Below are 113941 nucleotides of genomic sequence, written 5' to 3' on the forward strand. Positions count from 1 at the left end.
CTCGCGCCCAGGCCCGGCAGGAGGCGGAGGCCCGCCGCGCCGAGGCCGAGAAGGCGGCCGCCCGCAGCCGCGAGCTTTCCTCCCGGCTCGATGCCCGGTTCGACGAGATTGCGCAGATGAGCCGCCTGCTGCGCGCCCGCGAGGCGGAGGCGGAGGCCGGGCGCGCGCGGGCCGAGCAGGCGGCCGCCCAGGCGGCGGTGGAGCTTGGCCGCGCCGTCACCGCGCTGATGGAGGACCGGCGCCACCCCCTTTTCTGGGCGCAGGCGCGCCTGCGCCGCGCCATCGCCATCGTCCGCCGCTCGGGCCTCTTCGATGCCGAGTGGTACCGCAGCCACTACCCGGACGTGGCGCAATCGGATGTCGAGCCCATCAAGCACTATGTGCTCTTCGGCGCGCGGGAGGGCCGCCGCCCCAACGGCCGCCTCAAGGGTTGATCTTCCCGCTCAATCGTTCTAGCTAGATCATTGCACGGCCAGATTGTATCAAGAAAAAATTTCAAGCGAGGGCAAGGTGGGTGGATTGTCGAAGGAAGAGCTGGAGGCCATTCGCAACTCCGGCCTGTTCGATGCCGAATGGTATCTGAAAACCTATCCGGATGTGAAGGCGCTGGGCATGGACCCGCTGGAGCATTTCCTGTGGCTCGGGCACAAGCTCAGGCGCAGGCCCTCTCCGAAGTTCGACACGCGGAGCTATCTGGAGCAGAACCCGGACGTTGCGGCTGCGGGTGTGAACGCACTGGTGCACTATCTCGGCAACGGCGCGCATCGCCCGGCAGATGGAAATAAAAGTGGTCTCAAACAAGTTTCCGGCAAAAAGCGCACTCAGCCTAAATTAGTGTCGGGTGCAGAGAAGTCGCTTGTCGATTCAATTTTAGAGTCGAAGCTATTCGATGCCTCATATTATAAAGCCACCTATGGGGTCGTTGCTCACGACGTAAGGGATCTTGTTCATGATTTTCTATCAAGCTTCCCGAGTGAATTGCGCGATCTGGGGCCTCTTTTTTGCTCGCGGAACTATTTAGAGCTAAATCCCGATGTATCTTCATCTGGGATGAATCCCCTTCTTCATTACATTCTTTATGGTAAAAAAGAGAATAGATCCGCTTTTTCACTGGAGAAAGTAAAATATTTTCTATCTAAATTTGAAATGAAATCATTTTCAAGCCTAGATGAAATTTTAAAAAGGATTAATGTCAACATATATTACGCTGAAAACGGAAATTTTTTCTTTAAAGACATATCATACTATTTGAGGGATTTCCTTCTAAGAGAGGGTTATAATGTATGTTTGCTCCCTGAAGAAGAAGGAAATCAATTCTCCGAAAGTGCTATCGATATTGTTGTTGCGCCCCATGAGTTTTTTGTCATTGGGGCGGGGCGTGCTTGGTCTGACAAAAGAATTTCAAGAGCCGTTTGCTTGAACACGGAGCAGTGGCAGACGCCGTGGTTCGCGCGATGTTTCTCCTACATATCGAAAAGTGAGCTTGGAGTTCTCGATATCAATCCGAATTCCGCTTCTGGCTTGCAGGCTTTGGGTCTGAAGGCGTCTTTCGTGCCTTTGCTGCCCTTGGAAGGGACGGCTTTTGCTCAGGACAGGAGAGCGATCTCGGATACCTTAAGGAAGCATAAGCTCATAAAGAATTTAAATTACCCATCCGACATCAATCAAAGACCGTACGATGTACTATATGTAGCCGCCCACAATTCAAGGCGAGAAAAAGTATTGTCGCTATTATCCGAAACCTTAAGTGAGTACGAATGTTTCATTCATTCACCTCGATTCTCGGGTCCAATAATTGAGGGTGATCTCGACATGCTTTCCGGGAGTGATTTTACGCAGATCGCTCTTAACGCAAAGGTCTTATTAAATATACATCGTGATGACGTTGGTTATTTTGAATGGCACAGGATATTCCTATATGGCATTATGAATGGCAGTGTTGTGATAACCGAACCCTGCCTTCGTAATCCGTATTTACGACCAGGGGAGAATTACATCGAATCATCGGTTACTGAGATCCCGGAGCTTTTGCATGGGCTTTTTAGAACTGATGAGGGGAGGAAACGACTATCAATGATATCCAGAAACAATATGCTTCTCAGGTCAAAAATTTCCTCCAACTGGAGGAGGATTTTTGAATCATGATAGTTCAGGAAACGGAGATATTGTTTGAGTCTAGAAGAAACGCGGCCTTATGGCCGGATGTGACTGTAGTTATACCTTTGTACAACTACCAAGGATTTATTACTGAGACTCTTAATTCGGTGCGCGAGCAATCTCTTAATTCAATTGGTTTGGTTGTAGTTGATGATTGCAGTACTGATGCATCAGCATCAGTGGTTTCTGAATGGCTGAAGAGGAATAATGATCGTTTTGAACGTTCCCTACTTGCCAAGAACGTGAGGAATGCCGGATTATCTGTCACCCGTAACACTGGTACGAGTTTAACAAATTCACCTTTTTTATTCTTTCTTGATGCAGACAATATTATCTTTAGAAGATGCCTTGATCGTCTCATGGAGGCATTGAAGGAGAGCTCTGCTGTTTTCGCATATTCGATACTGGACGTGTTTGGCGCGCGTCGCGGTCTTATGGGGACGGAGGTTTTCAATCGTGAACGCTTTAAGCGCGGAAATTATATTGATGCGATGGCGCTGATACGGCGGGAAGCCCTTATCCAGCTTGGTGGCTATCATGATCTAAAATTTGGATGGGAAGACTTTGACTTGTGGCTGCGTATTTGTGAAAATGGCGACTATGGAATCCAAATCCCTGAGATTTTGGGACGCTATCGTGTTCATGCGAACTCAATGCTTAGGACTGTGACTTCAGAGAGTCGCAACCAGGAGCGCTTGAAGAAAATGATGCTCCAGCGTCACTCGTGGTTGGAGCTTTGACATTTTAGATATATTTTGAAGATATAAGTATTGGAAGACATCGGGCGCAGCTTATAGTGGAAGCGTATGAATGATATTTATCTCCATATCGGTTTTGACAAAACGGGATCTACTTCGATCCAGAAATCTCTTTGGAGGAATCGTTCACGATTGCGTCAAAGTGGAATTTTATATCCAGAAAGCGGTATAGAATCTTCCCATCATGTTCAGCTGGCTCGAGCAGTTGGATTGTCTTGGGAAAGTGGAGGTGACAAGAGTGTATTTGGTCTTTTAAAGCGAGAAATTGGTGATTGGCAGGGGGACATTATAATAAGCAGTGAACATTTTACGCACCGAGTGAAAAGTGACTCTGTATGTAGGTTATTGGATAATTTTTCCGGCTATAAAATTAATATAATAGTATATTTAAGGAATCAATTTGATTGGCTTATTTCCTTATATAAAGAGTCCATTAAATGGGGAAATGAAAAAACTCTTAGTGATTGGGTGGTTGGGAGAAATTTTGACTTCAGTCAAGTTATCTCTATATGGGAGAAAAATGTCGGTGAAAATAATATTAATGTCCGATCTTATGATTCTTGTATAAATATAGTCTCTGATTTTTATTCTGTAGTTGGTGTAGATGTGGAATCGGATTTAGAGCGCTCTAATGAGAGTTTTCCAGATGTGGTAATGGAGTTTTGGCGGCTTGCGAACGCTTCTCCGGAGAAAAAATTTGGATTTCGAGATGCCATCGAACTTCAGAAGAAATTTAACCATTTAGATTGGAAGAAAATAAGATGTTGGAGTGTTCCAGAGAGTTTTATTTCGCAGATCGATTTATTGGAAGAGAAAAATATTTATTTGAGCAAAAAGTATAGAAAAAATCTTTTCCCAAAATCAATTAAAGAAGCAATGAGTGATTTTTTAGAGAAGGATTTCGTTTCTATAAATGACATTTAAAAAATAGTTATAATAAATTGTGATCGTTTTGGAGTATCGAACTCCTAATTTGGGCACCAAGTCCACATAGCCGGTTCCGAAGATGGTGAGGTGCACGTCGCTCTCCTTTCCGGGTTATTCCGCGGCCTCGTCCATGGCCGCTTGCCATTCCTCCACGCTCTGGAGGGGGCGTGCCGTGCCGCCTTCCAGCGTGAGGATCTTGTTGCAGGTCTTCGCCAGCAGCGCGCGGCTGTGGCTGGCCAGCACGATGATGCCCGCCTGCCGGGCAAGCTGCGCGGTGCGCGCCTTCGCCTTTTCCTGAAAGCGGGCGTCGCCGGCGCCGATCCATTCGTCCATCAGCAGGATCTCCGGCTCCATGGCCGTGGCGATGGAAAAGGCAAGGCGCGCCGCCATGCCCTGGCTGTAGGTCTTGAACGGCATGTCGATGAAGTCGCCGAGCTCGCTGAACGCGATGATCTCCTCCATCCGCGCCTCGATCTGTTCCATGCTCCAGCCGTTGATGAGCCCGCGCAGCACGATGTTGCGCCGCCCCGTCGCCTCGCGCCGGAAGCCCAGATTGATGTTGAACAGCGCGTCCACCCGCCCGTCGATCTCCACCGTGCCCGAGGTGGGGGCATAGATGCCGTAGAGCACCTTGAGCAGCGTCGTCTTGCCCGCCCCGTTGGGCCCCACGAGGCCCAGCCTGTCGCCCGCCTGAAGCTTGAAGCTCACCCCGTCGAGCGCCGTCACAGAGCGCTTGCGCCCCTCGCCCTCCAGCCGGCCGCCGGTCGGCATGCGCGGGCGGTTCGGCGCCAGCGACAGCTTGTCGTGCAGGCGGTAGGTGAGGCGCAGGTTTTCGACGCGGATCGAGACCATCAGATTGCGAACACCACCTGTTTGCGCAGCCTGCCGAGCAGCAGCAGGGCAAAGGCCCACAGCGCCAGCCCCAGCCCCACGCACAGAAGGAAGGAGCGGGACGGCACGTCGCCGGCGATGATCGGCACGCGCACGATCTCCAGGAAATAGGTGAAGGGGTTCCAGTAGTAGAAGATGTGGCGCACCCCGCCGGCATTGTCATAGGTCCAGAAGACGGGGGTGAGGAACATGCCGATGCGCATGAGGTTGGACACGATGAACTGGCTGTCGGGGAAATAGACGCCCAGAAAGGCGAAAATGAGGATGGCCGCCGGCGCCGTCGCCAGCACCACGACGAGGCCGAGGAGCGACCAGCCCCACATGGCCGACACGCCGATGCCGCTCAGCGCCAGGATGGCCGCGCAGCCGACCAGCGCATAGCCGGCGCGGATGACGGACTGCATGAACAGCCGCATCACATAGACCGTGAGCGGCAGCGTCGTGCCCTTGATGAAGCTCTCCTCGCGCACGAACAGCGTCACGCTCTGGGTGAGCACCTCCATGATGTAGAACCACACCAGAAGGCCCACCGCCACATAGGCCGGATAGTTGGCCATGCTCGAATCGCCGCGCTGGAAGACGAAGATGAAGGTGCCGGCAAACGCCAGATAGTTGAGCAGCAGCCACAGGGGCCCGAGCGCGGTGCGCCGGTGCTGGTCGCCAATGGTTTCCTGCGCCAGCGCCACCCACACCCGCCGCATGCGCAGCGCGCTGCCGATGTCTTCCAGTGCGCTTTTGATCGTGGCGAGAAGCATGGATCGACCTTCGTGTGGGCGGGCTGTTAGCACGCCGCAAGGCGAATGCAAAGCGCAACGATGCCGCGGCGTTTGCGCCGCCTATGCCGCCCGCAGCGCGGCAACCAGCCGCTCGCCCACCACCCGCAGCAGGCTGGCGCGCACGGCGCCGACATCGACGGCGGGGGGATCCCAGTCGATCGTGTCGAAGGTTCCGGGGGTGTAGACCGGCAGCAGCGTCTTCAGGAAGCTGAACCGGATGTCGTCCCGCTCGCGGCAGACGATGGTGGGAATGCCGAACGCCATGCAGGGCGCGGCGACGTGGTGCAGCGGGGTGAGAACCAGCGTCGCCTCGCGCCGATAGCGGTCAAACAGCGCCGCCTCATAGGCTTCCGCCTCACGGCGCATTTCCTCGTCGAGCGGGAAACGGCTGGCATGAAAGCGGTGATAGATGAGCTGCGCGCGCACAAGCAGCCCCTCGGGGATATGTCGGAAAACGGCAAGCGGCAGGCGCCCGGCGATGTCTCCATAGACGATCAGCAGCTTGGGCTCCTTCGGTGCCTGCCTGCGCGGCGGCAGGGCAAAGGTCAGGCAACCCGTGGTATATGCCTCGATCCCAAGCGCCAGCATGTGCCGGGTCGTGCCCTCGTCCCGGCAGCCGATGGGCTGGTATCTCCGCAAAATGTCCGCCTGCTGGCGGATCACATCCTCGGCGGCGTGAAACCCGACAAAGATCGGGGTGATGGCGGGCGGCAGCGGGAAGCAGGAATTGTAGAAGACGCCGTTCATCAACAGAAGCGCGGGCGGGCGCTGGATGGATGGGCCGATGATCACGGCGTCCAGCTGTATTTCATCGACCCCGGCAAGCCGACCCAGAACGCCTACATCGAGAGTTTCAATGGCCGATACCGTGAAGAATGCCTGAACCAGCATTGGTTCACCAGCATCGGGGAGGCTCGCGAGATCATCGAAGACTGGAGAACCAATTACAATACGGAGCGCCCGCACAGCAGCCTGAAGTATCAAACCCCGGAGGAGTTCGCAGCCGCGAGGCCCTTCGATAAAACGCAATGGGCGCAGCCGCTTGAGCTGCTTGATGGCTCCGCGCCTGCACCCATTGCTCACGCCGCCGAATGATGGCACACAAAAGGAGAACAGGCTCGACTTACGAGTGGCCCTGAAAAAAGGGGCAGGTCAGCCCATTTGCGGCAGGCGGAAATCGCGTGTGCCATGGCCTGCTCATGCCTCCAGGTTCTTACCGATGATACGCATGAGGAAGATCACGACAATGTTCGCGGGGATCGGCCAGCCGGTGGATGGGCTGAAGCCCCAGAAACTTCGCAGCCCACGCAAACAGGCCGTAGACCGGGTTCATGAACATGTTCTTCCACATCAGCGCCGAGACGGTGGGCATCACGAAAAGGGCGCGATGACGAGCAGGCTCACGATGCCGCTGCCAAAGGAGGGCTGGTCGAGCAGCAGCGCCACCGCAATGCCGCCGCCCACCGATATGGCAAGCACACCGCCGACCAGAAGCAGCGTGTTGAGAATGGCCGTGCCGAAGGCGGGGTCGGTGAGGAAGTAGTTGTTGTTGTTGTTATTGTTGTCGAAGCCCGCCCATTCCTTCATGCTCGGCATCAGAAGATGGTAGCGCAGGTAGATGCCGTAGATCTTGTTCTCCCGGTCGGTGATCCTGCGCGCCGCGGCCACACGCGCATTGGTCGAACCCCTCGATAAGCCTGCCTTGCGCGTGGAAGGCCCAGCCGGCGATTTCGGCCACCGCGCCGGAATCGCGCAGTGCCTTGAGCTCTTCGCGAGTGATGAAGCCCTTGAGGCAAAGCGGTGCGTCGCCGTCGAGCTCGTCAATGCCCAGAAAGGCTACGTTCGCCTCGGCCGCCAGCACGTGCGGCCTCGTCGAGCCTCCCGCCAGGTGCACTCATCCCTCGTCTCCCATTCAGCGCCTCACGCAACACCGCGCCGCAGCCGCGAAGGCTGCCGACGTCAAAGCTCATTCTTATAGCGAACGGGCGCCGCTCTCTACTCCCCTGTAAGGTCCACCCCGTTGAGCTCGGCCACGATGTCGGAGAGCATCGGCACATAGTCCTCCCCATGGCCCGTGCCGACGGCCGTTGCGAAGCTGTTGCGCACCGCAGCCCCCAGCGGATTGGCAAGGCCCATGTCATTGGCGAAACCCGCCAGATAGGTCATGTCCTTCAATGCGTTCTGCAGGGTGAACTTATGGGCCTCGCGGTCGCGCTCCAGAACCCATTTGAAGAAGGTGCGGTAGAAGGCGCAGTCCATGCGCCCATCGCGGATCACGCTGTCGAAGACGGTCGGCGAAAGCCCGGCCTTGGCGCCGAGCGTCAGCGCCTCGGCATAAAGTGCGGCATAGCCCAGCGACAGGAAGTTGTTGATGAGCTTCATGGTGTGGCCGGAGCCGGTCGGGCCGGTCCTGATGATGCGCTCGCCGAAGGCTTGGAGCACCGGCCAGAGGCGCTCCACCGCCGCATCGTCGCCGCCCACCATGACGTCGAGCGTGCCCGCCTCGGCATCCTTCGGCGTGCGGCTGAGCGGCGCGTCGACCAGGGTGATGTCGCGCTCGGCAAGCGCCTTGGCAAGCCGCACGGTGGAGGAGGGGGCAGAGGTGGAGCAGTCGCACACCAGAAGCGGCCTGCCGGCGGACGCCAGGCCCTCGGGCCCCATGATGATCTCCTCGACCTGCGCACTGCCGGTGACGCAGATGATGACGATGTCGCTTGCCTCGGCAAGGGCGCGGGCATTTGCGGCCTCCGCCGCGCCGCGCCGTTTCAGATCATCCACCGGCGCGCGGTTGCGGTGGCCAAGCACGGTGAGCGGCCAGCCTTTCTCGACAATGTTCTTCGCCATGCCGTGGCCCATGAGCCCGACCCCCGCGAAGCCGATCCGTTCCTTGTCCATTCCGTCCTCCTCAAGCAGAAGCAGGCCGGACGTTAGTGGCAAAGCGCCGGCCCGTCACCTGCATGGGCGCCGATTTGAAGCGTGGAAGTCCCGGATGTCGCCCCTGAGCCGCAGCCCTGATCGAGAGAAAGGCGGCGGCAAGGCTGCGCCTGCCTATCTCACCCGCTCCATAAGCGACACATAGTTCGCCACCGCCGCGCCGCCCATGTTGAAGACCCCGGCAAGGGTTGCGCCCGGCACCTGCATGGCGCCGGCCTCGCCCATGAGCTGCATCGCCGCCATCACATGCATGGAAACGCCCGTCGCCCCGATGGGGTGGCCCTTGGCCTTCAGCCCGCCGGACGGGTTGACGGGCAGCTTGCCATCCATGCGCGTCACCCCTTCGCGCACCACACGGTGGCCCTCGCCAGGGGCGGCAAGCCCCATTGCCTCGTATTCGATGAGCTCGGCAATGGTGAAGCAGTCATGGGTCTCCACGAAGGAAAGATCGTCGAGCCCCACCCCCGCCTCCTCGAGGGCTCCCGCCCAAGCGCGCCGCGCCCCCTCGAAGGCGGTCACGTCGCGCCGGCTCATGGCCAGAATGTCGTTCACGTGCCGGCGCGCGCGAAACGCGATGGCGCGTTCAAGCCCCGCCGCCGTCTCCGCATCGGCAAGCACCAGCGCCGCCGCCCCGTCGGAAATCAGCGAGCAGTCGGTGCGCCGCAGCGGCGCGGCGACATAGGGGTTCTTCTCCGAGACGGTGTTGCAGAAGTCGAAGCCGAAATCCCTGCGCATATGGGCGTAGGGATTGGCCACGCCATTGGCGTGGTTCTTCGCCGCGATCATCGCAAGCTCCGTCGAGCGGTCGCCATAGCGCTGAAAATAGTTCTGTGCGATGCGCGCGAAGAGGCCGGCGAAGCCTCCCTTCACCTCCGCTTCCTGTTTGCGATAGCTCGCCCCCAGCAGAATGTCGCCCACCTGCTCCGTGGGCGTGGCGGTCATCTTCTCCGCCCCCACCACCAGCGCAATGCGCCCGCGGCCCGCCTCGATGAAGTCCATGGCCGCATAGATGGCGGCCGAGCCGGTGGCGCAGGCGTTCTCCAGCCGCACCGCCGGCACATGCGCCAGCGCCTCGTTGCCCATGGCCACCAGCGATCCCTGAAAGTCCTGCCGGGAGAAGCCATTGTTCATGACGCCCACAAAGATGCCGTCCACGGCATGGGCCTCTATGCCGGCATGGTCCAGCGCCGGCGTCGCGACACTCGCCATCAGGGCCTCGGTGTCCTCCAGCTCGGACTTGCCGAAGGGCGCATGCGCCCAGCCGACGATCTGTGCCCTGCTCATCCCAGGAAACCTCCCTCAGTTGCAGCCACTCTTCCATAGCGCGCCCACCCCGCAAGCGCCATCCCTGCATTGCCCGGCCTCCATCTTCCCGTCATCGTCTGGGCCGGAAATCTGTTCGCCAACGGTGCCGCACTCCGCGCCGTGACAGTGAACCGAGGCGCAAACATCGGCGTCCGATCGCATCAATCGCGAATACCCGATTTGAAGACGAAGCGGCCGTCGCCACGCCGATCCCCGCATGGCGTGTTCGGGGCCGACAACGGATTGACCGTTGCGGGGATACAAGCATGGATGGCTGCCCCTCCAGATCTGGAAACGATACCCGGAAAAATCCGACACGCGGCTGTTTCAAGGGGGTTGCCGAGACCGGCCCATCGCATGCCCTCAAGGCTGCCACTCTCGGCTGCGCACCGCCGCAGCCGATGCAGCGCATTCCAGCGCCACTGGGCGGCCAGTTTTCCGGTGACAAGACGCCAGCGAGGAACTGAAGGCCTGTCAGCTATGCTTCGTCACCCGTGATAAGCGCGAAGCTGCGGCGTATGTCCTTGCTCACGCCCGCCGCCGCCGCCGGTCCGTTTCTGGCGCGAACAGCCTCGAGGATCTCGGCATGAATGTCGTTGCCGCGCCCGATGGCAGGCCCGGCATTGGCAATCATCAGCTTGAGATAGGGGCCGTATTGCAGCCACAACCCCTCGACCAGAGGCAGTATCACCGGTGAACAGCTTTGCTTGTAAAGCGTAAAATGGAAGCGGTGGTTCTGTTCGAGATCGGGTTGATCGGCGTTCTCCGCCGCTTCTTCGAGAATGGCGGCAAGCTCCTCCACGGCCTTGCGGTCGATCCGCTCCACGGCGAGTTCCGTCAGTAGCGGCTCCAGCGCGATGCGTGCACGCATCAAATCGGTGAGCCGCTCCTTGTCGAATGGCGGCACCTGCAGTTTGCGCGAAGGGGTGTCGATGAGCGCACCCTCCGCGACCAGCCGACGCACGGCCTCGCGCACGGGTGTCATGCTCGTGCCAAGCTGGTCGGCGAGCGTGCGCAGGCTGAGCACATCGCCGGGCGCGAAGACGCCGCGGGTGAAAGCGGCGTGCAGGGCCGAATAGACACTCTCGCGCAGCTTCGTCTGTTCGATGCGATCGAGCACCTTTTCCCCCTGTGATGTTTCCTGATGGTCCACTTTAGCAGCAGCCATTGACGTTTTCTACAAATCAAGCATAGAATATAAAATATCACATATCACAGACGCCGCAGGCGGAGAAGCCCGAAACGGGGGAGGGGGAGCCATGTCGTCGGAAGAGAGCGGGACATTCTGGCTCTACGATCTGAAGGTGGAAACCGTGCTCGACGGACGTACACCCGTCTGCCGGCATGTCGAGGGCGAAAGCTTCCTGGTCGAAGGAGAAAACCTCGTTTTCGAGGCGAACACACGCGTTTCCATGTATGCGCTCGCCGCTGTCCTGCCGCTTCTTCCCGCCAAGCAGCGCGACACTTCTCCTGACGACTGGATGAGCACCGACGCCGAGGTGGCCTGCCCCGACCCGCATTGTGGCGGGAGGCTGCGGATAACGCGACTGGAAAAGCGGCAATTCCGGCATGCCGAAACGACCGGCCTGCCCGGCGCGCGCGAGACCCCCTATTGGAAAAAGCAGGAGCGTTCGCAATGAGCGTCGAAATCGTCCACTTGCGCCCCGATCATCCAATCTCACGGGTGATCAAGGGCTGCTGGCAGCTGGCCGGCGACCACGGCGCGGTCGATCGCGCCGCCGCGATTGCCGACATGGAAGCTTTCCTGGACGCCGGGATCACCACCTTCGATTGTGCCGACATCTACACCGGTGTCGAAGAGATGATCGGGCATTTCATTGCCGACATCCGCTCCCGGCGCGGCGTCGATGTTGCCGACCGTGTCACCGTTCACACCAAGCTGGTGCCCGACCTCGCGCTTCTGGACACGATAAGCGGCGACCAGATCGAGGCCATGGTCGACCGTTCGCTCCGGCGCCTCAATCTCGACCAGGTTCATCTCGTGCAGTTTTTCTGGTGGGACACTCGGCTCGGAAACCCCATTCGCGCAATGGAGCAACTGGCGAGGATCAAGGAGAAGGGCAAGATTCGCCACATCGGCGTGACGAACTGGGATGTGCCCGAAACAGAACGCCTGATGCAGGCCGGCGCCGATCTGGTTTCCACCCAGGTGCAATACTCGATCCTCGATCGCCGTCCCGCCCGGACATTGGCTCCGTGGGCGCTGCGCAACGAGCTGCAGCTTTTGTGCTACGGCACGCTGGCTGGCGGTTTCCTGACCGAGCGCTGGCTCGGCAAGCCCGATCCGGGCTTCGTCTTCGAGAACCGGTCCCTGGTCAAGTACAGGCTGATCATCGACGAGTTCGGCCCCTGGGATCTGTTCCAGGAACTCCTCGGCGTACTCAAGGCAACGGGCGACCGGCACGGCGTGTCGCTGTCCTCCGTGGCCACACGCTGGGTGCTCGATCAGCCGCAGGTCGCCGCGGCGATCGTGGGAGCGCGCTATGCGCGTCATCTGCCCAAGACGCTTGAGGTCTTCGGGTTGAAGCTCGACAGCGAAGACCGCGCGCGCATCAATGCCGTACTGTCGCGCGCAAAGGGCCCGACCGGGCCTGTCTACGGGCTGGAGAGCGACCGCGAGGGCAGACACGGACGGATCATGAAGTACAATCTCAACACGCGACCCGATGCCCCGACCGGGGCGGAGGAGGGCGCCGGTGGCTGATCGGGGCGCGGGGTGCGGATGGAGGGGGCGGCCATGAGGCTTATCGACGCGATCGCCCGCGCCCTGATCGCCATGCTCGCCCCGCTTTCGGCCGCGACGCTGTTCGCCATCATGCTCGTCATGGTCGTCGATGTCGGCGGGCGCTACCTGTTCAACCAGCCGATCCGCGGAGCCTACGAGATCACCGAATTCCTGATGTGCGTGATGGTGCTTGGGGCACTGCCGCTGGTCAGCCTCTGGGGCCGGCATGTTGAGGCCTCGCTGCTGGCCGATCTTGCACCACGCGCCGCAAGCATTCTCCGGTGGCTCGCGGGCGTGCTTTCGGTGCTGGTGTTCGCCTATCTCGCCATGCTGATGTGGAATTATGGCGACCAGCTGGCGCAGCAGAATGCGCAATCGCTGTTCGGCGGCATCCCGCGCGCTCCCTTCGCCTATTACATGGCCGTGCTTTGCCTCGTGACCGCGGTTGCGTCCGCGATCGCCATCATCCGCCACGACGAAGGCCCGGGGCCGGGCGACTAGGAGATCTGCATGGTCGCGATGATCGGACTTCTGACTGTCTTCGTGCTGATCATGTTGCGGGTGCCGGTTGGCGTGGCCATGATCGGGGTCGGCTTTCTCGGCTTTGCCAGCATCGCTGGCGTCCGTCCGGCCGCATTCATGACCGCGCAGACGGCCTTCTCCACCGTCAATAGCTACAGCCTTTCGGTCGTGCCCCTGTTCCTGCTGATGGGCAATCTGATCAACCGCTCGCGCATCTCGGCCGACCTCTACGATGCCGCCCATGCAGCCTTTGGCCACTTCCGCGGCGGGCTGGCGCAGGCAACCATCCTGGCTTGTGGCGGCTTCGCGGCGATATCGGGCTCCAGCATGGCCACCACCGCGTCGATGGGACGGGTGGCCTATCCGTCCATGCGGCGCTACGGCTATGCCGATATTCTGTCGACCGGGTCGATCGCTGCCGGTGGCACGCTGGGCATCCTGATCCCGCCCTCCGTGGTGCTTCTGGTCTACGGTATCCTGACCGAGACCTCGATCTCGAAGCTGTTCATAGCCGGCATTCTTCCCGGTTTGCTCGCGGTCGCCCTCTACATGCTGACCATCGCAGTGATCGCGCGGCTGCGCCCCGACTGGGGACCGGCCGGCGCGCGAACCGACCGCGCCGAAAGGCGGCGCAAGCTTGCGCGCGTCTGGCCGGTGCTGGCGTTGTTCGCGCTGGTGATGGGCGGCATCTATGGCGGCATCTTCACGCCCACCGAGGCGGCGGGCGTCGGAGCTCTGGGGGCGCTCCTGTTCGCGCTGGCGCGCCGGGCGCTGAACTGGCGCAGCCTTTTCGACACACTGACCGAAACCGCCGTCACCTCGGCGATGATCTTCTTCGTCATCGTCGGCGCAATGGTGCTCGGCAATTTTCTCAACATCGCCGGCCTGCCGAGCATGCTGGGCGGCCTGATCAATGCGCTCGACCTCAGTCCGTTCTGGGTAATGGTCATCATCTGCGTGATCTACGTGCTTCTGGGCATGGTACTGGAGAGCATGTCGATGATCCTGCTCACCATACCGATCCTGTTTCCCATCGTGGTGGGCCTCGGCTACGACCCGGTCTGGTTCGGAATATTGATCGTGATGGTGGTGGAACTGGCGCTGATCTCGCCGCCAATCGGCCTCAATGTCTACGTGCTTCGTTCGGTGCTGCCGCATGTGCCGTTGCGAACCCTGTTTGCAGGGGTGTTCCTGTTTCTTGTCGCCGACCTCGTGAAACTGGTTCTGGTGGTGCTGTTTCCGGGGATCGTGCTGTGGCTGCCCTCGATGATGTGATTTCCACAACGAGCAAACCAACCAAGGGAGGTGGTGAAAAATGACATGCAGGAAACTGATGGGCGCGGTCGCCGCGCTGGGAATTCTGGCCGGAACATTGCCAGCCGCCGCGCAGGAGGTGGTGCTGCGCTATTCGAACTGGGTGCCGGCAACGCATCCGATCATCACCAAGGTGATCGAACCGCTGGCGCGCGATCTTGAGGCGGCCACTGAAGGTCGGGTGACGATCGAGGTCCTGCCCGCGCTCGGGCCGCCTCCGGGACATTTCGACCTGGTCAAAAACGAGGTCGCCGACATGGCCTTCTCTGTGCACGGCTATACGCCGGGACGCTTTGCGCTGACCGAGATTGGCGAACTGCCGTTCACCCACAATCACGCTGTGGTCAACTCGCTCGCATACTGGAACACCTACAAGCGCTTCATGATGGATGCCAATGAACATGAAGGTGTCCGGCTGCTTGGACTGTGGACCAACGGTCCCTACCAACTGACCATGCGTGGTGACCTGCTGACCTCGATCGACGCCGTCGAGGGCAAGCGCATCCGCGTGCCCGGCCCGCTGGTGGAGCGGGTCTCGACGGCGTTGGGCATGGTGCCGATTTCCTCTTCCGTCACGGATGCATACGAGCAAGTCTCGCGCGGGGTCATCAATGGCATGTTCCAGCAGATCGAGACGGTGTGGAACTTCAACCTGTCGGAATACCTCACCCATATCTCGACCGTGCCGGGCGGCTTTGCGCATTCCAGCCAGTATCTCGTCATGAGCAACGCCGCCTATGAGCGGCTGTCGGAGAAGGATCGGGCCGCGCTCGATGCCTTGACCGGCGAAGCGCTTGTCCTGCGTTTCGCCGAGATGTGGCAGGAGGAGGAAGAAGCGGCCATCGGCAAGCTGAAAGAGGCGGGAGCCGTGTTCCACGAAGTTACCGGCGACGTCCTTGCCGAACTCAAGGAACGTCTGGCCTTCATCGAGGATGAATGGGTGCAGGCGGCCGGCGAGCGTGGTATCGACGGCGCCGCAGCGCTGGCCTTCTACCGCTCCGAGATCAAGCGCCTCGCAGCCGAGTTGGGAGTGGACAACTAGCCTGCCCCGGCGGCCTTGGGCCAAAAGCCGGGCGGCGGCCGGGTCCATCCCGGTCGCCGCCGGTGGGTCAAGGCGGTGCCACACCGACACTTCTCCCGACCGGGTCCAAGAGCCCGAGCGCGTTAGACCGGTTCATCGTTTCAATGAAACGCTGATCCGGTCCATCTCTTTGTTTTTGCCGCATTTGTGCGACGCCAGATGATTCCATCTGGCTGCAAAATGCTGTAGGCGAGGCGGTCCGAAAATCTGCGGCGAGGGTTCCAGGGCATTCGGGCACTCCCCAAATGCACGATGTGTAAGCCATGTGACCAGAATAAACCGTCAGCTATCTCTCGATAAGCTCACACCACACGCCGCAATCCTGTTCGCTTGCGCCGTCAAGCGGGTGCGAAATCCCGAGGGCGGCAGAGGATGTCGCGACGACGGCGCGGTCATGGCCGAGGAGGCAGACCTTCACCGCCGAAGTGCCGAGATCGATGCCGAGATGCATTACGTCCTCTTCTGGGCCGCCGCCGGTGGCGACCTTGTGGTCTTCCGAGCCGAACAATCGCATTTCGCCGGATGCCGGCACTCAGCCGGTCGTATCGCGGTTTTCAAGAAAATTCTTTACTCGCGTCATTTTTTAGGGGTTCTTTGACATCATGGAACGGAACAAACGGGGCGCCCTGCCCGAAGCACGCGATAGGGGTGAACTCATGAGCGGGTACAAGATCCGGAACATGGAGGAATTCGCCGCGCTGAGCGGTCTCTCCCGCCCGACGGTGTCGAAATACTTCAATGATCCCGGGAGCGTCCGACCAAGGACCCGCAAACGCATCGAGGAGGCGCTGGAGCGGTACGACTTTCGCCCGAACATCTTCGCGATGAACCAGAACCGCAGCCTGACCAAGAATGTCGGGATCGTGGTGCCCTATCTTGCCGACCCGTTCTTTGCCGAGATCGCGCGCATCATCGAGCGGCGCTGCATCGATGCGGGCTTCTCGCCCGTCCTCTACAGCTCCCATGGCGAGCAGAAACTGGAGGTCGAGATCCTTGAGGGCCTGACGGCACTGAAACCCGCGGGCGTGTTCCTGGCGCCGCTCGGCCGCCTGTCGGACCGGGGCGCCATCGAACGCTTCTGCCGCAACGTGCCCACCGTGCTTTTCGACAGCAATATCGAGGGGATGGGCGAGGCCTTCGTGGGATCGGACAATTTCAGTTTCGTGCAGCAGACCGTAGAGTATCTGTGCCGGACCGGATCGCCGCCATGCTTCTTCGAGATGCGTAATCCGGCAAACCCCAACGCCAACAAGCGGCGCCGCGCCTATATCCGGTTGATGGAGGAGGCGGGCCTTGAGCCGCATGTGATCAAGGTTGAGGGAGAAGGCTGGGGCTTCGAGGAAATCGGGCGGCGCGGCGCGCACGAGCTATTCGCCTCGGGCGGGCCGGCGACCGATACCGTCCTTTGCAGCAACGACCGACTCGCCATTGGCTTTCTCGCGGCCTGCTATGAGCGCGGATTGCGTGTCGGGCGCGGCGACGGCTGTGCGCTGCGGGTGGCGTCGCATGACGACCATCCGTTCTCCCGGTTTACCTGCCCGTCGCTCACGACAGCGGCCCACGAATACGAGGCGGTGGCGGCCAAGTGCATGGAAACGCTGTTTTCTCTGATCGAAGCGGGTGGCCGTTTCGAGAACAGGATGGAGACTCTGATTCCCGCGCGCCTGATCTTGAGGGCTTCTGCGTGACAGATATTTTTGACGCGCGTAAAGAAATTTCTTGACTCACGATAATTTTGGAACGTAGCCTTCTCGCTATCTAGCATCCAACCAGGGAGGATAAGGATGTCCATGAGAACCGCGCTCCGCGCGACCAGCGCCCTTGCGCTCTGCGCCTTGGCAACCGCCGCAACGGCCCAGGACACAACCATCACGATCGCAACCGTCAACAACGGCGACATGATCCGCATGCAGGGCTACACGAACCTGTTCACGGAACAGACCGGCATCGCCGTCGAGTGGGTCACGCTTGAGGAGAACGTGCTCCGCCAGCGGGTCACGACCGACATCACCACCAATGGCGGCCAGTTCGACATCATGACGATCGGCATGTACGAGACGCCGATCTGGGGCGCCAACGGCTGGCTCCTTCCGCTCGATGACCTGTCCGAGGACTACGATGTCGCCGACATCCTGCCGGCCATGCGCGACGGCCTCAGCCACGACGGCACGCTCTATGCCGCGCCGTTCTACGGCGAAAGCTCGATGGTCATGTACCGCACCGACCTGATGGAAAAGGCCGGTCTGGAGATGCCCAAGGCGCCGACCTGGCAGTTCATCCGGGAAGCCGCCGCGGCGATGGACGACCCGGAGAACGACATCAACGGCATCTGCCTGCGCGGCAAGGCCGGCTGGGGTGAGGGCGGCGCCTTCATCACCGTGACCGCGAACTCCTTCGGCGCCCGCTGGTTCGACGAGGACTGGAACGCCCAGTTCGACCAGCCCGAGTGGAAGGAAGCGCTCACCTTCTTCGTCAACCTGATGAACGACTACGGTCCCGAGGGCTACGCGACCAACGGCTTCAACGAGAACCTGTCGCTGTTCCAGCAGGGCAAGTGCGGCATATGGATCGACGCCACCGTCGCCGCGTCCTTCGTGACCAACCCCAATGACTCGACCGTTGCCGATAGCGTCGGCTTCGCGCTGGCGCCGAACGCCGAAGGCGTCGACAAGCGCTCCAACTGGCTCTGGGCCTGGGCGCTGGCGATCCCGGCGGGCACGCAGAAGGAAGAGGCGGCGAAGGCGTTCATCGAGTGGGCGACCTCGAAGGAGTATATCGAGCTCGTCGCCGCCAACGAGGGCTGGGCCAACGTCCCACCGGGCGCGCGCACCTCGCTCTACGAGACGCCGGAATACCAGGAGGTTCCGTTCGCCGCGATGACGCTCGAGTCGATCAACGCGGCCGATCCGACGAACCCGACCGTCGATCCGGTGCCCTATGTCGGCATCCAGTTCGTCGCCATTCCGGAGTTCGCCGGTATCGCCACCGAGGTCAGCCAGGAGTTCTCGGCGGTCTACGCCGGGCAGCAGTCCATCGACGAGGCGCTGGAAAAGGCGCAGGCCCTGACCAACGACGCAATGGAAGCGGCCGGCTACCGCTAGGCCGCACGGCACGCAAGCTTCCCGGGGGGCGGTCCCTCCGCCCTCCGGTACCCGACAGGTGAGCACGCGCGGCAGCGGCCGGGGCTTCCCCGGTCCGACCCGGGAGGAGATCGGTCATGGCCACCCAGCATTCACGTTCGGCAGCCCGCCTGATGCTGGCGCCCGCCGTCGTCCTGCTCCTCGGCTGGATGCTCGTCCCGCTCACCCTCACGCTCTACTTGTCGTTCAAGAAATACCTGCCGCTGCGTGGCGACTCCCTGCAGAACGGCCTCGAATGGGTCGGCTTCGAGAACTACGCGCGCTTCATCAGTTCCAGCGCGTTCTGGCCCAGCGTCCAGGCCACCCTCATCATCGTCGGCGGCGTCCTTCTCATCACCGTGGTTCTGGGCGTGCTGCTGGCGATCCTTCTCGACCAGCCGATCTGGGGACAGGGGATCGTCCGCCTCTTCGTGATCGCGCCGTTCTTCGTGATGCCCACGGTGTCGGCGCTGGTCTGGAAGAACATGCTCATGGACCCGATCAACGGGATCTTCGCCCATCTCTGGCGTTTCTTCGGTGCGACGCCGGTATCCTGGCTGTCGGACGCCTCGGTCCAGTCGATCATCCTGATCGTGTCGTGGCAATGGCTGCCCTTCGCGACCCTGATCCTGCTGACCGCGATCCAGTCGCTCGACAGCGAACAGCTCGAGGCCGCCGAGATGGACGGCGCCAGCCCGCTGGCGCGCTTCTTCTACATCGTGCTGCCGCACCTGAGCCGGGCGATCACCATCGTCATCCTGATTCAGACGATCTTCCTTCTGTCGATCTTCGCCGAGATCTTCGTGACCACCGGCGGTTCGTTCGGGACGCGGACGCTGACCTACCTGATCTTCCAGCGGGTGGTGGACAGCCAGAACATCGGACTGGGCTCCGCCGGCGGCGTCTACGCCATCATCCTCGCCAACATCGTTGCCATCTTCCTGATGCGCATCGTCGGCAAGAACCTGGACCGGTAGGAGGCTGTCATGGCACGAGCCGTCACCCCGCGCCGCAAGATCATCACCACCGCCGTCGCCTGGGCGATCGGGCTGCTGATCTTCTTCCCGATCTACTGGACAATCCTGACCAGCTTCAAGACCGAGGCCCAGGCGATCAACGACCCGCCGCTGTTCTTCAGCTTCGACTGGACGCTTGAGAACTACGCGGTGGTGCAGGAGCGCTCGGACTACATGCGCTTCCTGTGGAACTCGGTCATCCTCGCCGGCGGCTCGACCCTGATCGGGATCCTCGTCGCGATCCCGGCGGCGTGGTCGATGGCCTTCGTCCCTTCGCGGCGGACCAAGGACATCCTGCTTTGGATGCTGTCCACCAAGATGCTGCCGGCGGTCGGCGTGCTCTACCCGATCTCGTTGATCTTCGTGCAGTTCAACCTGCTCGACACGCGGGGCGGGCTGATCGCGGTGCTGATGCTGATCAACCTGCCGATCATCGTCTGGATGCTCTATACCTACTTCAAGGAAATCCCGATCGACATCCTCGAGGCGGCCCGGATGGACGGTGCGAACCTGCGCGAGGAGATCCTCTATATTCTGACGCCAATGGCGATCCCGGGCATCGCCTCGACGATCCTGCTGAACTTCATCCTCGCCTGGAACGAAGCGTTCTGGACACTGAACCTGACCGCGGCCAACTCGGCCCCGCTCACGGCCTTCATCGCCAGCTATTCCAGCCCGGAGGGCCTGTTCTTCGCCAAGCTGAGCGCGGCCTCCACCATGGCTATCGCGCCGATCCTTATCCTTGGCTGGTTCAGCCAGAAGCAACTCGTCCGCGGATTGACGTTCGGCGCGGTGAAGTGAGGGACCGACATGGGACACATCATTCTTGAGAATGTGAAGAAGCGCTTCGGCGAGGTCACGGTGATCCCGCCGCTCGACCTGGAAATCAACGATGGCGAATTCGTGGTCTTCGTCGGTCCCTCGGGCTGCGGCAAGTCCACCCTGCTGCGGCTCATCGCCGGGCTGGAGGACGTGACCGGTGGCCGGATCATCATCGACGGTAAGGACGCCACCTCGGTCCCGCCGGCCCGCCGCGGTCTCGCCATGGTGTTCCAGTCCTACGCGCTCTACCCGCACATGAGCGTGCGCAAGAACATCGCCTTCCCGCTGCGCATGGCCCGGCTGGAGCGGGCCGAGATCGACCGCCGGGTGAAGGCCGCCGCCGAGGTCCTGAACCTGACCGACTATCTCGACCGGCGGCCGGGGCAGCTCTCGGGCGGCCAGCGCCAGCGGGTCGCCATCGGCCGCGCCATCGTTCGCGAGCCCGCCGCTTTCCTGTTCGATGAGCCGCTGTCGAACCTCGACGCCGCGCTGCGGGTCGGTATGCGGCTTGAGATCAGCGAGCTGCACAAGCGGCTCGAGACCACGATGATCTACGTCACCCACGACCAGGTCGAGGCGATGACGATGGCCGACAAGATCGTGGTGCTGCGCGCCGGCAATATCGAGCAGGTGGGCTCTCCGCTGGAACTGTACCGCAATCCGCGGAATCTTTTCGTTGCGGGCTTCATCGGGAGCCCCAAGATGAACTTGATCAACGGAAGCATCGCGGCCCAGCACGGGGCGGAAACGATCGGCATCCGGCCCGAGCATATCTTCGCTTCCTCCGAAGGCGGGGAATGGCATGGCAAGGTCAGCGTATCCGAGCATCTCGGCTCGGATACCTTCTTTCACGTGACCTGCGACGGCATCCCGGAGCCTGTTACCGTGCGCGTCGGCGGCGAGGTTGACCTTCATTACGGCGACGACATCTGGCTGACCCCCGACCCCAACCATCTGCACCGGTTCGACACCCAGGGGCTGCGTGTCGCATGAGGCGTTTGGAGGGAAAAACGGCCCTGATCACGGGCGCGGCGCGCGGAATCGGCCGCGCCTTCGCGGAGGCCTATGTTCGCGAGGGCGCCCGGGTGGCCATTGGCGACATCGACATCGAACGGGCGCGTGCCTCGGCCGCCGAGATCGGCGAGGCAGCGATCGCCGTCGAGATGAACGTGACCCGGCAGGACAGCATCGACGCCGCCGTGGCCGCAACCGTGGAAGCCTTCGGTCAGATCGACGTGCTGATCAACAACGCCGCCATCTTCACGGCCGCACCCATCGTCGAGATCGAGCGCGACGACTACCGGCGCGTCTTCGACGTCAACGTCTCGGGCACGCTCTTCACCATGCAGGCGGTCGCGCGCCACATGATCGACAACGGCATCCGGGGCCGCATTATCAACATGGCGAGCCAGGCGGGGCGCCGGGGTGAGCCGCTGGTCGCCGTCTACTGCGCCAGCAAGGCCGCCGTCATCAGCCTGACGCAATCGGCGGGCCTGAACCTGATCCGTCACGGTATCAACGTGAACGCCATCGCGCCCGGTGTCGTCGATGGCGAGCACTGGGAAGGCGTCGACGCGTTCTTCGCGAAATACGAAGGCAAGGCCCCCGGCCAGAAGAAACGCGAGGTGGGCGAGGCCGTGCCCTTCGGCCGCATGGGGCGGGCGGAGGATCTAACCGGAATGGCCGTTTTTCTCGCCTCGGACGAGGCCGAGTACATCGTGGCACAATGCTACAACGTCGATGGCGGCCAATGGATGAGCTGATGTCCGCGACCCGTCCCATCAAGCTGTCGAACGCCAGGCTGAACGACCTGCCCGAGGGCATCGCGCGCCCCCGCTACGACCGCAGCCGCCTGAAACCCGGGATCGTCCATATCGGCCTCGGCAATTTCCACCGCGCCCACCAGGCTTGGTACCTGCACCGGCTCATGCAGGAGGGGCGCGCGCTCGATTGGGCGATCCTCGGCGCTGGTGTCCGCCCCTACGACGCGGCGATGCGCGAAAAGCTCCTCGCGCAGGACTGCCTGACCACGCTGATCGAACTCGCGCCGGACGCCCGTTCGGCCGAGGTGATCGGCGCGATGATCGACTTCCTGCCGATCGAGCAGTGCAACAGCGCGCTGATCCGCGCGATGGCGGATCCTCGTATCCGCATCGTCGGCCTGACGGTGACCGAGGGGGGCTACTATATCGATCCGGGGAGCGGCGGGCTCGACATTCGCCACCCCGACATTATCCATGACGCAGCGCACCCCGATGCACCCCGCACCGCCTTCGGTGCGATGGTCGCGGCGCTCCGTCTGCGGCGCTCGGCCGGCAGCGTTCCCTTCTCCGGCCTGTCCTGCGACAACCTGCGTGGCAACGGTGCCATCCTGCGGCAGACGGTGGTGGGACTAGCGCGGCTGAGCGATCCTGATCTTGCGGACTGGATCGAAGCCGAGGCCGCTTTCCCCAACTCGATGGTGGACAGCATCGTGCCGGCCACCGGGCCGGGCGAACTCGACCTCGTGCGCGAGATGGGCATCGACGATGCCGCGCCGGTCACGCACGAGAATTTCCGCGAATGGGTGATCGAAGACGACTTCTGCGCCGGCCGCCCTGACTGGGATCTCGTGGGGGCGACGTTCACGGCGGACGTCCACGCCTACGAGATGATGAAGATCCGTATCCTCAACGGGGGCCACCAGGTTCTTGCCAACGCGGGCGAGCTCCTGTCGGTGCCAACCATCGCCGACTGCATGGCACATCCGGCAATCGCCGCCATGTTCCGCAAGGTCCAGGTCGAGGAGATCGTGCCTTACGTGGACCCGGTCCCGGGCACGTCGCCTTCCGAGTACCTGGCCCTGATCGAGCGGCGTTTCTCCAACCCCGAGATCCGGGATACGACGCGTCGCGTCGCCTTCGACGGATCCTCTCGCCATACCGGCTTCCTGCTGCCCGTCGTCCGAGAGGCGCTCGCCGCCGGAGGCTCGGTCGAGGGCTTCGCGTTGGTCGAGGCCCTGTGGGCGCGCATGTGTGCGGGCCACCGCGAGGACGGAACGCAGATAGAGCCCAACGATCCCTGCTGGGCGGACCTCATGACAGTGGCGAAGGCCGCCAGGGAGCGGCCGCGCGCATGGCTCGAACAGGAAGGGATCTACGGGGACCTAGCCGCCGCCCCGCCATTCGCCGAGGCGTTCGAGCGCTGGCTCACGCTCATCTGGAAGGACGGCACCATGACAGCGCTGGCGAAATATGCGGGGAACGGCTGAGAAGAGAAGCCAACGCGCCGCCCAACCCACCCAACCCACCCAACCCATGAGCCCTCGACAGCGAAAGGAGGTTCAAACATGGTCTCCGCACTCGACCAATTGCGCGACATGAGCGTCGTCGTCGCGGATACGGGCGACATCGAGGCCGTGCGGCGTTTCAAGCCGGTGGACTGCACGACCAACCCAACGCTCGTTCTCCGCGCCCTGAGCGATCCTGCTGCCAGCGGTATCCTTTGATCGCGAGATCGGTGAAGCCGTGCGCGGCGGTCTTTCGCCGTCGAGAACAGCCAAACGTCTCACGGTCGCCCTCGGGGCCGAGCTGTCCCGGCTCGTTCCCGGCCGGGTCTCAAGCGAGGTCGAGGCCCGGCTGTCTTTCGACACGGACGGGTCCGTTCGGCGCGCGATGGAAATCGTGGAGGACTATGCCGCCCTCGGGATTGGACGCGACCGCATCCTGATAAAGCTTGCTGCCACCTGGGAGGGGATCCGCGCCGCCGAAAGGCTACAGCGCGACGGCATCGACTGTAACCTCACCCTCGTGTTCACGCTCGCGCAGGCCGTTGCATGTGCGGACGCGGGCGCCTTCTTGATTTCTCCTTTCGTCGGTCGGATCACCGACTGGTACAAGGCGCATGGTCGAGGCGAAAACGCGGAAACCGATCCTGGCGTCGCATCCGTCCGCCGGATCTATCAATACTACAAGTCCAATGGCATCAGTACGATCGTAATGGCCGCGTCGTTTCGCACAACCGATCAGGTTCGTGCGCTCGCAGGCTGCGACCGGCTCACCATTTCACCCGCACTGCTCGACGCTCTGTCACAGGAGCACACCCAGTTGGACCGAGCACTCGATAAGGAGTGTTTGGACGCCTGCGACCTGATGCGACTCGGGGAGGCGGAGTTCCGATGGCAGATCAATGCGGATGCCATGGCAACCGACAAGCTGGCGGAGGGCATTCGCGGCTTCGACACCGACCATGCCAAGCTGGTTGCATTAGGCCTGTCCGTTGTCCTAAAACCTCTGACCACGGACACAGACATCGTCAAAGAGTCCTTATCGGTGCGCCCGCCAGGAACGCGTCAATGCTCTCGATAACCTGTCTCCACAGGTCCCGCATGGCCTCGGCGCTCGCCCATGCCGTGTGAGGCGTGAGAACCACATCGGGTCGGCTTGCGACACGGTAGATCGGATTGTCTGCGTCAGGTGGCTCGCGCGTCAGCACATCGAAGCCCAGGCTACCGATGAGCCCCGTTTCGGCGTGTCACGGTCAGCGTCCGCCCATTGCGGAAACCGAGAAGCCGGAAGTTCGGCGCCCGTTCCCTCCTGTCCTCTGGGATGATTGCCCCACGAGGGCTGGATTTGCCTCCAGCGGACATCAGGACGACGCCCGCCATCCGTCCAACCCGTTGAGGCTTGCGCCGCGATGATTCCTGGATGCAATCAGCCTGCAATGTCCTTCAGCCATCGTCCGTGTACCCAGCCCTTTCTCTTTGAGGGGCCATAGATGATGGCAATCCAGGGGCCGCGTGCGTCACACGTCGAAACGATGTCCCCATTGTGCAGCTCGTCGATCTTCCGGTACTCGGTCCCCGGGCCGGAACGAACCGCGAGAAACCCGTCGCCCTGCGGGTCAAGGCCGGCCACGATGCTGCTTGCACACCACGCGGCCTGGCCATCGCCACCCGTGGTCTCGAAGGGAACATCCAGCACCTGAGCCGCCGCCGGAAAGGCAGCCGGCAGCAAGCCAATCGACACCGCTCTGGAAAGAACGAAAATCCTGAGCATCATGCGCATCGCAATTCGCTCCAGGGTCGAAGATCCGGTCGGCGAAGCGGCGGAGGGCACGCGTCCTGCCCGCCTCTCCGGCGCGGCAGGGAGATCGCCCGTCGCGACAACCTCCCGCAGCGCCCGCCCACGCGAACGGCAGGGCATCCCACTCTTCTCATCCCGTCCTCGCTGCAAGCGCAATCATCTTTATGAGGGGGCAAGGTCCGTGAGCCCTCTCGGTCGCGGTTCCGCCCAGACCGAAATAGGTGCAAGTGCCGGGACCATAGGCGATGCGCAGATTGGGTGCGCCCCATAGCGCGAAGGCGCCAATGATTGCGGCCCAGGCAATCATCCAGGAACGGGGACGCAACGCCCAGATCATCCGCAGCGCGCTGCCACGCGGGCCCGGAATCCGCGCAAAGGGCTGCCAGCCGGCCTCCCGGCTTTCACGGATGCCCTTGAAGAACCCCAAAGCGCCCAGCGCCAGAAGCCCGCAAGGCAGGATCCATGCGCTGACCGATGCGCCTGCGCCGGGCGCAATCCAGAGCCCCAGGAGAACAAGGCCGAATCCGAGAAACTTCTTGCCGAAGGCTGGAAGCTCGACATTGGTGCCCGCCGGAAAGCGCGCCCGGGCGTTCTCCGCCTGCTGCGCCCGCCGCTGCCCTTCCTCGTAGATCAGGCGACCTTCCGCCGTTCGCCCCGCCTCGTTGTAGGGGTGGTATGGGCTATGGAAGTCCTCCTGCATCGCGGGTCCTCCTGTTGCGACAGATGGGCGGTGTCACAGCGGTTGTCAAAATAGCCCTACCGCTCCCCGGCGGGCACGTAGACGACACCCTCCTCGGGGTCGAAGCTCCTTCGTTCCGTGCCGAGCCGGTCGTGGCGATAGATCCTCACAAAGACATCGCCCACGCGAACACCCTGCAACTCAATGGCGGCCCGCCTCGCGCCAATCAGCGCCCGCGGTGCGTGGATGATGATCCGATCGGTGTCCCGGTCGAACTCGAAGATGTCGATGCGCCGGAACATTCCCGTCGGGATGTCCGCAAAGACGGCGGCCTCGATGATCACCACATCAGCAACGGCGTCTCGTCCGCTAAAGGAGCCGAGCGTCAGCGTCACGGAAAGGTCCTTCATGGAGCACAACAGGAAGGTGTCAGCCCCGCTTCCCCCGCGCACCTGCTGTCCCACGCCGGTATCGTAGAGCAGCACGGCATCGTCACCCGGTCCGAGATCGGATATTGCGGCGGCATCCTCGCCAACCAGTCGGACAAGATCCCCATCGTCGGAATAGGCAGCCGTGACAATCATCTCCGGTGCTGGGCCTGTTCGCAGAGGCTTGGCGAACGAACCCCCGGCATCAAGGGGAGGGCAGCGAAGCCGGGTCGGCTCCTCGGCCCTCAGGCCTGCAATCGTGAGCTCTGCGGCCTGCTCGGTTGCGCCCGCAGGGACGCCCCGGGAGCAGGTGAGCACAAGCGCCAGTGCCGTGCTGCAGATCGCGCGTTGGATGATGGACATGGTGCTCATCGCGGATCAGCCGTGACAACGGAAATGGCTTGAGATTGGAGCACGAGCGTTCCAACCTCCGGAAACCCATCGTGGACGACAATGGTCACGCCCCCAGCCTGAAAGCTGACGCCGCCGCCGCCCTGCATGTTCACACCTTCAATCTGCAGGCTCGCCGGCACCCGCAGCTCCAGCCGGTCGTTCACCGATGCAAACCCATTGATCAGGATCGTACGCGGAATGCCGGGCGGAACGTTCAGGAATACGGCAGGCTCGATCACGATGCGGTCGGCGAACCGGTCCAGGGGCAGCGAAAGTCCGAGGCTGACGCCAAGCATCGAGCAGACAACCAGCGTATCCGCACCGGCATCGGCGAAAACCGTCAGGCCGTCGCCGACATCGAACATGTAGATTGCATCGTCCTCCCGCCCCGCATGGACGTTCACCGCTTCTGTCGTCTCATCCCTGCCGATGCGGATGAGATCGTCATCATGGCTGAAATAGAGCCACTCTTCGTCTTCGGGGATGGGCCGCTCAGCAGCTTTCCCGGTTCGCCGCTCAAGGGAGCTGCTGAGTGACAGGCCGGCCTGCGGATCGCGCATTTCGGCGCAATCCGGGTCGAGTTGCACGGGTTCTGCTGGATGGCCGCCATATGTCCGTGGTTCGCCAAGCCGCCAATCCACGGGCTGCGCAGGACCCGGCTGCACGGTCCTTGCCGCCTCGGCGGGCACGTGGTCTTCCCCGACAAGGATCACCGAATCCCAGTCGAAAGGCGTGGACAGCCAATCGTCCGAGCGATGAAGGGAGATGTCGGCGGCCCCGGCCCTGATCAAGACAGCCCCGTTCTGTTGGTCGCCGTAGGAAACGGATGCGTTCTCGGGGAGGCGCAATATCAGCCGATCGTTCACCGGGTTGAACGAATGGAAGGAAAATTTCCGGCGATGCCCCGGCGCGACGGCCTCGAACATGGCAGGTGCGACAATCACGGTGTCCGCGTCGATATCGGGGCCTGCCCAGGAGCCGAGACCCAGGGTCAGGGAAAGCCCGTCGGGCGCCGGCGTGCAGAGCACGAACGTGTCCGCACCGGCCTCGCCATCGAACATCAGGCCGGAAATCGCCTCATAGATATAGATGAGGTCGTCGCCTGCCCCGGTGTGCACCAGACCGGTCGACGGCCGATTGCGGTGGACGACAACATCGTCCTGCCCGCTGTACTCAAGGCCGCGGTCCTTATCCCAAGCATACATCGGGCGCGGCGTGGCCGGGTCGGAAATTGCATCGGGTGCGGGGCAGGAACGGAAACTGGCCAGATCGCCGCTCCCGCCGCCCGCCAGCGTCACCGCCCGGGCGGTGACACGCATTTCCCCCTCGATTGTTTCAGGGGGAGAGAAACCAAGATCCGGCAGTGGGATGCGCCCTCCGTCTGCCGTTGCAATCGAAACGGCCTCATGAATGGCATCGTCAATCCGCCCGGCAACAAGGGCCGGATAAAGCTCGATGCGCACGCGGCCGATCCGGATCGGCAGAACGGTCCGAAAAAGGCTGGTCCCGAACGAGACGTCGCTTCCCTCCGGAACGCGTATGACGACACGATCGGTGACGGGATTGAATTCGTGAATGGCAATCCGGGCGGCTTCTCCGGGAGATTCGGCGAAGACGCTCGTGTCGATGAACACCGTGTCGGCAGCCAGATCATAGGGGCCGAGAACCACTGTGGTGGTCACCTCGCCGATGGCGCACAACAGGACCGTATCGCCGCCATTCTCGGCCAGCACCTGCGTGGCCACCTTTGGACCGTCCACATAGATCAGGTCGTCGCCGGCGCCGGCGAAATGGTTGTTGGCAATGCTGCCGGGATCGATGCGGATGATGTCGCTGTCGTGCGAATAGAACACCGAGGAACCCTCGGCCTCCACGCTTGTGGGAGGTACGACGTTTGGGCGCGAAAAATCCACCTCGGCAGGCCGCGACGCACAGGAAAGCTGATTGGGCAGGTCGTCATCGGGTCCCGTCTTGCCGCGGGCCTCCGGCAACCCCCCTTGTCCACCAGACGTATCCTTGCCGGTGACGCGAAGGATCGTCAGCAGATTTTCGTCGATGCCGCCGGCCTCATCGAGGCCGCGAGACCGGCGGAAGGCCCTCACCGCCGCCCGCGTCTTCTGCCCATAGATGCCGTCAACGGGGCCAGGCTCGAAGCCCAGTTCGGCCAGACGTCGCTGAACGAAACCCACAGTGGATCGATCAGGCCGTTCGAAGCTCGGAACGACGGACTGGGATTTTTCCCGGTCCCGGGGTTTCTTGGCAAGGCAGACGTTTTCCACACAAGCATGGTAGGCGGGGTCTTCATTGCCGGACGAGCGGGCAAGGCACGCCCAGACGCATCGCTGCAGCTCCATCTCGTCTCCCGATTGAGCGAGAGCCGGTGCGGTCTGCGCAAGAGCGATCGCCACCACAAACAGGATCGGCACACGCATGTTCCTGGCCTCCCGGGGCGATGCTCCCAACGACAGCCCGCTGTGGCTCGCCCGTGGTGCGCGCGCCCCATGGGGGAATGCCGGCTTGCACAACGCCAGCGGTGAAAGACTTCGGCGCGCGCACCAGTATGCAGAATGGCAAGACCATGCGCGGCCCACATGTCCCAAATGGGCTACGCCGCCCCCAAACCTCTCTCTGGGCGTGATCGGCGGCGCAGCGCACAACGGAATGGTGATTCAGCGCAGCCGGATTCTCTGGACGAGCGCCACCAGCTCGCTTTGCCGGTGCGTGCCGGTCTTTGCGAAGATCGCCTTCAGGTGATTGCGCACGGTGCCGGTGGCAATCGACAGCGACTCGGCGGTTTCCTGAACGTTGCGTCCGACCGCCATTCTGGTCGCAACAGCGGCCTCGGATGCCGTCAGCTTGAAGAGCCTGCGCAGCCTCTCCTCCGGTGGCGCCTTGCGAGGCCCCAGACCCGTTGCCACAAGCAGCGCGCGCGTTCCGACAAACACATCCTGCAGGAGTCCTGAGGTTGGCAGCGCCTCGACCAGCAATCCTCCTCCGGCTTCAGCACTTCCGATCAGAATTGGCTCCTCAGTGACGGTGCCGCTGGGAAAGGGTGGAGCAAGCACTGCCGCGACAAGGCCCTGCAGCCTCAGATCATCATTGCGCCTGACGGCCCGGAGGCGGCCGCAGTGAAGCTCCAGTTCGCCGCCCAGCAATGCCTCGGCGGCATCGTTCAACTGGCTGACGCGGCCCCGCATGTCGACGATGAAGGCGGCACGTTCGAGATGCTGCAGGGTTGCCAGCACCGAATCTGCCTGGCGCTGTGACAGCAGCTGCGCAAGCGAGACGGCCCGCTTGAGATGCGGCCGCCATGCAGAGAGTCTTGCCGCTTCGGTGCGCGTGAAGGCGCCCTGCCGCGCATTGCGAAGAAGCGCCAGAGCAAGCAGGCTTTCCCCGCACGCGAAACCCACAGCCGACCACCATGGCAGGTCCCAGGGCCGCAGCCACTCGTTGTAGTAGCTTTCCTTCTGCCTCTCTTCCTCCGTTGAAACGTCATGCTCGATGAGAACGCATCGGCCCGTCTTCAAGAGCGGCCATCCCCTGCGGCCGCGAAGGTCATGCGCGTACCAACCTCCCTCAACGAAATCCGTGAGGGGATCGCGAAGCTCCGGCGACATCGGCGGTGCGATGAGTGTTTCCTTCACGTTGTCGATGGCAAAGCAGCAGCCGACCGCATCGACACTGCGCGCAAGATCCTGGAGAATATCCGGCCAAAGCTGCGGTGCGACAGCCGCATCATAAAGGCGCAGAAGCCGTCTCTCGTCCGCCTGGGATAGTGACATGTCTTTCTCTCCCCCGCTGCTTGCAGCATAGGGAAGCGGGCAATGCGGTGCACCTGCCCAAAGGCATTAGACCGAACGAGCAGGCCGCCTTCGCAAGCCTCTGCGCCAAACTCGGCGAGGGGCAGCAGGAACTGAGATTTGGCGGCACCGACGCCGCAAACAGCCCGGCCTGATTCTACGAGCACGGCCATGGCGTCCAGAAAGACACGGCGCAAACCATCGAGCTCCATCGCCAGAAACCAGGGGAGCGCCTTGCAGTGATGCGGAGTGGTTTCTGCCGGGGCTCGCGTTTTCGACAGCGCCTAGGCCACCTGCGGGGTCACCGTTGCAAGGCTTGAGGCGCGCACACAGTTGCGTCCCTCATCCTTGGCCCGGTAGAGCGATTTGTCGGCACGGGCCAGCGTTTCGCCGGCGTCGCTGTCGGCAATGTCGAACTCGCTCACACCGAGGCTCGCCGTCAGCGAAAACCGGCTCTTGCCCGCGGCAATCGTGCAGCTGTGCATGGCGGTGCGGATCCGCTCCGCCATCATGATCGCACCCCATTCGTCCGTCTGCGAGAGGATGATGGCGAATTCCTCGCCGCCGATGCGGGCCACATGGTCGTGGCGGCGCGCAACGCGCTTGAGCTGCCGCGCCGTGACCCTCAACGCTTCGTCTCCGGCCGCGTGGCCGTGGGTATCGTTGATGCTCTTGAAATGGTCGAGGTCGAGGAGAATGAGACTCGCCTTCATCTCCCCCCGCCGTACGAGATTGAGCGTCTTGTCCGCCAGCTCCATGAACTTCCAGCGGTTCTTGAGCCCCGTCAGCTCGTCCGTCTCGGCAAGTCTCCTGAGCTTCAGTTCGAGCAGCTTGCGCTCGGTAATGTCCTGGTGCGAGATGACCGCACCGACGCGGGCGGTGCCATCTTCGCCCGGATCAAGGACAAGCGGGGTCACCCGCCCCAGAAACCACCGCCGCTCGTCCGGCGCATGGCAAGGATATTCGGCCTCGAAGTGCTCCCGGCTTCCCGTCAAGACATCGCGGACGGCCTGGCCGAACCGCCGGGCGGGGCTTTGGCCCGAACTGGCGGCCCTGAAACAGACCTCGGCATAGTTGACGCCGAGATAGGAGCCGCTTCCCCCGTTCTGCCGCGCAAACCGGCGCCAGGCCTCGTTGGTCGCAACAATCGTGCCGTTCTCGTCAACCACGCAAATGCTGGCTGTCAACGCATCGAGGACAGCGTCCGCCAGCTGGTGTCTCGAGAGCCAGTCCGTCATCCTTGCCGCCTCCCCGCGCGAGAGGAGTAGCGGAAGGTCATGAAGGAAGCGTTGATTGTTCGACTAAATATTACGGAACCCCCGCACGCCCGGCGCTCGAGACCATTCCGGCAAACAAAAAGCGCCTGCCGGGGGAGGAGGTCCGGCAGGCGCTCTTATGAATGGCCAGCACTGTGGGAGGAGGAGGAAGAATGCTGGCCAAGCTCGGCGGGGATGGGAGGAGGAGAACCCCGTCGAGAACTTGGCGCGTACATAATCGCTTCCTGCCCGGTTTTGAAGAGCATGAATGCATAGCTCCCTTGCATTTTTGTGCAGTGCGTCATTCCGGCGCAGTCCGTTCCGCCGCCTGTCCGCGCTCCGGCCATGCTGGACGTCTTCTACCACTTGTGCAAGGTTACGAATCGCTGCGGACCGTCCAAGGCAACCGCAGGGCCGGCGCTCAGGCAATGCCCCCGGTTCCCGGGGGCGCCGGCTTTCGCGGGTGTGCCCTGAATAGGCTATGCCGGGTTTGCCTTGGGTTCCACTTCTGAGCGGGTGGAGCCATCATTCGCACTTCGACGAATCGATTTTTCATTTGATGTCCGCGTCCGTGCGGTTCGGAGTGTTTTGGATCGCAACGGGAACACCCATCGCGCCGGGCGGCCTTGTTGTCCATCGCGGCCAGGATGGTCGGCTGACGGCACAAACGCTCAACGAATGGGGCGAGGCGACGCTGGAATGGAAGACACGAGCAGTGACGGGCGCGATCGAAGATCTCGCGCCGTTCGTCGTCGCCGAGAATCCGATGCGGATCGAGCATCTCTCTGCCCGGATGGCGCGGGCCACTCAGGCCGCTTTTCATCGAGGAGCCGATCCAGCCCGGCGATGTATCGGCGATGGCCGATCTTGCGCGCCGCGTTGACTGCCCGCATGCGACCGGCGAGCGCCTGTTCACGCTGCGCGAGTTCTTGGACCTGGCAGAGAAGCGGGCAGTCGCCTACGTACAGCCGGGCCTGGCTCAATGCGGCGGCCTGTCCGGCGGACGCCGGATCGCCGCCATTGCACAAGCGGCGCATATGCGCGTGGCGCCTCACAACCCGACGGGACCCGTAGCGGGAGCGGTGGCGCTGCATGTCGACTTTGCGACACCGAACTTCGTTATCCAGCAGGAGGCGGTGGGCGTCGTTCCCTGGTTCGAGGAGATATGTTCGAGCTATCCCCTTGCGCTCAACAAAGGGGCATGGCAGGTGCCGACCTCCCCGGGGCTTGGAATTGAAGTGGACGAGAAAGCAGCCGCCCGCCATCCGTTCGAGAAGGAACGGACTCCCGCCTTGGATGCCATTCTGTCCGACGGTCGTATCGCGAACTGGTAACGCGACGCGACAGCCGTTTTGTACGAAACAGGGTTTCTCGGCCGCAGCGCCGAATTGCGCTGGGTCCCGCACCGGCCCGTGGCCCCTTGAGGATACCCCCGCCCGCCAGGCAGGCAAAGAGAATGGCAATCTGCATCGGCTCCAGCATCACGCGAAGCATCCATCCCGAAGAGGCCGCATCAATACCGTCTCAATAGCCGAAGCCTGGCCCGCTGAAACCGTCAGAATGCTGCCGATCAGCCGCCCTCGCACCAGTGGCATGCTTCAAAAGTATACACTATTTCGATGGAAGGTCCTCTTTCTCTGGTTCTGAATCGCCGTTTTTACCCGTCATCTCAAATCGCAATGTTGCGGGATCCGAGGCTCTTTCCCTGAACGGAATCCATAAAAAGTATGAATATTCAAACGCCTAAAAATCGTTGCGCCGCCTCCGGTGGGAATGCGTTCTCTGGGAAGTCGGATCGATTGACAGAGCAGCAGGCAGGTGCAATATGTATACATGACAATCGCGGAGGCGACGGTGCCAGCCTGCGGCCGTCAAGTCGGTGCCCAACTGCCGCATCGCGCATTGCAGGGAGGAGGTCATGCAGAATCTGGAAGAAAAGCTCGCTCGCGCCGGCAATCCGGTCGACATGCTACGCAACTCGCAGATCGGCGCCTATGTCTACCCGGTGGTGCCGGCGGAGTTCACCAATTGGCGCGACGAACAGCGTGCATGGCGCGAGACGGCGGTGCTGTTCGACCAGTCGCACCACATGGCCGAGCTGATGATCGAGGGGCCGGACACGCTGAAGCTCCTGTCGCATCTGGGGGTCAACAGCTTTGCCAACTTTCCCGTCGACAGGGCCAAGCAATTCGTGCCAGTCAGCCACAGCGGCCATGTCATCGGCGACGTCATCCTGTTCCACCTGGCCGAGAACCAGTGCCTCATCGTCGGCCGCGCGCCGGCCATCAACTGGGTTCAGTTCCATGGAGAGACCGGCGGCTATGACGTGCGGCTCGACCGCGACGATCGCTCGCCCGCCCGTCCCATGGGCCGGCCGGTCGTGCGGCGGCGCTACCGCTATCAGATCCAGGGTCCCAGGGCCTGGGCGATCCTGGAGAGGCTGAACGGCGGCCCCTTGCCCGAGGTCAGGTTCTTCAACATGGGCACCATCAGCATTGCCGGGCGCCCGGTGCGCTGCCTGCGCCACGGCATGTCCGGCGCGCCGGGGCTGGAGATCTGGGGACCCTATGAGGAGGGCGAGGAGGTGCGCGCCGCCATCCTCGAAGCAGGCGCGGAGTTCGGCATCGTTCCCGTCGGTTCCCGCGCCTATGCCACCAACACGCTGGAATCAGGTTGGATTCCCTCGCCGCTGCCGGCCGTCTATACGGGCGAGGAAATGAAGGCCTATCGGCAATGGCTGCCGGCCGACGGCTATGAGGCGACAGGCTCGATCGGCGGCAGCTTCGTCTCCGACAACATCGAGGACTATTACCTGACCCCCTACGAGATGGGTTATGGCCCCTTCGTCAAGTTCGATCACGATTTCATCGGCCGCGCGGCGCTGGAAAAGATCGCCGGTAAACCGCACCGCCGCAAGGTCACCTTCGCGTGGAACGCCGATGACGTGGCACGGGTGTTCCGCTCCATGATGGAGCCCGGCATCGACAACTACAAATACATAGATCTGCCATTGTCCAACTACGCCTCTTCCAGCTACGATAAGGTAATGAAGAACGGCAGGACCGTGGGCCTGTCCATGTTCTCGGGCTATTCCTTCAATGAACGCTCGATGCTCTCGCTCGGCACGGTGGACCCCGACATCGCGCTCGGCGAGGTGCTCACCCTGGTGTGGGGAGAGGAAGGCGGCGGCACCGGCAAGACCACCGTCGAAGCGCACAAACAGGTGGAAATCCGCGTCAAGGTCTCGCCGGTGCCCTACGCCCGCGACGCCCGCGAATCCTACGCTGAAAGCTGGCGTACGCGCCAGGCGGTATAGGCTGGCTGAGCGTTCAACCGTCGCGTCGCAAGGTGGATAAAAAAGCGCCTGCCGGGGGAGGAGGTCCGGCAGGCGCCTTTAGAAATGGCCAGCGCTTTGGGAGGAGGAGAAGTGCTGGCCAAGCTCGCCAGGGCTTGGGAGGAGGAAGAGCCCCGTCGAGAACTTGACCCTTACATAGGCGCTCAAAGGCGCCTTTTGAAGGGCTTGAATGCATAGCTCCCTTGCATTTTTGTGCAGTGCGTCATTCCGGCGCAGCCATCCGCCCGCCGCGCAAAGGAAAGCCGTGCCAACGTCGCGGATATTGCCGCGCCGGCCAAGGCGGGGCATATCAGCATGCATGGTGCCTCCGCCCGCTGCGGCTGGATGGGGTGCAGCGAAACAACCAGCGGAGCCTGTGATGATGAATGTGCCCTCGCCTGCCATTTCCGGCGTCTTTGCAGCGGCCGCCACGCCCGTGGGAGAGGACCTTTCGCCCGATCTCGCTCTCTTCAAGACCCATTGCCGGCGGCTCATGGACCAGGGATGCGACGGGCTGGCCGTGCTCGGCACGACTGGCGAGGCGAACTCCTTCTCGCGCGCCGAGCGCCGCAGCATTCTCGAGGCGGCCCTGGAGGCGGGGCTTGAGCCCGGTCACCTCATCCCCGGCACGGGCACGCCCGCCATTCCCGACACGGTGGCGCTCACGAAGGATGCGTTGGAGCTCGGCATTACGCGCGTGCTCATGCTGCCGCCCTTCTACTACAAGGGGGTAAGCGACGATGGCCTCTTCGCCGCCTATGCCGAGATCATCGAGCGTGTGGGCGACGCACGGCTCCAGGTGCTTCTCTATCACATCCCGCAAATGTCCGGTGTGGCGCTGTCCGTGCCGCTCATCGAGCGGCTTGCCGCCGCCTATCCGGGCACGGTGGTGGGCATCAAGGATTCGGGCGGCGACATCGAGAACATGAAGGCGGTGCTTGCCGCCGTGCCAGGCTTTGCCGTGCTCTCGGGCGCCGACCCGCTGATGCTGCCGCTGCTTGACGCCGGCGGTGCCGGCTGCATTACCGCCACGGCCAACCTTATCGCGCCGGATCTGCGTACCGTCTTCGACCATTTCGCGGATCCGGCGAGAGCGGACGAGGTCGCCGCCACCCAGGAGCGCATCGTCGCCTGGCGCACCCTTGCCAATCGCTATCCCCAGATCCCCTCGATCAAGGCCATGCTCGCGGCGCGGACCGGCAAGGCCGCCTGGCGCCGCGTGCGCCCGCCGTTGAGCCCCCTTGACGACACCCAGGCGGCCGATCTGCGCTCTGCCATGGCGGAACTGGCCTGAGGCGAGAGCTCGTGCCCGCCGGCGGCGCCGTTGACGGCTGTCAACGTCTCAGTGCTCCCCCGTCTCCAGCCAGCGCACCTCCGCCGGCGACAGCTCAAGCGCCAGTGCCGTCAGGCTGTCGTCGAGCTCCATAAGACGCCGCGGGCCGATGAGCGGCACCACGGGGAAGGGCTGGGCAAGCGCATAGGCCAGCGCCACATGGATCGGCTTGACGCCGCGGGCCCGCGCCATCTCCTCGGCGCGGTCGCGGCGGACAAAGTTGTCCTCGCTGTACCAGCAGCGCACCAGCTCCTCATTGTCGCGCTTGTCCCGTCCCGCCCGCTCGGTAAAGAAGCCACGCCCCTGGCTCGACCAGGCGAAGTTGGGGATCTGGCGTTCGGTGAGCCACGCCTTCCACGCCCCGTCCGAGGCGCTCACGCAGCCCGGCCAGATGGGGTCGATCATCTGCGCCAGCGAAAAGTTGTTGGATAGGACGCCGGGCGCCGTCCGGCCATTCCTTCGGGCATAGTCGATCGCCTCCTGCATGCGCTCCATCGACCAGTTGGAGCCGCCGAACAGCCCGCGGATGCGGCCGGCCCTGACCTCGGCATCCATGGCATCGACGAACTCCCCCACCGGCACGTCCGGGTTGTCGCGGTGCATGAAATAGATGTCCACATGGTCGCTCTTCAGCCGCTCCAGGGACTGATCGAGCTGCCGGGCGATCACATCGGGGTAGGTAAGCGGCGAATGTGCCCCCTTGCCGATCACCACCGCCTCGTCGCGCACGCCGCGGCTTTCGAGCCACGCACCGAGGATCGCCTCGGTGCGTCCGCCGCCATAGATGAAGGCGGTGTCGAAGACATTGCCGCCCGCCTCGAAGAAGGCGTCGAGCAGGATTGCGGCGCTCGCGAAATCGGGAAAGTCCTCAAAGCCGAGCGCCACCTGGCTCAACGGCTTGGCAATCCCGGGCAATGTCTTTCGGGCGATCGTCTCGCTGCGCCTTTGCAGCCGCTCGCCGGCCAGCGTGGTGCGCCGCAGCGCCGGCTTCTCGATCTCGTAGACGAGCCCTGCCGCGGCGCGCCAGCGGTCGAGTGCGCGCATGTTGCCGAGCGTGTCGTCCCAGCTCATGCCGGGGCTGGTGAAGGCCTGCCGCCCGGCATGCACGGCCGCGGCCACCGCGTCCACCTCGAAGGCGTAGAGCCAACGCTCCTCGGCCACGGCTACGGTCTCGCGTGTCCCGTCGGGGCGGATGATCTCGATGTTGCCGATGCCGCCCTCCTTGCCGCCTGCAAACCAGAAATCGGCCACCTCGATGCGCCCCTGCGTGCCGAAGATGCGCAACATGTTGTCCTGGGACAGCGAGATCGAACAGGAGACCTCGGCGATGATGTCGTTCTCGAAATGCAGGATGGCCGAGGCCCACTCGTCCACCCCCGTCGCGCCCAGATGCGCGGTGCCGGCCACCTTCACCGGATCGAGAAAGGGGCGGCCCTCCACCGCGCCGGCCAGAAGCCGCGCCATGGAGACCGGATAGCAGCCGACATCCAGAATGCCGCCACCGGCCAGACGATTGGCATAGAGCCGGTGCTCCGGCATGACGGCGGGCATGGCAAAGCCGAAGCTGGACTTGATCATCCGCACCTTGCCGATGGCACCGCCAGCCACCAGCTCCACCAGCTTCGCGGTCTGCGGATGGAAACGGTACATGAAGGCCTCGCCCATGAAGGCGCCGGCCTTGCGCGCTTCGTGAAAGACGGCATCGGCCTCATGGGCCGAGAGCGCAAACGGCTTCTCGCACAGGACGTGCTTGCCCGCCCGCGCGGCCTTGATGGCCCACTCGGCATGCAGGGGGTGCGGCGTGGCGATATAGACCGCTTCCACGTCCGGGTCCTCAAGGAGCGCCTGATAGCCCGCAACCACGCGCGCGCCGGGAAAATCCCGGCCGTAGCGCGGATCGTCCGGCCGGCGCGCCCCGATGGCCGCAAGCGTGCCTGTCTCGGAGTGGGCGATGCCGCCGGCAAAAGCCTTGGCGATGTTTCCGGGGCCGAGAATGCCCCAGCGCAGTTTCGAGGAGGAGGTCATGGGAGGCAAGATTTCCTTTTCTGGAATGGACATTGTCAGCGCAGGCGTGCGCCGGAGGCTTCGAGCGCCGCAGCGGCGATGTTCGAGCTTCAGATGCTGATCTCGAAGGATTGGGCAAATGCCGGGGTACCGCCCGCCATCAGGGCAAACGCCAGGGTGGCGCGGCCGATTGTGGTGCGCATGGAATCCTCCCTTTCCTGTTGCCCGAAGACCGGGCTTCCCATAGCTTAAGGCAAGCTTTCGTCGCGTCACTTTCAAAGGGAAGGCGGAGTCGTTGGATGGTAAGATAGCCGGCAAGCGCTATTGGGAGCCCGCCAAGAGCACCGTCGAGAAGGTTCCCAACAGCCTCGTGGTCAGCCACCAGCAGCCGGGCATCATGCGTACCGCGCACTGGCATGCCCAGGTGGAGATCAACTACGTCTTTCGTGGCCGGGTAGACTATCGCATGCACGGCCACGACGCGAAGCTGAGGGCAGGGGACCTGTGCCTGTTCTGGGGCGGGCTGCCGCATCAGGTGGTGGATACTTCCGAGGACGCCTGGTATGTCGCCATCCATCTGCCGCTGGTGCATTTCTTCCGCCTGCGGCTGACGGCACAGATGCAGCAGAAGCTGATGCGTGGGGCAACGCTCGTCACCGGCAGCCCGGGCGGGAGCGACGATGCCGACTTCAATCGCTGGTCGCGCTATCTCTGCTCGGGCGAGGAAGCGCGCATCAACCACGCCATCGACGAGCTTCTCCTGCGTATCGAACGCATCCGCTTCGAGCCGCACCGGCTTCTGGAAAGCCCCGGCAGGCCGCTGACGAGGGCCGAAGCGCCGGACCGCACGAGCTTTCACAATATCGGGCGCATCTGCGCCTTCATCGCGGAAAACTTCCGCCACGACATCGATTCCACCGCCATTGCGCTGTCGGCCGACATCCATCCCAAATACGCCATGAGCGTCTTCAAGAAATCCACCGGCATGACGCTCAACGAATATGTGAGCCTGCTCCGGCTCTCCTACGCCCAGGCGCTGCTCATGCAGGAGGACGCCAATGTGCTGCGGGTGGCCATGGACAGCGGCTTCGGCTCGCTGTCGGCTTTTACCAAATGTTTCCGCAAGATCGCCGGCATGAGTCCCTCCGACTTCCGCCAGCGCCTGCGCACCCGCCCGCAGATGCCCCTTGCCGCCGCCCCGCAAGAACGGCTTTAGCAAGCCGCACCCTTGGAGGCACGGCGCGCGGCGCTATCCGCCGGGTTCGGCGATGGCGAGGATAAGCTCCGGGAAGGCAATCAGCAGGGCGACGATCACCATGTCGGCCAGAAGGAACAGGGTAACGCCGCGAAAGATGTCGCCGAGACCTGCATATTGACCCGCCACATTGCGGATCACGAAGACGTTCATGCCAAGGGGCGGCGTGATCATGCCCACTTCGAGAAGCTTTACCAGAAGGACGCCAAACCACACCAGGCTCACCGAGGCGGCCTCCAGCAGCGGCAGGAGAATGGGCAGCGTAATGAGCATGGCTCCGAAAGGCTCCATGAACATGCCTAGAACGACGTAGAGCGCAACGATCATCATCATCATTTCCAGATAGCCCACATCCCAGGCATTGACCGTCTGGCTGATGAAGCCAGCCGTGCCGCTCAAGCCCAGAAAGCGGGTGAACATCACCGCCCCCACCCCGATGATGAAGAGGGAGACCGAGGTTCCCACCGTTTCGAGGAGCGCGGCACGGAAGCCCTGCCAGCTCAAAGCACGGGTAAGACAGGCGATCACGATGGCGCCGGCTGCCCCGATGGCGCCGGCCTCCGTTGCGGTGAACAGGCCGCCGAAAAGGCCGCCGAATACGAGGAAGATCAGAGTGAGAAGCGGCCAGATGGCCTTGAAAACGGTCGCATGTGCCTGTGCTGGATCATGCGTGTCGGGCGTTGGCATGATCTCGGGGCGCAGCCGAGCAACGGCAAAGATCATCAGGCAATAGGTGGCGGCGGTCATCAGCCCCACGGAGATGCCGCCCAGAAAGACTTTGGTCACCGAGGCTTCGGCAAAAACGCCGTAGATGATCATGAGAATGGAGGGCGGGATGAGTGCACCGATGGTGCCGCCGGCGGCCAGCGTGCCGGTCGCAAAGCTTGGCCTGTAGCCTGCCCGGATCATCTCCGGGATGGCAATCCGCCCCATCGCCGCAGCACATGCCAGGCTCGACCCGCTCACCGACGCAAAGCCCGTGCAGGCAAGCACGCCCGCCATGCCAAGCCCGCCCGGCACGCGGCGCAGCGCCCGGTTGGCGGCAGCGAACAGGTTGGTCGTCAGACCCGCATGATAGGCAACAAAGCCCATCAGCAGAAACATGGGCACCGCCGAGAGTGTCCAGCTCGCCACGAAGTCATAAGGCGTGGTGGTGAGGATACCGACCGCCGGCTCGAAGCCCAGCATCAGCCAGATACCGCCAAAGGAAACCAGAATGAGGGCAACGGCCACCGGCACCCGCAGCGCCAGAAGGACCAGAAGGACAGCGATTCCGGCAAGCCCAGTCGATATGCTCACCGCGCGTGCCCTCCATCGCCGGATGGTGCGGGGCGGGAAACGCCAAGCCTCGCCTCCTGCCCGGCAAGGCACAGGCAGAGCTTCAGTGCGCTGACCAGAGCCGCAAGCGCAAAGCCCAGGGGAAGAATGAAGTATCCCGGCCACACCGGGACGGCGACACTGAGCGAGAGGACGAAACTGCCAGCCTCGTATTCGCGCATAGCGGCAAACCATGTGGTGTAGGTGAGAAAGGCAAAGGCTGTGAAGGTGAGCAGGTGCACGAAGAGCCGGTTGATGCGGTCGAATGGACCCCTGAAGAGTGCCGAGAAAATGTCGACCGCGATCATCTCGCCGCGCCGTTCGGCCCAGGCAAGCGGCAGAAAGGCAATTAGAACCATGTAATAGCGCGAAACGACTTCCACCGTTGCCGGTATCGGCCGGGCGAAGATCTGTCTGCCGATCACGTCTGCCGTCACGTGCACAAGCATGGCCAGCGCCCCGGCCGCGCCGAGAAGCGCCAGAAGGTTTGTGAGGAGACGCAGAAGCCCCGAAATGGCGGCCTGCATGGCAATCCCTCCTGCCAGCGAAAGGAAAGGCCGCGCGCCACAGCGCGCGACCGGCGGCGGCTACAGGCCGTAGCTGTCGTAATCGACCTTGTCCCAGATCTCCCGCTGGATCGCCTCGGCGATGGTCGCGGGATCATGGCCGGCCTCCTCGACAATCCCCGTCCATTTGTCGACGAGCGCGCGGAAGCGCTCGATCTTGGCCTGTGCATCGGTGATGGCGTACTGGTTTTCGGCGATGCCGACCACCGCCTTGAGGTCTTCTTCGAGGAAGGCTTGCGTGGCCTCGAACAGGGACTGGTCGGGCTCGATGAAGGTCAACCCCGCCTTTCTGGCCTCCCGGCGCGCGACCTGCGAGCGCTCATAGCCCCAGTCCTGGGTAAAGGCCACATTCGCCTTGTTGGCCGCCCGCATGAAACCGCGGCGCTCCTGCGGCGTCATGGCGCGCCAGGCATCGCCGTTCACCGCAAAGTTCACCGTCGCATGGTAGGTGCCAAGCGGCAGGTCGATCACGAATTTCGCGAGGTCGACGAGGCGAAAAGACAGCAGATCGGCCGCCGAGCCCATCGTGCCGTCGATCACGCCCTGCGACATCGTCTCAAAGGTGTCGCCGACGGGGACATTGACCGGCGAGGCCCCGACATACTCCGCCCAGCGCGCGAACGGCGAACCGCCACTGCGCAGCCGCAGCCCCTTGATGTCGGCAAGCGTCCGCACGGGTTTCGTCGTCAACAGCACGTAGACATCCGAGGAGCCGGAACCCGCGAAGACGGCGCCCAGCTTGTCGAACTCGGCCCGGCAGTCCGTACATGTGACGATATACTCAGTCATGGCCGCGGCCATCGCATGCGGATCGCGGCCGAGAAAGGCCAGATCGCCCATGAGTGCCGCATTCGGCAGGTCGCCGGGGAAATACAGCGGCAGGAGATTGCCGACCTGCACCACGCCGGATTGCAATGCGCCCTTCATATTGCCGACAGTGGCAACCTCCGGCCCGAGAATGCGGCCGGTCAATGCCCCATCCGTCTGCCGGGGCAATTCCTCGGCGAGGGTCTCGTAGAGCGGCGCATGGGCCGGATGGGTGGGTGGCGCCCCCGGCGCCAGCCGCAGTTCCTCCGCCCCGCCCATGTCGGCGCAAAGCCAAAGCCCCGCGGCCAGCCCCATGGCAACAGCAAATGGTCTCATCGTTTCTCCTCCACGTTTGCGTGTTCCTCCGCACGCATCCAAAGTGCCGGACGGCCACAACAGGCACGCCGGTCAAATGTTCAGCAGGCGCCTTGCATTCTCCTTGAGAATGAGCGGGCGCACGCCCTCCTTGATGTCGAGCTTCTCGAAATCCGCGAGCCAACGGTCCGGGGCGATCGCCGGCCAGTCCGAACCGAAAAGAACCCGGTCCTTGAGCAGCGAATTGGCGTATTTTACCAGGATCGGCGGGAAATATTTCGGCGACCAGCCGGACAGGTCGATCCAGACATTGGGCTTGTGGGTGGCGACCGCCAGCGCTTCCTCCTGCCAGGGGAAGGATGGATGCGCCATCACGATCTGCATGTCCGGGAAATCGGCGGCAACATCGTCCAGATAAAGCGGGTTGGAGTATTTGAGCCGCATGCGGTTGCCGCCGCGCATGCCGGCGCCTACCCCGGTTTGGCCGGTGTGGAAAAGGGCCGGAACTCCGGCCTCCTGAATCGCTTCATAGAGCACATAGGCACTGCGGTCGTTGGGATAGAAGCCCTGCATGGTGGGATGGAACTTGAAGCCGCGAATGCCGAAATGCTCCACCAGCCGCCGCGCCTCACGCGCGCCCGCCCGGCCCCTGGCGGGATCGATGCTGGCGAAGGGGATGAGGATGTCACTGTGCTCGGCGGCCAGCTCCGCCATCTCCTCATTGTTGTAGCGGCGGTAGCCAGTCTCCCGCTCGGCATCGACCGGAAAGATCACGGCGCCAATCCTGCGTTCGCGGAAATAGGCGGCCGTTTCCGGCAATGTGGGCGGGTAGGTGAAGGGAGCGCGAAAATAGGCCGCCATGGCCGCCTGGAATTCCGCATAGCCATCGTCGATATGTGTCCCGCAGGGCTCCTCGGCATGGGTGTGGAAGTCGATGGCGACAAGGGCGTCCGGATCAAGCATCGCGACCTCCGATTTCAAAGGGGTGTTCAAAGCGGTGGCCAGCCGCACACTTTCCTGAGCAGCGCGAGAAACTGGTGGCGCTCCTCGCCGTTGAGCATTGAAAGCGCCCGCTCATCAGCCCTGCGCATGAGTGGCATGAAGCCCTCGATCAGCGTGCGGCCGGCACCGGTGATGCGCAGTTCGATCGCCCGGCGGTCATGCGGGGGTACGACCCTTTCCAGAAGGCCCCGTTCTTCCAGCGAGCGCACCAGTTTGGTCATGTTGGACCATTTGATTTTCAGGACATCGGCAATCACGCCCTGGCGCACGCCAGGGTTTTCGCGGATGGCAAGCAGCAGCGTAAGCTCTCCGATCCTGAGGTCGTTGCGCTGCAACTCCGCAAAGGTGCGCTCGAAGACGGTAAGCTGGGCGATGCGCAGCAAGAAGCCTATGGAATCCTCGAACGGTCCGAAGGACAGCCCTGCCTTTGCGTCCGCTTGTGCTTCGTCACCGACGATTGCAGCGCCCGTCACGCTCATCCCCGAGCCTCCTCACCATTGGGGATGGGAAGGCGTGCCGCCTTCTTTTCCAGAAAGGCGCGCAGGCGCTGGCGCGCCTCCGGCGTGGACTGGGTGAGGGAGGCAGCTACGGACTCGAAGAACAACCCCTCGTCATGACCGCTGTCGTGAATACGCTGTAGCGCGTTGATGATCAGATAGTTGGAAAGCGGCGCATTGCCGGCTGCCACCCGCGCCAGCTCAAGGGCCTTGTCGAAAGCGCCCCCAGGAGCGGCGAGATAGTTGACGATGCCGTATCGCTCTGCCTCCTCGGCTGTCAGCACCCGGCCGGTCAGCATCATGTCCATCATGCGCGGCGCGCCCATCAGGCGCGTGGCGTTCACCGAGCCGCCTCCGCCCACGAAAATGCCCCTTTGGCCTTCGGGGAGGGCGAAATAGGTGCCGGGCTCGGCCACCCGCACGTGCCCCACCGCCGCCAGCTCAAGGCCGCCACCGACCACCGCACCGTTCAGCGCCACGAAATAGGGGATCGCGCCGTAGCGGATGCGATCGAAGACGGCGTGCCACCCACGCGAACCGAAGATGCCCTGCATCAACGACTTCTCGACATGCTCGGCAAGATCGAGCCCGGCGCTGAAATGCTTTCCCCTTGCCCTGAGTACGGCCGCCTTGGCCTCTGCCGCTGCACGGTCGACCGCCACGCCGAGGTCGCCGAGCATGGCATCGTTCATCGCGTTGCGCTTTTCCGGGCGGTTGAGGGTCAGCACCGCGATGTCGCCAATGGGCTGGTATTCGACGAGCGGCATGCGTTCTCCATCTTGCGTGGCCGAGGCAAAATTGACACTATACACTAGTGAACTATTGATTAATGAACTAAATTGCTCGCCTGTGTCAAGGAGCTTGCCGGGAGGAAAAGGGCAGGCTTGCCGAGGGAGGAGCCGATGCGTCACGCCGCGTGGGAGACCATTAACCAGGCACCGGTGCGTCCGGTGCGGTGTGCAGAACCGAAAATCAAGGTTCGCCACGGCCCCGACGGCAGTCTCTATGTCGAGCAGGAAGACCGTTTGCCGGCCTATCCCGAGCGCATTTCGGACATGCTGGAGCATTGGGCCCGCCACACACCCGACAGGATCCTGTTTGCCGACCGCGGCAGCGACGGCAACTGGCGCCGGCTGAGCTACGCGCAGGCGCTTGAGAAGACGCGCCGTCTCGGCCAGTTCCTGATCGACAGCGGCGTGTCGCCCGACGCGCCTCTTGCCATTCTGTCCGGCAACGATCTCGAACACGCCTTGCTGGCGCTCGCCGCCGTCTATGTCGGTCTGCCCTATGCGGCCATCTCCCCGGCCTATTCCCTTGTTTCAGAGGATTATTCGCGATTGCGCGAAACCTTCGAGACCATTCGCCCCGGACTCGTCTTCGCAAACGACGCACAGCGCTTTGCGCCGGCCATCGAGGCAGTGGCCGGTGGCGTCAAGCGGCTCCACGCGAGGGGCGCGCAAAGCGTGGGGGAGGATTTCTCGCACGCCCTGACAAGCGAACCCACCGCCGCAGTCGACAAGGCACGCCTTGCCGTAACGGGCGATACCATTGCCAAGTTCCTGTTCACCTCCGGCTCCACCGGATCGCCGAAGGCGGTGATCAACACAAACCGCATGATCTGTTCCAACCAGATCATGACCCGTGAGACCTTTGCCTATTTCAGGGACGAGCCGCCGCTGCTTCTCGATTGGGCACCTTGGCATCACACGGCCGGCGGCAACAAGCTCTTCTATATGCCGCTCTTCAACGGCGGTACGCTCTATATCGACGATGGCAGGCCGACGCCGGCGGAGATCGGCAAGACCGTGCGCAATCTGAAGGAGATCGCGCCGAACTGGTATTTCAATGTGCCGAAAGGCTATGAGGCGCTTATTCCCCATCTGGAGGCGGACGCGTCGTTGCGCGAAAATTTCTTCAGGCACCTCAAGATGCTCTGGTATGCCGGTGCAGGCATGGCTCAGCACACCTGGGACACGCTCGAAAGGCTGGCCGTCGAGACCACGGGCGAGCGCATCCTGATCGCCACGGGACTTGGCGCCACGGAGACCGCGCCCGTGGCGCTGATGTGCACCTGGCCGCAGGAGAGGGCGGGCAATGTCGGTCTGCCCTGCAAAGGCGTCTCGCTAAAGCTGGTGCCCTTTGAGGGAAAGTTTGATGCGCGCCTGAAGGGTCCCAACATCACCCCCGGCTACTGGAGGGCGCCGCAGGCGACCGCGGAAGCCTTTGATGAGGAGGGCTACTATCGTCTCGGCGATGCCCTGCGCTTTGCCGATCCTGACAATGTGGCTGCCGGCTTCTTCTTCGATGGGCGCACGGCGGAGAATTTCAAGCTCGACACCGGTACCTGGGTCAACACCGGAGCGTTGAGGACGGCCTTCATCAACCATTTCGGCGTGGCGGTCCGGGAGGTGGCGATCGCCGGGGCAGATCGGCCCTATGTGGCAGCGCTGGTCTTTCCCGATGTCGAACGCCTGTCGCGGATTGCGGGCATCTCGGGGCACGCGGATGCAGCGGCGGTCTTTGCTCATCCCGCCGTTCGTGCGCATCTGCGCGCGAAGCTGCAAAGCCTGGCCGCGGAAAGCACGGGTTCGTCGACGCTTGTTCGACGCATGATCCTTGTCGATCCGCCACCGTCCCTGGACCGGGGCGAGATGACGGACAAGGGGTCGATCAACCAGCGGGCCGTCCTGCGCAACAGGGCCGAATGGGTGGAGGAGCTCTATACGGGGTCCCCGCGCGTGATCGAAATCTGAGCGCCGGTCCCTTTACAAGGCCCGGCACCGATCGACGACACGGCCTACCCAGATATGCCGCAAGGCGGTGCGTTCGTCGCCCTGCGCCGCGGAATCAGCCGTTCAAACACCATACCGGCTCGACCCGCCTGACAGCTTGAAACCCTGCGCAGCCACGAGAGCCGGCTGTTTGAGGCGACCGGTCATCGGTTTCATTGCACAATGTCGGCCATCTGCCCGATCGCCCGCGCAAGCTGCCGCCGTGCGGCGCGGCGTTCGGCCTGAACGTCAGGATCGGCATCGAGCCCAGCCGCGAGCAGGCGTTGGGTATAAGGTTCGTGTGGCGATTCGAAGATCTGGCGCACCGAGCCCTGCTCGACGACCCGCCCCCGTTGCATGACAAGGACCCGGTCCGCGAAATCCCGGACCACCGGCAGGTCATGCGCGATGAAAATGAAGGCAATGCCCAGCCGATCCCGCAATTCGCCCAGCAACGCGATCACCTGCGCCTGGATGGAGACGTCAAGCGCCGAGACCGCCTCATCGCAGATGATCAGATCAGGTTCGAGAGCCAGAGCCCGCGCGATGGCGATGCGCTGGCGTTGCCCCCCGGAAAACTGGTGCGGGTAGCGCTGCGTATGCTCGGGTTTCAGCCCGACCTGTTCCAGCAGTTCGGCCACACGGGTGGGCCACTGAGCCTTTGGCAGGATGTCGGGGTGGATGACCCACGCCTCGGAGATGATATCGTAGACAGACATATGCGGGTTGAGCGACTGGGTCGGATCCTGGAACACCATCTGGAGCTGACGGCGCAGCCCGCCCATCTGGCGGCGAGACTTGGTCAGGACGTCCTCGCCCTTCCATTTCACCGATCCGGCGTCAGCCTCTTCCAGCCGCAATATCAGCCGCGCAATCGTGGACTTGCCCGAGCCGGATTCACCGACGATGGCCAGGGTTTCTCCCGCATGCAGGTCGAAATCCACTGCCTTGAGCGCCTCGAACCCACCGTAGGATTTGCGCAGGCCACGCACTTGCAGGATGGGCGTCCGGCCGCTTTCGGGCTCGCGCATTTCGCCGCGTCCGGGGGCGGCGGCCAACAGCTTGCGGGTGTATGGGTGCTGCGCGTTGTGGTAGAGGCCCCGCGGCGTGCCGCTCTCGACAATGCGACCGCCTTCCATGACGACCGCGCGGTCGCAGGCCTCTGCCACCACACCGAGGTCGTGGGTGATGAGCAGCAGACCCATGCCGGTTTCCTCCTGCAACTCCTCAAGCAGCGAAAGCACATCGGCCTGGACGGTGACGTCCAGTGCCGTGGTCGGCTCGTCGGCAATCAGGATGTCGGGCTTCTGAACGAGGGCCATGGCAATCATCAGACGCTGCCGCTGCCCGCCGGAGAACTGATGCGGATACTTGCGCATGGCGCCTTTCGGATCGGGGATGCCGACCCGTTCGATCAGATCCAGCGCGCGCGCATAGGCTTCGGCCTTCGCCACGCCATGCGCCAGCGCGGTCTCCGCAATCTGCCAGCCGACGGGATAAACCGGGTTCAGATGGCTCAGCGGGTCCTGGAAGATCATCGAGATGCGCTTGCCGTTCAGGCGGCGGCGCTCCTCCTCCGAGGCTTGCAGCAGATCCTGGCCGTCGAACAGGATCTGGCCGCTGGTGATTTCGCCGGGCGGCCTGTCGATCAGGTTCATGATCGCAGCGGCGGACACAGACTTGCCCGAGCCGCTTTCGCCGAGGATGCCAAGTGTCTCGCCCCTGTCGAGGTGCCAGGATATGCCGTTGACCGCGTTGACAACGCCGCCTGTGGTATGGAACCGGACCGAGAGGTTGCGCACTTCAAGAAGATGGTCAGCCATGCTTCCTGCCCCCGACTTCGAGCCGCCACCGTTGCGTCGGGTTCAGCGCGACGCGCATCCAGCTCGATAGAAGGTTGAGCGACATCGTGGTGAGGATGATGGCAAGGCCAGGCCAGAAGGCCAGCCACCAGGCGTTGGTCAGATATTGGCGGCCCTGACTGACCATCAGTCCCCATGTGATCTCGGGCGGCTGGATGCCGATACCCAGGAAAGACAGAGCGGATTCGGCCAGCATGACAAAGGCGAAATCGAGCGTTGCAATGGTCAGAAGCGTCGGCAGGATCACCGGCAGGATGTGCCGGAAGATGATGCGTCGGTTGGAGGCACCCATGACCGTCGCGGCCTGCACGAACATGCGTTCGCGCACCTCCAGCACCTCGGCGCGCGTGGTGCGCAGATAGATGGGGACCCGGGTGATCGCCAGCACCAGAACAAGATTGGCGATCGACGGTGCCAGCACATAGAGGACGATCACCGCCAGCAGAAGCGATGGAAAGGACATGATCACGTCGGCAAGGCGCATGATGACCTCGCCCAACCAGCGCCCGGCATAGCCCGCGATCAGGCCCAGCGTTGCCCCCACCAGGAGCGAGGCGATGACGGCGCTGGCGGCGATCGCCATGGTGTTTTGCGCAGCGACGATGATGCGCGCCAGAAGCGGCCGTCCCAGCGCGTCGCCGCCGAGGATGAAGAAGACGCCGCGCTCCAGCGAGAAGGGTGGGGCGTTGCGGGCACGCAGATTGGTGCCGGAGGCCAGCTCGTTCAGTGTCAGCGGACCGAGGATCGCGCAAAGCAGTACGATCAGCAGGAACACTGCGGCAGCGCAGGCCAGCTTGTCCGCCCAAAGCATGCGCAGGACGGTGCGCAGGCCCGCACGGGCCTGCATCGCCGGCCGGGTATTGGTGGGTAAGACGGAAGACCCCATACTCTCGTCCTCAGGCCCGAATCCGCGGATCAAGCAGCGCATAGGCGATGTCGATCAGGATGTTCATGATGAAGATGGCGATTGCGGTCACCATGATCGAGGCCAGGATCACGTTGAAGTCGCGCTGGAGGATCGAATCGATCATGAGCTTTCCAACCCCGGGAAAGCCGAAGATGGTCTCGACCACCACCGCCCCGTTCAGAAGCGCGGCGGCCTGATCGCCAATCACGGTGATGACGGGCAGCATGGCGTTGCGTAGGGTGTGGACGAAGATGATCGGCCGGTTCCGCACCCCCTTGGCGCGGGCGGTCTTCACATAGGCAGAGCCAAGCGCGGTGATCATGGCGCCGCGCACCACCTGAAGGATAAGGCCGAAAGGCCGGATGAACAGGACTGCAATCGGAAGGATCCAATGCCAGACCGTTCCCGTTCCCGAGGTCGGCAGCCAACCCAGATTGACGGCGAAGATGACGATCCCGACGATCGCGACCCAGAAATCGGGGGCCGAGGCGCCGATCAACGAAAGGACAGACGCGAACCGGTCGAAAGGGCGGCCGACATGGAAGGCGGCGATGGAGCCGACGACGATCGCGGCCACCGCCACGAGCGCCATGGTGACAAGCGCGAGCCACAGCGTCCAGATGAAAGCCTCCAGCACCACATCGAGTGCCGGGCGCGCCTTTCGCAGGCTGTCGCCGAAGTCGAGCCGCGCGAGATCGGCCATGTAACGACCGAACTGGACCATAAGCGGGTCGTTCAGCCCGTGAATCTCGCGAAAATTGTGGCGCATCTCCTCCGAGGCGTCCACCGGCAGGTACAAGGCCGCCGGGTCGCCCGTCAGGCGCGACAGGAAGAAGACCAGAACGATCAGTACGAAGAGCGAGACGAAGCTCGACAGCGCCCGTTTGCCCAGCATCGACTTCATCGTAGAGGCTCCCTCCAAAAAAGGGACGCGCGGGACTGGAAATCTCCCGCGCGCCATATCTGCGAGGCCCTACTTCAGGCCAATTTCGGCCAGCTGAAGCTGGCTGTTGGTGGCGATGGTCGGAGTGAAATCGACGCGCTCACCGACCCGGGCATGACCGACCATGTGGAACAGCAGCACATCGGCGATCACCTCGTCGTGCAGATAGGCGAACAGTTCCCTCCACAACGCTTCGCGCTTCTCCCCCGTTGCCGCGGTCGCCGCTTCGATCAGCTCGTCCACGCGGGCGTCGGCGATGCCTGATTGACGGCCCTCGGAATGATACTTGAAGTACATCGAAAAGACCGGATCTCCCCGCGAATTGTCGTGTTGCGCGCCGACAAGGATCGGCTGGGTCTGGACATAGGGCTTGGAGTAGTACTGCTCGTGCTCGGCCACTTCAACCATCTGCAGGCGGACGTTGAACCCGACCTCCGAGAGCATCGACTGGATCGCCTCGAAGGTTTCGGTTGCGCCGGGGAAGTTGGCGGTGCGGCCCACCAGCAGGATCTCGGCATCGACGGGCACACCATCCGCCTTGGCCTCTGCCAGCAGCGCTTTGGCGCGCTCGGGATCATAGCCCCAGGGCTCGATGTCGCCGTTCCACCCCAGCGTGGTCGGCGGCACGATGGCCACGGCAATCTCGGTGCCCGCCGCCAGGACGGTGCCGATGAAGGCGTCACGGTCAATGGCAAGGTTCAGCGCCTCGCGGACCCGCTTGTCGTTCAGCGGCGGCACGCTGTGGTCGATGCGCAGATAGGTGGTCTCCGAATTCGGATAGGCCACATCCATGTCGGTCGTCGCGTCGATGGCGGAGATCGAAGGCGCGATGTCGGCTTCGCCGGCCGCGACCATGGCTGCCCGTACCGAGGGGTCGGCCCGGAACACGTAAGTTGCGCGCGCCACCTCCGGCTGCTCGCCCCAGTAGTCGCCGCGCCGCTCCAGCGTGATGCTCTGGCCCGGCGTCCAGTCGGTCATCACATAGGGGCCGGTGCCAACCGGCTCGCGCGTGAATTCGATCGGGGTTTCCGACGGGACGATGGTCAGAAGCGACAGCAGCAGCGGCAGGATCGGCTGCGCCGGCTCGGCGGTGAAGTCGATCGTGTGCGCGTCCACCACGGTCGGCGTGATCTCGATGCCTTCATAGTAGCGCGAGATCTCGCAGGTGATCTGGTCGCTGCCTGCACGCTCAAACGAATGCTTGACGTCCTCGGCGTCGAAGGCGGACCCGTCGGAGAAGGTTACACCCTGGCGCAGGTGGAAACGCCAGGTGCCGTCATCGACCAGTTCCCAGCTTTCGGCCAGACGCGGCTTGAGCCCCTCGCCTCCGCGCACATCGAGCTCGGTGAGGGTTTCGCTGATGTTGCCCAGCACGATGCGCCCAATGTTGGAGCGGGTCGCCATGCAAGGCTCGACCAGGTCGGGCTCCTCGGCCAGAACGACGGTGACGCTCGCATCCTGCGCGAAGGCCGGGGTCAGCGCGCCCGCCGCGGCAAACAGGCTCCCCAAGAGCATTGATCTAGACATGTGTCCTCCCTTTGAGGCGTTGGCCTCGACAGAAATGAAACGGCCGGTCCGCGCCCATCCGGCACCGACACCGCCCGCTGCAGTGGGACCTTCATCATCGATGAAGACAGCGCCTACATATTGGTAAAGTTGATAATCTCTGTCAATCGGAACCTTTTCAAGGGGCAAATACTCCTTTATATACATGTTTATAAAGGCTTTTTCATGTGGCGGCTGCGCATCAAAGGGCAAAGTCGTGTCGACTCATCCAATCAACTTGACAACTTTGAGGCTTTGCCGCAGGCTTCGCCGGCAGCGCTGGAACAGGGAGGACGCCCGGATGACGCCGGATGAGATTGCCGCCAACATGAACGGGATGCTGATGCGGCGAGATGGCGGGCACTGGGCGATCCTGCCAGCCGACACGATCCAGAATCATGCGGCCTTCCTGGATCGTCTGCCCGACGGCGCGCTGGTCTGCGCCTGGTTCGGCGGGACGCTGGAAGGCAAATCCGACATCTCCATCTATGCATCGATTCTCGACGAGGTGGCGATGCGGTGGGGCCCGGTCTCGCGCCTGACCGCGGAGCCGGATCGCTCCGAGCAGAACCCTGTGCTGTTCACGGCGCCCCATGGCGCGACCTGGCTGTTCAACACCGCGCAGCCGGCCGGCAATCAGGACAAGGCGCGTGTCTTCATGCGCCCGCTCACCCGCGACGGCGACCGCCTGATCGCCGGTCCGGCGCGCGACACCGGCCTGCCTGACGGCACCTTCATCCGCAGTCGCCCTTTCCTGCGCGACGATGGTGCCTGGGTGTTGCCGCTGTTTCGCTGCAACCCCCGCGACGGAATCCGTTGGACAGGGGCTTTCGACACTGCCGCCATCGCCGTCAGCACCGATGACGGCCAGAACTGGCGCGTAATCGAGGTGCCCGCCTCGGCCGGCTGTGTGCACATGTCGCCGGTCGCGTTGGGCGGCGGACGGATGGCGGCGTTCTTCCGGCGTCGGCAGGCCGATTTCGTACACCGCTGCGAAAGCGATGACGGTGGCCGCAACTGGAATGCTCCTGTTCCCACGGACCTGCCGAACAACAACAGCTCGATCGGTGTCACGCGGTTGACCGACAGGGTGCTGGGGCTTGTCTGCAACCCGGTTTCGGCCGCAAGCTCGCCCTCGCGTCGGGCCTCGCTCTATGACGAGCTTGACGAAGGCGACAATCGGAGGGAAGCACAGGACGGCTGCCGTCCGATCTGGGGCGTCGAACGCGCGCCCCTGTCATTATGCCTGTCCGCCGATGAAGGCCGGACCTTCCCGATCCGCCATGTGATCGAAGACAGCCCCGGCACCTGCCTGACGAACAACTCCATCGACGGACGCAACAAGGAACTGTCCTATCCCGTGCTCCTGCCGCGCACCGATGGCGGGCTGGACATCGCCTACACCCTCTATCGCCGCGCCATCAGGCATGTACGCCTCGACGCTGCGACCGTTGCAAAGCTTGTCGCTGAAATCACCTGACAGGAGCGCCGCATGCCCACCATGGATCGCCCCATCACTCTCCATCAGCCCAAGCGGCTTGAAATCGGTGTCGGTGCCGTCGCGCGTGTCGGCGAAATGGCCGCCGATGCCGCACGCCCGGTGGTGATCGCATGCGGGGCAACGCGGGAATATGTCGACCGCCTGAAGCTGTCGGGTGACATTCTGTTGATCGACAACGTGCCCTCGGAACCCGATATTCCGGCCTTTGACAGGACGCTCGATGCCACGCGCGCCCACGCGCCCGACCTGGTAATCGGCCTTGGTGGTGGATCGGTTCTCGATATCGCCAAGCTTGTCGCCGCGCTCTGGGACGGTGATCAGACCCTTCGCGATGTTGCGGGCACAAATAGGGTCGAAGGGCGGAACACCCGCCTGTTCCAGATTGCCACTACGGCCGGGACCGGCTCGGAGGCCGGAATCCGTGCGCTCGTGACAGACCCCGACACCAAATCGAAGGTGGCCGTCGAAAGCCCGCACCTGATTGCCGATCTGGCGGTTCTTGACCCCGAACTGACCTATTCCGTCCCGCCCTCTGTCACGGCCGCAACGGGCGTAGATGCGATGGCCCATTGCGTCGAAGCCTTCACAAACATCAGGGCGCATGAGATGGTCGACGGGTTTGCGCGCATGGGCTTCCGGCTGGTCGGCAAATATCTTCGCCGTGCGGTCGAAGACGGCAGGGACAGCGAGGCCCGCGCAGGCATGATGCTGGCCTCCTATTATGGCGGGATCTGCCTGGGGCCGGTGAACACCGCCGCAGGCCACGCGCTGGCTTATCCGCTGAGCACGCACCTGTCGCTGCCGCATGGCCTTGCGAACGCCATCATCTTTCCGCATGTGCTGGCCTTCAACCTGCCGGCCGCGGCCTCAAAGACAGCCGAGGTCGCCGATGCGCTCGGTCTAAGAAACGCGGGCAACCAGGACGCGCTGAAAGCCGCAGCCTTTGGGTTCTGTCGCGACCTTGGGATCGAAATGCAGTTGAAGGCCCATGGCGCGGCTGAAGACGACCTGGCCTTCTGGGCGGAGGAGGCCCATGCCATCCGTCGCCTTATGGACAACAATCCGCGCGACATGGGCGTGCCGGACATCCTCGCGATCTATCGCGACGCCTTCTGAGCCCGCATCGGCAAGGAACAATCCGCGCGCCGTCAGGCCTCGGGCATTGACAGGTCGAGCATTCCGGCCCCGAACAGACGTTCGCGCGAGTGCACGATATGCAGCCGCATCGCCTCGCGCGCGCGAAGCTGATCCTTGTCCACGATTGAATTGTAGATCTCGCGGTGTTCTTCCAGCACCTGTTCCAGCGCGGCTGCGCCGTCGGACATCAGTGCCTCGCCGTGCATCTTCATGCCCACATAGATATGTGCGCGCAGGGCCTTCAGTGTCTCGGAGTAATACTGGTTGTTCGAGGCACGCGCGATGGCCAGATGAAAGGCAAAGTCCGCATCCTCACGATGCAGCCGTGACCCCGTCGCGTCCGACAGGAGGTCGAGCGCGCGGGCCATCTCATCCAACACTTCGCGGTTGCGCCGCTGGCAGGCCAGACCGGCAGCATCGACTTCGACCGTCAGGCGGAATTCGTAGCAGCGCTGGATGTCGGCGATCGTCTCGACCGGTGTGTAGCCCAGCGCTGTTTCACGGGTGAGCCGCACGAAATTGCCGGCCCCCTGGCGCGACACGATCAGCCCATCCTCGCGCAGCTTTTCAAGCGCCGCGCGCAGCACAGGGCGCGACACGCCGAACTGCACCGACAGATCCTTTTCCGCCGGCAGCTTTTCGTTGGCCCTGTAGTGGCCGCGCGTGATGCGGTGCTTGAGCATCTGGTAGATCTTTTCCGACAACGGTTGGCGGCCGGTTCGGGCGACATCCTGCTGTTTCATCTTGCCTTCCTTCACTGCCCGTGCCTGATGCCCTTGAGAATCTCGGCCAACGTGTTTCGTACGCCGAAGCCGCCAGACTTGGTGGCAATCTGCACCGGCCCCCAGTCCATCTGCGTTTCACCCAGCGGCAACCCCGGGCGGAGTTCCGCTGTCACTCGTAAACTGTTCACCCCAAGCTGGTCCAGACAGGCGTTTGCGCTTTCTCCCCCGCAGAACAGGATAGAGGCGGGTCGCAGGCGGCGAGCCACGCGAGCCGACCCTTCGGCCAGCCGCCGCGCTGCGATGTGCCCCGGCACGCCCTCGCCACCGTCAGTGATCGTCAGGACAAGCGGGCCGTCTCGGGCATCAATATCCGGCACCACGCCATCGGGGGCAGGGGAGATGGACCCCATGTCTGCCAACGCGGCGATCTGGTCGATGGTGATCGGATCGCGGGAGCCGTTGACAATGAGGGTCGGGCCGCGCAGCTGCGCGCCGCGCGGCGATGCCGCGCCCAGCGCACGCGCCAGCGCAAACGCCAAGCCGCGCGCGCCGATCCAGAGCGTGTCCTCCAGCCCCTCGGCAAGAAGCGCATCGAGATCCGTGTCGGTCGTGGCGTCGGCCACCTCGACTCCGTTCCCAAAGTGCGCAGCAACGGGGACCGGTGTGGCCACGCCCGCCCCGCTCAACGCACCGTTCACGACGATGCGGCGCATGTCGGGGATGGCGGGGCAGGCAACCTGCCGTGCGCGCTGCGCAAGCCGGGCGAGCACGGCGGTCTCTGTGGCAACATTGCCCTTCAGCCGCGAGTCGACCTTCTTGAAGATCACGCTGGCAGCGTCGGGAGCCAGTTGCGAGAACGCCGCTTCCACGCGGCGCGCGGCGCGCGGCGGCGCCGTTTCACGACTGGAGGTGTTGATTGCCAACACATCGGGGGCAGCCCTCAGCGCTTCCGGCACGGCTTCCGGGCTGCGGGCCACCACCACGCTGCGTGAGCCATCCGCAAAGCCTGCTGCCGAGTCGAGAGCGCCGGTCAGGTCGTCTGCAATGATGAGCACCCTGATTGTCATGTTTACCTATCTGGAACCTCTGTGCCCATGTGTCGCCCGATTCCTCGGACGCTTCGGAAAATTTTCACAATTTTATCGTGGGTTGCCGGATAATTTGCAACAGTTGATGTTGTTTTACCTATAGGTGAATTGCTATGTTGAACTGTCAAAGCGGGAGGTGCGAGATGAGCGCGCGTATCGTCATCACCATGGGAGATCCGTCGGGTGTGGGTCCCGAGGTCACGGTCAAGGCTCTCGCCAGCCATGGTGCTGCGCTGCGCGCGCGGACCGTGGTGATCGGCGATGCGGACACGCTGGCCCGGGCGGCAGCCCAAGTGGAAGTAGCCCTGCCACTCATCGGGCCAGACGATCCTGGTGATGGTATTCGGATCGAGCATGTCTCGGTCGATGGGCTGCCCGGACGCTTCGGCGTTCTGTCGGCAGCCTGCGGCGAGGCGTCCTTCCGCTATATAGAACGGGCCGTGCAGATGACCACGGCTGGAAAGGCCGCCTGCATCGTGACTGCCCCCATCAACAAGGAGGCGCTCAACGCCGCGGGCCATCACTACGATGGCCATACCGGGATGCTGGCGCATCTGACCGGATCGAAGTCATCCTACATGCTGCTGGCCGCGGAGCGGCTCAACGTGTTGCATGTGTCCACCCATGTTTCACTCAAGGAAGCAATCGGGCGGGCGACCACCCAGCGCGTTGTGGAGACGATCCGCATGGGGCACCGGCATTTTCTGCGCATGGGTGTGGACGCGCCGCGCATCGCGGTCGCTGGCATCAACCCGCATTGTGGCGAAAACGGCCTGTTCGGGACCGAGGACGATGACGAGATCAGACCCGCCGTAGAACAGGCGCGTGCCGAGGGCATCGACGTGACCGGGCCGATCTCGGCCGATACGGTCTATTACCGCGCCTTTGGAGGCGCCTTTGATCTGGTGATCGCGCAGTACCATGACCAGGGACACATCCCGATCAAGCTGGTGGCTTTCGACACGGCGGTCAACGTGTCGCTCGGGCTGCCGATCGACCGCTGCTCGGTGGATCACGGAACGGCCTTCGACATCGCCGGGACAGGCAGGGCGAACCACACAAATATGATCTGCGCGCTGGACTACGGCGCACGGCTGGCCTCAGCCGGAAGGGGGTGACCACATGACCGGGGACAAGAAGGCTTTCGTCGCGCTTGTGACCTGCTTCAACGAGGACGAGACGATCAACTACGCGGCCACGCGCGCGCAGGTCCGGCGTCAGATCGAGGCTGGGAATCAGATCATGTGCGCCGGGACAAACGGCGATTTTTCGGCGCTGACCTTTGATGAGAAGGTTCGCCTGTGCGCCGAGGTGGTCGACGAAGTTGCCGGTCGCGCCGAGGTGATCGTCAATGCGGGGATGCCCGCGACCCATGAGACCCGCCTGCTGGCGCGGGAATTCGACCGCATCGGGGTTGACGGGATCGCTGTCATCACGCCCTTCTTTATCGAATGCACGCAGGAAGGGCTGATCCGCCATTTCACCTGCGTTGCAGACTCCGTCGACACGCCCGTCTATCTCTACGACATCCCGGCTCGGACGCAGAACCACATTGAGCCCGAAACCGCGCGCACGCTTGCAGCGCATGGCAACATCGCCGGCATCAAGGACTCCGGAGGCGCACAGGACACGCTCGAAGCCTATATCGCGATCGGTCGTGAAACGGATGGATTTGACGTCTATTCCGGCCCAGACCACCTTGTGCACTGGGCCGTGACCAACGGCGCGCGCGGATGCATCTCCGGTCTTGGCAATGTGTTGCCGGACGTGCTGGCCCGGATCATTTCCTGCGTAAATGCCGGAGACGAATCGGGTGCAGCAGAGGCGCAGTCCATCTATACGCACTTCCGTACCGAGCTGTACAAGCTCGGCTATCCGCCTGCGCTCGTGAAACGGGCACTCTTCCTTCGCGATCCATCGGTCGGCCTTTCTCGCCAGCCTGCTCTCCTTCCCGACGCTGCCCAAGACAAGGCGATCGAGGCCATCCTTACCAAATTCGGAGTTTGAAAGGGCAACCTTAACGCAGACGCCAGAAGTGCGTTTTAACGGTACGTGACAAAGCCGCCTTTGGATCGCGCGGTCGAAGCGAAGACGGAAGATGCTTACGGCCGCCTGACAATCCTGACGTGCGCAGGGAGACCGGCAATATCGCGACGGCTGGTTGTCGCGGGATCGGCATCTTCACCTCATCGGCGCACTTGTGCTTCCCGCACGCGTTCGTGACCAGCCGCCTGCACGAACTTCCGGTCGAAGGTTGCAAGGCCCGCAAAGGCTTGCAAGGCCCGCGCCACCTCGGCGATCAGCCGCGTTCCCGCCCGCCATTTCTGCCGCTGGCGAATGGCGCTGAGCCGGATGGCCTGCTCCTTGGTTGACACTGTCGCGGCGGGCTTTTTCCGCGTTGGCCATCGGCTTGGCTCCCGGATGCAAGATATACGCAAGATATCCCTCCGTCCCCCTGGTCCAGGGTGGTGAACCGCTACGGCCTTGTGCAGGCTCTGATCTGACGTTCGGGAGCACGGCCGATTCCGCCTGACCCGGTTGCACGCTCTCGCCGTCGCCTGCGCGTTCCTTTTTAGGGAGCCGCGTCCCCATGGCGGCACGGGTGCACTTCGACCGTCACATGCGACAGGTTGGAGATCGCAGCCAGCTTCGACTTGTAGTGGGACGGCTCCTGCGGGCGATCCGAGACGATCGAGACGATGGCCGCCATGTGGCCGGGGCCCAACCGCCACAGATGGAGGTCTGCGATGCGGTCACCGCCCTGTTCGAGTGCGGCGCGCATGCGGTCGGCCATGGCGCCGTCCGGCGTCATGTCCAGAAGCACCGCGCCCGCACCCTTCAGAAGGCCCCAGGACCAGCGGGCGATCACCAGGCTGCCGACAATCCCCATGAGCGGGTCCATCCACAGCCAGCCATAGAAGCGGCCGGCAAGAAGCGCCGCAATCGCCAGCACCGAAGTCAGCGCGTCCGTGAGCACGTGGAAATAGGCCGAGCGCAGATTGTGATCGTCATGGCCGTGGTGGTGATGGTGGTCGTGCTTTGCATGCCCGTGGTCGTGATGATGGTGGTGGCCTCCTTTGCCGCCATCATGGAGGATCCAGGCGCTGGCGAGATTGACGAGAAGACCGATGACGGCGACGATGATCGCCTCGTCGAAGCGGATCGGAACGGGTGCGGCGAGCCGCAGGACCGATTCGATGCCGATCATCAATGCGATGATCGCCAGGATCACCGCACTCGAATAGCCGGCCAGTTCGCCGAGCTTTCCGGTGCCGAAACTGAAGCGCGCGTCGTGGGCATGACGGCGGGCATACCAGTAGGCAAGACCGGTGATGGAGAGCGCGCCCGCATGGGTCGCCATATGGAACCCGTCGGCAAGCAGCGCCATCGAGCCGAAAGCCAGGCCAGCAACGATCTCGCCAACCATCATGATGGCGGTCAGCGCGACGACGATCCACGTCCGATACTCGTTTCGGGCGTGGTCGGCGCCCAGGAAATTGTGGCTGTGTCGCCAGCGCTCGATGGAATGTGCGTGCATGGGCCGTTCACAGATATTTGGTGATTTCGCGAAACCCGGCGAGTTTCTCTTTCAGCTCGGGCGACAGTGGCCCGGCGATCTCTCCCAGGTGATGGTCGATGTGATCATGGATAATCATCTGCTTGGACTTCTCCAGCGCGCGGATGACGGCCTGAAGCTGCTGCGCGATCGCCAGCCCGTCCCGCCCCTCCGCGACCATCCGCAAGACGGCGGCAAGATGCCCCTCCGCTCGCCGAAGCCGGCCCATGATTTCGGGGTTGTTTGCGTGGCTCATGGCGTAAGTCCTATCCCCTGGGAGAGGATAAGGCAACTGGCGATGCGGCGATATCCTTGGGCGGGCTCCCGACTGCGCCGCCGCCCGCAACGCGCATCATGAGGGCATCGCAAGGGCTGTCGGTGCGCCTTGCCGTCTGCGCAGGAAAATCCGCAAGCCCGACGGCAGGATCCCGCCTTTCCTCCCGTCCGCGCAGGGGCGGAGGGCGAGCCGGTGCAAGACCATTGCGGCATCGACATCATCAAACTTCTTGATATGCTTGCCGCCGCCGCGAATTGTGGCGCTCCCGTCTATCCCGCCACCGGTGATCCATGAACCGCAACTTCCTTGTCATCGATCCCGAAGAGAACATGGTGACGCTCAAGGGATTGGCTTCGCCCGTGCGCGCCCGCATGCTCAAGCTGCTGCAGGTCGATGGGCCGATGAATGTCAACGACATCGCGCGCCGGCTCTCGCTGCCGCAATCGACGGTCTCCTCCAACCTGCAGATCCTGGAGGAAGGTGGGCTCGTGCGCTGCGAGACGGTCAAGGCGCGCAAGGGGAACCAGAAGATCTGCCATGCCGCCTTCGACGAGATCCTGGTGCTGTTCAAGGAGACGTTGCCGCCCAAGGCGGAGAACACGATCGAGGTGGCCATGCCGCTCGGCCTCTACACTGCCTGCAGCACCCAGGCGCCCTGCGGTCTGTGCTCGGTCGACGGCATCATCGGCCTGCTCGACGTGCCGGACTATTTCCTCGATCCCGAGCGCATGAAGGCGTCGCTGCTATGGTTCGGGCGCGGCTATGTCGAGTATCAGTTTCCCAACAATGCCAAGCTTGCCGGCTCCGACATCGAGAGCATCGCCTTCTCGATGGAGCTGTCGTCGGAAGTGCCGGGAACGAGCGCCGACTGGCCATCCGACATTACCCTGTGGGTCAACGGCGTGGAGGTGGGAACCTGGACGTCGCCGGGCGATTTCGGCGATAAGCGCGGCGTCTATACGCCCTCCTGGTGGAAGCAGAAGGGCTCGCAATACGGCATGCTCAAGACGTGGAGCATCAACGGAACGGGCTCCTATATCGACAGCGTTCGCATTTCCGACGTGACCATCGACGCGCTCGACCTTGCCGGCCACCACTCGATCCGCATGCGCATCGGCATCCGAGAGGATGCCAAACATCCCGGCGGCGTGAACATCTTCGGCCGCGGCTTCGGCAATTACGATCAGGATATCGTGATGCGCATCAATGTGAAGCGCTGAGATGCGTCTTACCGCGTCCCCAGCCACTCCTTCAGCTCTGCTTCCGCCCGCTCAAGCGCGCTGTAGTTCAACAGCTTGCGCAGGAAGGCGATGGCCACGGCACGGGTGCGCAGATTGAAGCGGCCCTCCTCGTCCTCGCCCGCCGTCTGATAGACCTCGAGCTTGTCATAGAGTTGCTGCAGGCGGTTCTGCACGCTTCGCAGCGAAAGGTTGCGGCGCCGGGCGATGGCCCGGTCGGTCAGCCCCAGCGCGATGTCGACCAGGATCTCGTACTCGGTGTCGGTGAAGCCGCCCACAGGGCCCATGCTCTTCTGCTGAAGGCCGCGCACCTCGCGGTCGATCACGCATTGGCTCTCGACGAAGATCGAGCGAAGCGCCAGTTTCAACCGTTCGTCGGAGGCGGACTTGAGCACATAACCATAGGCCGCCCCGTCGGGCACGATGCGCGACACGCCCCGCACATAGGCTTCGTCGGAATAGTTGGACCAGAAGAGGATGCGCGTTTCCGGCCGCTCCTTCCAGATGGTGCGGGCCGCCTCTATGCCGTTCCTCACGCTCATCTGCAGATCCATGACAATGTGGGCGGAGCGGTGATGGCGGGCAAGCTCCTCGCCCGCCGTGCCGTTTTCCGCCTCGATCACCGTGTCGCATTCGGGCAACGCCGCGCGCACCGCCTCGTTGAGATAGGAGCGATGCAGCGGGTCGTCTTCGACGATCAGAACCTTCATGGCGTCTCTCCACGCGTCTGCACCGCAGGGAGGGGCAGAAGCACCTTCACCACCGTGCCCCTGCCGCACTGCGCCGGCCCGATGGAGAACTTTGCCGAAATCAGCCGGGCGCGCGTCTTCATGTTGTCAATGCCGCCTCCGGTGCGCCCGCGCGGGCGGCAGAACCCCTCGCCATCGTCGGCCACCAGGATGGCAAAGTGCCTGCCGCGCCAGGAAAGCCGCACCTCGATCGCACCCGGACGGGCATGGCGCACCGCATTGTTGATCGCTTCCTGGGCAATGCGGAACAGCGCCACGCTCACCGTCGGCTCCAGCCGTTCGCAGGCTCCGTCCGTCTCGTCGATGAGCGTCCACGCGATGGCCATGCCGCTGTCGCGCACCGAACGCTCCAGATGATTTTCCACCGCCTCCACGAGGCCGAAGAGCTGCAGCACCGAGGGCCTGGCCTGCTCGATGATGTGGCGCAGATCCTGCATGCAATGCTGCAGGCTGCGCGAGAGCGGCTCCAGCGCCTGGGGCGTGATGTCGCCCGTGCGCGAAAGCTGCTCGATGCGCCGCGCGAGCCGCGTAAGGTCGGCGAGCGTCTGGTCGTGCAGATCCATGCCGATGCGCTGGCGCTCCTGTTCCAGTGCCTCCGTCAGCTTCAGCGCGCCAAGCCGCAGCCCTTCCTCGCGGGCGCGCGCTTCCGCCTCGACGATGGCCGAGCGCTGCGCCTGTTCGGCAGCCCGCAGGGCAAAGAAATAGGGGGAAAGCAGGTCGGCAATGGCGCGGGCATGGGCCACATCCTCCATCGTGTAGACGCCGGCCCGCTGCGAGGAGCAGGAGAGCGCGCCGATGATCTCGCCCTGCACCTTCATGGGCACGTGCACGCGGCTTCTCAACTTTTGCTCGACGATCGGCCCCTTGAAGGCCCCCTCGAAGTGGAAACGGGGATCGACGCAGGCATCGTCGGTGAGAAGATGATCCACCTCGCCCCAAAGGAGCGTGCGGATCGGGCTGTTGGCCACCGGCGCGGATTTCAGCGCGCTCCATGCCGTGTCCATGCCGGTCTCATAGGCTGTGTGGTACTTGCCGTCGACCATGAGGATGCAGACATCCATGTGGTCGTGGGGCAGGATGTGGGCGACCTCCGCCGCCACGGCGCGGATGGCCGAGCGGAAGTCGAGCTGGCCGGCCAGCAGGCGGGAAATTCCCAGATAGTGGTCGACGAGCGCCGTGGGCGCCATCTGCAACATGTCGTGATCCTCCCCGGCCGTCCTCCGACGGCCGCCTTGCAGGAATTAGCGCCCGAGCAGGCGCCCGCGTCCTGCGTGAACCCGCATCATTTGCAGGAAATCCCGCAAACGGCTTGCCTCAATGATCCTATACACGATCGGTGTTCTATTTCATCCTGCGCGGACTGAGGGAGGAGACTTCAGCACGCCAGGATCGTTCGTCTCTCGCCGCCGGGACGCGGCGGACGAGCGGTCATCCAAAGGGAGAGAGACATGAACATTCGCGAGATTCTGCTGGCATCGGCCGCCGCCCTGTGTGTCGGCCTGCCCGTTTCGGCAAGCGCCGACACCTCGGACAAGACCATCGCGCTGTCCAACAACTATGCCGGCAATTCCTGGCGCCAGGCCATGCTGACAAGCTGGAACAAGGTGACGGGCCAGGCCGTCGCCGACGGTGTGGTGGCTGCGGCCGACGCCTTCACCACGGCGGAAAACCAGGTGACCGAGCAGGCTGCCCAGATCCAGAACATGATCCTGCAGGGCTACGACGCCATCGTGCTGAACGCTGCCTCGCCCGAGGGGCTGAACGGTGCCGTCAAGGAAGCCTGCGACGCCGGAATCGTCGTCGTTTCCTTCGACGGTATCGTCACGGAACCCTGTGCCTGGCGCATCGCCGTCGACTTCCACGAGATGGGCCGCAGCCAGATCGAATATCTGGCCGGCCGCCTGCCCGATGGCGGCAATCTGCTGGAAATCCGTGGCCTTGCCGGGGTCTTCGTCGATGACGAGATCTCCGGCGGCATCCATGCCGGCGTCGAGGAACATCCGCAGTTCGAGATCGTCGGCTCCGTCCACGGCGACTGGGCGCAGGACGTGGCGCAGAAGGCGGTGGCAGGCATTCTGCCGAGCCTGCCGAAGATCGACGCCGTGGTCACCCAGGGCGGGGACGGATACGGCGCGGCACAGGCCTTTGCTGCAACGGACCGGGAGATGCCCATCATCATCATGGGCAACCGCCACGACGAACTGACCTGGTGGAAGGAGCAGAAGGACGCCAACGGCTACGAGACCATGTCGGTTTCCATCGCGCCCGGCGTGTCCACGCTCGCCTTCTGGGTGGCGCAGCAGATTCTGGACGGCAAGGAGGTGCCGAAGGATCTCACCGTTCCCTTCCTGCGCATCGACCAGGACAATCTGGAGGAGGGCCTTGCAAACACCGAGCCTGGCGGCGTCGCGAACATCGAATATTCGCAGGAAGACGCGCTGGAGGTGATCCAGGCGGCGATGTAGGCTGGCATATCCCGGCGCGGCGCCTCGCGCGTCGCGCCCGTTCCCTCCGGTTTACGAAAGCCCATGACACACAAGACCGCGCCCGCGCACCCCATCATCGAGGTCGAGGACGCCAGGATCAGCTTTGGCGCGGTCAGAGCGCTCGATGGTGTGAGCCTTGCCATCATGCCGGGCGAATGCGTCGGGCTGGTCGGCCACAATGGCGCCGGCAAGTCGACCATCGTCAATGTCATCAATGGCGGCCTGACGCCCGATACGGGCCGCGTGGCGAGCAATGGCGGGGCGCTTGAGCGGTATGGCATCAACGTCGCGCGCGCCCATGGCGTGCGCTGCGTCTTCCAGGAACTGTCCCTGTGCCCCAATCTCACCGTGGCCGAGAATGTCCGCATCATGCACCGCAATCTCGGCGGTGCGGGCTGGCGGGGCAGGGCGCGCCGCATCATCGGCGAAAGCCTCGATCGGATCTTTCCGGACCATGGCATCGACGGCGACGAGACGGTGGGGACGCTGTCGATCGCCGAGCGCCAGATGGTGGAGATCGCCATGGCGTTCTCCGATGCCGGCACGCCGCCGCGTCTGGTCATCCTCGATGAACCCACATCCTCCCTCGATGCCAGCCTGGCCAGACAGATGCTCACCCATGTGCGCCGCTTCGTGGAAGCAGGCGGTGCCGTCATCTTCATCTCGCACATCCTGCACGAGATTCTCGCCACCGCCGATCGCATCATCGTCATGAAGGACGGCCGCATCGTCGCCGAGCGCCCGGCCGGCGGCTTCGATGCCAACAGCCTCTTCGAGGCGATGGGCAGCGTCGCCAAGGGTGCCGCCGCGCGCCGCCAGAACCGCGATCTGGCGGCCGCCCCCATCGTCCTTCGCCAGACCGGCAGCGGTCTCCCCTTCACCGCGCGGGAAGGCGAGATCGTCGGCCTTGCCGGGCTGAGCGGCCACGGCCAGACGGAAATGCTGTTGAAGCTTCATGCGCTGAGAAGCGGCAACTGGCGGCCGCGCCGCGATCCGGCCGTTGCCTTCGTGGCCGGCGACCGGCGGCTTAACGGCATTTTCGAACTGTGGAGCATCCTGAAGAACCTGTCCGTCGCTTCCCTCGGGGACCTGACACGCCATGGCCTGGTGGACGAGAAGGCCGAGGAAGCCAGGGCCGAGAGCTGGAAGGCGCGCATCGAGATCCGCACCCAGTCCATGGCAAATCCCGTCCTGTCGTTGTCTGGTGGCAACCAGCAGAAGGTGCTGTTCGCGCGTGCGCTGTCCACCCGTGCACCCGTGGTGCTGATGGACGATCCCATGCGCGGCGTCGATGTGGGCACCAAGCAGGAGGTCTACCGCATCATCCGCTCGGAAGCGGAGGCCGGGCGCACCTTCGTGTGGTACTCCACGGAGATGGAGGAGGTGTGTCTGTGCGACCGGGTCTATGTCTTCCGTGAGGGCGCCATCGTCGCCGAACTCGATGGCGACGAGGTCAGCGAAAAGAACATCCTCGCCGCCTCCTTCCAGGGAGCGGCCGCATGAACCTGCGCCTGCCCTCCGAGACCGTTCGCCTGCTCATCCCCGCCCTCTCGCTGACCGCCCTGCTGGCTGCCGTCTTCTGGCTGCAGCCGCGGGCCATGAGCTATATCGGCCTCAATCTCCTGTTCAATCTGGCGGTTCCCATCGCGCTTGCCACCATCGCCCAGATGCTCATCATGGCGGTGAACAATCTCGATCTGTCGATGGGCGCCTTCGTCAGCTTCGTGGCCTGCGTCGCGGCCACCTTCCTGCACGATACGCCGCTGCTCGGCTGGTTGATCCTGCTCGCCGCCATCGCCGCCTATGCCGCGCTCGGCGTCATCATCCACCTGCGTGATCTGCCCTCCATCGTCGTCACGCTCGGCATGAGCTTCGTGTGGACGGGACTTGCCGTGCTGCTCCTGCCTGCACCCGGCGGCCAGGCGCCTGAATGGGCGCGCTGGCTGATGACGGCCAAGCCGCCGCTCGTGCCCATGGCCATCGTCGCCAGCATTCTGATCGCGCTGGTCGGCCACCTCATCGTCATGCGCTCCTCTTTCGGTGTCCTGGTGCGTGGGGTGGGCGGCAACGAGCGCTCTGTGGAGCGCGCCGGCTGGTCCGTGCTGGCGGCCAGAGCCGGCGCCTACGGGCTTGCCGGCGCCTTTGCCGTGGCCGCCGGCATCGCGCTGGTCGGGCTCACCACCTCGGCAGACGCCAACATCGCGCTGCGCTATACATTGCTTTCCATCGCCGGTGTCATTCTGGGCGGCGGAGAGTTCGTCGGCGGGCGCGTCTCGCCCATCGGTGCCGTCATCGGCGCGCTGACCCTGACGCTCGCCGGGTCCTTCCTTTCCTTTCTGCGCATTTCTCCCGACTGGCAGATCGGCGCGCAGGGCGCCATTCTCGTGATCGTTCTGGCGCTGCGGCTCCTGCTCAACCGCCTTGAAAACCGGGAGAGACGGCGATGAAGGCCGTGCACCTACTTGCCGCAAAACCATGGATCTGGTCATGGCTGGCCGCCGCCGTCGTCTGGACGGCAACGGTGGCCGTCACCGGTGGAGCAGGGGCCTTCGGCCTCACCCAGGCCGCACTGACCTTTGCCGCCTTCTCGGTCATCGTCGGTACCGGCCAGATGTTCGTCATCACCCTGGGGCCGGGCAATATCGACCTGTCGGTGCCGGCAACCATGACGCTTGCCGGCACCGTGGCGCTCAAGCTGATGAATGTCGACAATGGCATGATCGCGCCGGGCCTGGTCGTCGCGCTTGCCATCGGCATCGCCGTCGGCGTGGGCAATTACGGCCTCATCAAGCTGCTGCGCATCCCGCCCATCATTGCCACCCTGGCCATGAGCTTCATCGTGCAGTCGGCGGCCATCTGGACCAACCGCGGCCTGCGGATCAAGCCGCCGAGCCTGCTTGCCGAGTTCACCACATCGAGCACCTTCGCCATCCCCAACATGGCCATCGTGGCGCTGCTCGTGGCTGTCATCGCGTGGGTGCTGCTTGAGAAATCCCTCTATGGCCGGTGGATCCTGGCCATCGGCCAGAGCATGGCAGCCGCCCGCATGGCCGGCATCCCGGTCGATGGCACGCGTTTCGCCACCTATGTGCTGTGCGCGGTTCTCGCCGCGCTGTGCGGCTATCTGCTCGCCTGCTTCTCGGGTGGCGCGGCGCTCAATATGGGCGCGGAGTATCTCCTGATGTCGATCGCCGTGGTGGTTATCGGCGGCACCTCCGTGGCCGGCGGCGATTCCAACGTGCCGGGCATCTGGGGCGCCTCGCTTTTCCTTTTCCTGGTCGTCTCCATGCTCAACACATACGGGCTTGGTGCTGGTTTCCGCCTCATCATGACCGGGCTCATCATCATCGGCGTGATCGTGGTGGCCAGCGGCCGCCGCGCCCGCCAACCCTGACAACAGAGCACCTCATGACGAACGATCCCCTCTACGAAGTCCATGACCCCCGCTTCCGCATGCTCATCGTGCCCAATGCGCGCCTGGAGGAGCTTTATTCGGGCTGCCGCTGGGCCGAAGGTCCGGTGTGGTTCGACGATGCCTGCCAGCTTGTCTTCAGCGACATCCCCAACCAGCGCATGCTGCGCTGGGTACCGGATGGCGGCGTCAGCATCTTTCGCCAGCCTTCGAACTTCGCCAACGGCAACACGCGCGACCGCCAGGGCCGGCTGGTGACCTGCGAGCACGGCACGCGCCGCCTCACCCGCACGGAGATTGACGGCACCATCACCGTGCTGGCAGAAGCCCATGCGGGCAAACGGCTCAACTCTCCCAACGACGTTGTGGTGCACTCCGACGGCTCGGTGTGGTTCACCGACCCCACCTATGGCATTCTCTCCGACTATGAAGGCTACAAGGCCGAGCCGGAGCAGGAGACGCGCAATGTCTATCGCCTGGAGCCCGAAAGCGGCGCCCTTGCCGCCGTGGTGAGCGACTTCCGCCAGCCCAACGGCCTAGCCTTCTCGCCCGACGAGAAGACGCTCTATGTCGCCGATTCCGCAGCCAGCCACGACGAGAGCGCACCGCGCCATATCCGCGCCTTCGATGTCCTGCCGGGCGGTCGGCTCGAAAACGGCCGCGTCTTCGCCCTCATCGACAACGGCATTCCCGACGGCCTGCGCGTCGATCGGCAGGGCAATGTCTGGTCGAGCGCGGGTGACGGCATCCACTGCTTTGCCCCCGACGGGCAACTTCTGGGCAAGATCCTAATCCCCCAGACGGTGGCCAACCTGACCTTCGGCGGTCCGCGGCACAACCGCCTGTTCATCACCGCCACCACCGCGCTCTATTCCCTCTACGTCGCCGTTGCCGGCGCCCAGTGGCCGTGAGGGCTTGAGGGCCCGGCGCGCTCCGCTCCGGTGCCCCTGTCCCGCCCGGGCCTTCTGGAAGAACGGGAGACCGGCCGCGCGCGCTTTCCCGCAAGCGCCGCGGCCGCCTGCGTTCTGCCGCCTTGCAGGGGCCGTTTCGGGCGCCTGATATTTTAGGCTTGAAATATATCGCTATCGGTGCGATCCTGTTTCCAGGTGGAAGTCGAGAGCGAGGAAGATGGGATGAGGGTTGCGGTTCTTGGCGGTGGTCCGGCTGGCCTTTACTCGGCGATCTCGATGAAGCTCAGGGATCCCGGTCATGAGGTGGCCGTCTATGAGCGCAACCGGCCGGACGACACCTTCGGCTGGGGGGTGGTTCTGTCCGACGAGACACTGGCCAATCTGCAGGCCAACGATCCCGTCAGTGCTGCGGCGATCCGCGAGAATTTCGCCTATTGGGACGACATCGCCGTCTTCTATCGCGGCACCCGGACCGTTTCCACCGGGCACGGCTTTTGCGGCATCGGACGCAAGAAGCTGCTTCTTATCCTTCAGGAGCGGGCGCGCGCGCTTGGCGTCGATCTGCATTTCCAGACCGAGATCGACGATCCACGGCCCTTCATGAAAAGCCATGACGTCGTCATCGCCGCCGACGGCCTCAACTCCAGGTCCCGCACGGCCTTTGCCGATGTCTTCGAGCCTGACATCGACATCCGCAAGTGCAAGTTCGTCTGGCTCGGCACGCATCAGAAATTCGACGATGCCTTCACCTTCATATTCGAGGAGACCGAGCACGGCTGGGTATGGGCCCATGCCTATCAGTTCGACCGCGACACGGCGACCTTCATCGTCGAGTGCTCGCAGCAGACCTGGGAGAAGTTCGGCTTCGGCGCGATGTCGAAGGAGGAATCCATCGCCACCTGCGAGCGGATCTTCGCCGCGCATCTGGGTGGCCACAAGCTCATGTCCAACGCCAACCACATCCGCGGGTCGGCCTGGATCAACTTCCCCCGCGTGCTGTGCGCGCGCTGGTCGCATCAGAACCTGGCTCTGATGGGCGATGCGGCGGCGAGCGCCCATTTCTCCATCGGTTCGGGCACCAAGCTTGCGCTTGAAAGCGCCGTGGCGCTGGCCGACTACATCCACAGCGAGCCGACGCTGCAGGCCGCGTTCCAGAAATATGAGGAGGCGCGGCGCACCGAGGTGTTGAGGCTGCAGTCGGCGGCGCGCAACTCGCTCGAATGGTTCGAGGATGTCGAGCGCTACCTGCATCTCGACCCGGTTCAGTTCAACTATTCGCTGCTCACCCGCTCGCAGCGCATCAGCCATGAGAATCTGCGCCTGCGCGATCCGCAATGGCTGGCCGGCGCGGAGGCCTGGTTCCAGCGCCGGGCCGGCGGCACCGACGGCGCTCGCGCGCCCATGTTCGCGCCCTTCAGGCTGCGCGATATGAAGCTCGTCAACCGTATCGTGGTCTCGCCCATGGCCCAGTACAAGGCAGTGGACGGCTGCCCGACCGACTGGCATTTCGTGCATTATGCGGAGCGCGCCAAGGGCGGGGCGGGGCTCGTCTTCATCGAAATGACCTGCGTGACGCCGCAAGGGCGCATCACGCCGGGCTGCCCGGGCCTCTATGCGCCCGAGCACGAGGCCGCCTGGAAACGCATCGTCGATTTCGTGCACCGCGAGACGGAGGCGAAGATCTGCGCCCAGATCGGCCATGCCGGCGCCAAGGGCTCGACCCAGGTTCCCTGGGAGGATGCGGAGGCGCCGCTCGTCTCCGGCAACTGGCCGCTGATTGCGCCCTCCGCGGTGGCCTGGAGCGATGCCCACCCCGTTCCCAGGGAAATGACACGCAAGGACATGGACGCGGTGCGCGATGCCTTCGTCGCCGCCGCCGAGATGGCGGACCGCGCCGGCTTCGACATGCTCGAACTCCACATGGCCCATGGCTATCTGCTGTCGGCCTTCATCACGCCACTCACCAACCGGCGCACCGACGAATATGGCGGCAGTCTCGAAAACCGCATGCGCTTCCCCCTGGAGGTCTTCCACGCCGTGCGCGCGGTCTGGCCGCAGGAAAAGCCGATCTCGGTGCGCATTTCCGCCAATGACTGGGTGGGCGAAGAGGGGATCGGCCCGCAGGACGCGGTGGAGATCGCCCGCCTGCTGCAGGCGGCGGGCGTGGACATCTGCGACGTCTCCGCTGGGCAGACCTCGCTGCGCGCCAAGCCGGTATACGGCCGCATGTTCCAGACCCCTTTCTCCGACCGCATCCGCAACGAGACAGGCATGGCCACCATGGCGGTCGGCAACATCTACGAACCCGACCATGTGAACTCCATCCTGATGGCCGGCCGCGCCGACCTCGTCTGTCTCGCCCGGCCGCATCTGGCCGATCCCTACTGGACGCTGCATGCCGCGGTGGAGCTGGGGGACCGCCAGGTGAAATGGCCCGATCCCTATCTGCGCGGCCGCGAACAGGCCTACCGCCTCGCCGAACGGCGGGACGCCATGCTGGGGAAGGTGTGATGACCGCCATCGTGGGAACCCATGCGCTGGTCACGGGCGGCGGCTCGGGTGTTGGCCGGGCAATCGCGCTGGCGCTTGCCGAGGCGGGGGCGGCCGTCACCATCTGCGGGCGGCGCATGGAGCCGCTCAAGGCCGTTGCCGCACGCCATCCCAACATCGAGGCCATGGCCGCCGACATCACCGACGAGGCTTCGATGGAGCACCTCTACCGCCAGTCCGAGGCGGCCCGCGGCGCCATCGACATCGTGGTCGCCAATGCCGGTGTCGCCTCCAGCGCGCCCGCCGCAAGGACGGCGCTTGCCGACTGGAAACGGATGCTCGACATCAATCTCACCGGCGCCTTTCTCACGGTGCGCCCGGCCCTTGCCGGCATGGCGGCGCGCAGGGCCGGGCGCATCGTCTTCGTGGCATCCGCCGCCGGTCTCAAGGGCTATGCCTATGTGGCGCCCTATGTGGCATCCAAGCACGGGGTCATCGGCCTGATGCGGGCGCTTGCCATCGAATATGCCGCAAGCGGGATCACCGTAAACGCGGTCTGCCCCGGCTATGTGGAGACCGATATGCTGGATCAATCGGTCGCCCGCATCGTCGAGAAGACGGGACGCTCGCAGGAAGAGGCGCGCGCCAGCCTGAAGGCCGCCAATCCGCAGGGACGCTTCATCCAGCCAGAAGAGGTGGCATCCGCCGTGCTGTGGCTCCTGAGCCCGGGCGCCGGCTCCGTCACCGGCCAGGCCATTTCGATTTCGGGAGGCGAGACATGATGAATGCACCTCTGTCGGCAGTCGGTCAGAAGCCGGAGCGCGGCGACAAGCAGCGCCTGCGCCTGTGGATCAGGCTGCTGCGCACAACGCGCATCGTCGAGGGCGAGCTGCGCGAACGCCTGAAGCGCGAGTTCGACACGACCCTGCCGCGCTTCGACGTGATGTCGGCGCTCTACCGCAGGCCCGAGGGCATGCTGATGAGCGATCTCTCGCGCTTCCTTCTGGTCTCAAACGGCAATGTGACGGGCATCGTCGACCGGCTGGTGAGCGACGGTTTCGTGATGCGCACCAAGAAGGAGGGCGACAAGCGCACATCCGTGGTGCGGCTCACGCCGGCCGGCGTCGCGCTGTTCGAGAAGATGGCAGCCGCCCACGAGCGCTGGATTACAGAGCTTCTGGGCAGCATCGAAACGGCCGAGGTGCACCGGCTTTCGGAAATGCTTCGCGCCTTTCGCAGCAATTGGGAGATCGATCATTGACCCCCGTCAAGATGGCAAACTTCGAGCCGGAGCATTTCCTGTGGCGCATGGAAGGCCGGGTGGCGGTGCTTCAGCTCAACAGGCCGCAGCGGAAGAACCCGCTCACCTTCGAGTCCTATGCGGAGCTGCGCGACACCTTCCGCAACCTCGCCTATGCCGATGACGTGGATGCGGTCGTGCTGCTGCCCAATGGCGGCAATTTCTGCTCGGGCGGCGATGTGCACGACATCATCGCCCCCCTGACCGGCATGGGAATGAAGGAGCTTCTGGCCTTCACCCGCATGACCGGCGATCTCGTCAAGGCGATGCTCAACTGCGGCAGGCCCATCATCGCCGCCGTCGAAGGGGTGGCCGTGGGTGCCGGTGCCATCCTCGCCATGGCGGCGGACATTCGTCTTGCCACACCCGAGGCCAGAACGGCCTTTCTCTTCACCCGCGTGGGGCTTGCCGGTTGCGACATGGGCGCCTGTGCGATCCTGCCGCGCATCATCGGCCAGGGCCGGGCGGCGGAACTTCTCTATACGGGCCGCACCATGTCGGCCGAGGAGGGCGAGCGCTGGGGGTTCTACAACCGGCTGGTGCCCGGCGAAACGCTGGCGGCGGAGGCCCTGGAACTGGCCGGTCGCATCGTCTCCGGTCCCACCTTCGCGCATGGCATCACAAAGACGCAGCTCAACCAGGAATGGGCGATGGGCCTCGACCAGGCGATCGAGGCCGAAGCGCAGGCGCAGGCGATCTGCATGCAGACGAGGGACTTCGAGCGCGCCTACCGCGCCTTCGTCGCCAAGGAAAAGCCGGTGTTCGAGGGCAATTGATGGTGGACAAAAGCTTTCTCTCCTGGCCATTCTTCGAGGAGCGCCACCGCGCCCATGCGCAGCGGCTGGAAGCCTGGTGCGCGGCCAATCTGCCGGTCGACCACGGCGATGTCGATGCGGCCTGCCGCGAACTGGTTGCAAGGCTCGGTCGCGATGGCTGGCTGAAACCGACGGCGGTCGATCCCGCCGACCCCGCGCCGCTCGACGTGCGCACCCTGTGCATCACCCGCGAGACGCTGGCGCGCCACGACGGGCTTGCCGATTTCGCCTTCGCCATGCAGGGGCTCGGCACCGGCGCCATCAGCCTCTACGGAACCCCCGATCAGCAACGCTGGCTGGAGCGGACGCGGGCCGGCACGGCAATCGCTGCCTTTGCCCTCTCCGAGCCGCGCTCCGGCTCCGACGTCGCCCATATGGAGATGACCGCCGAGCGCGACGGCGATCACTATGTGCTGGAGGGCGAGAAGACCTGGATCTCCAATGGCGGCATCGCGGATTTCTATGTCGTCTTCGCGCGCACGGGCGAAGCGCCGGGGGCCAAGGGCATTTCCGCCTTTCTGGTGCCCGCGGACACGAAGGGGCTTGCCGTTGCCGAGCGGCTTCAGGTGATGGCGCCGCACCCCTTGGCCCGCCTCCGCTTCGACAGGGCCCGCCTGCCGGCTTCAGCCATGATCGGCAGGCCGGGCGAGGGCTTTCGCATCGCCATGTCGGTGCTCGACGTCTTCCGCGCCACGGTGGGGGCCGCCGCACTCGGCTTTGCCCGCCGTGCGCTGCAGGAAAGCCTCGGGCGGGCAGCCGGGAGAAAGCTTTTCGGCGCGCCCATGGCCGAGTTGCAGATGGTGCAGGGGCACCTGGCACAGATGGCCCTTGATGTGGATGCCGCGGCCCTTCTGGTCTACCGTGCCGCCTGGACCAAGGACATGGGGGCTGCCCGCGTCACGCGGGAGGCCGCGATGGCAAAGCTCTTCGCCACGGACCGCGCACAGGATGTGATCGACCGCGCCGTGCAGCTTCACGGCGGGGACGGCGTGCGCCGCGGACATATCGTCGAAAGCCTCTATCGCGAGATACGCGCCCTGCGCATCTATGAGGGGGCCTCCGATGTGCAGAAGGTGGTGATTGCCCGGCAGCTGCTCTCAAACGCTTGAGAGGCGGGGCGCCCGATAACGCTGAGTGAAGGAAGACCGATGGCAGATCGCGAAACATTCGACTGGGCCGACCCCTTCGGGCTCGAACGCCAATTGTCGGAAGAAGAGCGCATGGTGATGCAGACCGCTCGCCGCTATGCGCAGGACAAACTCGCCCCTCGCGTGCTGGAAGCCTTCCGGCACGAAAGAACCGATGCCCAGATCTTCCGCGAGATGGGAGAGCTCGGGCTTCTCGGGCCCACCATCGCGCCGGAATATGGCGGCGCCGGCCTTTCCTACACCGCCTATGGCGTGATTGCGCGCGAGATCGAACGGGTCGACAGCGGCTACCGCTCGATGATGAGCGTGCAGTCCTCTCTGGTGATGCTGCCCATCGAAGCCTTCGGCAGCGCGGAGCAGAAGGCACGCTATCTGCCGGGGCTTGCGCGCGGGGAGCTCATCGGCTGTTTCGGTCTCACCGAGCCCAACCACGGCTCGGATCCGGGCTCGATGGAGACGCGCGCCCGCGCCGTCGATGGCGGGTTCAGCCTCAGCGGCGCAAAGACCTGGATCACCAATGCGCCGATCGCCGATGTCTTCCTCGTCTGGGGCAAGACGGAGGATGGCGCCATCCGCGGCTTCATTCTGGAGAAGGGATGGAAGGGCCTTTCGGCACCCAAGATCGAGGGAAAGGTGGGCCTGAGAACCTCGGTTACGGGTGAAATCGTCATGGACGAGGTCTTCGTGCCGGCGGAGAACATGCTGCCCGAGGTCTCGGGACTGAAGGGTCCGTTCACATGCCTGAATTCGGCGCGTTTCGGCATCGCCTGGGGTGCGCTGGGGGCCGCGGAAGCCTGTTATGCCACTGCCCGGCAATATGTGCTGGAGCGCAAGCAGTTCGGGCGCCCGCTGGCCGCCAATCAGCTCATCCAGAAGAAGCTCGCCGACATGGCGACCGAGATCGCGCTCGGACTGCAGGGCTGCCTGCGCCTGGCGCGCCTGAAGGAGGAGGGGCATCCGCCCGTGGAGCTTACCTCCATCCTGAAGCGCAATTCCTGCGGCAAGGCGCTCGAGATCGCGCGGGTCGCGCGCGACATGCTGGGCGGAAACGGCATTTCCGACGAGTTTTCCGTGGCACGCCATCTGGTCAATCTGGAGGTCGTCAACACCTATGAGGGCACGCATGACATCCACGCCCTCATCCTCGGCCGTGCCATTACCGGCATTCCAGCCTTTGCGAATTGAGGAGTCCCGATGCACAGCATTCTGCAGCCCGAGGGTTGGGCCAAGCCCATTGGCTATGCGAACGGTGTTGCCGCCCGCGGCAGGCTCGTCTTCGTCGGCGGCCAGGTGGGATGGAACGCCGATTGCAGGTTCGAGCATGATGACCTTGTGGGGCAGGTGCGCCAGACGCTTGCCAATGTCGTGGCCGTGCTTGCCGAAGCCGGCGCGCGGCCGGAACACCTGACCTCCATGACCTGGTATTTCACCGACAAGGCGGAATATCAGGCAAATCTGAAGGAAATCGGCGACGCCTACCGTGCGGTGATCGGCCGGCACTATCCGGCGATGGCGGCCGTGGAGGTTACGGCACTGATGGAGGACCGCGCCAAGGTGGAAATCCAGGCAATGGCCGTGGTTCCTGACTGAGGGCATCATGCAGGACGAGGACGACAAGGGCGCGGCGATACGCTTCTCGCAAACCGTCTCAGGCAGGCTGCAGAATGGTGTGCTGCTGGTGGTGATCGACAATCCGCCGGTCAATGCCGCCTCGGCAGACATGCGGGCTGGCCTGCTTGCCGCCATCCGCCATGCCGATGAGGACGGGCATGTCCGCGCCGTGGTCGTCACCGGCGCGGGACGCGTCTTTGTCGGCGGCGCCGACATCAGGGAGTTCGGCCAACCCCCGGCCGAACCGCCACTGCCGAAGCTGGTCGAGACCATCGAGGCGAGCACGAAGCCCGTGGTGGCCGCCATCAACGGCGCCGCGCTGGGCGGAGGGCTCGAAATTGCCCTTGCCTGTCACCACCGCATCGCCGCCGAGGCGGCCAAGGTGGGATTGCCGGAGGTGAAGCTCGGCGTGGTGCCCGGTGCCGGCGGCACGCAACGCCTTCCACGGCTTTCGGGCCTTGCCAGGGCGGCCGAATTGATCGCCAGCGGGCGGATCGTGGCGGCTTCGCAAGCCCTGTCGCTCGGCATCGTGGATCAGGTGGTTGCCGGCGATCCGACACAGCAGGCGCTTGCCCTCGCCCCGCAGCTCGCCGCCGCGCCGCTGCGCCGAACCGGGGCGCTGACGGTCGGAAGCGAGGAGGAGGCCGCCATCGACAAGGCGGTGGCCAGAATTCTTGCGCGGGCGCGCGGCCAGGAGGCGCCCGCAGAGGCCGTGCGGCTCGTGCGTCTTGCGGGCCTGCGACCGCTGGCCGAGGGGCTGGCCGAGGAACGCGCGACATTCCTGCGATTGCGCGACTCCGACCAGGCAAAGGCGCTCCGCCATGTCTTCTTTGCCGAACGGGCCGCGGCGAAGGTGAGGGGGCTCGAAGGGATCGAGCCGCAACCGGTGGAGACGGTCGGCGTGGTCGGCTGCGGCCTGATGGGCTCCGGCATCGCCGTCTCGGCGCTGAATGCCGGTTTTCAGGTGATCGTGGTGGAACAGTCGCAGGAGGCGGCCGCAAGGGGACATGAGCGCATCGAATCGATGGTCGAGCGGGCGGTGAAATCCGGCCGCATCGACGAAGCCGGGCGCAAGCAGCGCCTTCAACGCCTCACCGTCAGCCATGCGCTCGCCGATCTTGCCATGGCCGATGTCGTGATCGAGGCGGTCTTCGACGATCTCGCCGTCAAGAGCGCGCTCTTTGCAAAGCTCGATGGCATCGTCCGTCCCGACACGGTTCTTGCCACCAACACCAGCTATCTGGACCCCGACGCCATAGCGGCAGCGACAAAGAGGCCGGAGCGCGTCTGCGGCCTGCATTTCTTCTCCCCCGCCCATGTGATGCGGCTCGTGGAGGTGGTGCGGTGCGAAAAGACGGCGCCGCAGGTTCTTGCCACCGGCATGGCGCTTGCCCGCCAGCTCGGGAAACTGCCCATTGTCTGCGGCGTCTGCGAGGGCTTTATCGGCAACCGCATCTTCTCGGCCTATCGGCGCGAGGCGGAGTTTCTGGTCGAGGATGGCGCCTGGCCACAGGAGATCGACGCGGCGATGGAGGAATTCGGCTTCGCGATGGGCCCCTTCGCCGTGTTCGATCTGGCGGGGCTCGAGATTGCATGGGCACGGCGCAAGCGGCAGGCAGCCCGGCGCGACCCGGCCGAACGCTATGTGGAGATCGCCGACAGGCTGTGCGAAATGGGCCGCTTCGGCCAGAAGACCGGCCGCGGCTGGTATGCCTATCCCGACGGGGTGCGCACCGTGGATCCCGAGGTGACGGCGCTGATCGAGGCGTGCCGCAAGGCAAAGGGCATTGCCGCACGCGAGATCCCGAAAGACGAGATCGTCACCCGCCTGCTTGCGGCCATGGCAGAAGAGGGCAGGGCGGTGCTCGCCGAGGGCATTGCCGAAAGGGCAGGGGACATCGACCTGGTGATGATCCATGGCTATGGCTTTCCCGCCCACCGGGGCGGGCCGCTCTTTGCCGCCGGCCAGGGCCTGACGTCCTGAGCCGGCGGCTCGTCGCGCCGCCTATTCGGCCAGCAGGGCCCGCGTGAGGGGGTGATGGGGATCGGCCAGCCCGTCGATGACGGTGAAATGGTGGCGATCGGGTTCCACCACCGCCGAGGTGACGGCACCGAGACCCGTCCATATATTGGCAAGCAGCGCATTTTGGCGCAGAAACTCCGCGCGCTCGCCACCGCCCACCCAGCAGGTGATGCGCGCGCCCTCGATGGGGCGCAAGAGGGCCGGGCTTTCGGCCTGTGCCTCGGCCTCGTCGATCATGAGCTTTTCATTCATGGCCGTGCGCATGAGCGGGCGCAGATCGTGCAGCCCGGAGATCGAGACGACGCGACGAATGCGCCGTCGAACATCCGGCGCAAGCGGCGTTGTGTGCGAGATCATCCGGCTGGCGAGATGGCCGCCGGCGGAATGCCCCGTGAGCAGCAAAGGCCCGTCCACCATGCCGGCCGCCATGGCGATGGCCGCGGCCACCTCCTTCACGATGCCGGCAATGCGGATCTGCGGGCACAGCGTGTAGGAGGGCATGGCAACGGCATAGCCGTGCTCCAGCGCGCCCCCGGCCAGATGCGACCAGTAGCTCTTGTCGAGCTTCAGCCAGTAGCCGCCATGGACGAAAACCACGAGACCCCTCGGCCCTCCGGCCGGCAGGAACAGGTCGAGGCGGTTGCGCGGGCGCTCGCCATAGGCAAGGTCCAGGCGCGCCCGGCCCGCCTTGGAAAGGCGGTCGCGGAGATGCCGGGCCGGCTCCTCCCAGGCCTGCGGCCATCGCTCGCCACCGGGAATGTTGGGACCGTTGGCATAGGCGTCGTCCCAATCGGTGATCATGCGCTCGAACATCGGCCGCTCCCCTCCCTTGACACAGCCATAAAAGCCGCCCTCCGGGCAGCGGAGTCAACCGCCCCCGAAAAAATTTTATACTTGAAGTATTTTGCGACTGATGTCATCCTTGCAGTGCCTGGACGAGAGTGGGAGGCTCGCCGTGCCCTTCATGAATGCCGGTTTGCAGGCCTGTCTTGAGAATGCCGCCGGATGCAGCGTGTGCCCCCTTGTCCCGCCTGAACCAGGGAGGACTGCATGAGGCTTGGACCGACTGCGCATGTCGACACCTTTGCGCGCGACAATCTTCCGCCGCCGGATGAATGGCCGGACCTGCTTCTCGACGGGTTTGAATATCCCGAATACCTCAACGCCGCCGTCGAGCTGACGGACCGCATGGTCGAGAAGGGCTTTGCCGACCGCACCGCCCTGATCGGCAATGGCCGCCGCCGCACCTACAAGGAGCTGGCCGACTGGACAAACCGGCTCGCCAATGCGCTCGTCGAGAATTATGGCGTCAAGCCGGGCAATCGGGTTCTCATCCGCTCGGCCAACAACCCGGCCATGGTGGCCTGCTGGCTGGCTGCCACCAAGGCGGGTGCCGTGGTCGTCAACACCATGCCGATGCTCAGGGCCGGCGAGCTTGCCAAGATCGTCGACAAGGCGCAGGTCTCGCTGGCGCTTTGTGACACCCGCCTGATGGACGAGATCGTCGCCTGCGCGAAGGAAAGCCGGTTCCTCAAGCAGGTGGTGGGTTTCGACGGCACGGCAAATCACGATGCGGAGCTCGACCGGGCGGCTCTCGACAAGCCGGTCACCTTCGAGGCGGTAAGGACCGGCCGGGACGATGTGGCGCTTCTGGGCTTTACCTCCGGCACCACCGGCGTTCCCAAGGCCACCATGCATTTCCATCGCGATCTGCTGATCATCGCTGACGGATATGCCCGGGAGATCCTGCAGGTGACCCCCGACGACGTGTTCGTGGGCTCGCCGCCCCTGGCCTTCACCTTCGGCCTTGGCGGCCTTGCGATCTTCCCGCTGCGCTTCGGCGCGGCCGCCACGCTGCTGGAGCAGGCCACGCCGGCCAACATGATCGACATCATAGAAACCTACCGCGCGACGATCTGTTTCACCGCGCCCACCGCCTATCGGGCCATGCTGAAGGCGATGGACGACGGCGCCGACCTCTCCTCGCTGCGCGCGGCGGTCTCGGCAGGGGAGACGCTGCCAGCCCCGGTCTTCGAGGAGTGGATCGCAAAGACCGGCCGGCCGATCCTCGATGGCATCGGCGCTACGGAAATGTTGCACATCTTCATCTCCAACCGCTTCGAGGACCTGAAGCCCGGGTCCACCGGCCGGCCCGTAAGCGGCTATGAGGCGCGCATCGTCGACGACGAGATGAACGAGCTGCCGCGCGGCACGCCGGGCAGGCTGGCCGTGCGCGGCCCCACCGGCTGCCGCTATCTGGCCGACGAACGGCAACGCGCCTATGTGCGCAACGGCTGGAACATCACCGGCGATTCCTTCCTGCAGGACGAGGAGGGGTTCTTCCATTTCGTCGCGCGCAGTGACGACATGATCATCAGCGCCGGCTACAACATCGCCGGCCCCGAGGTGGAGGCGGCGCTTCTCACGCATCCCGATGTCGCCGAATGCGCGGTGATCGGCGCCCCTGACGCCGAACGTGGGCAGATCGTCGAAGCCTATGTGGTGCTTGCCAAAGGCGCAAAGGGCGATGCGCAGTGCGTGAAGCGCCTGCAGGACCACGTGAAGGCAACCATCGCGCCCTACAAATATCCGCGCTCGATCAGGTTCGTCGAGGCGCTGCCCAAGACGCAGACGGGCAAGATCCAGCGCTTCCGGCTGCGCGAGGAGCCCACGCAATGACCGCGTTCTCAAGGTTGCACTGCCGGCGGAAGTCTGGAAATCTCGCTGCCAACTCTGAAACACCCAATCACGGGAGGGGAACGACAATGAAAAATGCTCTTGCCACGGGACTGCTCGGCCTGTCGCTCATGGCCGCCGGCCCAGCCGCGGCCGAGCCGGTGAAGATCGGCGTCATCACCACGCTGTCGGGCGGCGGCGCCGGGCTCGGCATCGACATGCGCGACGCCTTCACGCTGGCCATCGAGCAGTCCGGCAACAAGGACATCGAGCTCGTCATCGAGGACGATGCCCGCAAGCCCGAGCTTGCCGTGCAGATTGCCCAGAAGATGATCCAGAGCGACAAGGTCGACCTCATGACCGGCATCATCTGGTCGAACCTGGCCATGGCCGTCGTGCCCAACGCGGTGGCCCAGGATGTCATCTATCTGTCGCCCAATGCCGGCCCCTCGGCGCTTGCCGGACCCAACTGCCACCCCAACTATTTCAACGTCGCCTATCAGAACGACAATTTTCACGAGGCGATGGGGCAATACGCCAACCAGGACTACAAGAAGACCTTCATCCTTGCCCCCAATTATCCGGCCGGCAAGGATTCGCTCACCGGCTTCAAGCGCTTCTACAAGGGCGAGATCGCCGGCGAGGTCTACACCAAGGTGGGCCAGACCGACTATGCCGCCGAGATCGCGCAGATCCGCGCCTCGGGCGCCGACTCCGTCTTCTTCTTCCTGCCCGGCGGCATGGGCATCGCCTTTCTGAAGCAATATGCCCAGTCGGGCGTCGACATTCCCATCATGGGCCCCGCCTTCTCCTTCAGCCAGGACATCCTGCCGGCGGTGGGCGATGCGGCGCTGGGAATCAGGAACTCGGCCACCTGGGCCAAGGACCTCGACAACGAGGCCAATCACAAGTTCGTCGAAGCCTTTCAGGCCAAATATGGCCGTCTGCCTTCCGTCTATGCGGCGCAGAGCTGGGATACCGCAAACCTCATCCTGTCCGCGCTGTCCAAGGCGAGCGTGAAGGACAAGGAAGCGTTCCGTGCGGCATTGAAGGAGGCCGATTTCGAATCCGTGCGTGGCAAGTTCAGCTTCAACACCAACAACCACCCGATTCAGGATATCTATATCCGCGAGGTGGTGAAGGAAGGCGATGTCCTGACCAACAGGATCGTGGCCAAGGCCTTTACCGATCACAAGGACGCCTACGCGCAACAGTGCAACATGTAGGGCGCCCGGCCGCCGCGCCTGCCATCGCGCGCGCTGCCGCGCCGTCCAGAGAGGCGGCGCGGCAGTGCGGGCAAGCCATCGTTTCCGCTGAAGCTTCGGATCACGTTCCTTGTCCATCGCCCTTCTGATCGAGCAATTGCTGAACGGGCTGCAGCTTGGGGTCATGCTCTTCCTCATGGCCGCGGGCCTGACGCTCATCTTCGGCGTCATGGGGCTCATCAACCTTGCCCATGGCTCGCTCTACATGATCGGCGCCTTCGCCTGCGCGATCGTTGCGACAGCCACCGGATCCTTCTGGATCGGCCTGGCCGCCAGCCTTGCCGCCGCCGCGGCGGCAGGGGCCATCATGGAGATCACCGTCATCCGCCGGCTCTATGAGCGCGACCATCTCGACCAGGTGCTCGCCACCTTCGCGCTCATTCTCATCTTTTCGGAAGGGACCCGCTGGCTGTTCGGCTCCTTCCCGCTTTATCTCGACATTCCGCCAGCCCTTCAGGGCGCTGTGCCCCTGCCCGGGGGCGGGCAATACCAGCTCTACAGGCTCGCCATCATCGGCGTCGGCGTTGCAGTGGCGGTCGGCCTCTACCTGCTGATCGCGCGCACACGCCTCGGCATGCGCATTCGCGCCGGCGAATCCGATCGCGAGATGATCGCCGCCCTCGGCGTCGACATTTCGACCCTCTACACGGTCGTCTTCGCGCTCGGGGCCGCCCTTGCCGGCCTTGCCGGCGCCCTCGTCGGGGCGCTGCAGTCCGTGCAGGTCGGCATGGGCGAGCCGGTTCTCATCCTCGCCTTCGTGGTCATCGTCATCGGCGGCATCGGCTCCATCAAGGGCGCGCTGTTCGGCGCCGTGCTGGTGGGTGTGGTCGATACGATGGGCCGCTTTCTGCTTCCGCAGGCGCTCACCCTCATGCTTGCGCCCTCGCAGGCCGCGCTGGTGGGCGGGGCGCTCGCCTCCATGCTGATCTATATCGTCATGGCCCTGATCCTCGCCTTCAGGCCGAGCGGCCTGTTTTCGGCACAGTCATGAGGCGCGCCGTGACACGCGAAGCGGCCACCAACACAACCCTTGCCCTGCTCCTGCTGGCGGCACCGCTTGCCGCCTCGGCGATGGGCGAGCCTTTCTATGTGACGCTGGCAACGCGCATCGCGGTGCTTGCGCTGGCGGCCGTGGGGCTCAACATTGCGCTCGGCCTCGGCGGTCTCGTCTCCTTCGGCCATGCCGCCTTTTTCGGGCTTGGCGGCTATGCGGCGGGGATCCTCGCCACGCATGCCTTCAATGCCGAGCCGCTCTTCCTGGGCATTGCCGGCACCACCTCCATGCCGGCAATCTGGCTTGTGGCGATGGTCGTCTGCGGTCTCGTGGCCCTGCCGATCGGCGCGGTGAGCCTGCGCACCTCGGGCGTCTATTTCATCATGATCACGCTCGCCTTCGCGCAGATGATCTACTACTTCGCCATCTCCTGGCCCGCCTATGGCGGCGAGGACGGGCTTTCGATCTATCTGCGCAACAGTTTTCCCTGGGTCAACACGGCGGCACCGCTGCCCTTCTTCCTGGTCTGCTACGGCCTGCTTCTTCTGGGGCTCCTCGTCTTCCGGGCGCTGCGCGATTCCCGCTTCGGCGCGGCCCTGCAGGCGGCCCGGCAGAACGAGGTGCGCCTGGCGGCGGTGGGAATTGCGCCCTTCGACATCCGCCTGACCGCCTTCGTCATCTCGGCCATGATGACCGGGGTTGCCGGCGCCCTTTTTGCCGATCTCAATCATTTCGTGAGCCCCTCCATGCTCTCCTGGCACATGTCGGGCGAGCTCATCGTGCTGATCATCCTCGGCGGCAAGGGCCGGCTCTTCGGCCCCGTGGCCGGTGCCATGCTCTATGTGCTTCTGGAGCATGTGCTTGGCGGCATCACCGAGCGATGGCAGTTCTTCCTCGGCCTCATTCTCCTGGGCGTCGTACTGTTTGCGCGTGGCGGGCTCATCGGCCTCGTCGCGGGGAGGCAGAGCCATGGCTGAAACGGTCCTGGAAATCCGCGACCTCAGAAAGAGCTTCGGCGCGCTCAAGGCGACTGACGGTGTGAGCCTCGATCTGGTGCGCGGCGAGATTCACGCGCTCATCGGTCCGAACGGCGCGGGCAAAAGCACCCTCATCCATCAGATCGCCGGCTCGCTGACGCCGGACAGCGGCACCATCCGCTTCCTCGGCCGTGACGTGGCCGGGCTCGACATGGCAGCGCGCGCCCGGCTGGGCCTTGCCCGCAGCTTCCAGACCTCCTCGCTTGCCAGGGAGTTCTCCGCCCTGCGCAACGTGATGCTGGCCGTGCAGGCGCGGCAGGGGTCGAGCTTGCGCTTCTTGCGCCCCGTCATGCAGGACGCAAGCCTTACCGAGCCGGCCATGGCCATGCTGGCGCGCGTCGGCCTTGCCGAGCGCGCCCATGTGCCGGCCGCCGAACTGTCGCACGGCGAGTGCCGGCAACTGGAGATCGCCATTGCGCTGGCGCTTGGTCCCAGAGCCTTCCTCCTCGACGAACCCATGGCCGGCATGGGACCGGAAGGCTCCAGAAGGCTCACGGCCTTCCTCGATGCGCTGCGCCAGGAGGCGCCCATCCTTCTGGTCGAACACGACATGGACGCTGTCTTCGCGCTCGCCGACCGGATTTCCGTTCTCGTCTATGGCCGCGTCATCGCCACCGGCAAGGTGGACGAGATACGCAACGACCCCGAAGTCCGCCGGGCCTATCTCGGAGAAAGCGCGTGAGTCTTCTGGAACTTGAGCAGGTCGAAAGCTTCTACGGGGCCTCCCAGGCCCTGTTCGGCGTCAGCCTCGACGTGAAGGAAGGCGAGGTGGTGGCCCTGATGGGCCGCAATGGCATGGGAAAGACGACGACCATCCGCACCATCTTCGGCCTGGTGCGCGCGCGCTCAGGCTCGATCCGCTTTCTTGGACAGGAGATTGCGGGGCAGCGGGCGCATCGCATCGCGCGCCTGGGACTGGGCCTTGTGCCGGAAGGCCGCCGCTGTTTCCCCAATCTCACGGTGGCCGAAAACCTCGCCGTTGCAGCGCGCGCCGGCACGTGGACGCAAGGCCGGGTCTTCGACCTCTTCCCCCGCCTGTCCGAACGGCGCGACCAGTATGCGAGCACCCTTTCGGGAGGCGAACAGCAGATGCTGGCGATCGGCCGCGCTCTTACCACCAATCCGCGCCTGCTTGTCCTCGACGAGGCTACCGAGGGGCTCGCCCCGGTGATCCGCCGCGACATCTGGGAGGCGCTTGGCAAGCTCAAGGCTGCCGGGCAGTCCATCCTCGTCGTCGACAAGACGCTGTCGGAGCTGCTGCCGGTGGCCGACCGCTGCTTCGTGCTCGAAAAGGGCGCAACGGTCTTCGCAGGCCCACCCGCAGGGCTCACCCCCGATCTTCAGGACCGCTATCTCGGCGTGTAGGGACCGCCCGCTTCCGCCCAAGAATGTCGATTGTCTTCGCTTGCCGAAGTGGAAAGCTCTCGACCTCACCTGTTTCGCAGATCGCGCAGATAGGGGTTGGCGGCATTCGACGCGGCGAAATCTTCAGGATGGATGTCGGCCATGAGCAGCGTTTCGCCCGCTCCGTCCGCCTCGGCAAGCAAGGACCCGTCAGGGGCGGCGATGGCCGACAGGCCGGCATAGGAGAAGAGATCGTCCGCACCGCAATGATTTGCGTAGGCAAGGAAGATCTGGTTCTCGAAGGCGCGCACGGGATCATCTTGCGGGCAATCAGCGTGGCGTGATCGCTTGCCGGCAATGCCGTGGGCACCGCCACAAGCTGGACGGCGCACTGGTCATCGGCCGGTCTGTCAGGCCGCTTCCTCGCTTTTGGACACATTGGGCGTGATCTTCACGCCAAGCGCGCGCATGATTTTCATGATCGTGTCAAAGGACGGGCTGGTTTCGCCATTGAACGCGCGATAGAGCGCGGCACGCGTCATGCCCACTTCTCGCGCCAGCTTGCTTATGTTGCGGGCGCGGGCGACGGTGCCCAGGGCCTTGGTGATTTCCCCGGCGTCGCCATCCTCGAAAGTGGCAATAAGGTATTCCTCTATCGCTTCGGGCGTATCGAGATATTCCGCGCTGTCCCAAGGGGCAGTTTTAATTTCCTTCGTCATCCTTCCACTCCTTTGCCATCCGCTTGGCTTCGGCTATGTCCTTGCTCTGTGTTCGCTTGTCGCCGCCGCACAACAGAAGGAAAATCACCTTGCCACGGCGGCAATAATAGATGCGGTAGCCCGGCCCATAATCGACCTTCATTTCGCTAACGCCATCCCCAAGGTCCCTTGTGAGGCCGGGGTTTCCGTTCTCGAATCTGTCAATGCGACGGGCGATCCGCGCAACCGCTCGACGGTCTTTCAAGCCTTTCAGCCAGCCATCGAATATATCGGTGCGTCTGATCGTGAACATAGGGGTTTTGTATATTATAATATACACATTGTCAAGAGTCCGCACGCGCAAGGCGCGCCAGCGGCAAAAAGCGCGCGCTCATAGGCGCCGTAAAGATGGGATTTGCGGTAGATGACGGGGCGGTTGCGGCCGTCCACGAACACCGCGCTGTTGTAGGTGGCCTCCTGCGCGGCTTCGGCAAAGCCGGCAATGATGGCTACCTTCGTTTCACGTGCGATGCCGTCGAGCCGGGCGATGCCCTGTCCGCCCGCCGGCCCGCGCCTCCATCTGCAAGGCGGCGATCCGCATCACTCCTCCTGCGAACTCATGGCGCCCAGAAGCCGCGGCAGATTGCCGAAACGGGCGATCAGCCCGAAGACGAGAGCCGCAATGGCCACGAAGAAGACCGACACCGCAGCCATGGTGGGCGTATAGCCGTAGCGCAGGGCATTGAAGATCTTGACCGGCAGCGTCTCCATGGTGAAGCCCACCGTCATGTAGGCCACGATATATTCGTTGAGCGACAGCACGAAGGCGAAGGCATAGCCGGAAACCAGATAGGGCAGGATGAGCGGCAGGATCACCGTCCGCAGCACCGTGCGGTCATCGGCCCCCATGGTGGCGGCAGCCTCGACCAGCGAGCGGTCGATCGAGGAGAAGCCGAGCGAGAGGGTGACGAGCGGCAGCGTGACGAAAAAGATGGCGTGGCTGATGATGGCCGTCCAGGGCTGCCCGTAGAAACCGATCGTGGCCCAGAAGGTGAGCAGGCCGAGCGCAGTGATGACCGGCGGCAGGATGAAGGGTGCCACGCCCAGAAGGCGGAAGACATTGGCCCAGGGGGCGACGCGCCGCCACAGAAACCAGGACAGGGGCAGCGCGACAAGCACCGCAAGAGCCGCCGCAAGCGCGGCGAGAACGACGGAGGCGACGAGCGAGGCCCGCCAGCCTTCATCGGTGAAGATCTGCCCGTACCAGGCCCAGGAAAAGCCCTGCGGCGGGAAGGTGAGCGACTGCTTCTCGTTGACCGACACGCCGGCGACGACAATCAACGGTCCCGCCATGAACAGAGCAATGGCGGCAAAAGCCAGCCAGCGCAGCGTCTTAAGCGTCATGGTGTTGCCTCCCGGTGCCGCCGATCAGCAGCGTCAGCCCCACCAGCGCCAGGGAGATGAGCACGAGGAAGACAGCCATTGCCGCGGCAAAGGGCATGTTGGACTGATAGATCGCCTGGTCGGTAATCAGCACGGACAGCGTCCAGTGCTGCGGCCGCCCCAGGATCTGCGGCAGAAGATAGCACCCGAGGGCGAAGACGAAAACCATGATGAGCGTGGCGACGATCGTGTTTCGTTGCGCGGGAACGATGATGTTGAAGAAACCGCGCAAGGGCGAGGCGCCGAGCGTGCGCGCGGCTTCGAGAAGCGTCGGGTCGAGGCGCACGAGGGAAGGGTAGAGAACCAGGATCGTATAGGGCAACGCCTGATAGACCATGCCGGTCAACACCGCCCCGAAACCCGGCAGCAGAGCGCGCGGCTCAGCCATCAGACCCACCGCCACGAGAAGATTGGTAATGCCGGCCGTGCGCGAGAAGAGCGTCGACCAGGCAAATCCGATGATGACTTCCGACAAGGACAACACGGACAGGATGCAGACCAGCCAGACGATCTGCGCGCGCCGCGAGGCCTTGGTCAAGAGATAGGTGAAGGGAAAGCCGATGCTGACGCAGATGACGGCAACCATGACGGCGAGCATCAGCGAAAAGCCGAGCACGCCGCCGAAGAAGGCGCTCAGGAAACGCGCGTAATTGTCGAGAACGAAATCCGGCGTATAGAAGCCGCCCTGCTGGCGCCGGAAGAAGCTCACGGCAATCATCGTCGAAAAGGGGATGACAAAGAAGACGACCAGCATGATGGCCGGAAAGGCGAGCGGCGCATAGTCGGCCAATGTGCGGGGCGGTTCGCGTCTCATTCTTCGAGCACCACGCAAGCCTCGGCCGGCAGGATCACGCCGATCTCGGTGCCCGCGGCAATGTCGTCGCGCTCGCGCGGCGTGGTCACGGCGACGATGGTGCTGCCGCCTGCTTCAACGAAGGTCTCGATGGTGCCGCCGAGATCGCGGATGAAGCTCACACGGCCACGAATGGCTCCGTCCCCGGGGGGCTGAAGGCGCACATCCTCCGGGCGGATGGAAACGAGCCCCCTGCTCATGCCGGCCGGCAATGCCAGGTCAGGGATGGCCTGCCCCAGCACGACGGCGCGGCCGGCGCGGTCGACCTCCACAGGCAGCAGGTTGGTCGAGCCGATGAAGCCGGCCACGAAGGCATCGGCCGGCCGGCGGTAGATCTCGATGGGCGAGGCGGCCTGGCGAATGCGCCCCTCGCCCATCACCACCACGAGATCGGCCATGGTCATGGCCTCGCGCTGATCGTGGGTGACGACGATGGTGGTGATTCCCAACCTCTCCTGAAGCTGGCGCAGCTCCACCTGCATGGCCTCGCGCAGCTTCGCATCAAGCGCGGAAAGCGGCTCATCGAGCAGAAAAAGACGCGGCGAGAGGGCCAGTGCGCGCGCGATCGCCACCCTCTGGCGCTGGCCGCCGGACAGCTTGGAGACCGGCCGGTCGGCAAAGCCCGGCAGGTGAATGAGGGCGAGAAGCTCTTCCACGCGCTGTCTCTGCTGCGCGCGCGCCACGCCGCGGATGCGCAGGGGATAGGCGATGTTTTCGCCGACCGTCAGATGCGGAAACAGCGCAAGCGACTGGAACACCATGCCGAGATTGCGCTTGTGTGTGGGCACCGGCGTGATGTCCTCGCCATCGATCACAATCCTGCCCGCCGAAGGCTCCTCCAGCCCGGCGATCATGCGCAGAAGCGTGGTCTTGCCGCAGCCCGATGGGCCCAGCATGCACACGAAGGTGCCGTGCGGAACATGGAGCGTGATGTCATCGACAGCACGAAACGTACCGAATGTCTTGCTTACGCCCTCGATGGACAGTCCGGACATGTTCTGTTTCCGATTCAAGAGGTCCTGCGCCATAAACCCCTGCGCTCCCTGAAGGCAAGCGCCCAAAGGCCGCCGGCGCGTGCCCGAAGCACGCTTGCGCAAAGGGGCGAGCAGGCCGGTGCGCAGACCGGCCTGCACCTTCGCTGCGCAGCGGACAGGGCTGCACGGCGCGGCCTTACCCGACGATCATCTCCGTCCATTTCTGGTTCAGCCAGTCGGACTTCGACGTGTAGAGGTCGTAGCGCGGGATGATCGGCTCGATCTCCGAGGAAACGGCCGCGAACTCTTCATCGGTAAGATCCAGCTTGTCGCGCTTCAAGGTGGGCGCCGTGCCGACCTTGCGCGACATCAGCCCCTGGATCTCGGGTTGGCTCATGAAGTCGACGAAGATGTGCGCCTCCTCGACCTTGTCGGAGGCCCGCGAGAGCACCCAGTTGCCGGAATCCTGGATGCCGCCTTCCTTGGGGAAGGTGGAGCGGACGGGGAAGCCGTCGGCGGCGGCCAGGCCGGTGACGTCGTGATAGTATTGCCCCATCGGAATTTCGCCCGACTTCAAGGCCTGCTCGAATTGCGCCTCGTCCCGGTACCACAGGCGCACATTCGGCTTCACCTCGGCAAGTTTCTCGAAGGCGGCAAGTTGCCCCTCCTCGGTGTCGAGCGCATCCGTGCCGCCCATGAAGGTCTTGGCGGTCACCTCCAGGAGGAAGGAATTGGAGACCAGTGCCAGAAGGCCGAGCCGGTCCCGGTTGGCCGGATCCCAAAGGGCCGCCCAGGATTCCGGCGCTTCGGGATAGACATCGGTGTTGGTGACCAGGGTGATGTACCAGGCAACTGCGCCGATGCCCGCCACGCGCCCGTCAGGATATTTCGCCACGAACTGCGGGAGCAGATCGTCGAAATTGCGGATCTTTCCCGGATCGAGCGGCGTCCAGAGCTCGGTTTCCTGCCCCTTCAGCGTCGAGGTCTGCGACATCATCGAAAGATCCGCCGGGGCCTGGCCGGCCCGCGCGGCCTGCTGAAGCTGCACCAGCCATGCCTCGCCCGTGGGCTCTGCCACCGATTCCACCGCAATACCCGTTGCCTTGGTGAACTCGGGAAAGATGTTCGCGTCGAAGGAGTCCTTGAAATAGCCGCCATAGACGCCGACCTTCAGGGACCTGTCCTGCGCGCGCAGAATGGAGGGCATGGCAAGCGTGCCGGCCCCGGCCACACCCGCAGCCAGAACCGCGCGGCGGCTCAGCCTTGTTTCGTGAAGCTTTCTCATCGTCCTTCTCCTCTTGAAAGGCCGTGGTGCCGGCCTGGTTCCCTTGTTCTTTTAAACCTTCCTCGCGTCGTCGGCTTCAGCCCGAATTGCCTGCCACCGCAGGGCTGAAGACCATCAGGCTCAAGATCTCGAACAGCACCTGCGCGCCGGCATGGGCGGTGTTGGCGGTCGCGTCATATTGCGGGGCAACCTCCACGACATCGCCGCCGACGAGATTGACACCCTTGAGGCCGCGCAGAAGCTCCAGAACCTCGCGCGTGGTAAGACCGCCCACCTCCGGTGTGCCCGTGCCGGGTGCAAAGGCCGGATCGAGACTGTCGATGTCGAAGGAGAGATAGGTCGGCGCATCGCCCACCACCTCTCTTGCCATCTCGATGATCTTCGCAATTCCCATGCCCGACACGTCTTCGGCGTGGACGACCGTCATGCCGGACTCGTAGGAGAATTCCCAGAGATATTCGGCGGCACCGCGGATGCCGATCTGGATCGTGCGGGTGGGGTCGAGCACGCCGTCGAGAACCGCATTCCGGAAGGGGCCGCCGTGGTGAAACTTCGTCTGGTCGAAGGCGCCGCCGGTGTCGCAATGTGCGTCGATGTGGATCATGGCAACCGGCCGGTCGCGTCCGACGGCCTTCAGGATCGGGTGGGTGATCGAATGATCGCCGCCGACGCAAAGCGGCACCACGCCTGCCTCGACGATCGCGCTCACATGGCGTTCGATGTCTTCGTGGCACTGTTCCAGCCGGTAGCGGCTGGCAAACGGGATGTCGCCGATGTCGGCAACCTTGAGATCGAAGACGGGCGCGCAGTCGAGAACGTGATTGTAGGGGCCGATGCGCTCGATGGTGCGCAGCGCGCGCGGACCAAAGCGCGCGCCGGGTCGGTTTGTCACCCCGAGATCCATGGGAACGCCAAGGAGCGCGACCTGCAGGTCGCCAAGGTCGGGGGAAACGGGATCGACCGGGCGATGCGGGGCCGACAGGAAGGTGGGGACGCCCGCATAGGGCGCCAGGCGTGTGCCGGACTTGGAAAAGATACGCGCCGCCACGCGGGCAAAACGGGGATGCAACAGCTCGCCGCCATGGCTTTCGCCATATTTTTTCCTGAGCGCTTCGAGCTTGTCCCGGTCCCAGCTCATCCGATCCGCTCCCCGCCTCGGCTCGGCCAGCGGGCTGCGCCTGGGCAGAGGCGCCCGTCGGCCGGCAAGATCCATGATCGGTGAATGGTGATACGGAGCGATTGAAAACGCAATTGATATTGTTATAGGAGGAAATGTGAGAAAATCTAACAATGGTTTCGCCCTTGGCCAAGCGTCTGCCGCCGCTCAACCCGCTGCGCGCCTTCGAGGCGGCGGCCCGGCATGGCTCCCTGACGAAGGCGGCGGGGGAGCTGCACGTGACCCATGGCGCGGTCAGCCACCAAATCCGGGCGCTTGAGGCATCGCTGTCCGTCAAGCTGTTCGAGCGCACCGGCCAGCGGTTGAAACTCACCGCGCACGGGGCGGAGCTTCTGCCGGCGGTCTCTTCCGCCTTCGAGGAGATTGCCGCCGCCACGGCGCGCATGACACGGCCCACCACCGCCGGCGCGTTGTCGGTGACATGTGTTCCCGCTCTCCTGTCGCTGTGGCTTCTTCCCCGCATCGGCGGCTTTCTCTCCCGCTATCCGCAGATCCGCCTGACGCTCGACGCCTCCAACGATCCGGGCAACGTTCACTCCCCGGATGTCGATGTGGCGATCCTCTATGGCGATGGCAGCTGGACGGACCTTTGGGTGAAGCTCTGGACGCCGCTCGACCTGTTTCCCGTCGTCAGCCCGACACTGATCAACAATCGCCCGATCCGTACCATCCGCGATCTGGGCGATCATGTCATGCTGCACGCCGATGACGGCCGGGAATGGCACACCTGGCTGGCCGCCGCCGATGCGCTCGATCTCAAGCGCGGTCAGCAGGTCCACATGTCCGACGCGCGCCTGGCCATCGAAGCGGCAATGCACGGCGTGGGTGTCGCGCTCGGCGATACGATGACCGTGGCAAGCCTTCTTTCGAGGGGGCAGCTCGTCGCACCCTTCAATCTGGCGGTGCCGGCGGTCGATGCCTTCTATGTGGCCTGCCGGAAGGATCTGCGCGCCGCGCCGATCGTCAATGTGTTCATCGACTGGCTGTTTGCCGCGCTCGAGGAGGACAACGCCCGCGCAGAACCGCTGGCGGCCGCCCGCCGCGCCCTGCGGCGGGCAGCCGGAAAATCCCCCGAGCCGGGGCGCCGTCCCGATGCGCCGCCGCGACCTTCCCTCAAGCACAGATCCGCAAGGAGATAGACCATCAACCCGCCAGCGCGTTTCAATCCGTCGATCGTCAGGCTTTCGCCGCCACCTGTCCCCGCCGTTCAGTCCTGGGGATGCGCCTATGGGGGCGGGCACGGGCCGCTCATCGATCTCTCCCAGGCTGTCCCGGGCTACCCGCCCCACGAGAGGCTCTTGCGCTGGCTCGGCGAGGCGGCGTCTTCCCCCGCCTTTGCAGGCTATGGCGACATCGAGGGCGAACCGGTGCTGCGCGCCGCCTACGCCCATGACATCTCGGCCCTTTATGGTGCGGAGATCGCCGCCGGCAATGTCCACGTCACCTCCGGCTGCAACCAGGCCTTCGTGGCCGCGGTGATGGCCGTGGCGGGGCGCGGAGATGCCATCGCAATCACAAACCCGTGGTATTTCAACCACGAGACGACGTTGAAGATGCTGGGGCTCAAGATGCGTCGTGTCGACTGCACGGCGCGCAACGGCTTCCTGCCCGATCCGCAGGATGTGGAGGCGGCGCTTGCACCGGATGTGCGGGCGCTGGCGCTCGTCACACCTAACAATCCCACGGGCGCGGTCTATCCGCCCGCTCTCCTCCAGACGCTCTTTACGATCTGCCGAAAGAAGGGTGTGTGGCTGATCCTCGACGAGACCTATCGCGATTTTCTGCCGCCGGATGTGAGCCGTCCGCACGGCCTGTTTGCCGCGCCCGACTGGAAGGAAAGCCTGATTCAGCTTTACAGTTTCTCGAAGTCATTCTGTATCCCCGGGCACCGGCTGGGCGCCGTGGTGGCCGCAGAGCCGGTGGTGGCCCAGATCGCCAAGATCATGGACAATCTGCAGATCTGTGCGCCGCGCGCGCCGCAGGCGGCGGTGGCAAGGGGCCTGCCGGCGCTGGCTGCCTGGCGGCAGGCCAATCGCCGCGAGATCGCCGCCCGTGCCCGGGCCCTTCTCGAGGCGCTCGACAACACGGGCTGGGCGGTCGATGCTCTCGGCGCCTATTTCGCCTTTGTCCGGCACCCCTTCGCGGGCTCAGATTCGGCCCGTGTGGCCGAAGCGCTGGCCACACAGGCCGGCATCCTCACCATTCCGGGTGCCTATTTCGGCCCTGGACAGGACAATCATCTGCGCTTCGCCTTCGCCAATACGGATTCGCAAACCCTCGCCGGCCTGCGCGGCCGGCTGCGCGATTTTGCACCCGGCTGAGGCGCCTGCTTCGCCTTGCTCAACGGATGGTGCGGCATCCCGGTCCTCGTTCTAGAAAATGTCAGGTTCGCCCGCGCTCGCTCCGAAGTCGCTGCGCAGATAGTCGAAGTCGCACCCCTTGTCGGCCTGTTCGATGTGGCGGGAGAACATCCAGCCATAACCGCGTCCGAAGCGCGCCGGGGGTGGGCTCCATTCGGCACGCCGGCGGGCCAGCTCGTCGTCGCTCACCAGCATGTCGAGGCGGCGGTTGGGCACATCGAGGCTGACGATGTCGCCCGTGCGCAGTAGCGCAAGCGGACCGCCGATGAAGGCTTCGGGTGCCACATGGAGAACGCAGGCGCCGAAGCTCGTGCCGCTCATACGGGCATCGGAGAGGCGCACCATGTCCCGGTGCCCCTGCTTCAGAAGGGCCTTGGGCATGGGAATCATGCCCCATTCCGGCATGCCCGGGCCGCCTTTCGGGCCGGCATTGCGCAACACCAGAACATGGTCGGGCGTGATCGGCAGGTCTTCGTCGTCGAGCGCCTCCTTGAGCTGCGGGTAGGAATCGAAGACCAGGGCAGGCCCGCTGTGGACGTGAAACTTCGGATCACAGGCCACCGGCTTGATGACCGCGCCGTCGGGCGCCAAATTGCCGCGCAGTACGGCAAGCGAACCCTCGGCATAGATCGGATCGTCCAGCGTGCGGATCACATCGGGATTGAAGACCTCCGCGCCGGCGATGTTCTCGCCGAGGCTGCGGCCCGTGACCGTAAGGCAGGAGCCGTCGAGCCGGCCTTCCAGCCGTGTCATCAATGCCGGCAGGCCGCCGGCATAGAAGAAGTCCTCCATCAGATAGGTGGAACCGGCCGGCCGGACATTGGCGATGACGGGAATCGTGCGGCTCCTGGCATCGAAGTCGTCGAGGGTGAGTGGCACGCCGGCCCGCCGGGCCATGGCGATCATGTGGATGACGGCATTGGTGGAGCACCCGGTTGCCATGGCCACCGTTACCGCATTGTCGAAGGCAGCCGGCGTCAGGATCTTTCCGGGGGTGAGGTCTTCCCACACCATCTCCACGATGCGGCGGCCGCAGGCGGCCGCCATGCGGATGTGGTTGGCATCAGCCGCAGGAATGGAGGAGGCACCGGGCAGGCTGAGCCCCAGTGCCTCGGCGATTGCCGTCATGGTGGAAGCGGTGCCCATGGTCATGCAGTGGCCGTAGGAGCGGGCGATGCCCATCTCCATCTCGGCCCATTCCTTCTCGCCGATGGTGCCGGCGCGCTTCTCGTCCCAGTATTTGAAGGCATCGGAGCCCGAGCCTAGCGCCTTGCCGCGCCAGTTGCCCCGCAGCATGGGACCGGCCGGCAGATAGATGAAGGGCACGCCGGCCGAGACCGCGCCCATGACAAGCCCCGGCGTGGTCTTGTCGCAGCCGCCCATCAGCACGGCGCCATCCACGGGATAGCAGCGGATCGTCTCCTCCACCTCCATGGCCAGCATGTTGCGGTAGAGCATGGAGGTCGGCTTGACGAAATTCTCCGAGACCGACATGGCCGGCAATTCGAGCGGGAAGCCGCCGGCCTGGAGAACGCCACGGCGCACATCCTCGGCGCGCTGGCGGAAATGCTGGTGGCAGGGATTGATGTCGGACCATGTGTTGATGATGGCGATGACCGGCTTGCCCGCCCAGTCCTCGGGCGCATAGCCCATCTGCAGGGTGCGCGAACGGTGGCCGAAGCCGCGGAAATCGTCGCGCGCGAACCACCGGGCGCTGCGCAGTTCCTCATAGGTCTTTCGAGTCATCCCGTGTTCCTGTCCGTTTCTCGGGCTTCCGGCCCCCTCCGCGCCGCGCCGCCATGCGCGCCCGTCTTTCGCGCACGGAAGAGCGTCTTGCCGAGTTGCAGCGCGGGCCGCCGGACTGCCTCATCGAAGAGTCCTGAGGGCTTCAGTCCGGCTGCGACAGCGCCGCCATCAGGTCGCGTGTCTGCTGGTAGAGGCGGCGGAAGACGTCGTACTGGCGGGCGTAGATTGCCCTGTGCTGCGCTCTTGCGGCAATCGTTCTGTCCACCGGGTTCCAGGTGCCGATGTCCTCCCTGCGCGCATCGCCCACCGCGACCGCGGCAAGGAAGGCGTCTCCATAGGAGGCGCCGATGGTGCGCGTGCGCAACGCCTGGTCGAGGTTCGAGATGTCGGAGGTCGCCTGTGCCCAGACCTCGTTCCGCGTGCCGCCGCCCACCGCATAGACCCGCCGGGGAGGAAGGCCGATGTCGCGATAGGTCTCGACGATATGGGCCGTGCCGCAGGCAATGCCCTCAAGGAGCGCGCGATAGATGTCGCCGCGCGTGTGGGTAAGATTGAGCCCGAACAGCACCCCCTTGGCGCGCGGATCGTGGATCGGCGTGCGCTCGCCCGAGAAATAGGGCAGGAAGACAAGGCCATTGGCCCCCGGCGGCGCATGGGCGGCCTCCTCGGCAAGCCGCGCGAAAGCCTCGCCTGCTGCAAGCTCGCGCGCGAACTGGTCGCGAAACCAGTGGGTGAGCGTTCCGCTGGTGGCCAGCCCCGCCATGGAAGCATGTTCGCCGCGGAACAGCCACGGCGCATACCAAAGGCGCCGGTCGCGAACAGGCCCGTCGCTGACCATGATGGTGAAGATGGTCGAGCCATACATGATCATCATGTCGCCGGGTGCGCGCACGCCGACGCTCAGCGCCTCGGCGGCGGCGTCGATGGTGCCGGCGATGACCGGCGTGCCGGCGGCAAGGCCCGTCTCGGCAGCGGCGTCAGGCGTGACTTCCCCGGCAATGTCGGTGGTCCACAGGAGCTCTGGCAACTGATCGGGCCGGGCGATGTCATCCGCCAGGTCGAAGGTCCAGTCCTGTTTTTCCACGTCGTAAAGGGGGCTCGCATTGGCCGCCGAGTAGTGGTCGATGACGTGGCGGCCGGTCAGGCGATGGTTGATGTAGCTCGTCGAGTTCAGGAACTTCGCCGTCCTGGCGTAGAGCTCGGGGCGGTTGTTCTTCAGCCACAGGATCTTCGGGCCGACCGATTGCGAGGTGAGCGCATTGCCGCAGCGCTCGAAGACGACATCGGCACCGATGCGTTCGTTCAGCGCCTCGATTTCGTGTGACGCGCGCGTGTCGACGCCATAGAGAATGGCGTTCGACAGGGGTTTGCCCTCGGCATCCACCGGCAGCACGCAGGGACCGATGGCGCTGCAACCCACAGCGCGGATGGTGCGCGCCTCGACACCGCTTTCGGAAAGCATCTTGCGCGTGACGAGGACGAAATCCTCCCACCAGTCTTCCTGCGGGCGGTGCTCGGCCCAGCCGGGCCGGGGCACCAGCATCTTGTGAGGGCGCGCTGCGCTGGCCACGATGTGCCCCTTCTGATCCACCAGCACACCCTTTGTCTCGAAGGTGCCGATGTCGACGCCCAGATAGTGTCTCATGTCACATAGTCGTCCCGGTTGAGGCTGAAATCGCTGTCGATGGCGGCGATGGCGGCGACGAGAAGCCGCACGAGTCCTTCCAGATCGTTGAGGTCGCACATCTCCAGCGAAGAATGAGAATAGCGCATCGGAAAACCGGCATCGATGCATGCCACGCCCGCGCCGACGAGCTGGACATAGGAGGTTTCCGTAAGGGCGCCGATATGGGCGCTCCTCTGCAGCGGCTTGCCAAGCGTTTCCGCCGCACGCTCGAAAAGGCGGACGAGCGCAGGATGGGGCAAGGTGCCGTTGAGCGTGCCGCGGCCATGGAAGGAATAGAGGCTGATTGCGGGTCCGCCGCCCAGCAGCACCTCTCCCCTGTGGTGCATGTCCGGCGTGTCGGCAGCCAGAATGAGGTCGACCTGGATGGCAATGGCAGGGCGCAGCACCTGGGCCGCCGTCAGCGCGCCGCGCAGATTGAATTCCTCCTGCACGGCAAAGACGAGGTGGACGGTAGGACGCGGCCTTTCCTCCGTCAGCATCCGCGCCGCTTCGACGAGCGCCGCACAGCCGGCGCGGTCGTCGACGGCCGTGCCGGCGATGCGGTCCTGGCCGAGTGTCAGGACGTTCGGCAGATAGACCACCGGCGTGCCGATCTCCACTCCGGCCGCACGCGCCTGCCGGGCAGAGGCGAAGCCCGCGTCGATATAAAGATCGGTGGAGGGAACGACCCGGAACTTCTCCTCCGGCATTGTGGCATGGTGGCTCTTGTTGGCGATGACACCCGCGATGTCGCGTCCTTCGCCCACGCACAGAAGCACGGGCTGCGAGGCCAGCGCCCGTTCCGGCACGCCGCCCAGCCGCTCCACGCGGATAAAGCCGTCGGGCTCGATCCTGCGCACGACGAAGCCCAGCTGGTCCATGTGGGTAAACAGCATGACGGAGGGCAGGGCGGCGTCGCCCTCGAGGGTGGCGATCAGATTGCCCATCATGTCGGTGCGGCAGTCGAGGCCGAGCGGGGCAAGCCGCTCGCGAATGGCGCGCCGCACACGCCCCTCATGGCCGGCAAGGCCGGGAATGAGCATCAGCTCGCAAAGCAGCGTGCGCAGCCTTTCCTTCATCGCCCGCCCCTCAATCGCCACGGGCGGCGCGCGCCAGCCGCATGAACTCCGCCGCCCGTTCCGGGTCCACCGGGTTCCAGGTGTTGCCGTCCACCTTGAGGGAGGAGCCGACGATACAGCCATCGGCAATGCCCAGAACGGCGCCCACCGTTTCGTGCCTGACGCCGGTATTGGCCAGCACAGGCGTGTCGGGCAGCACCTTCTTGACCCCTTCCAGATCGCTCAGCGCCGCCGCCTCGCCGGTGATCTGGCCGGAAACCAGGATGGCGTCGGGGATGGAGGAGAAGACGGCGCTGCGTGCACGGTCCGGCAGGCTTCGCCGGTCGAGCGAATAGGCGAATTCGGCGGAGATGTTGTAAAGCATGGCAAGATCCGAACGGTGCAGCCGGTCGCGATAGCGCATCGCCCGGCCGGCATCCGGCGTCCACGGTCCCATGTCGGAGGCATAGGTGCCGGTGAAGATCTCGCGAACGAAGGCTGCCCCCGTGGCCGCCGCCAAGGCCACCGTGGCAGTCGGGTCCCACAGAACGTTGACGCCGAAGGGGATGCTGATGCGCTCGGCAAGGCGGCCGATCACATAGGCCATGGTGGCCGTGGAGGCAGGATCGACCTCGAATTCATAGGGGCGATCGTTCTCATTGCCGAACATCACCGCATCGACCCCGGCCTTCTGCAGGGCGTCGAGATCCTTCGCGGCACCGGCAACCAGGGCGTCGACGCCCCCCTCGGCATCATAGAGCGGCGAGCCGGGCAGGGCGCCCAGATGCACCATGGCGATGACCGGTTTGGCGGTCGCAAACAGACGCCTGAATTTCTGTGTCATCCTCCCCCCGACAGCTTTCCTCGCCCAGGAAATGAAGCTAGCAACCGTCCGCTAGCCTGTCCAACGCTTCGCACGGTTTCTCTGCGCAAACGGTGTGATAGTCTGGACCGCGACAACGAAACTGGGGAGGCTTCATGAAGACGCGGCATTTCGAGCGCATCGCCAATGGCGGCATCACCTTCACGGAGCTCGGCTTCGGGACCGCGCCGCTTGGCAATCTCTATCGGGCGATCTCCGACGAGGAGGCCGAAGCCGTGCTGGAAAGCGCCTGGGAGACAGGCTGCCGCTACTTCGATACGGCGCCGCTCTACGGGCTCGGCCTGGCGGAAACGCGGCTCAACCGCTTCCTGCGCAAGCGAAAGCGCGAAGACTATGTTCTGTCTACCAAGGTAGGAAGGCTGCTTGCCGTCTGCCCGCCGGAGGAACGCACGGGCATCGGCAAGTTCTTCGACACACCGTCGCGCCGCGAGGTCTACGACTACACCTATGACGGCGTCATGCGCTCGGTCGAGTTCTCGCTGGAACGGCTGGGCGTCGATCGCATCGATATTCTTTACGCCCATGATCTCGATGTCTTCAACCACGGCTCCTGGGAGGCGCTGGAGGCAAAGCTCACGGAGCTGATGCGCTCGGGCTACTATGCGCTCCTGTCCCTGCGCGATCAGGGCGTCATCAAGGCTTTCGGAGCCGGCGTGAACGAGTGGCAGCCCTGCGAGTGGCTTGCCGAGCGCGGCGATTTCGATCTGTTCCTGCTGGCCGGTCGCTACACGCTCCTGGAGCAGGAAGCATTGCAAAGCTTCCTGCCGCTGTGCGAGAAGCGCGGTATCGGCATCGTGCTGGGCGGGCCCTACAATTCCGGTATTCTCGCGACCGGCGCCAAACCTGGCGCGTACTACAATTACGAACCCGCGCCGCAGGACATCATGGAAAAGGTCGCCCGCATCGAGGCGGTGTGTGCCCGCCACGGCGTGAAGCTTGTCGAGGCAGCCCTGAAATTTCCGCTTCTAAATCCTATCGTATGCTCGGTTATTCCAGGCGGGCAAAGCGTCGAGCAGGTGCAGACCAACCGTGCGGTTCTCGATGCAGGGATTCCAGACGCGCTGTGGGCGGATCTCAAGGCGGAGGGGCTGATGCATCCTGGCGCGCCGACGGACCCTTCCGGCGCGTAGCACGCCCTGCCTCCTTGCGATCCGCTGCCGCAGGGCGGCCGAGGATGAGGTCGGCTCCCTTCTCGGCAATCATGATCGTCGGCGCATTGGTGTTGCAGGAGGGGATGCGCGGCATCACCGATGCATCGCAGACGCGCAGCCCCTCGATCCCGCGCAGCCGCAGATCGGGCGTGACCACGGCCATCTCGTCCTCGCCCATCCTGCAGGTGCCCACCGGATGGTGGTCGGTCTTGGCGGCACGGCAGGCATAGGTGAACAGCGCCTCGTCATCCACCGCCTCGGGTCCCGGCAGCACCTCGCGCGCGATGAAGGGCTTGAGCGCTCTCTGGCGCATGATGTCCCGTGCCAGGCGCAAGCCGCGAAATGCCATTTCGCGGTCATAGGGCTCGGCCCAGTAGTTCGGGTCGATCAGCGGCGCCGCGCGGGGGTCGGCACTCCCGAGCCGCACCGTGCCGCGCGAGCGGGGGCGCAGGAACGCCGAATTGAGCGTGACGCCGGGATTCTTGAGCTTCTCGACCCCCGCCTCGATGCCCGAGCCAAGGCCGAGATGAAACTGGATGTCGGGATAGGCGGCCTCATCGTCGGCATACCAGAAGCCTCCCGTCTCGAAGAGGCTGGAGGCGGCCGGGCCCTTCCCGAGCAGAATGTATTGCAGGCCCGCCCAGAGCGTCCGGTGCAGTTTCGCGTAGTTGTCGTAGGTGTGGTCGCCGGTGCATTCGGCGATCACGAAGAGGTTGAGGTGATCCTGCAGGTTGGCGCCCACTCCCGGCAGGTCGTGGAGCGGTTCGATGCCTGTCTGCTTCAGATGATCGGCAGGACCGATGCCCGATTGCATGAGAAGTTTAGGCGAACCAATGGCGCCGCAGCTGACGATCACCTCACGTTCGCAGCGGATCACCTTCGGGCGCGCGCCGCGCCGCTCGACGATCTCCACGCCGACGGCACGCCCGTTCTCGACCATGATGCGGGTAACGAGCGCCGCGGTCTTCACCTCGAGATTGGGGCGCTTGAGCGCCGGTTTCAGATAGGCCACCGCCGTCGAGGAACGGCGCGCCGCGCGCTGCGTGAGCTGGTAGTAGCCCACGCCCTCCTGTCGCTCTCCGTTGAAGTCCGGGTTGAACGGTATCCCAAGCTCCTGGGCGGCGCGGAAATAGGCTTCGCATATGGGCAGGGGCGAGATCGGGTTGGAGACGCCGAGCGGCCCGTCCTGGCCGTGATACGCATTGGCAAAGCGCTCATTGGCTTCGGCACGCTTGAAATAGGCAAGAACGGAATCGTAGCCCCACCCCCTGCAGCCATAGTCCTTCTCCCAGGCGTCGTAATCGCCTGCATTGCCGCGCGTGTAGATCTGCGCATTGATGGAGGAGCCGCCGCCCACGATCCTGGCCTGCGTATACCACAGCACCCGCCCGTTCAGGTGTTTCTGCGGCACCGTCGACCAGCCCCAGCTCGCGATCCCCTTCGTCATCTTGGCAAAACCTGCCGGCATGTGGATGAGCGGATGCCAGTCGCGCCCGCCGGCCTCGATGAGCAGAACCGCGTTGGCGGGGTCCTCGCTCAACCTGTTGGCAAGAACGCAACCGGCAGAACCTGCGCCCACGATAATGAAGTCAGGCATATCCACCTCTGAGCTCTACAGGCGCGCGATCGAAAGCGCACCATCGAGATTGATGACCGAGCCGGTGGCGAAGCCGAGCCGCCCGCCGGCCAGCATCGCCACGGCCGTGCCCACATCCTCGGGCTGGCCCCAGCGCCCCGCCGGCACCAGCCCTTCGGAAATCAAGCGGTCGTATTTGCTTCTGGCAGCGGCCGTCATGTCCGTCGCGACAATGCCGGGCCGCACCTCGAAGACGGCGATCCCGTGCGGGGCAAGCCGCAGCGCCAGCGTCCTTGTCCACATGGAAAGGGCAGCCTTGGACATGCAATAGTCCGCCCGCTCCGGCGAGGCCATTTCGGCGCTCACCGAGGTGATGTTGACGATGCAGCGCGGGTTGGCGCCCGGCCTTTCCAGCATGGCCCTGGCGACCGCCTGGCTGAGGAAAACCCCGCCGCGCAGATTGACCGCCATGACGCGATCGAAATTCTCGGGCTTGAGCTCCAGGAGGTCGCCACGCACGGGCGAGCCGATGCCGGCATTGTTCACGTAGCAATCAATGGAGCCGAACGCCGAAAGCGCGGCATCCACGATCGCCGCATGGCTTGCCAGATTGGAAACATCCGCCTGATGAAAGGCAAAGCGAACGCCCGCGGCCTCTATATCGGCCCGCAATCGGGAAACGCCCTCGTCGCGCAGATCCGTGACCACCACATCGAAGCCCTCGCCGGCGAGTGCCGTGGCGACAGCGCGGCCGATGCCGCGCGCCCCGCCCGTTACGAGTGCGACGGCCCGGCTCATGACAGCTCCTTGCGGCGGATGTGATCGGCAACGCGCAGCGCCTGCGCTGCGATGGTGAGAGCCGGATTGACGGCGGCGGAAGAGGGCAGGAAGCTCGCATCGACCACAAAGAGATTGCGATGGTCGTAGGAACGGCAATAGGGATCGAGCGGCGCGCTTGCCGGATCGCGGCCGATGCGCACGGTGCCACACTGGTGCGACGGCGTGCGCTTGTCGAAGGGTCGCGACAGAACGATGGGATAGCCGGTTGCCCGGCAGATCGTGCGCATGCGCCGCGTCAGGCGTTGAAGCGACTCCAGATTGGTGCGTCGCCACTGCAGAACGATCTCACTGCCATCCACCATCACACGGCTTTCGGGATCTGGCAGGTCCTCCGTCATCAGATACCAGTCGACCGAGTGGGCGGCGATGAAATTGGCCGCGGCTGCGGGCAGCAGGGGAACATTGGGACGCAGAATGTCGCCTGAAATCTTGCCCAGAAGCTGGACATTGCCGAGAGGCTTTCCGCCCTCTCCATCCCCCAGGTAGAAATCGTTGAAGCCCAGGGTCTTCTGATAGATGCTGTCGTTCCTCCGCCGCGGGTCGATGGCCAGCATCGCGGCACTGTTGTGGTTCATGAAGTTGCGGCCCACCTGGCCGGAGCTGTTGGCAAGCCCGCCGTCCTCGCCCGAGCGCAGCAGCAATGCGGCCGAATTGACCGCCCCTGCCGAAAGGATCACCAGCTTCGGGCTTACCGTCCTTTGCTCGGCCCCCACCCGATAGTGAATGCGGGCAATCGACCTGCCGTCGCGGCTTGCCTCCAGCCGCTCCACCCTGGCCCCTGTCTCCAGGCGGACGTTTTCGTCCTTGAGGGCTGCGGCCAGCGCACAGCTTTCCGCATCCATCTTGCCGCGGCCGGCATTGGGAAAGGCATCCCACGGCGTGGCGGCGCGCTGCAGCCAAAGCGCGTGGTCGACACCGAGCGGCAGCGAGGCCGGATTGAGGCCGATCTTGCGCAGCCGCTCCCGCAGGCGCGCAATCGGCGGCTCGTCCGGCACGGGCGGAAAGGGATAGGGCGCCGAGTGGGGAGGCTCGGTCGGGTCCTCCCCCAGCGTGCCGCGCACGTTGAAGAGCGCCTCGGCCTTCGAATACCAGGGTTCCAGCTCCTCATAGGGAAAGGGCCAGGCGGGGGAAAGGCCGCCATGGTGCTCGATCTCGCAGAAGTCCTGCCGCCGGAAGCGGATCAGCACCGCGCCGTAGAATTTGGTGTTGCCGCCGACATAGTAGTAATTTCCGGGGTTGAACGATCCTCCGCCGGCCTCCCGCCACATCTCCTTCGGGCGAAAATGCCCCGCTGCGAAAATGGCGCGCGCGTCGATGCATTCGGGCGTGTCGGCAAGGCGTTCGCCGCGCTCCAGAAGGAGGATCGAGGCGCCGCTGTGCGCGAGCCCGGCGGCGACACTCGCCCCGCCCATGCCGGTGCCGATGATGACGATGTCTGGTGAGGTCATGGGCAGAGGCGTGTCCTCACAGAATCCGGTTCTCGGTTTCCGGGTCGAAGAAGACGCTCTTGGAAAGGTTGAAGGTCAGCGGCGCGGTTGTTCCAGGCTGGATGTTGGCATCGGCGCGCAAGCGTGCAATCACGCCCTTGCCGCCCAGATGCGTCACGGCGAATGTGTCCGAACCGGCGGGCTCAACCACCTCGATGAAGCATTCGGTCTGGGCGATGCTGGCGGCATTGCGGTCCGCGCCATCGGGGTCCGTCAGCGCCTCGGGCCGCACTCCAAAGATCACGCTCCTGCCCTTGTAGGCGGCAAGCCCCTTGGGCGGGCTTGCCAGGGGCAGGGTGACGGGCGGCGCCGAAGGACGCTCCATTTCGATTGCCAGCCCGCCCGCGCCGTTGGTGATCGTGGCCGGAATGAGGTTCATCGCGGGCGAGCCCATGAAGTCGGCGACGAAGGTGTTGATCGGATTGTTGTAGATCTCCGACGGCGTGCCGAACTGCTGCAGAACGCCGTCCTTCAGGACCGCAATCTTGCTGGCCAGCGTCATCGCCTCGATCTGGTCATGCGTCACATAGACGATTGTGGTGCCCATGCGCTGGTGAAGCCGCTTGATCTCGGTGCGCATGTCCACGCGCAGCTTGGCATCGAGATTGGAAAGCGGCTCGTCGAAGAGAAACACCTGCGGATCGCGCACCAGCGCGCGGCCCATGGCCACCCGCTGGCGCTGGCCGCCGGAAAGCTGGCTTGGCTTGCGGTCGAGCAGGTGGTCGATCTGAAGCATTTCGGCGACGCGGGCGATCGCCTTCTCGCGCTCCGGTTTGGGCACGCCGCGGATTTCCATGCCGAAGCCGATGTTCTGTGCCACGGTCATGTTGGGGTAGAGCGCATAGGACTGGAAGACCATGGCGATGTCGCGTTTCGAGGGGTGCAGGTCGTTCACCCGCCGCCCGCCGATGCGGATCTCGCCGGCGGTGATCGGCTCCAGCCCGGCAATGGTGTTGAGCAGCGTGGACTTTCCGCAGCCCGACGGTCCCACCAGCACCAGGAAGCCGCCTTCCTCGATCTCCAGATTGATGCGCTTGAGGACCTGAACGTTACCGAAGGATTTTTCCAGGTCGATGATCTGCAGGAAAGACATGTGAGCTTACCCCTTGACCGCGCCGGCCATCAGACCGCGCACGAAATAGCGGCCGGAGACGATGTAGACGATCAGGGTCGGCAATGCGGCCATGATCGCGCCGGCGAAGTGGACATTGTATTCCTTCACTCCCGTAGAGGAGGAGACGAGGTTGTTGAGCGCCACCGTCATGGGAATGGAGTCCACGCTGGCGAAGGAAGCACCGAACAGGAAATCGTTCCAGATATTGGTGAACTGCCAGATGACGGTGACCACGATGATGGGCCCGGAGGAGGGCAGCAGGATGCGGCGGAAGATCTGGAAGAAGCTGGCGCCGTCGATCTGCGCCGCCTTGACCAGTTCGCTCGGGAAGGCTGCATAGTAGTTGCGGAAGAAGAGCGTGGTGAAGCCAAGACCGTAGACCACATGGACGAGCACCAGGCCCGGGATCGTGCCAGCCAGCCCCAGAATGCCCAGCATGCGTGCCATCGGGATGAGCACGATCTGGAAGGGGATGAAGCAGGCAAGCAGCATCAGGCCGAAGACGATGTCGGCGCCGCGGAAGGTCCATTTGGTAAGCACATAGCCATTGAGCGCGCCAAGCGCGGTGGAGATGAAGACGGCAGGCACCACCATCAGGATCGAGTTCATGAAATAGGGCTTGAGCCCCGTCGGCTGAACGCCGATCTGCGCCGTCGCCCAGGCCTTCAGCCAGGGTTCGATGGTTCCCGCCATCGGCAGGGACAGCATGTCGCCCTGGCGGATCTCGTCGAGCGGTTTGAGCGAATTGACGAGCATCACGTAGAGCGGCAGCAGATAGTAGATCGCAAACAGGATCAGGGCCGCATAGATAAGCGCGCGCGCGAGCCGGTTGGGAGCCACCGTCGAGCTGGCGCGGGATGCCTCGAGCGGGCCTTGGCTTACGGCACTCGTCATCGTTTTACCCCCGTCCTGAGCTCGGAATAGAGATAGGGAATGATGATCGAGAAGATCATGATCATCATGATGATCGCCGAGGAGGCGCCGATGCCCATCAGGTTGCGCGTGAAGGTGTAGGAATACATGAACGTGGCCGGCAGCTCCGTCGCCTGGCCGGGCCCGCCCCCCGTCAGCGCGATGACGAGGTCGTAGGCCTTGATGGCAAGATGGGCGAGTACGACGAATGCGGAGAGGAAGACCGGCCGCATCAGCGGGATGATGATGCGGCGATAGGTCGTGAAGGCCGAGGCGCCGTCGATCTGCGCGGCCTTGATGATGTCGGAATCCACGCCGCGCAGCCCGGCGAGAAACATCGCCATCACAAACCCCGACGACTGCCAGACGGCGGCAATGACCACCGTGTAGATCGCCATCTGGCGATCCTTGATCCAGTCGAAGGCGAAACTCTCCCAGCCCCATTGGTGCATGGTGTGCTCAAGCCCGATGCCCGGGTCCAGGAACCATTTCCATGCCGTGCCCGTGACAATGAAGGACAGCGCCATCGGATAGAGATAGATGGGTCGCAACAGGCCTTCTGCACGGATCTTCTGATCGAGAAGGATGGCCAGGAGAAGGCCCAGAACGCTGCAGATGAGGATGTAGAGCGAGCCGAAGATGGCCAGGTTGGTGATCGCCCGCCACCAGTGCGGCAGCTTCCACAGGCGCTCATAATTTTCGAGGCCGACCCAGTTGTAGGAAGGCAGGATGCGCGAATCCGTAAAGGAGAGATAGCCCGTATAGGCGATGAAGCCATATACGAACACCAGTATGAGAAAGAAACTGGGGCTCAGCACCAGCTTCGGTATGTAGTCCTGAAGACGCTCCTTCACGGCGTTTCCTCCCGCCCGGGTGCACCCGGCGGCCGAAGCCGCCGGGCGTCGTTTCGAGTTCTGCGCTTGCTTACTTGAAGGCTTCGACCGCGGCCGCAAGCTCCGCCGGCGCCTCGTCGGTCGAGATCTCGCCGTTGAAATGCCGTGTGATCACGTCATACATGGCGTTCTTGACGGCTGCCGGATTGGCATGGCCGTGCGCCATGGAGCCGAAGAGCGTGCCATTCTCATTGGCTTGCGCGAGATCGGCCATTCCCTTCTTGCCGCAGTCATCGAACTCTTCGTCCGAAATGTCCGTGCGGGCGGGCACCGACCCCTTCACCGTGTTGAAGGCGATCTGGAAAGTGGGATCCATGATGGCCGAGGCCATCTCCTTCTGCGCGGCCTGCAGATCCTCGCCCACCTCGAACATTACGAACTGGTCGGAGTTGAAGGTGACGGCACCCTGCGTCCCGGGGAAGCGGATGCAGACGAAATCCTCGCCCGTCGTCAGGCCGGCATTCAGGAACTCGCCCTTGGCCCAGTCGCCCATCATCTGCATGCCGGCCTCGCCCTCGATCACCATGGCCGAGGCCAGGTTCCAGTCGCGGCCGGAGAAATTGTCATCCACATAGGAGCGCAGTTTCTCCATGCGGGCGAAGGCCTCGCGCATCGTCTCGCCGCTGAGCGCCGCAGGATCGAGGTCGATCATCGACGCCTTGTAGAAGTCGGTGCCGAGCGACAGCACGACGGCGTCGAAGATGGTCGCATCCTGCCAGGCCTGGCCGCCATGGCCGAGCGGCGTGATGCCGTTCTCCTTCATGGCGTCGAGGACGGCGATCAGCTCCTCCCAGGTTTCGGGCGCCTTGCCGCCAGCGGCATCCAGAGCCGCCTTGTTGATCCACACCCAGTTGGTGGAGTGCACGTTCACGGGGGCGGCAATCCAGGTGCCCTCATATTTTGAGAATTGCTTCAATGCGTCGGGGACGACCGCATCCCAGCCCTCCTCGGTGGCCACGTCGTTGAGATCCGCGACGACGCCCTGCTGTGCCCAGTCGAGAATGTCGAAGCCCAGCATCTGCACCGCGGTCGGCGCATTGCCGGCCGTCACCCGGGCGCGCAGCGCCGTCATGGCCTGCTCGCCGCCACCGCCGGCAACCGGCATGTCGGCCCAGGTGATGCCCTTGGCCTCCAGATTCTTCTTGAGCACGTCAAGCGCTGCCGCCTCGCCGCCCGACGTCCACCAGTGCAGAACCTCCACACGTCCGCCATCCTGGGCATGGGCCAAGGCGGCAAGGCCCGAAGCCAGAACGGTACCGATCATGAGTTTTCGCAACATGTTGCTACCTCCCTTGTTGCAGGTCTTCCGGCGTTTCCTGCCGGATCTTTCGCAAAGCTACCCGAGCCACCAGTTGGTTCTGGGTCCCTTGTGAAACTGGATTGTCTTCTCCTCCGTATAGTCCTCCACCGCGCGCAGGCCGAGTTCGCGGCCAAGGCCCGACTGCCGATAGCCGCCGAAGGGCAGCTCCGGAAATCCGTCCATGAAGGTGTTGACCCACACCGTGCCCGTACGCACCCCGCGCGCCACGGTCAGACAATTGTCCATGTTGCTGCTCCAGATGCCCGCCGACAAGCCATAATTCGTGTCGTTGGCGATGCGGACCGCCTCCTGCGCGTCGCGGAAGGCAAGCACGGTGAGAACCGGGCCGAACACCTCTTCGCGCGCGATCGCCATGGTGGAGCTGGCACCGGCGACGATGGTGGGGGCCAGATACTCGCCGGCCGATGCGCTAAGCGCCTTGCCACCCCGCACGATCCGCGCCCCATCGCTGGCTGCGCCGTCGAGATAATCCCGGATCTTCTGTGCATGCGCGGCCGAGATGATGGCGCCCACCTTGGTGCCTTCATCGAGCGGGTCGCCCACCGTGACCCGATCGGTCAGCCGGCCAACCTCGGCCAGGAAGTCCTCGGCGATCGCCTCATGCACGATGAGGCGGCTTCCGGCGTTGCAGCACTCGCCGGCGTTGAAGAAACCGCCGAAGACGGCCGCATCCGCTGCCGCCTCGAGATCGGCATCGGGAAAGACGATCTGGCCGTTCTTGCCGCCAAGCTCCATGGCGACCTTCTTCAGGGACGTGCTAGCTGCGGCCATCGTGAGCTTGCCGACACGCGTCGAGCCCGTAAACGAGACCATGTCGACGCCTGGATGGCGGGTGAGCGGCGCGCCCACCTCCTCGCCGGTGCCCGCCAGCACATTCACCACGCCTTCCGGCAGGCCGGCCGAAAGCAGGATTTCGCCCAGCACGAATGTGGAGGCGGAGGTCATCTCGCTCGGCTTGACCACCGCCGTGCAGCCGGCGGCCAGGGCAAAGGGCAGCTTCTGGCTGACGATCAGGAACGGGAAGTTCCAGGGCGTGACGATGCCGACCACGCCGATGGGCTCGCGCACCACCACCCCCAGCATGGCCTCCCCGAGATTGGCATAGGATTCGCCATGCAGCGTGCGCGCGAGGGCCGCCGCATACCGCCAGATGTCCACCGCGCCGGCGATCTCGCCGCGTGCCTGGGCAATGGGCTTGCCCGATTCCAGCACGTCCAGACGGGCGATCTCCTCCAGGCGCATCTCGATGAGCTCGGCCGCCTTCAGCAGAACGGAGGCCCGCTCGGAAGCCTTCATGCGCGGCCATGGGCCCGTCTCGAACGCCCGGCGGGCGGCCTCGACGGCGGTGTCCACCTCCTTCTCGGTGGCCCGCGCATAGCGCGAGACGACGAAACCGTGGCCGGGGCTGGCCCGTTCGATCACGCCTCCATCGGCAGCATCGACGAAGCGCCCGCCGATGAGGAGCTTGTAGGAGGCGGGGTCCCTGTCTGCTTCCGGCGGCAGTGCAATGGTCAGCGCAGCGGTCATCTGGCGTCTCCTCCTACTTGCGGCCGAACTCGGGCTTCCGCCTGCCGCGGAAGGCGGCAACGCCGGCTTGCAGATCCTGTGTCAAGGCGATGAAGCCGCTTGCCAGTGCTTCCGTGGCGGCAGCGCCTTTCTCGCCCTCGGCAACCGCGATCATCATCTTCACCGCTTCGGTGGCGAGAGGGCCGCGCACGGCAATCTCTTCGGCCCAGGCGCGGGCCTGCTCCAGGCCCTGGCCGGTTTCGGCAAGCCGGTCGACCACACCCAGCGCGTGGGCGGCTTCCGCCTGCAGCACCTCCCCGCCCAGGGCCATGCGCCTGACGGCCTGCACGCCGAAGCGGCGGACGGCGCGCTGCGTGCCAGACCACCCGGGCACCACGCCGATGGAGGCTTCGGGAAACCCCAGCTTCACATGCCGCTCGGCCACCCGAAAGTCGGCGGCGGCGGCCAGCTCCAGCCCGCCTCCCAACGCATGACCGGCGATCACGGCGATGGTGGGCGGGCGCAGGCCGGCGAGGCGGTCGAACACGCGGTGGCCGAGACGCACCCAGCGATGCTGGAAATCGGCGGCAGACAGCGCCGACCACGCCTCCACATCGCCGCCGGCGCAAAAGCCCTTGCCCTCGCCGCAGAGCAGAACCACACGGATTTCGGCTCGGTTCTCCACCTCGTCCAGCCGGCGGGCAAGCGCCTCCAGCATGGGGATGTCGAGCGCGTTGAACTTGTCCGGCCGCGCGAGGGTGATCGTGCCCACAGGGCCGTCGACCTCCAGCCGCACCAGCGCCTCAGCCATGATCGCCTCCACCGAGACGCAACCCCATGGGGGCCTCGCGATAGAGCGCTGCGGGCATCGTCTTCAAGGTGTCGGCGAGACGCAGCGGTATGTCGGCCTGGGAAAGCACGTCGCGCTGCAGGTCGATGCCGGGCGCAAGCTCGGTCACAAGCAGACCATCCGGCACAAGCTTCATCACGCAGCGTTCCGTCACATAGGTGACGTCCTGCCCTTGGGCGACGGCACGACGGCCGGAGAAGGAGATCTGCTCCACCTTGTCGACGATCTTGTTGACCTTGCCCTCCTGTTCGACGCGAATGCCATCCTCCATCAGGGCAAGCTTCGCACCCGCCTTGAAGAGGCCGGAAAAGACGATCTTTCTGGCACGGGCGGTGATGTCGACGAAGCCTCCGGCACCCGCGGTCACATGCGGCCGCGCGGAAAGCCTGGAGACGTTCACCGAGCCGTCGCGGTCGATCTGCAGGAAGGAGAGAAGCGTGGCGTCAAATCCCCCCGCCTGGAAATAGGTGAACTGCTGGGGGGAGGGCATGATGGCCTCGGCGTTGGAGGCGCAGCCGAACTTGAAGTCAAGCAGCGGCACGCCGCCCACGGCCCCCTGCTCGATGACCCAGGTGACCTTTCCGTGCTGGCCCTCCTCGAGCAGGATGCGCGGCACATTGGCCGAGATGCCGAAGCCGATATTGACCGCCATGCCGTCGGCAAGCTCCATCGCCACCCGCCGCGCAATCACCTTCTGCACGCTCATCGCCGGGGTGGAGAAAGAGGAGAGCGGACGGAAGATCTCGCCGGAAATGGCCGGATCGTAGGGCGTCTGGGTTGTCTGGAGCTGCTCGGGGGCTACCACCACATGGTCGACCAGGACGCCGGGCACGCGCACATCCTGGGGCTTCAGCGTTCCGCTCTGCACGATGCGCTTGACCTGGGCGATCACCACGCCCCCATTGTTGCGGGCGGCCAGCGCCTGGTCGAGCGCGCCGAGATAGGCTCCCTCATGCTCGTAGGTGAGGTTGCCGCGCTCGTCCGCCGTGGTGGCGCGGATGATCGCCACATCCGGCACGATGGCCCTGAAATAAAGCCATTCCTCCCCGTCGAACTCCACGCGGCGCACGATGGGTTCGGCCGCGGCGGCATTCATCGCGCAGCCCCCGTGGCGCGGGTCGACGAAGGTGTCGAGGCCGACCTTGGTCAGGACGCCGGGCCGCTTTGCGGCGGCCTCGCGATGCATGTCGAAAAGGATGCCCGAGGGCACATTGTAGGCCGCCACCTCATTGGCGCCGATCATCTGCCAGATAAGCGGCGGCTCGGCAGAGGAGGGGCCGGAGGGATAGGACCCGCAGAGGGTTCTCTTCAGGAGGCCCGGTCTTGCCAGATGGTCGATGCCCTTGATGCCATACATGTCTCCCGCGGCGATCGGATGAAGCGTGGTGATGGCGCGCGGATGCCCCTCGCGCGCAAAGCGCTCGCCGATTGCGGCCAGCACGAGATCCGGGCAGCCCAAACCGCTCGAGGAAGAGACCGAGACGACCGCCCCGTCGCGGATGAGTCCCGCTGCCTGTTGCGCCGTGATTTCCTTGCTCACCTGCCGCTCCCCAGTTGCGGATCGATGGACACGCTGCGGCCCTTACGCGCCGATTCGAGCGCGGCCTCGGCCACGGCAAGCGACCACACCCCGTCCTCGCCCGTGGCAGAGGGTGCCCCTTCGCCGCGGATGGCGGCATGGAACTGACGCAGGGCGCGCGTGTAGAGGTCTTCCCGATCAAAGCTCAGCTCTTCCTCCCCGGCGGCCGTGTGCAGCATGAGCGTGCCGACCGGCTTCTGGGTCATGACGTCGCGGGCAATGAGCGAGCCCTCCGTTCCGTGCACCTCGAAGCCGGTCCCGGCATATCTGACCGTGAACGACTCATGGGTCTGCGCGATGAGGCCGGAGGAAAACTTCATCACCGTCATGGCACCGTCTTC

At 64.1% G+C, this 113941-nt stretch carries 106 protein-coding genes and 3 pseudogenes (2 of these 109 only partly in view); 51 read left to right on the forward strand and 58 right to left on the reverse strand.

What is annotated here, in order from left to right:
• From NYR58_RS03275 to NYR58_RS03290, 4 genes are all read left to right on the forward strand, one after another.
• Positions 1-434 carry the 3' end of a hypothetical protein gene (locus NYR58_RS03275; RefSeq protein WP_261519039.1) on the forward strand. The gene continues 1564 nt to the left of window position 1, outside the view, so the window shows 434 of its 1998 coding nt (coding positions 1565-1998); its start codon lies off the left edge, out of view; the stop codon is at positions 432-434.
• A gap of 85 nt (positions 435-519) precedes the next feature.
• On the forward strand, positions 520-2145 hold the full coding sequence (locus NYR58_RS03280) for a hypothetical protein (RefSeq protein ID WP_261519040.1): 1626 nt from the start codon (positions 520-522) through the stop codon (positions 2143-2145).
• Positions 2142-2897, forward strand: coding sequence for a glycosyltransferase family 2 protein (locus tag NYR58_RS03285; RefSeq protein WP_261519041.1), 756 nt, complete (start codon positions 2142-2144; stop codon positions 2895-2897). The genes NYR58_RS03280 and NYR58_RS03285 overlap by 4 nt, the downstream gene beginning before the upstream one ends.
• 66 nt (positions 2898-2963) lie before the next feature.
• Positions 2964-3839, forward strand: a complete 876-nt coding sequence (locus NYR58_RS03290; RefSeq protein ID WP_261519042.1) for a hypothetical protein — start codon at positions 2964-2966, stop codon at positions 3837-3839.
• 114 nt (positions 3840-3953) lie between these two features.
• On the opposite strand, the gene NYR58_RS03295 is transcribed toward NYR58_RS03290, so the two are convergent.
• The 3 genes from NYR58_RS03295 to NYR58_RS03305 form a co-directional block, all read right to left on the reverse strand.
• Positions 3954-4694: an ABC transporter ATP-binding protein gene (locus NYR58_RS03295; protein WP_261519043.1), complete on the reverse strand. Its 741-nt coding sequence runs from the start codon at positions 4692-4694 to the stop codon at positions 3954-3956.
• The gene (locus tag NYR58_RS03300; protein ID WP_261519044.1) at positions 4694-5488 is read right to left on the reverse strand and encodes an ABC transporter permease; all 795 of its coding nucleotides are present in this window, start codon (positions 5486-5488) and stop codon (positions 4694-4696) included. The genes NYR58_RS03295 and NYR58_RS03300 overlap by 1 nt, the downstream gene beginning before the upstream one ends.
• Positions 5489-5569: 81 nt before the next feature.
• Complete coding sequence (locus tag NYR58_RS03305; RefSeq protein WP_261519045.1) at positions 5570-6256, reverse strand: polysaccharide pyruvyl transferase family protein; 687 nt, start codon at positions 6254-6256, stop codon at positions 5570-5572.
• A gap of 15 nt (positions 6257-6271) precedes the next feature.
• On the opposite strand from NYR58_RS03305, the pseudogene NYR58_RS03310 reads away from it, so the two are divergent.
• A pseudogene (locus tag NYR58_RS03310) lies at positions 6272-6604 on the forward strand (integrase core domain-containing protein); the annotation flags it as partial.
• A 163-nt stretch (positions 6605-6767) separates the two neighbouring features.
• Here the strand turns inward: NYR58_RS03310 and NYR58_RS03315 are convergent.
• From NYR58_RS03315 to NYR58_RS03330, 5 genes and pseudogenes are all read right to left on the reverse strand, one after another.
• Positions 6768-7177 (reverse strand): annotated as a pseudogene (locus tag NYR58_RS03315) (carbohydrate ABC transporter permease); the annotation flags it as partial.
• Positions 7065-7403 (reverse strand): sugar-binding domain-containing protein, encoded by a 339-nt coding sequence (locus NYR58_RS20560; RefSeq protein ID WP_390880924.1) that lies wholly within the window; start codon positions 7401-7403, stop codon positions 7065-7067. The pseudogene NYR58_RS03315 and the gene NYR58_RS20560, both read right to left, overlap by 113 nt.
• Positions 7404-7504: 101 nt before the next feature.
• Positions 7505-8404, reverse strand: coding sequence for an NAD(P)-dependent oxidoreductase (locus NYR58_RS03320; protein WP_261519046.1), 900 nt, complete (start codon positions 8402-8404; stop codon positions 7505-7507).
• A gap of 153 nt (positions 8405-8557) precedes the next feature.
• Positions 8558-9727, reverse strand: a complete 1170-nt coding sequence (locus NYR58_RS03325; protein WP_261519047.1) for an acetyl-CoA acetyltransferase — start codon at positions 9725-9727, stop codon at positions 8558-8560.
• A gap of 499 nt (positions 9728-10226) precedes the next feature.
• On the reverse strand, positions 10227-10916 hold the full coding sequence (locus tag NYR58_RS03330) for a GntR family transcriptional regulator (RefSeq protein ID WP_261519048.1): 690 nt from the start codon (positions 10914-10916) through the stop codon (positions 10227-10229).
• A gap of 91 nt (positions 10917-11007) precedes the next feature.
• On the opposite strand from NYR58_RS03330, the gene NYR58_RS03335 reads away from it, so the two are divergent.
• The 5 genes from NYR58_RS03335 to NYR58_RS03355 are packed head-to-tail and all read left to right on the forward strand — an operon-like array spanning position 11008 to position 15372.
• Positions 11008-11388 carry a TIGR04076 family protein gene (locus NYR58_RS03335; protein ID WP_261519049.1) on the forward strand — a complete coding sequence of 127 codons (381 nt, stop codon included), beginning with the start codon at positions 11008-11010 and terminating at the stop codon, positions 11386-11388.
• Positions 11385-12473 (forward strand): aldo/keto reductase, encoded by a 1089-nt coding sequence (locus tag NYR58_RS03340; protein ID WP_261519050.1) that lies wholly within the window; start codon positions 11385-11387, stop codon positions 12471-12473. Before NYR58_RS03335 ends, NYR58_RS03340 begins: the two co-directional genes overlap by 4 nt.
• Positions 12474-12506: 33 nt before the next feature.
• Positions 12507-12995 carry a TRAP transporter small permease gene (locus tag NYR58_RS03345; protein ID WP_261519051.1) on the forward strand — a complete coding sequence of 163 codons (489 nt, stop codon included), beginning with the start codon at positions 12507-12509 and terminating at the stop codon, positions 12993-12995.
• A gap of 9 nt (positions 12996-13004) precedes the next feature.
• Positions 13005-14291, forward strand: coding sequence for a TRAP transporter large permease (locus tag NYR58_RS03350; protein WP_261519052.1), 1287 nt, complete (start codon positions 13005-13007; stop codon positions 14289-14291).
• A 58-nt stretch (positions 14292-14349) separates the two neighbouring features.
• Positions 14350-15372 (forward strand): TRAP transporter substrate-binding protein, encoded by a 1023-nt coding sequence (locus NYR58_RS03355; protein ID WP_261519053.1) that lies wholly within the window; start codon positions 14350-14352, stop codon positions 15370-15372.
• A 325-nt stretch (positions 15373-15697) separates the two neighbouring features.
• Here NYR58_RS03355 and NYR58_RS03360 read toward each other — a convergent pair whose 3' ends face one another.
• Entirely contained in the window at positions 15698-15919 is a 222-nt protein-coding gene (locus NYR58_RS03360) for a hypothetical protein (protein WP_261519054.1), read from the reverse strand.
• A 148-nt stretch (positions 15920-16067) separates the two neighbouring features.
• Here NYR58_RS03360 and NYR58_RS03365 point away from each other — a divergent pair, with 148 nt between their 5' ends.
• From NYR58_RS03365 to NYR58_RS03400, 8 genes and pseudogenes are all read left to right on the forward strand, one after another.
• Entirely contained in the window at positions 16068-17099 is a 1032-nt protein-coding gene (locus NYR58_RS03365; protein WP_261519055.1) for a LacI family DNA-binding transcriptional regulator, read from the forward strand.
• Positions 17100-17195: 96 nt separating this feature from the next.
• Positions 17196-18512 carry an ABC transporter substrate-binding protein gene (locus NYR58_RS03370; RefSeq protein WP_261519056.1) on the forward strand — a complete coding sequence of 439 codons (1317 nt, stop codon included), beginning with the start codon at positions 17196-17198 and terminating at the stop codon, positions 18510-18512.
• Positions 18513-18628: 116 nt separating this feature from the next.
• On the forward strand, positions 18629-19507 hold the full coding sequence (locus NYR58_RS03375) for a carbohydrate ABC transporter permease (RefSeq protein WP_261519057.1): 879 nt from the start codon (positions 18629-18631) through the stop codon (positions 19505-19507).
• A 9-nt stretch (positions 19508-19516) separates the two neighbouring features.
• Positions 19517-20347, forward strand: a complete 831-nt coding sequence (locus tag NYR58_RS03380; RefSeq protein WP_261519058.1) for a carbohydrate ABC transporter permease — start codon at positions 19517-19519, stop codon at positions 20345-20347.
• A 9-nt stretch (positions 20348-20356) separates the two neighbouring features.
• A complete protein-coding gene (locus NYR58_RS03385; protein ID WP_261519059.1) occupies positions 20357-21361 on the forward strand; it encodes an ABC transporter ATP-binding protein in 1005 nt (334 codons plus the stop codon).
• On the forward strand, positions 21358-22131 hold the full coding sequence (locus NYR58_RS03390) for an L-iditol 2-dehydrogenase (RefSeq protein WP_261519060.1): 774 nt from the start codon (positions 21358-21360) through the stop codon (positions 22129-22131). Before NYR58_RS03385 ends, NYR58_RS03390 begins: the two co-directional genes overlap by 4 nt.
• A complete protein-coding gene (locus NYR58_RS03395; protein WP_261519061.1) occupies positions 22131-23618 on the forward strand; it encodes a mannitol dehydrogenase family protein in 1488 nt (495 codons plus the stop codon). Before NYR58_RS03390 ends, NYR58_RS03395 begins: the two co-directional genes overlap by 1 nt.
• Positions 23619-23696: 78 nt before the next feature.
• Positions 23697-24714: pseudogene (locus tag NYR58_RS03400) on the forward strand (transaldolase).
• 345 nt (positions 24715-25059) lie between these two features.
• Here NYR58_RS03400 and NYR58_RS03405 read toward each other — a convergent pair.
• From NYR58_RS03405 to NYR58_RS03430, 6 genes are all read right to left on the reverse strand, one after another.
• Positions 25060-25413 (reverse strand): SH3 domain-containing protein, encoded by a 354-nt coding sequence (locus NYR58_RS03405; protein ID WP_261519062.1) that lies wholly within the window; start codon positions 25411-25413, stop codon positions 25060-25062.
• A 148-nt stretch (positions 25414-25561) separates the two neighbouring features.
• Positions 25562-26131 carry a hypothetical protein gene (locus NYR58_RS03410; protein ID WP_261519063.1) on the reverse strand — a complete coding sequence of 190 codons (570 nt, stop codon included), beginning with the start codon at positions 26129-26131 and terminating at the stop codon, positions 25562-25564.
• Positions 26132-26187: 56 nt separating this feature from the next.
• The gene (locus NYR58_RS03415; protein ID WP_261519064.1) at positions 26188-26694 is read right to left on the reverse strand and encodes a hypothetical protein; all 507 of its coding nucleotides are present in this window, start codon (positions 26692-26694) and stop codon (positions 26188-26190) included.
• Between the two features lie 212 nt (positions 26695-26906).
• Complete coding sequence (locus tag NYR58_RS03420; protein ID WP_261519065.1) at positions 26907-29363, reverse strand: peptidoglycan-binding domain-containing protein; 2457 nt, start codon at positions 29361-29363, stop codon at positions 26907-26909.
• Positions 29364-29600: 237 nt separating this feature from the next.
• Positions 29601-30713, reverse strand: a complete 1113-nt coding sequence (locus NYR58_RS03425; RefSeq protein ID WP_261519066.1) for a helix-turn-helix transcriptional regulator — start codon at positions 30711-30713, stop codon at positions 29601-29603.
• Positions 30714-31015: 302 nt separating this feature from the next.
• Positions 31016-31969 carry a GGDEF domain-containing protein gene (locus tag NYR58_RS03430; protein WP_261519067.1) on the reverse strand — a complete coding sequence of 318 codons (954 nt, stop codon included), beginning with the start codon at positions 31967-31969 and terminating at the stop codon, positions 31016-31018.
• Positions 31970-32468: 499 nt separating this feature from the next.
• On the opposite strand from NYR58_RS03430, the gene NYR58_RS03435 reads away from it, so the two are divergent.
• The 4 genes from NYR58_RS03435 (at position 32469) to NYR58_RS03450 (ending at position 36615) form a co-directional block, all read left to right on the forward strand.
• Positions 32469-32870 (forward strand): hypothetical protein, encoded by a 402-nt coding sequence (locus NYR58_RS03435; protein ID WP_261519068.1) that lies wholly within the window; start codon positions 32469-32471, stop codon positions 32868-32870.
• Entirely contained in the window at positions 32845-33321 is a 477-nt protein-coding gene (locus NYR58_RS03440) for an enolase C-terminal domain-like protein (RefSeq protein WP_261519069.1), read from the forward strand. Before NYR58_RS03435 ends, NYR58_RS03440 begins: the two co-directional genes overlap by 26 nt.
• Positions 33322-33905: 584 nt before the next feature.
• Positions 33906-35303 (forward strand): vanillate/3-O-methylgallate O-demethylase, encoded by a 1398-nt coding sequence (gene ligM, locus NYR58_RS03445; protein WP_261519070.1) that lies wholly within the window; start codon positions 33906-33908, stop codon positions 35301-35303.
• Between the two features lie 397 nt (positions 35304-35700).
• Complete coding sequence (locus NYR58_RS03450; RefSeq protein ID WP_378074602.1) at positions 35701-36615, forward strand: dihydrodipicolinate synthase family protein; 915 nt, start codon at positions 35701-35703, stop codon at positions 36613-36615.
• Between the two features lie 48 nt (positions 36616-36663).
• On the opposite strand, the gene NYR58_RS03455 is transcribed toward NYR58_RS03450, so the two are convergent.
• The gene (locus tag NYR58_RS03455; RefSeq protein ID WP_261519071.1) at positions 36664-38679 is read right to left on the reverse strand and encodes an aldo/keto reductase; all 2016 of its coding nucleotides are present in this window, start codon (positions 38677-38679) and stop codon (positions 36664-36666) included.
• Positions 38680-38953: 274 nt separating this feature from the next.
• On the opposite strand from NYR58_RS03455, the gene NYR58_RS03460 reads away from it, so the two are divergent.
• The gene (locus tag NYR58_RS03460) at positions 38954-39874 is read left to right on the forward strand and encodes a helix-turn-helix domain-containing protein (protein ID WP_378074601.1); all 921 of its coding nucleotides are present in this window, start codon (positions 38954-38956) and stop codon (positions 39872-39874) included.
• A 33-nt stretch (positions 39875-39907) separates the two neighbouring features.
• Here the strand turns inward: NYR58_RS03460 and NYR58_RS03465 are convergent, their stop codons facing one another.
• From NYR58_RS03465 to NYR58_RS03490, 6 genes are all read right to left on the reverse strand, one after another.
• Positions 39908-41212, reverse strand: coding sequence for a TRAP transporter large permease (locus NYR58_RS03465; protein WP_261519072.1), 1305 nt, complete (start codon positions 41210-41212; stop codon positions 39908-39910).
• Positions 41209-41757, reverse strand: coding sequence for a TRAP transporter small permease (locus NYR58_RS03470; RefSeq protein ID WP_261519073.1), 549 nt, complete (start codon positions 41755-41757; stop codon positions 41209-41211). The genes NYR58_RS03465 and NYR58_RS03470 overlap by 4 nt, the downstream gene beginning before the upstream one ends.
• A gap of 60 nt (positions 41758-41817) precedes the next feature.
• The gene (locus NYR58_RS03475) at positions 41818-42939 is read right to left on the reverse strand and encodes a C4-dicarboxylate TRAP transporter substrate-binding protein (protein WP_261519074.1); all 1122 of its coding nucleotides are present in this window, start codon (positions 42937-42939) and stop codon (positions 41818-41820) included.
• A 72-nt stretch (positions 42940-43011) separates the two neighbouring features.
• Positions 43012-43881 carry an amidohydrolase family protein gene (locus NYR58_RS03480; protein WP_261519075.1) on the reverse strand — a complete coding sequence of 290 codons (870 nt, stop codon included), beginning with the start codon at positions 43879-43881 and terminating at the stop codon, positions 43012-43014.
• A gap of 26 nt (positions 43882-43907) precedes the next feature.
• Complete coding sequence (locus tag NYR58_RS03485; protein ID WP_261519076.1) at positions 43908-44399, reverse strand: MarR family winged helix-turn-helix transcriptional regulator; 492 nt, start codon at positions 44397-44399, stop codon at positions 43908-43910.
• On the reverse strand, positions 44396-45184 hold the full coding sequence (locus NYR58_RS03490) for a crotonase/enoyl-CoA hydratase family protein (protein WP_261519077.1): 789 nt from the start codon (positions 45182-45184) through the stop codon (positions 44396-44398). Before NYR58_RS03490 ends, NYR58_RS03485 begins: the two co-directional genes overlap by 4 nt.
• Before the next feature lie 135 nt (positions 45185-45319).
• Between NYR58_RS03490 and NYR58_RS03495 the strand changes: the two genes are divergently transcribed.
• Positions 45320-47170, forward strand: a complete 1851-nt coding sequence (locus NYR58_RS03495; protein WP_261519078.1) for a feruloyl-CoA synthase — start codon at positions 45320-45322, stop codon at positions 47168-47170.
• Between the two features lie 191 nt (positions 47171-47361).
• Here NYR58_RS03495 and NYR58_RS03500 read toward each other — a convergent pair whose 3' ends face one another.
• The 4 genes from NYR58_RS03500 to NYR58_RS03515 form a co-directional block, all read right to left on the reverse strand.
• Positions 47362-49011: an ABC transporter ATP-binding protein gene (locus NYR58_RS03500; RefSeq protein ID WP_261519079.1), complete on the reverse strand. Its 1650-nt coding sequence runs from the start codon at positions 49009-49011 to the stop codon at positions 47362-47364.
• A complete protein-coding gene (locus tag NYR58_RS03505) occupies positions 49004-49897 on the reverse strand; it encodes an ABC transporter permease (protein ID WP_261519172.1) in 894 nt (297 codons plus the stop codon). The genes NYR58_RS03500 and NYR58_RS03505 overlap by 8 nt, the downstream gene beginning before the upstream one ends.
• Positions 49898-49946: 49 nt before the next feature.
• Positions 49947-50861 carry an ABC transporter permease gene (locus NYR58_RS03510; RefSeq protein WP_261519080.1) on the reverse strand — a complete coding sequence of 305 codons (915 nt, stop codon included), beginning with the start codon at positions 50859-50861 and terminating at the stop codon, positions 49947-49949.
• A 69-nt stretch (positions 50862-50930) separates the two neighbouring features.
• On the reverse strand, positions 50931-52427 hold the full coding sequence (locus tag NYR58_RS03515) for an ABC transporter substrate-binding protein (RefSeq protein WP_261519081.1): 1497 nt from the start codon (positions 52425-52427) through the stop codon (positions 50931-50933).
• A gap of 319 nt (positions 52428-52746) precedes the next feature.
• On the opposite strand from NYR58_RS03515, the gene NYR58_RS03520 reads away from it, so the two are divergent.
• Both NYR58_RS03520 and NYR58_RS03525 read left to right on the forward strand, forming a co-directional pair.
• Positions 52747-53925, forward strand: a complete 1179-nt coding sequence (locus NYR58_RS03520; protein WP_261519082.1) for a sialidase family protein — start codon at positions 52747-52749, stop codon at positions 53923-53925.
• Between the two features lie 12 nt (positions 53926-53937).
• Positions 53938-55062, forward strand: coding sequence for an iron-containing alcohol dehydrogenase (locus NYR58_RS03525; protein WP_261519083.1), 1125 nt, complete (start codon positions 53938-53940; stop codon positions 55060-55062).
• Between the two features lie 32 nt (positions 55063-55094).
• Here the strand turns inward: NYR58_RS03525 and NYR58_RS03530 are convergent, their stop codons facing one another.
• Entirely contained in the window at positions 55095-55826 is a 732-nt protein-coding gene (locus NYR58_RS03530; protein WP_261519084.1) for a FadR/GntR family transcriptional regulator, read from the reverse strand.
• Between the two features lie 11 nt (positions 55827-55837).
• Positions 55838-56875 carry a four-carbon acid sugar kinase family protein gene (locus NYR58_RS03535; RefSeq protein ID WP_261519085.1) on the reverse strand — a complete coding sequence of 346 codons (1038 nt, stop codon included), beginning with the start codon at positions 56873-56875 and terminating at the stop codon, positions 55838-55840.
• 164 nt (positions 56876-57039) lie between these two features.
• Between NYR58_RS03535 and pdxA the strand changes: the two genes are divergently transcribed.
• Together pdxA and NYR58_RS03545 are read left to right on the forward strand one after the other, a co-directional pair.
• Positions 57040-58014, forward strand: a complete 975-nt coding sequence (pdxA, locus tag NYR58_RS03540) for a 4-hydroxythreonine-4-phosphate dehydrogenase PdxA (protein WP_261519086.1) — start codon at positions 57040-57042, stop codon at positions 58012-58014.
• 4 nt (positions 58015-58018) lie between these two features.
• Complete coding sequence (locus NYR58_RS03545; protein WP_261519087.1) at positions 58019-58903, forward strand: dihydrodipicolinate synthase family protein; 885 nt, start codon at positions 58019-58021, stop codon at positions 58901-58903.
• Between the two features lie 179 nt (positions 58904-59082).
• Here the strand turns inward: NYR58_RS03545 and NYR58_RS03550 are convergent, their stop codons facing one another.
• The 3 genes from NYR58_RS03550 to NYR58_RS03560 all read right to left on the reverse strand — a co-directional run bounded on the left by NYR58_RS03550 (position 59083) and on the right by NYR58_RS03560 (position 60708).
• Positions 59083-59271, reverse strand: a complete 189-nt coding sequence (locus NYR58_RS03550; RefSeq protein WP_261519088.1) for a hypothetical protein — start codon at positions 59269-59271, stop codon at positions 59083-59085.
• Positions 59272-59468: 197 nt separating this feature from the next.
• The gene (gene dmeF / locus NYR58_RS03555) at positions 59469-60434 is read right to left on the reverse strand and encodes a CDF family Co(II)/Ni(II) efflux transporter DmeF (protein WP_261519089.1); all 966 of its coding nucleotides are present in this window, start codon (positions 60432-60434) and stop codon (positions 59469-59471) included.
• Between the two features lie 7 nt (positions 60435-60441).
• Complete coding sequence (locus NYR58_RS03560; RefSeq protein ID WP_261519090.1) at positions 60442-60708, reverse strand: metal-sensing transcriptional repressor; 267 nt, start codon at positions 60706-60708, stop codon at positions 60442-60444.
• 311 nt (positions 60709-61019) lie between these two features.
• Between NYR58_RS03560 and NYR58_RS03565 the strand changes: the two genes are divergently transcribed.
• Positions 61020-61949 carry an ArsR/SmtB family transcription factor gene (locus tag NYR58_RS03565; protein ID WP_261519091.1) on the forward strand — a complete coding sequence of 310 codons (930 nt, stop codon included), beginning with the start codon at positions 61020-61022 and terminating at the stop codon, positions 61947-61949.
• Positions 61950-61957: 8 nt separating this feature from the next.
• Here NYR58_RS03565 and NYR58_RS03570 read toward each other — a convergent pair whose 3' ends face one another.
• Both NYR58_RS03570 and NYR58_RS03575 read right to left on the reverse strand, forming a co-directional pair.
• Positions 61958-62677 (reverse strand): response regulator transcription factor, encoded by a 720-nt coding sequence (locus tag NYR58_RS03570; protein ID WP_261519092.1) that lies wholly within the window; start codon positions 62675-62677, stop codon positions 61958-61960.
• Complete coding sequence (locus NYR58_RS03575; protein ID WP_261519093.1) at positions 62674-63912, reverse strand: GAF domain-containing sensor histidine kinase; 1239 nt, start codon at positions 63910-63912, stop codon at positions 62674-62676. Before NYR58_RS03575 ends, NYR58_RS03570 begins: the two co-directional genes overlap by 4 nt.
• 252 nt (positions 63913-64164) lie before the next feature.
• Here NYR58_RS03575 and NYR58_RS03580 point away from each other — a divergent pair, with 252 nt between their 5' ends.
• From NYR58_RS03580 to NYR58_RS03640, 13 genes are all read left to right on the forward strand, one after another.
• Positions 64165-65181 (forward strand): ABC transporter substrate-binding protein, encoded by a 1017-nt coding sequence (locus NYR58_RS03580; RefSeq protein WP_261519094.1) that lies wholly within the window; start codon positions 64165-64167, stop codon positions 65179-65181.
• 63 nt (positions 65182-65244) lie between these two features.
• Positions 65245-66705, forward strand: coding sequence for a sugar ABC transporter ATP-binding protein (locus tag NYR58_RS03585; protein ID WP_261519095.1), 1461 nt, complete (start codon positions 65245-65247; stop codon positions 66703-66705).
• Positions 66702-67649 carry an ABC transporter permease gene (locus NYR58_RS03590; RefSeq protein WP_261519096.1) on the forward strand — a complete coding sequence of 316 codons (948 nt, stop codon included), beginning with the start codon at positions 66702-66704 and terminating at the stop codon, positions 67647-67649. Before NYR58_RS03585 ends, NYR58_RS03590 begins: the two co-directional genes overlap by 4 nt.
• Positions 67646-68596 carry an ABC transporter permease gene (locus tag NYR58_RS03595; RefSeq protein ID WP_261519097.1) on the forward strand — a complete coding sequence of 317 codons (951 nt, stop codon included), beginning with the start codon at positions 67646-67648 and terminating at the stop codon, positions 68594-68596. The genes NYR58_RS03590 and NYR58_RS03595 overlap by 4 nt, the downstream gene beginning before the upstream one ends.
• A 14-nt stretch (positions 68597-68610) precedes the next feature.
• Positions 68611-69525, forward strand: a complete 915-nt coding sequence (locus NYR58_RS03600; protein WP_261519098.1) for an SMP-30/gluconolactonase/LRE family protein — start codon at positions 68611-68613, stop codon at positions 69523-69525.
• Positions 69526-69747: 222 nt separating this feature from the next.
• Complete coding sequence (locus tag NYR58_RS03605) at positions 69748-72036, forward strand: bifunctional salicylyl-CoA 5-hydroxylase/oxidoreductase (RefSeq protein ID WP_261519099.1); 2289 nt, start codon at positions 69748-69750, stop codon at positions 72034-72036.
• Positions 72036-72797, forward strand: coding sequence for an SDR family NAD(P)-dependent oxidoreductase (locus tag NYR58_RS03610; protein WP_261519100.1), 762 nt, complete (start codon positions 72036-72038; stop codon positions 72795-72797). Before NYR58_RS03605 ends, NYR58_RS03610 begins: the two co-directional genes overlap by 1 nt.
• Positions 72794-73276 (forward strand): MarR family winged helix-turn-helix transcriptional regulator, encoded by a 483-nt coding sequence (locus NYR58_RS03615; RefSeq protein ID WP_261519101.1) that lies wholly within the window; start codon positions 72794-72796, stop codon positions 73274-73276. The genes NYR58_RS03610 and NYR58_RS03615 overlap by 4 nt, the downstream gene beginning before the upstream one ends.
• A gap of 11 nt (positions 73277-73287) precedes the next feature.
• A complete protein-coding gene (locus tag NYR58_RS03620) occupies positions 73288-74091 on the forward strand; it encodes an enoyl-CoA hydratase family protein (protein WP_261519173.1) in 804 nt (267 codons plus the stop codon).
• Complete coding sequence (locus NYR58_RS03625; RefSeq protein WP_261519102.1) at positions 74091-75239, forward strand: acyl-CoA dehydrogenase family protein; 1149 nt, start codon at positions 74091-74093, stop codon at positions 75237-75239. The genes NYR58_RS03620 and NYR58_RS03625 overlap by 1 nt, the downstream gene beginning before the upstream one ends.
• A 39-nt stretch (positions 75240-75278) precedes the next feature.
• A complete protein-coding gene (locus NYR58_RS03630) occupies positions 75279-76463 on the forward strand; it encodes an acyl-CoA dehydrogenase (RefSeq protein WP_261519103.1) in 1185 nt (394 codons plus the stop codon).
• 9 nt (positions 76464-76472) lie between these two features.
• Positions 76473-76868: a RidA family protein gene (locus tag NYR58_RS03635; protein ID WP_261519104.1), complete on the forward strand. Its 396-nt coding sequence runs from the start codon at positions 76473-76475 to the stop codon at positions 76866-76868.
• Between the two features lie 7 nt (positions 76869-76875).
• Complete coding sequence (locus tag NYR58_RS03640; RefSeq protein ID WP_261519105.1) at positions 76876-78873, forward strand: 3-hydroxyacyl-CoA dehydrogenase NAD-binding domain-containing protein; 1998 nt, start codon at positions 76876-76878, stop codon at positions 78871-78873.
• Positions 78874-78894: 21 nt separating this feature from the next.
• Here NYR58_RS03640 and NYR58_RS03645 read toward each other — a convergent pair whose 3' ends face one another.
• A complete protein-coding gene (locus tag NYR58_RS03645) occupies positions 78895-79725 on the reverse strand; it encodes an alpha/beta hydrolase (RefSeq protein ID WP_261519106.1) in 831 nt (276 codons plus the stop codon).
• Positions 79726-79962: 237 nt separating this feature from the next.
• Between NYR58_RS03645 and NYR58_RS03650 the strand changes: the two genes are divergently transcribed.
• The 6 genes from NYR58_RS03650 to NYR58_RS03675 all read left to right on the forward strand — a co-directional run bounded on the left by NYR58_RS03650 (position 79963) and on the right by NYR58_RS03675 (position 86249).
• Entirely contained in the window at positions 79963-81591 is a 1629-nt protein-coding gene (locus tag NYR58_RS03650; protein ID WP_261519107.1) for a benzoate-CoA ligase family protein, read from the forward strand.
• Between the two features lie 86 nt (positions 81592-81677).
• Positions 81678-82814 (forward strand): ABC transporter substrate-binding protein, encoded by a 1137-nt coding sequence (locus NYR58_RS03655; RefSeq protein ID WP_261519108.1) that lies wholly within the window; start codon positions 81678-81680, stop codon positions 82812-82814.
• Positions 82815-82923: 109 nt separating this feature from the next.
• Complete coding sequence (locus NYR58_RS03660) at positions 82924-83844, forward strand: branched-chain amino acid ABC transporter permease (RefSeq protein WP_261519109.1); 921 nt, start codon at positions 82924-82926, stop codon at positions 83842-83844.
• On the forward strand, positions 83841-84824 hold the full coding sequence (locus NYR58_RS03665; protein WP_261519110.1) for a branched-chain amino acid ABC transporter permease: 984 nt from the start codon (positions 83841-83843) through the stop codon (positions 84822-84824). Before NYR58_RS03660 ends, NYR58_RS03665 begins: the two co-directional genes overlap by 4 nt.
• Positions 84817-85566 (forward strand): ABC transporter ATP-binding protein, encoded by a 750-nt coding sequence (locus NYR58_RS03670; protein ID WP_261519111.1) that lies wholly within the window; start codon positions 84817-84819, stop codon positions 85564-85566. Before NYR58_RS03665 ends, NYR58_RS03670 begins: the two co-directional genes overlap by 8 nt.
• Positions 85563-86249 carry an ABC transporter ATP-binding protein gene (locus NYR58_RS03675; protein WP_261519112.1) on the forward strand — a complete coding sequence of 229 codons (687 nt, stop codon included), beginning with the start codon at positions 85563-85565 and terminating at the stop codon, positions 86247-86249. Before NYR58_RS03670 ends, NYR58_RS03675 begins: the two co-directional genes overlap by 4 nt.
• 65 nt (positions 86250-86314) lie before the next feature.
• Here the strand turns inward: NYR58_RS03675 and NYR58_RS03680 are convergent, their stop codons facing one another.
• The 9 genes from NYR58_RS03680 to speB all read right to left on the reverse strand — a co-directional run bounded on the left by NYR58_RS03680 (position 86315) and on the right by speB (position 92619).
• Positions 86315-86539 carry a nitrilase-related carbon-nitrogen hydrolase gene (locus tag NYR58_RS03680; RefSeq protein ID WP_261519113.1) on the reverse strand — a complete coding sequence of 75 codons (225 nt, stop codon included), beginning with the start codon at positions 86537-86539 and terminating at the stop codon, positions 86315-86317.
• A 99-nt stretch (positions 86540-86638) separates the two neighbouring features.
• Entirely contained in the window at positions 86639-86947 is a 309-nt protein-coding gene (locus tag NYR58_RS03685) for an addiction module antidote protein (RefSeq protein WP_261519114.1), read from the reverse strand.
• Complete coding sequence (locus NYR58_RS03690; protein ID WP_261519115.1) at positions 86931-87239, reverse strand: type II toxin-antitoxin system RelE/ParE family toxin; 309 nt, start codon at positions 87237-87239, stop codon at positions 86931-86933. Before NYR58_RS03690 ends, NYR58_RS03685 begins: the two co-directional genes overlap by 17 nt.
• A gap of 14 nt (positions 87240-87253) precedes the next feature.
• A complete protein-coding gene (locus NYR58_RS03695) occupies positions 87254-87475 on the reverse strand; it encodes a nitrilase-related carbon-nitrogen hydrolase (protein ID WP_261519174.1) in 222 nt (73 codons plus the stop codon).
• A 51-nt stretch (positions 87476-87526) separates the two neighbouring features.
• Positions 87527-88330 (reverse strand): ABC transporter permease, encoded by an 804-nt coding sequence (locus NYR58_RS03700; RefSeq protein ID WP_261519116.1) that lies wholly within the window; start codon positions 88328-88330, stop codon positions 87527-87529.
• Entirely contained in the window at positions 88320-89183 is an 864-nt protein-coding gene (locus tag NYR58_RS03705) for an ABC transporter permease (protein WP_261519117.1), read from the reverse strand. The genes NYR58_RS03700 and NYR58_RS03705 overlap by 11 nt, the downstream gene beginning before the upstream one ends.
• Positions 89180-90217, reverse strand: a complete 1038-nt coding sequence (locus tag NYR58_RS03710; RefSeq protein ID WP_261519118.1) for an ABC transporter ATP-binding protein — start codon at positions 90215-90217, stop codon at positions 89180-89182. The genes NYR58_RS03705 and NYR58_RS03710 overlap by 4 nt, the downstream gene beginning before the upstream one ends.
• Before the next feature lie 175 nt (positions 90218-90392).
• The gene (locus tag NYR58_RS03715; protein ID WP_261519119.1) at positions 90393-91481 is read right to left on the reverse strand and encodes an ABC transporter substrate-binding protein; all 1089 of its coding nucleotides are present in this window, start codon (positions 91479-91481) and stop codon (positions 90393-90395) included.
• A gap of 76 nt (positions 91482-91557) precedes the next feature.
• Entirely contained in the window at positions 91558-92619 is a 1062-nt protein-coding gene (gene speB, locus NYR58_RS03720) for an agmatinase (RefSeq protein WP_261519120.1), read from the reverse strand.
• A 164-nt stretch (positions 92620-92783) separates the two neighbouring features.
• Between speB and gcvA the strand changes: the two genes are divergently transcribed.
• Positions 92784-93797 (forward strand): transcriptional regulator GcvA, encoded by a 1014-nt coding sequence (gene gcvA, locus NYR58_RS03725; RefSeq protein WP_261519175.1) that lies wholly within the window; start codon positions 92784-92786, stop codon positions 93795-93797.
• A 3-nt stretch (positions 93798-93800) separates the two neighbouring features.
• Positions 93801-94979, forward strand: coding sequence for an aminotransferase (locus tag NYR58_RS03730; RefSeq protein WP_261519176.1), 1179 nt, complete (start codon positions 93801-93803; stop codon positions 94977-94979).
• 51 nt (positions 94980-95030) lie between these two features.
• On the opposite strand, the gene araD is transcribed toward NYR58_RS03730, so the two are convergent.
• The 4 genes from araD to NYR58_RS03750 all read right to left on the reverse strand — a co-directional run bounded on the left by araD (position 95031) and on the right by NYR58_RS03750 (position 100332).
• A complete protein-coding gene (gene araD / locus NYR58_RS03735) occupies positions 95031-96764 on the reverse strand; it encodes an L-arabinonate dehydratase (protein ID WP_261519121.1) in 1734 nt (577 codons plus the stop codon).
• Between the two features lie 142 nt (positions 96765-96906).
• Complete coding sequence (locus tag NYR58_RS03740; protein ID WP_261519122.1) at positions 96907-98409, reverse strand: FGGY-family carbohydrate kinase; 1503 nt, start codon at positions 98407-98409, stop codon at positions 96907-96909.
• A complete protein-coding gene (locus NYR58_RS03745) occupies positions 98406-99509 on the reverse strand; it encodes a M42 family metallopeptidase (RefSeq protein WP_261519123.1) in 1104 nt (367 codons plus the stop codon). Before NYR58_RS03745 ends, NYR58_RS03740 begins: the two co-directional genes overlap by 4 nt.
• A gap of 10 nt (positions 99510-99519) precedes the next feature.
• Positions 99520-100332 carry a BtpA/SgcQ family protein gene (locus tag NYR58_RS03750; RefSeq protein ID WP_261519124.1) on the reverse strand — a complete coding sequence of 271 codons (813 nt, stop codon included), beginning with the start codon at positions 100330-100332 and terminating at the stop codon, positions 99520-99522.
• Positions 100333-100466: 134 nt separating this feature from the next.
• Here NYR58_RS03750 and NYR58_RS03755 point away from each other — a divergent pair, with 134 nt between their 5' ends.
• On the forward strand, positions 100467-101501 hold the full coding sequence (locus NYR58_RS03755; protein WP_261519125.1) for an aldo/keto reductase: 1035 nt from the start codon (positions 100467-100469) through the stop codon (positions 101499-101501).
• On the opposite strand, the gene NYR58_RS03760 is transcribed toward NYR58_RS03755, so the two are convergent.
• The 11 genes from NYR58_RS03760 to NYR58_RS03810 form a co-directional block, all read right to left on the reverse strand.
• On the reverse strand, positions 101446-103119 hold the full coding sequence (locus NYR58_RS03760; protein ID WP_261519126.1) for a GMC family oxidoreductase: 1674 nt from the start codon (positions 103117-103119) through the stop codon (positions 101446-101448). The two genes, NYR58_RS03755 and NYR58_RS03760, sit on opposite strands and share 56 nt — an antisense overlap.
• Positions 103120-103134: 15 nt before the next feature.
• A complete protein-coding gene (locus NYR58_RS03765; protein ID WP_261519127.1) occupies positions 103135-103896 on the reverse strand; it encodes a 3-ketoacyl-ACP reductase in 762 nt (253 codons plus the stop codon).
• Positions 103893-105386 (reverse strand): GMC oxidoreductase, encoded by a 1494-nt coding sequence (locus NYR58_RS03770; protein WP_261519128.1) that lies wholly within the window; start codon positions 105384-105386, stop codon positions 103893-103895. Before NYR58_RS03770 ends, NYR58_RS03765 begins: the two co-directional genes overlap by 4 nt.
• A gap of 16 nt (positions 105387-105402) precedes the next feature.
• Positions 105403-106518, reverse strand: coding sequence for an ABC transporter ATP-binding protein (locus tag NYR58_RS03775; RefSeq protein WP_261519129.1), 1116 nt, complete (start codon positions 106516-106518; stop codon positions 105403-105405).
• 6 nt (positions 106519-106524) lie between these two features.
• Positions 106525-107433, reverse strand: coding sequence for a carbohydrate ABC transporter permease (locus tag NYR58_RS03780; RefSeq protein WP_261519130.1), 909 nt, complete (start codon positions 107431-107433; stop codon positions 106525-106527).
• Entirely contained in the window at positions 107430-108305 is an 876-nt protein-coding gene (locus NYR58_RS03785; protein WP_261519131.1) for a carbohydrate ABC transporter permease, read from the reverse strand. The genes NYR58_RS03780 and NYR58_RS03785 overlap by 4 nt, the downstream gene beginning before the upstream one ends.
• Positions 108306-108375: 70 nt before the next feature.
• Positions 108376-109623 carry an ABC transporter substrate-binding protein gene (locus NYR58_RS03790; protein WP_261519132.1) on the reverse strand — a complete coding sequence of 416 codons (1248 nt, stop codon included), beginning with the start codon at positions 109621-109623 and terminating at the stop codon, positions 108376-108378.
• 57 nt (positions 109624-109680) lie between these two features.
• The gene (locus NYR58_RS03795) at positions 109681-111192 is read right to left on the reverse strand and encodes an aldehyde dehydrogenase family protein (protein ID WP_261519133.1); all 1512 of its coding nucleotides are present in this window, start codon (positions 111190-111192) and stop codon (positions 109681-109683) included.
• 13 nt (positions 111193-111205) lie between these two features.
• Positions 111206-111982: an enoyl-CoA hydratase/isomerase family protein gene (locus NYR58_RS03800; protein WP_261519134.1), complete on the reverse strand. Its 777-nt coding sequence runs from the start codon at positions 111980-111982 to the stop codon at positions 111206-111208.
• Entirely contained in the window at positions 111975-113561 is a 1587-nt protein-coding gene (locus NYR58_RS03805; protein ID WP_261519135.1) for an acyl CoA:acetate/3-ketoacid CoA transferase, read from the reverse strand. Before NYR58_RS03805 ends, NYR58_RS03800 begins: the two co-directional genes overlap by 8 nt.
• Positions 113558-113941: the end of a Gfo/Idh/MocA family protein gene (locus NYR58_RS03810; RefSeq protein WP_261519136.1), read on the reverse strand. It continues 633 nt past the right edge of the window; the window shows 384 of its 1017 coding nt (coding positions 634-1017); its start codon lies beyond the right edge, outside the window — the gene reads right to left on this strand; its stop codon occupies positions 113558-113560. Before NYR58_RS03810 ends, NYR58_RS03805 begins: the two co-directional genes overlap by 4 nt.

The sequence above is a fragment of the Chelativorans intermedius genome, from assembly GCF_025398255.1.
GTDB lineage: Bacteria > Pseudomonadota > Alphaproteobacteria > Rhizobiales > Rhizobiaceae > Chelativorans > Chelativorans intermedius.

Bases quoted from the DNA above. Each gene is read 5' to 3' on its own strand.
- NYR58_RS03285 (WP_261519041.1), top strand. From the start codon at position 2,142: ATGATAGTTCAGGAAACGGAGATATTGTTTGAGTCTAGAAGAAACGCG.
- NYR58_RS03290 (WP_261519042.1), top strand. From the start codon at position 2,964: ATGAATGATATTTATCTCCATATCGGTTTTGACAAAACGGGATCTACT.
- NYR58_RS03295 (WP_261519043.1), bottom strand. From the start codon at position 4,694: ATGGTCTCGATCCGCGTCGAAAACCTGCGCCTCACCTACCGCCTGCAC.
- NYR58_RS03300 (WP_261519044.1), bottom strand. From the start codon at position 5,488: ATGCTTCTCGCCACGATCAAAAGCGCACTGGAAGACATCGGCAGCGCG.
- NYR58_RS03305 (WP_261519045.1), bottom strand. From the start codon at position 6,256: ATGAACGGCGTCTTCTACAATTCCTGCTTCCCGCTGCCGCCCGCCATC.
- NYR58_RS03320 (WP_261519046.1), bottom strand. From the start codon at position 8,404: ATGGACAAGGAACGGATCGGCTTCGCGGGGGTCGGGCTCATGGGCCAC.
- NYR58_RS03325 (WP_261519047.1), bottom strand. From the start codon at position 9,727: ATGAGCAGGGCACAGATCGTCGGCTGGGCGCATGCGCCCTTCGGCAAG.
- NYR58_RS03330 (WP_261519048.1), bottom strand. From the start codon at position 10,916: ATGGCTGCTGCTAAAGTGGACCATCAGGAAACATCACAGGGGGAAAAG.
- NYR58_RS03335 (WP_261519049.1), top strand. From the start codon at position 11,008: ATGTCGTCGGAAGAGAGCGGGACATTCTGGCTCTACGATCTGAAGGTG.
- NYR58_RS03340 (WP_261519050.1), top strand. From the start codon at position 11,385: ATGAGCGTCGAAATCGTCCACTTGCGCCCCGATCATCCAATCTCACGG.
- NYR58_RS03345 (WP_261519051.1), top strand. From the start codon at position 12,507: ATGAGGCTTATCGACGCGATCGCCCGCGCCCTGATCGCCATGCTCGCC.
- NYR58_RS03350 (WP_261519052.1), top strand. From the start codon at position 13,005: ATGGTCGCGATGATCGGACTTCTGACTGTCTTCGTGCTGATCATGTTG.
- NYR58_RS03355 (WP_261519053.1), top strand. From the start codon at position 14,350: ATGGGCGCGGTCGCCGCGCTGGGAATTCTGGCCGGAACATTGCCAGCC.
- NYR58_RS03365 (WP_261519055.1), top strand. From the start codon at position 16,068: ATGAGCGGGTACAAGATCCGGAACATGGAGGAATTCGCCGCGCTGAGC.
- NYR58_RS03370 (WP_261519056.1), top strand. From the start codon at position 17,196: ATGTCCATGAGAACCGCGCTCCGCGCGACCAGCGCCCTTGCGCTCTGC.
- NYR58_RS03375 (WP_261519057.1), top strand. From the start codon at position 18,629: ATGGCCACCCAGCATTCACGTTCGGCAGCCCGCCTGATGCTGGCGCCC.
- NYR58_RS03380 (WP_261519058.1), top strand. From the start codon at position 19,517: ATGGCACGAGCCGTCACCCCGCGCCGCAAGATCATCACCACCGCCGTC.
- NYR58_RS03385 (WP_261519059.1), top strand. From the start codon at position 20,357: ATGGGACACATCATTCTTGAGAATGTGAAGAAGCGCTTCGGCGAGGTC.
- NYR58_RS03390 (WP_261519060.1), top strand. From the start codon at position 21,358: ATGAGGCGTTTGGAGGGAAAAACGGCCCTGATCACGGGCGCGGCGCGC.
- NYR58_RS03395 (WP_261519061.1), top strand. From the start codon at position 22,131: ATGTCCGCGACCCGTCCCATCAAGCTGTCGAACGCCAGGCTGAACGAC.
- NYR58_RS03405 (WP_261519062.1), bottom strand. From the start codon at position 25,413: ATGCGCATGATGCTCAGGATTTTCGTTCTTTCCAGAGCGGTGTCGATT.
- NYR58_RS03410 (WP_261519063.1), bottom strand. From the start codon at position 26,131: ATGCAGGAGGACTTCCATAGCCCATACCACCCCTACAACGAGGCGGGG.
- NYR58_RS03415 (WP_261519064.1), bottom strand. From the start codon at position 26,694: ATGATTGTCACGGCTGCCTATTCCGACGATGGGGATCTTGTCCGACTG.
- NYR58_RS03420 (WP_261519065.1), bottom strand. From the start codon at position 29,363: ATGCGTGTGCCGATCCTGTTTGTGGTGGCGATCGCTCTTGCGCAGACC.
- NYR58_RS03425 (WP_261519066.1), bottom strand. From the start codon at position 30,713: ATGTCACTATCCCAGGCGGACGAGAGACGGCTTCTGCGCCTTTATGAT.
- NYR58_RS03430 (WP_261519067.1), bottom strand. From the start codon at position 31,969: ATGACGGACTGGCTCTCGAGACACCAGCTGGCGGACGCTGTCCTCGAT.
- NYR58_RS03435 (WP_261519068.1), top strand. From the start codon at position 32,469: ATGCCGGGTTTGCCTTGGGTTCCACTTCTGAGCGGGTGGAGCCATCAT.
- NYR58_RS03440 (WP_261519069.1), top strand. From the start codon at position 32,845: ATGGCCGATCTTGCGCGCCGCGTTGACTGCCCGCATGCGACCGGCGAG.
- ligM (WP_261519070.1), top strand. From the start codon at position 33,906: ATGCAGAATCTGGAAGAAAAGCTCGCTCGCGCCGGCAATCCGGTCGAC.
- NYR58_RS03450 (WP_378074602.1), top strand. From the start codon at position 35,701: ATGATGAATGTGCCCTCGCCTGCCATTTCCGGCGTCTTTGCAGCGGCC.
- NYR58_RS03455 (WP_261519071.1), bottom strand. From the start codon at position 38,679: ATGACCTCCTCCTCGAAACTGCGCTGGGGCATTCTCGGCCCCGGAAAC.
- NYR58_RS03470 (WP_261519073.1), bottom strand. From the start codon at position 41,757: ATGCAGGCCGCCATTTCGGGGCTTCTGCGTCTCCTCACAAACCTTCTG.
- NYR58_RS03475 (WP_261519074.1), bottom strand. From the start codon at position 42,939: ATGAGACCATTTGCTGTTGCCATGGGGCTGGCCGCGGGGCTTTGGCTT.
- NYR58_RS03480 (WP_261519075.1), bottom strand. From the start codon at position 43,881: ATGCTTGATCCGGACGCCCTTGTCGCCATCGACTTCCACACCCATGCC.
- NYR58_RS03485 (WP_261519076.1), bottom strand. From the start codon at position 44,399: ATGAGCGTGACGGGCGCTGCAATCGTCGGTGACGAAGCACAAGCGGAC.
- NYR58_RS03490 (WP_261519077.1), bottom strand. From the start codon at position 45,184: ATGCCGCTCGTCGAATACCAGCCCATTGGCGACATCGCGGTGCTGACC.
- NYR58_RS03495 (WP_261519078.1), top strand. From the start codon at position 45,320: ATGCGTCACGCCGCGTGGGAGACCATTAACCAGGCACCGGTGCGTCCG.
- NYR58_RS03500 (WP_261519079.1), bottom strand. From the start codon at position 49,011: ATGGCTGACCATCTTCTTGAAGTGCGCAACCTCTCGGTCCGGTTCCAT.
- NYR58_RS03505 (WP_261519172.1), bottom strand. From the start codon at position 49,897: ATGCAGGCCCGTGCGGGCCTGCGCACCGTCCTGCGCATGCTTTGGGCG.
- NYR58_RS03510 (WP_261519080.1), bottom strand. From the start codon at position 50,861: ATGAAGTCGATGCTGGGCAAACGGGCGCTGTCGAGCTTCGTCTCGCTC.
- NYR58_RS03515 (WP_261519081.1), bottom strand. From the start codon at position 52,427: ATGTCTAGATCAATGCTCTTGGGGAGCCTGTTTGCCGCGGCGGGCGCG.
- NYR58_RS03520 (WP_261519082.1), top strand. From the start codon at position 52,747: ATGACGCCGGATGAGATTGCCGCCAACATGAACGGGATGCTGATGCGG.
- NYR58_RS03525 (WP_261519083.1), top strand. From the start codon at position 53,938: ATGCCCACCATGGATCGCCCCATCACTCTCCATCAGCCCAAGCGGCTT.
- NYR58_RS03530 (WP_261519084.1), bottom strand. From the start codon at position 55,826: ATGAAACAGCAGGATGTCGCCCGAACCGGCCGCCAACCGTTGTCGGAA.
- NYR58_RS03535 (WP_261519085.1), bottom strand. From the start codon at position 56,875: ATGACAATCAGGGTGCTCATCATTGCAGACGACCTGACCGGCGCTCTC.
- pdxA (WP_261519086.1), top strand. From the start codon at position 57,040: ATGAGCGCGCGTATCGTCATCACCATGGGAGATCCGTCGGGTGTGGGT.
- NYR58_RS03545 (WP_261519087.1), top strand. From the start codon at position 58,019: ATGACCGGGGACAAGAAGGCTTTCGTCGCGCTTGTGACCTGCTTCAAC.
- dmeF (WP_261519089.1), bottom strand. From the start codon at position 60,434: ATGCACGCACATTCCATCGAGCGCTGGCGACACAGCCACAATTTCCTG.
- NYR58_RS03560 (WP_261519090.1), bottom strand. From the start codon at position 60,708: ATGAGCCACGCAAACAACCCCGAAATCATGGGCCGGCTTCGGCGAGCG.
- NYR58_RS03565 (WP_261519091.1), top strand. From the start codon at position 61,020: ATGAACCGCAACTTCCTTGTCATCGATCCCGAAGAGAACATGGTGACG.
- NYR58_RS03570 (WP_261519092.1), bottom strand. From the start codon at position 62,677: ATGAAGGTTCTGATCGTCGAAGACGACCCGCTGCATCGCTCCTATCTC.
- NYR58_RS03575 (WP_261519093.1), bottom strand. From the start codon at position 63,912: ATGTTGCAGATGGCGCCCACGGCGCTCGTCGACCACTATCTGGGAATT.
- NYR58_RS03580 (WP_261519094.1), top strand. From the start codon at position 64,165: ATGAACATTCGCGAGATTCTGCTGGCATCGGCCGCCGCCCTGTGTGTC.
- NYR58_RS03585 (WP_261519095.1), top strand. From the start codon at position 65,245: ATGACACACAAGACCGCGCCCGCGCACCCCATCATCGAGGTCGAGGAC.
- NYR58_RS03590 (WP_261519096.1), top strand. From the start codon at position 66,702: ATGAACCTGCGCCTGCCCTCCGAGACCGTTCGCCTGCTCATCCCCGCC.
- NYR58_RS03595 (WP_261519097.1), top strand. From the start codon at position 67,646: ATGAAGGCCGTGCACCTACTTGCCGCAAAACCATGGATCTGGTCATGG.
- NYR58_RS03600 (WP_261519098.1), top strand. From the start codon at position 68,611: ATGACGAACGATCCCCTCTACGAAGTCCATGACCCCCGCTTCCGCATG.
- NYR58_RS03605 (WP_261519099.1), top strand. From the start codon at position 69,748: ATGAGGGTTGCGGTTCTTGGCGGTGGTCCGGCTGGCCTTTACTCGGCG.
- NYR58_RS03610 (WP_261519100.1), top strand. From the start codon at position 72,036: ATGACCGCCATCGTGGGAACCCATGCGCTGGTCACGGGCGGCGGCTCG.
- NYR58_RS03615 (WP_261519101.1), top strand. From the start codon at position 72,794: ATGATGAATGCACCTCTGTCGGCAGTCGGTCAGAAGCCGGAGCGCGGC.
- NYR58_RS03620 (WP_261519173.1), top strand. From the start codon at position 73,288: ATGGCAAACTTCGAGCCGGAGCATTTCCTGTGGCGCATGGAAGGCCGG.
- NYR58_RS03625 (WP_261519102.1), top strand. From the start codon at position 74,091: ATGGTGGACAAAAGCTTTCTCTCCTGGCCATTCTTCGAGGAGCGCCAC.
- NYR58_RS03630 (WP_261519103.1), top strand. From the start codon at position 75,279: ATGGCAGATCGCGAAACATTCGACTGGGCCGACCCCTTCGGGCTCGAA.
- NYR58_RS03635 (WP_261519104.1), top strand. From the start codon at position 76,473: ATGCACAGCATTCTGCAGCCCGAGGGTTGGGCCAAGCCCATTGGCTAT.
- NYR58_RS03640 (WP_261519105.1), top strand. From the start codon at position 76,876: ATGCAGGACGAGGACGACAAGGGCGCGGCGATACGCTTCTCGCAAACC.
- NYR58_RS03645 (WP_261519106.1), bottom strand. From the start codon at position 79,725: ATGTTCGAGCGCATGATCACCGATTGGGACGACGCCTATGCCAACGGT.
- NYR58_RS03650 (WP_261519107.1), top strand. From the start codon at position 79,963: ATGAGGCTTGGACCGACTGCGCATGTCGACACCTTTGCGCGCGACAAT.
- NYR58_RS03655 (WP_261519108.1), top strand. From the start codon at position 81,678: ATGAAAAATGCTCTTGCCACGGGACTGCTCGGCCTGTCGCTCATGGCC.
- NYR58_RS03665 (WP_261519110.1), top strand. From the start codon at position 83,841: ATGAGGCGCGCCGTGACACGCGAAGCGGCCACCAACACAACCCTTGCC.
- NYR58_RS03670 (WP_261519111.1), top strand. From the start codon at position 84,817: ATGGCTGAAACGGTCCTGGAAATCCGCGACCTCAGAAAGAGCTTCGGC.
- NYR58_RS03685 (WP_261519114.1), bottom strand. From the start codon at position 86,947: ATGACGAAGGAAATTAAAACTGCCCCTTGGGACAGCGCGGAATATCTC.
- NYR58_RS03690 (WP_261519115.1), bottom strand. From the start codon at position 87,239: ATGTTCACGATCAGACGCACCGATATATTCGATGGCTGGCTGAAAGGC.
- NYR58_RS03700 (WP_261519116.1), bottom strand. From the start codon at position 88,330: ATGACGCTTAAGACGCTGCGCTGGCTGGCTTTTGCCGCCATTGCTCTG.
- NYR58_RS03705 (WP_261519117.1), bottom strand. From the start codon at position 89,183: ATGAGACGCGAACCGCCCCGCACATTGGCCGACTATGCGCCGCTCGCC.
- NYR58_RS03710 (WP_261519118.1), bottom strand. From the start codon at position 90,217: ATGTCCGGACTGTCCATCGAGGGCGTAAGCAAGACATTCGGTACGTTT.
- NYR58_RS03715 (WP_261519119.1), bottom strand. From the start codon at position 91,481: ATGAGAAAGCTTCACGAAACAAGGCTGAGCCGCCGCGCGGTTCTGGCT.
- speB (WP_261519120.1), bottom strand. From the start codon at position 92,619: ATGAGCTGGGACCGGGACAAGCTCGAAGCGCTCAGGAAAAAATATGGC.
- araD (WP_261519121.1), bottom strand. From the start codon at position 96,764: ATGACTCGAAAGACCTATGAGGAACTGCGCAGCGCCCGGTGGTTCGCG.
- NYR58_RS03740 (WP_261519122.1), bottom strand. From the start codon at position 98,409: ATGAGACACTATCTGGGCGTCGACATCGGCACCTTCGAGACAAAGGGT.
- NYR58_RS03745 (WP_261519123.1), bottom strand. From the start codon at position 99,509: ATGAAGGAAAGGCTGCGCACGCTGCTTTGCGAGCTGATGCTCATTCCC.
- NYR58_RS03750 (WP_261519124.1), bottom strand. From the start codon at position 100,332: ATGACACAGAAATTCAGGCGTCTGTTTGCGACCGCCAAACCGGTCATC.
- NYR58_RS03755 (WP_261519125.1), top strand. From the start codon at position 100,467: ATGAAGACGCGGCATTTCGAGCGCATCGCCAATGGCGGCATCACCTTC.
- NYR58_RS03760 (WP_261519126.1), bottom strand. From the start codon at position 103,119: ATGCCTGACTTCATTATCGTGGGCGCAGGTTCTGCCGGTTGCGTTCTT.
- NYR58_RS03765 (WP_261519127.1), bottom strand. From the start codon at position 103,896: ATGAGCCGGGCCGTCGCACTCGTAACGGGCGGGGCGCGCGGCATCGGC.
- NYR58_RS03770 (WP_261519128.1), bottom strand. From the start codon at position 105,386: ATGACCTCACCAGACATCGTCATCATCGGCACCGGCATGGGCGGGGCG.
- NYR58_RS03775 (WP_261519129.1), bottom strand. From the start codon at position 106,518: ATGTCTTTCCTGCAGATCATCGACCTGGAAAAATCCTTCGGTAACGTT.
- NYR58_RS03780 (WP_261519130.1), bottom strand. From the start codon at position 107,433: ATGACGAGTGCCGTAAGCCAAGGCCCGCTCGAGGCATCCCGCGCCAGC.
- NYR58_RS03790 (WP_261519132.1), bottom strand. From the start codon at position 109,623: ATGTTGCGAAAACTCATGATCGGTACCGTTCTGGCTTCGGGCCTTGCC.
- NYR58_RS03795 (WP_261519133.1), bottom strand. From the start codon at position 111,192: ATGACCGCTGCGCTGACCATTGCACTGCCGCCGGAAGCAGACAGGGAC.
- NYR58_RS03800 (WP_261519134.1), bottom strand. From the start codon at position 111,982: ATGGCTGAGGCGCTGGTGCGGCTGGAGGTCGACGGCCCTGTGGGCACG.